Origin of the sequence: Photobacterium sp. SKA34 (assembly GCF_000153325.1) — a bacterium.
Classification (GTDB): Bacteria; Pseudomonadota; Gammaproteobacteria; order Enterobacterales; family Vibrionaceae; genus Photobacterium.
Genome location: NZ_CH724141.1, coordinates 1,024,864 through 1,140,206 on the forward strand (window position 1 = coordinate 1,024,864; position 115,343 = coordinate 1,140,206).

79 protein-coding genes, 1 tRNA gene and 7 pseudogenes (2 of these 87 only partly in view) are annotated in these 115,343 nt (G+C 37.7%); 43 read left to right on the plus strand and 44 right to left on the minus strand.

The window, feature by feature from the left end; genetic code table 11:
• Window positions 1-1,778, plus strand: partial view of a hypothetical protein gene (locus SKA34_RS06075; protein ID WP_006644620.1) — the 3' portion only. Its footprint begins 511 nt before the window's first position; the window shows 1,778 of its 2,289 coding nt (coding positions 512-2,289); its start codon lies off the left edge, out of view; the stop codon is at window positions 1,776-1,778.
• 4 nt (window positions 1,779-1,782) lie between these two features.
• Window positions 1,783-3,399, plus strand: coding sequence for a M91 family zinc metallopeptidase (locus tag SKA34_RS06080; RefSeq protein WP_006644621.1), 1,617 nt, complete (start codon window positions 1,783-1,785; stop codon window positions 3,397-3,399).
• A 398-nt stretch (window positions 3,400-3,797) separates the two neighbouring features.
• Here the strand turns inward: SKA34_RS06080 and SKA34_RS06085 are convergent, their stop codons facing one another.
• The 4 genes from SKA34_RS06085 to tnpA (SKA34_RS06100) form a co-directional block, all read right to left on the minus strand.
• Entirely contained in the window at window positions 3,798-4,607 is an 810-nt protein-coding gene (locus SKA34_RS06085; protein ID WP_006644622.1) for an endonuclease I family protein, read from the minus strand.
• A gap of 254 nt (window positions 4,608-4,861) precedes the next feature.
• Window positions 4,862-6,112 (minus strand): SGNH/GDSL hydrolase family protein, encoded by a 1,251-nt coding sequence (locus tag SKA34_RS06090; RefSeq protein ID WP_039859753.1) that lies wholly within the window; start codon window positions 6,110-6,112, stop codon window positions 4,862-4,864.
• 131 nt (window positions 6,113-6,243) lie between these two features.
• Window positions 6,244-8,067: a M4 family metallopeptidase gene (locus SKA34_RS06095; RefSeq protein WP_006644624.1), complete on the minus strand. Its 1,824-nt coding sequence runs from the start codon at window positions 8,065-8,067 to the stop codon at window positions 6,244-6,246.
• A 629-nt stretch (window positions 8,068-8,696) separates the two neighbouring features.
• Window positions 8,697-9,047: an IS200/IS605 family transposase gene (gene tnpA / locus SKA34_RS06100; protein WP_006644625.1), complete on the minus strand. Its 351-nt coding sequence runs from the start codon at window positions 9,045-9,047 to the stop codon at window positions 8,697-8,699.
• Window positions 9,048-9,071: 24 nt separating this feature from the next.
• On the opposite strand from tnpA (SKA34_RS06100), the gene SKA34_RS06105 reads away from it, so the two are divergent.
• A complete protein-coding gene (locus SKA34_RS06105) occupies window positions 9,072-9,551 on the plus strand; it encodes a helix-turn-helix domain-containing protein (RefSeq protein WP_232284229.1) in 480 nt (159 codons plus the stop codon).
• A 265-nt stretch (window positions 9,552-9,816) separates the two neighbouring features.
• Window positions 9,817-10,209: a cystatin domain-containing protein gene (locus SKA34_RS06110; RefSeq protein ID WP_006644627.1), complete on the plus strand. Its 393-nt coding sequence runs from the start codon at window positions 9,817-9,819 to the stop codon at window positions 10,207-10,209.
• Window positions 10,210-10,377: 168 nt separating this feature from the next.
• On the opposite strand, the gene SKA34_RS06115 is transcribed toward SKA34_RS06110, so the two are convergent.
• From SKA34_RS06115 to SKA34_RS23290, 4 genes are all read right to left on the minus strand, one after another.
• On the minus strand, window positions 10,378-11,688 hold the full coding sequence (locus SKA34_RS06115) for an RHS repeat-associated core domain-containing protein (protein WP_006644628.1): 1,311 nt from the start codon (window positions 11,686-11,688) through the stop codon (window positions 10,378-10,380).
• A 490-nt stretch (window positions 11,689-12,178) separates the two neighbouring features.
• Window positions 12,179-13,231, minus strand: a complete 1,053-nt coding sequence (locus SKA34_RS06120) for a YhcG family protein (protein ID WP_006644630.1) — start codon at window positions 13,229-13,231, stop codon at window positions 12,179-12,181.
• A 712-nt stretch (window positions 13,232-13,943) separates the two neighbouring features.
• Complete coding sequence (locus SKA34_RS06125; protein WP_006644631.1) at window positions 13,944-14,483, minus strand: disulfide bond formation protein B; 540 nt, start codon at window positions 14,481-14,483, stop codon at window positions 13,944-13,946.
• 9 nt (window positions 14,484-14,492) lie between these two features.
• Window positions 14,493-14,648 carry a DUF5993 family protein gene (locus tag SKA34_RS23290; protein WP_005366901.1) on the minus strand — a complete coding sequence of 52 codons (156 nt, stop codon included), beginning with the start codon at window positions 14,646-14,648 and terminating at the stop codon, window positions 14,493-14,495.
• 1,048 nt (window positions 14,649-15,696) lie between these two features.
• Between SKA34_RS23290 and zigA the strand changes: the two genes are divergently transcribed.
• Together zigA and SKA34_RS06140 are read left to right on the plus strand one after the other, a co-directional pair.
• Window positions 15,697-16,896 carry a zinc metallochaperone GTPase ZigA gene (gene zigA / locus SKA34_RS06135; RefSeq protein ID WP_006644633.1) on the plus strand — a complete coding sequence of 400 codons (1,200 nt, stop codon included), beginning with the start codon at window positions 15,697-15,699 and terminating at the stop codon, window positions 16,894-16,896.
• Window positions 16,897-17,358: 462 nt separating this feature from the next.
• Complete coding sequence (locus SKA34_RS06140; RefSeq protein ID WP_006644634.1) at window positions 17,359-18,426, plus strand: PAS domain-containing methyl-accepting chemotaxis protein; 1,068 nt, start codon at window positions 17,359-17,361, stop codon at window positions 18,424-18,426.
• On the opposite strand, the gene SKA34_RS06145 is transcribed toward SKA34_RS06140, so the two are convergent.
• A protein-coding gene (locus SKA34_RS06145) for an IS3 family transposase (protein WP_086004108.1) occupies window positions 18,419-19,596 on the minus strand; the annotation gives its coding sequence in 2 pieces (ribosomal slippage) (window positions 18,419-19,338 and window positions 19,338-19,596; 1,179 coding nt in all). The two genes, SKA34_RS06140 and SKA34_RS06145, sit on opposite strands and share 8 nt — an antisense overlap.
• Window positions 19,597-19,666: 70 nt before the next feature.
• On the opposite strand from SKA34_RS06145, the pseudogene SKA34_RS06155 reads away from it, so the two are divergent.
• From SKA34_RS06155 to SKA34_RS06175, 5 genes and pseudogenes are all read left to right on the plus strand, one after another.
• Window positions 19,667-20,140: pseudogene (locus SKA34_RS06155) on the plus strand (methyl-accepting chemotaxis protein); the annotation flags it as partial.
• Between the two features lie 678 nt (window positions 20,141-20,818).
• Window positions 20,819-21,751 carry a triacylglycerol lipase gene (locus tag SKA34_RS06160; protein ID WP_039859755.1) on the plus strand — a complete coding sequence of 311 codons (933 nt, stop codon included), beginning with the start codon at window positions 20,819-20,821 and terminating at the stop codon, window positions 21,749-21,751.
• 29 nt (window positions 21,752-21,780) lie between these two features.
• Entirely contained in the window at window positions 21,781-22,605 is an 825-nt protein-coding gene (locus SKA34_RS06165; RefSeq protein WP_232284230.1) for a lipase secretion chaperone, read from the plus strand.
• A 468-nt stretch (window positions 22,606-23,073) separates the two neighbouring features.
• Window positions 23,074-23,277 carry a hypothetical protein gene (locus tag SKA34_RS06170; protein ID WP_006644639.1) on the plus strand — a complete coding sequence of 68 codons (204 nt, stop codon included), beginning with the start codon at window positions 23,074-23,076 and terminating at the stop codon, window positions 23,275-23,277.
• Window positions 23,278-23,804: 527 nt separating this feature from the next.
• Window positions 23,805-24,065 carry a hypothetical protein gene (locus tag SKA34_RS06175; RefSeq protein WP_006644640.1) on the plus strand — a complete coding sequence of 87 codons (261 nt, stop codon included), beginning with the start codon at window positions 23,805-23,807 and terminating at the stop codon, window positions 24,063-24,065.
• 79 nt (window positions 24,066-24,144) lie between these two features.
• Here the strand turns inward: SKA34_RS06175 and SKA34_RS06180 are convergent, their stop codons facing one another.
• Complete coding sequence (locus SKA34_RS06180; protein WP_006644641.1) at window positions 24,145-25,602, minus strand: EAL domain-containing protein; 1,458 nt, start codon at window positions 25,600-25,602, stop codon at window positions 24,145-24,147.
• Between the two features lie 356 nt (window positions 25,603-25,958).
• Entirely contained in the window at window positions 25,959-26,834 is an 876-nt protein-coding gene (locus tag SKA34_RS06185; RefSeq protein WP_006644642.1) for a mechanosensitive ion channel domain-containing protein, read from the minus strand.
• A gap of 716 nt (window positions 26,835-27,550) precedes the next feature.
• Between SKA34_RS06185 and SKA34_RS06190 the strand changes: the two genes are divergently transcribed.
• From SKA34_RS06190 to SKA34_RS06200, 3 genes are all read left to right on the plus strand, one after another.
• The gene (locus tag SKA34_RS06190) at window positions 27,551-27,916 is read left to right on the plus strand and encodes a hypothetical protein (RefSeq protein ID WP_006644643.1); all 366 of its coding nucleotides are present in this window, start codon (window positions 27,551-27,553) and stop codon (window positions 27,914-27,916) included.
• 360 nt (window positions 27,917-28,276) lie between these two features.
• A complete protein-coding gene (locus SKA34_RS22590; RefSeq protein ID WP_157044452.1) occupies window positions 28,277-28,924 on the plus strand; it encodes a hypothetical protein in 648 nt (215 codons plus the stop codon).
• Complete coding sequence (locus SKA34_RS06200; RefSeq protein ID WP_006644645.1) at window positions 28,884-29,345, plus strand: hypothetical protein; 462 nt, start codon at window positions 28,884-28,886, stop codon at window positions 29,343-29,345. The genes SKA34_RS22590 and SKA34_RS06200 overlap by 41 nt, the downstream gene beginning before the upstream one ends.
• Window positions 29,346-29,550: 205 nt before the next feature.
• On the opposite strand, the gene SKA34_RS06205 is transcribed toward SKA34_RS06200, so the two are convergent.
• From SKA34_RS06205 to SKA34_RS06230, 6 genes are all read right to left on the minus strand, one after another.
• On the minus strand, window positions 29,551-29,943 hold the full coding sequence (locus SKA34_RS06205) for a hypothetical protein (protein WP_006644646.1): 393 nt from the start codon (window positions 29,941-29,943) through the stop codon (window positions 29,551-29,553).
• Window positions 29,944-30,356: 413 nt separating this feature from the next.
• Complete coding sequence (locus SKA34_RS06210) at window positions 30,357-31,934, minus strand: S8 family peptidase (RefSeq protein ID WP_039859761.1); 1,578 nt, start codon at window positions 31,932-31,934, stop codon at window positions 30,357-30,359.
• A gap of 699 nt (window positions 31,935-32,633) precedes the next feature.
• A complete protein-coding gene (locus tag SKA34_RS06215; protein WP_005366922.1) occupies window positions 32,634-33,797 on the minus strand; it encodes a Card1-like endonuclease domain-containing protein in 1,164 nt (387 codons plus the stop codon).
• Window positions 33,798-34,267: 470 nt separating this feature from the next.
• Complete coding sequence (locus SKA34_RS06220) at window positions 34,268-35,605, minus strand: 2-hydroxycarboxylate transporter family protein (protein WP_006644648.1); 1,338 nt, start codon at window positions 35,603-35,605, stop codon at window positions 34,268-34,270.
• Between the two features lie 408 nt (window positions 35,606-36,013).
• Window positions 36,014-36,610, minus strand: a complete 597-nt coding sequence (locus SKA34_RS06225) for a cysteine dioxygenase family protein (protein WP_006644649.1) — start codon at window positions 36,608-36,610, stop codon at window positions 36,014-36,016.
• 218 nt (window positions 36,611-36,828) lie between these two features.
• A complete protein-coding gene (locus SKA34_RS06230; protein WP_005366925.1) occupies window positions 36,829-37,110 on the minus strand; it encodes a hypothetical protein in 282 nt (93 codons plus the stop codon).
• A 557-nt stretch (window positions 37,111-37,667) separates the two neighbouring features.
• Here SKA34_RS06230 and SKA34_RS06235 point away from each other — a divergent pair.
• Window positions 37,668-38,924: a hypothetical protein gene (locus SKA34_RS06235; protein ID WP_039860025.1), complete on the plus strand. Its 1,257-nt coding sequence runs from the start codon at window positions 37,668-37,670 to the stop codon at window positions 38,922-38,924.
• An 888-nt stretch (window positions 38,925-39,812) separates the two neighbouring features.
• Here SKA34_RS06235 and SKA34_RS06240 read toward each other — a convergent pair.
• A complete protein-coding gene (locus SKA34_RS06240) occupies window positions 39,813-40,343 on the minus strand; it encodes a hypothetical protein (protein ID WP_232284231.1) in 531 nt (176 codons plus the stop codon).
• 497 nt (window positions 40,344-40,840) lie between these two features.
• Here SKA34_RS06240 and SKA34_RS06245 point away from each other — a divergent pair, with 497 nt between their 5' ends.
• Window positions 40,841-42,049: a mechanosensitive ion channel family protein gene (locus SKA34_RS06245; protein ID WP_006644652.1), complete on the plus strand. Its 1,209-nt coding sequence runs from the start codon at window positions 40,841-40,843 to the stop codon at window positions 42,047-42,049.
• A 510-nt stretch (window positions 42,050-42,559) separates the two neighbouring features.
• Here SKA34_RS06245 and SKA34_RS06250 read toward each other — a convergent pair.
• Window positions 42,560-43,405: a hypothetical protein gene (locus SKA34_RS06250; RefSeq protein WP_232284232.1), complete on the minus strand. Its 846-nt coding sequence runs from the start codon at window positions 43,403-43,405 to the stop codon at window positions 42,560-42,562.
• Between the two features lie 2,046 nt (window positions 43,406-45,451).
• Between SKA34_RS06250 and casA the strand changes: the two genes are divergently transcribed.
• The 6 genes from casA to SKA34_RS23525 all read left to right on the plus strand — a co-directional run bounded on the left by casA (window position 45,452) and on the right by SKA34_RS23525 (window position 50,760).
• A complete protein-coding gene (gene casA / locus SKA34_RS06260; RefSeq protein WP_006644655.1) occupies window positions 45,452-47,056 on the plus strand; it encodes a type I-E CRISPR-associated protein Cse1/CasA in 1,605 nt (534 codons plus the stop codon).
• A complete protein-coding gene (gene casB / locus SKA34_RS06265) occupies window positions 47,046-47,597 on the plus strand; it encodes a type I-E CRISPR-associated protein Cse2/CasB (protein ID WP_006644656.1) in 552 nt (183 codons plus the stop codon). Before casA ends, casB begins: the two co-directional genes overlap by 11 nt.
• A 33-nt stretch (window positions 47,598-47,630) precedes the next feature.
• Window positions 47,631-48,665 carry a type I-E CRISPR-associated protein Cas7/Cse4/CasC gene (cas7e, locus tag SKA34_RS06270; RefSeq protein ID WP_006644657.1) on the plus strand — a complete coding sequence of 345 codons (1,035 nt, stop codon included), beginning with the start codon at window positions 47,631-47,633 and terminating at the stop codon, window positions 48,663-48,665.
• A 10-nt stretch (window positions 48,666-48,675) separates the two neighbouring features.
• Window positions 48,676-49,434: a type I-E CRISPR-associated protein Cas5/CasD gene (cas5e, locus tag SKA34_RS06275; RefSeq protein ID WP_006644658.1), complete on the plus strand. Its 759-nt coding sequence runs from the start codon at window positions 48,676-48,678 to the stop codon at window positions 49,432-49,434.
• Window positions 49,435-49,438: 4 nt separating this feature from the next.
• On the plus strand, window positions 49,439-50,101 hold the full coding sequence (gene cas6e / locus SKA34_RS06280; protein ID WP_006644659.1) for a type I-E CRISPR-associated protein Cas6/Cse3/CasE: 663 nt from the start codon (window positions 49,439-49,441) through the stop codon (window positions 50,099-50,101).
• A 566-nt stretch (window positions 50,102-50,667) separates the two neighbouring features.
• A complete protein-coding gene (locus SKA34_RS23525; protein ID WP_232284233.1) occupies window positions 50,668-50,760 on the plus strand; it encodes a hypothetical protein in 93 nt (30 codons plus the stop codon).
• 481 nt (window positions 50,761-51,241) lie between these two features.
• Here SKA34_RS23525 and tnpA (SKA34_RS22810) read toward each other — a convergent pair.
• Window positions 51,242-51,598: pseudogene (gene tnpA, locus SKA34_RS22810) on the minus strand (IS200/IS605 family transposase).
• Between the two features lie 651 nt (window positions 51,599-52,249).
• Here tnpA (SKA34_RS22810) and SKA34_RS06285 point away from each other — a divergent pair.
• The 3 genes and pseudogenes from SKA34_RS06285 to SKA34_RS23530 form a co-directional block, all read left to right on the plus strand.
• Entirely contained in the window at window positions 52,250-53,416 is a 1,167-nt protein-coding gene (locus SKA34_RS06285) for an RHS repeat-associated core domain-containing protein (protein ID WP_006644660.1), read from the plus strand.
• A 614-nt stretch (window positions 53,417-54,030) separates the two neighbouring features.
• Window positions 54,031-55,208, plus strand: a protein-coding gene (locus tag SKA34_RS06295; protein ID WP_086004105.1) for an IS3 family transposase whose coding sequence is annotated in 2 segments (ribosomal slippage) — window positions 54,031-54,289 and window positions 54,289-55,208 — 1,179 coding nt in all. Because the reading frame shifts where the segments join, the coding sequence is not laid out codon by codon here.
• Window positions 55,209-55,335: 127 nt separating this feature from the next.
• Window positions 55,336-55,585 (plus strand): annotated as a pseudogene (locus SKA34_RS23530) (DDE-type integrase/transposase/recombinase); the annotation flags it as partial.
• Window positions 55,586-55,793: 208 nt separating this feature from the next.
• On the opposite strand, the gene SKA34_RS06300 reads toward SKA34_RS23530, so the two are convergent.
• The 3 genes from SKA34_RS06300 to SKA34_RS06305 all read right to left on the minus strand — a co-directional run bounded on the left by SKA34_RS06300 (window position 55,794) and on the right by SKA34_RS06305 (window position 59,580).
• Window positions 55,794-56,069 carry an HU family DNA-binding protein gene (locus SKA34_RS06300; protein WP_005363649.1) on the minus strand — a complete coding sequence of 92 codons (276 nt, stop codon included), beginning with the start codon at window positions 56,067-56,069 and terminating at the stop codon, window positions 55,794-55,796.
• A 1,182-nt stretch (window positions 56,070-57,251) separates the two neighbouring features.
• Window positions 57,252-57,437, minus strand: coding sequence for a DUF5993 family protein (locus tag SKA34_RS23535; protein WP_369750660.1), 186 nt, complete (start codon window positions 57,435-57,437; stop codon window positions 57,252-57,254).
• Window positions 57,438-57,855: 418 nt separating this feature from the next.
• Entirely contained in the window at window positions 57,856-59,580 is a 1,725-nt protein-coding gene (locus SKA34_RS06305; protein ID WP_006644661.1) for a hypothetical protein, read from the minus strand.
• A 750-nt stretch (window positions 59,581-60,330) separates the two neighbouring features.
• Here SKA34_RS06305 and SKA34_RS06315 point away from each other — a divergent pair.
• From SKA34_RS06315 to SKA34_RS22815, 4 genes and pseudogenes are all read left to right on the plus strand, one after another.
• Window positions 60,331-62,082, plus strand: a complete 1,752-nt coding sequence (locus SKA34_RS06315) for an autotransporter assembly complex family protein (protein ID WP_006644663.1) — start codon at window positions 60,331-60,333, stop codon at window positions 62,080-62,082.
• A complete protein-coding gene (locus SKA34_RS06320; RefSeq protein WP_006644664.1) occupies window positions 62,079-65,837 on the plus strand; it encodes a translocation/assembly module TamB domain-containing protein in 3,759 nt (1,252 codons plus the stop codon). The genes SKA34_RS06315 and SKA34_RS06320 overlap by 4 nt, the downstream gene beginning before the upstream one ends.
• A 311-nt stretch (window positions 65,838-66,148) precedes the next feature.
• The gene (locus tag SKA34_RS06325; RefSeq protein WP_006644665.1) at window positions 66,149-66,724 is read left to right on the plus strand and encodes a DUF2913 family protein; all 576 of its coding nucleotides are present in this window, start codon (window positions 66,149-66,151) and stop codon (window positions 66,722-66,724) included.
• A 550-nt stretch (window positions 66,725-67,274) separates the two neighbouring features.
• Window positions 67,275-67,788 (plus strand): annotated as a pseudogene (locus SKA34_RS22815) (DDE-type integrase/transposase/recombinase).
• Window positions 67,789-67,963: 175 nt separating this feature from the next.
• Here the strand turns inward: SKA34_RS22815 and SKA34_RS06330 are convergent.
• Window positions 67,964-69,364, minus strand: coding sequence for a glycosyltransferase family 39 protein (locus SKA34_RS06330; RefSeq protein WP_006644666.1), 1,401 nt, complete (start codon window positions 69,362-69,364; stop codon window positions 67,964-67,966).
• On the minus strand, window positions 69,361-70,371 hold the full coding sequence (locus SKA34_RS06335; protein ID WP_006644667.1) for a glycosyltransferase family 2 protein: 1,011 nt from the start codon (window positions 70,369-70,371) through the stop codon (window positions 69,361-69,363). The genes SKA34_RS06330 and SKA34_RS06335 overlap by 4 nt, the downstream gene beginning before the upstream one ends.
• A 162-nt stretch (window positions 70,372-70,533) precedes the next feature.
• On the opposite strand from SKA34_RS06335, the gene SKA34_RS06340 reads away from it, so the two are divergent.
• The 3 genes from SKA34_RS06340 to SKA34_RS06350 all read left to right on the plus strand — a co-directional run bounded on the left by SKA34_RS06340 (window position 70,534) and on the right by SKA34_RS06350 (window position 73,051).
• Window positions 70,534-71,208: a response regulator transcription factor gene (locus SKA34_RS06340; RefSeq protein WP_005363705.1), complete on the plus strand. Its 675-nt coding sequence runs from the start codon at window positions 70,534-70,536 to the stop codon at window positions 71,206-71,208.
• A gap of 2 nt (window positions 71,209-71,210) precedes the next feature.
• Window positions 71,211-72,482, plus strand: a complete 1,272-nt coding sequence (locus SKA34_RS06345; RefSeq protein ID WP_006644669.1) for a HAMP domain-containing sensor histidine kinase — start codon at window positions 71,211-71,213, stop codon at window positions 72,480-72,482.
• Window positions 72,483-72,975: 493 nt separating this feature from the next.
• Window positions 72,976-73,051, plus strand: a tRNA-Asn gene (locus SKA34_RS06350).
• A gap of 173 nt (window positions 73,052-73,224) precedes the next feature.
• Here the strand turns inward: SKA34_RS06350 and SKA34_RS06355 are convergent.
• Complete coding sequence (locus SKA34_RS06355) at window positions 73,225-73,593, minus strand: hypothetical protein (RefSeq protein ID WP_157044453.1); 369 nt, start codon at window positions 73,591-73,593, stop codon at window positions 73,225-73,227.
• 61 nt (window positions 73,594-73,654) lie between these two features.
• On the opposite strand from SKA34_RS06355, the gene SKA34_RS06365 reads away from it, so the two are divergent.
• Window positions 73,655-74,832 (plus strand): IS3 family transposase gene (locus tag SKA34_RS06365; protein ID WP_086004105.1). Its coding sequence is split into 2 segments (ribosomal slippage): window positions 73,655-73,913 and window positions 73,913-74,832, totalling 1,179 coding nucleotides; the frame shifts between segments, so codons are not numbered across the junction.
• Here SKA34_RS06365 and SKA34_RS06370 read toward each other — a convergent pair.
• The 7 genes from SKA34_RS06370 to cyoA form a co-directional block, all read right to left on the minus strand.
• Complete coding sequence (locus tag SKA34_RS06370) at window positions 74,825-75,934, minus strand: S-type pyocin domain-containing protein (RefSeq protein ID WP_006644671.1); 1,110 nt, start codon at window positions 75,932-75,934, stop codon at window positions 74,825-74,827. The two genes, SKA34_RS06365 and SKA34_RS06370, sit on opposite strands and share 8 nt — an antisense overlap.
• A gap of 181 nt (window positions 75,935-76,115) precedes the next feature.
• Window positions 76,116-77,435, minus strand: coding sequence for an ISNCY family transposase (locus SKA34_RS06375; RefSeq protein WP_083784328.1), 1,320 nt, complete (start codon window positions 77,433-77,435; stop codon window positions 76,116-76,118).
• 199 nt (window positions 77,436-77,634) lie between these two features.
• Complete coding sequence (locus SKA34_RS06380; RefSeq protein ID WP_083784328.1) at window positions 77,635-78,954, minus strand: ISNCY family transposase; 1,320 nt, start codon at window positions 78,952-78,954, stop codon at window positions 77,635-77,637.
• A gap of 306 nt (window positions 78,955-79,260) precedes the next feature.
• Window positions 79,261-79,572, minus strand: a complete 312-nt coding sequence (gene cyoD / locus SKA34_RS06385) for a cytochrome o ubiquinol oxidase subunit IV (protein ID WP_006644672.1) — start codon at window positions 79,570-79,572, stop codon at window positions 79,261-79,263.
• On the minus strand, window positions 79,573-80,169 hold the full coding sequence (gene cyoC / locus SKA34_RS06390) for a cytochrome o ubiquinol oxidase subunit III (RefSeq protein WP_006644673.1): 597 nt from the start codon (window positions 80,167-80,169) through the stop codon (window positions 79,573-79,575). It abuts the gene before it with no gap.
• Entirely contained in the window at window positions 80,159-82,195 is a 2,037-nt protein-coding gene (gene cyoB, locus SKA34_RS06395) for a cytochrome o ubiquinol oxidase subunit I (RefSeq protein WP_006644674.1), read from the minus strand. The genes cyoC and cyoB overlap by 11 nt, the downstream gene beginning before the upstream one ends.
• Window positions 82,196-82,200: 5 nt before the next feature.
• The gene (cyoA, locus tag SKA34_RS06400) at window positions 82,201-83,082 is read right to left on the minus strand and encodes a ubiquinol oxidase subunit II (RefSeq protein WP_083784345.1); all 882 of its coding nucleotides are present in this window, start codon (window positions 83,080-83,082) and stop codon (window positions 82,201-82,203) included.
• A 585-nt stretch (window positions 83,083-83,667) separates the two neighbouring features.
• Between cyoA and SKA34_RS06405 the strand changes: the two genes are divergently transcribed.
• The 3 genes and pseudogenes from SKA34_RS06405 (at window position 83,668) to SKA34_RS06410 (ending at window position 85,323) form a co-directional block, all read left to right on the plus strand.
• Window positions 83,668-84,261 carry an SCO family protein gene (locus SKA34_RS06405; RefSeq protein WP_006644676.1) on the plus strand — a complete coding sequence of 198 codons (594 nt, stop codon included), beginning with the start codon at window positions 83,668-83,670 and terminating at the stop codon, window positions 84,259-84,261.
• A gap of 85 nt (window positions 84,262-84,346) precedes the next feature.
• Window positions 84,347-84,478: pseudogene (locus SKA34_RS23140) on the plus strand (IS6 family transposase); the annotation flags it as partial.
• Between the two features lie 515 nt (window positions 84,479-84,993).
• On the plus strand, window positions 84,994-85,323 hold the full coding sequence (locus tag SKA34_RS06410) for a hypothetical protein (protein WP_006644677.1): 330 nt from the start codon (window positions 84,994-84,996) through the stop codon (window positions 85,321-85,323).
• 1,491 nt (window positions 85,324-86,814) lie between these two features.
• Here the strand turns inward: SKA34_RS06410 and SKA34_RS06420 are convergent.
• The 3 genes from SKA34_RS06420 to SKA34_RS06430 form a co-directional block, all read right to left on the minus strand.
• Window positions 86,815-87,483 (minus strand): 2'-5' RNA ligase family protein, encoded by a 669-nt coding sequence (locus SKA34_RS06420; protein WP_006644679.1) that lies wholly within the window; start codon window positions 87,481-87,483, stop codon window positions 86,815-86,817.
• Between the two features lie 361 nt (window positions 87,484-87,844).
• Window positions 87,845-88,675, minus strand: a complete 831-nt coding sequence (fdhD, locus tag SKA34_RS06425; RefSeq protein WP_006644680.1) for a formate dehydrogenase accessory sulfurtransferase FdhD — start codon at window positions 88,673-88,675, stop codon at window positions 87,845-87,847.
• A 54-nt stretch (window positions 88,676-88,729) separates the two neighbouring features.
• Complete coding sequence (locus SKA34_RS06430) at window positions 88,730-89,614, minus strand: LysR family transcriptional regulator (RefSeq protein ID WP_006644681.1); 885 nt, start codon at window positions 89,612-89,614, stop codon at window positions 88,730-88,732.
• Window positions 89,615-90,192: 578 nt separating this feature from the next.
• Here SKA34_RS06430 and SKA34_RS06435 point away from each other — a divergent pair.
• From SKA34_RS06435 to SKA34_RS06445, 3 genes are all read left to right on the plus strand, one after another.
• Entirely contained in the window at window positions 90,193-92,517 is a 2,325-nt protein-coding gene (locus SKA34_RS06435; protein ID WP_006644682.1) for an FdhF/YdeP family oxidoreductase, read from the plus strand.
• A gap of 509 nt (window positions 92,518-93,026) precedes the next feature.
• Entirely contained in the window at window positions 93,027-94,322 is a 1,296-nt protein-coding gene (locus tag SKA34_RS06440) for an MFS transporter (protein ID WP_006644683.1), read from the plus strand.
• A 678-nt stretch (window positions 94,323-95,000) separates the two neighbouring features.
• Entirely contained in the window at window positions 95,001-96,908 is a 1,908-nt protein-coding gene (locus tag SKA34_RS06445) for a PTS fructose transporter subunit EIIC (RefSeq protein ID WP_006644684.1), read from the plus strand.
• A 930-nt stretch (window positions 96,909-97,838) separates the two neighbouring features.
• On the opposite strand, the gene hutH is transcribed toward SKA34_RS06445, so the two are convergent.
• The 5 genes from hutH to hutC form a co-directional block, all read right to left on the minus strand.
• A complete protein-coding gene (gene hutH, locus SKA34_RS06450; protein ID WP_006644685.1) occupies window positions 97,839-99,389 on the minus strand; it encodes a histidine ammonia-lyase in 1,551 nt (516 codons plus the stop codon).
• A gap of 11 nt (window positions 99,390-99,400) precedes the next feature.
• On the minus strand, window positions 99,401-101,095 hold the full coding sequence (gene hutU, locus SKA34_RS06455) for a urocanate hydratase (protein WP_006644686.1): 1,695 nt from the start codon (window positions 101,093-101,095) through the stop codon (window positions 99,401-99,403).
• Window positions 101,073-102,098, minus strand: a complete 1,026-nt coding sequence (gene hutG / locus SKA34_RS06460; protein ID WP_006644687.1) for a formimidoylglutamase — start codon at window positions 102,096-102,098, stop codon at window positions 101,073-101,075. Before hutG ends, hutU begins: the two co-directional genes overlap by 23 nt.
• Window positions 102,088-103,299: an imidazolonepropionase gene (gene hutI / locus SKA34_RS06465; protein WP_006644688.1), complete on the minus strand. Its 1,212-nt coding sequence runs from the start codon at window positions 103,297-103,299 to the stop codon at window positions 102,088-102,090. Before hutI ends, hutG begins: the two co-directional genes overlap by 11 nt.
• Before the next feature lie 162 nt (window positions 103,300-103,461).
• The gene (gene hutC / locus SKA34_RS06470) at window positions 103,462-104,166 is read right to left on the minus strand and encodes a histidine utilization repressor (RefSeq protein ID WP_006644689.1); all 705 of its coding nucleotides are present in this window, start codon (window positions 104,164-104,166) and stop codon (window positions 103,462-103,464) included.
• Window positions 104,167-104,495: 329 nt separating this feature from the next.
• Here hutC and SKA34_RS22820 point away from each other — a divergent pair.
• Window positions 104,496-104,710, plus strand: a pseudogene (locus SKA34_RS22820) (sodium:proton antiporter); the annotation flags it as partial.
• A gap of 748 nt (window positions 104,711-105,458) precedes the next feature.
• On the opposite strand, the gene SKA34_RS06475 reads toward SKA34_RS22820, so the two are convergent.
• A complete protein-coding gene (locus SKA34_RS06475) occupies window positions 105,459-106,472 on the minus strand; it encodes a substrate-binding domain-containing protein (protein ID WP_006644691.1) in 1,014 nt (337 codons plus the stop codon).
• Window positions 106,473-106,646: 174 nt separating this feature from the next.
• Window positions 106,647-109,739: a beta-galactosidase gene (locus SKA34_RS06480; protein WP_006644692.1), complete on the minus strand. Its 3,093-nt coding sequence runs from the start codon at window positions 109,737-109,739 to the stop codon at window positions 106,647-106,649.
• A gap of 351 nt (window positions 109,740-110,090) precedes the next feature.
• Here SKA34_RS06480 and SKA34_RS06485 point away from each other — a divergent pair.
• Together SKA34_RS06485 and melB are read left to right on the plus strand one after the other, a co-directional pair.
• A pseudogene (locus tag SKA34_RS06485) lies at window positions 110,091-112,204 on the plus strand (alpha-galactosidase).
• A gap of 312 nt (window positions 112,205-112,516) precedes the next feature.
• Complete coding sequence (gene melB, locus SKA34_RS06490; RefSeq protein WP_006644696.1) at window positions 112,517-113,887, plus strand: melibiose:sodium transporter MelB; 1,371 nt, start codon at window positions 112,517-112,519, stop codon at window positions 113,885-113,887.
• A gap of 56 nt (window positions 113,888-113,943) precedes the next feature.
• Here melB and SKA34_RS06495 read toward each other — a convergent pair whose 3' ends face one another.
• On the minus strand, window positions 113,944-114,258 hold the full coding sequence (locus SKA34_RS06495) for a helix-turn-helix transcriptional regulator (RefSeq protein ID WP_006644697.1): 315 nt from the start codon (window positions 114,256-114,258) through the stop codon (window positions 113,944-113,946).
• 869 nt (window positions 114,259-115,127) lie between these two features.
• On the opposite strand from SKA34_RS06495, the gene SKA34_RS06505 reads away from it, so the two are divergent.
• Window positions 115,128-115,343: the beginning of a hypothetical protein gene (locus SKA34_RS06505; protein ID WP_006644698.1), read on the plus strand. 372 nt of this gene lie beyond the right edge of the window; only the first 216 of its 588 coding nucleotides appear in the window; it begins with the start codon at window positions 115,128-115,130; its stop codon lies beyond the right edge, outside the window.

The window sequence follows — 115,343 nt, forward strand, 5'->3', positions numbered from 1 at the left end:
CGAAAGAGAAGATTGAGGAGTTTGAATCTCAAACTCACTATGTTTTTAATGACCATCATCCTGATTTTCATCGATTCCATCATAAAAAAGAGGATGTAATTCAACTGATTAATCAGTACGACGACCATGTCAACGCATCGATTAAAATGTATATCGACCAACTGTTGCTCGCTGCGGATACGGAGTACCGTCGTATTGCCGCGGGCTATGATCGTCAGCTTGTGAGACAAATGACGAGGATGGATCTCGAACATATCAAGGTTTACGGTCATATATCTGGGCAATCAAATCTTAATCACCCTTTGTGTTCTGAAGTGGAGGATAATCCAGCTATTTTGATGAATTGTGTCAAATCAAAAGGGTTGGCACGAATTCAATTGATTATTAATCAGCTTTCATCGTCAGAATTCAATCAACTTCATTTAAAGCTGCATAAAGTGAAGCGTTCACTTGTACAGACGGCCTTGGAAAATTTACAGGAACACAAAGAGAAACTGCGCACGAGTGTCATTGTTCGTGCAAAACAGCATATTCCTTTGATCTATCAATACACTGGGCTTAATCGACGTATATTGGAAGAAAGGGCGATAATGAGTGGGTTGCGTGAATATGCGAAAGCAAATTGGAATCTGGATTATTTATCCGATGAACAAATACGTACAGCGACATTTGAAGTGAGTCCAGCAAGAGAGTGCTGGGGGATACCGTCAGTCTATCCTGGTGGTATTCAAGCGTCGCTCGATGCATGTAAAGACTCAGGGCCACTCTATGACACTTATCATTTCTCTAAAGATCAAGAACTCGTGGCTGTGATTGGAAAGTCGCTGGACTTCGATGTGGAATCATATGTTGAAACGAAGGTAAACAATGGCTGGGAGTCAGGGTTACTTCGCACCAAATTGGGTGACCTAGCTTACGCGTATGTAGTCGGTCAACTATCGAATCGAAGGTTTGAAACCTTAGTCACACAGCTCTCTTCTATTGAAGTGCTGTCTTATCAAACAACCCTCACCGAATATCTAAATAGTCAGGGACTGGATGGCAACGATCCTGAACAGAGGAAAGACTGGTATCAGCTTAGTCGTTGGTACGAGTTACTTTTGACAGAAAGGCCATCAGGAGGAGCTTTAAGTATTATCACGCAATATGAAAGGTTCCATGCTTTCATAAAGCCCGTGTTCGAAAATACAATCACGGCGGCTTATATTCGCGATATTTATTACTCGATCCCTTATCCAAGTATGTATTCAGGAAAAAATCTTCAATTTTATTCTCCAATTATGGCGAAGACTTTTGACAACGTAATCGTGAGTTCCGACAAGAACACATTGCAGAGAAGCTTAAATAGAGCAGTGTCAGAAATCATGGAAAAAGTCACGGAAGTGAAAACAGCGAATGAGTTGCATTATTTACTTGGGGACTTGGCTTTGTACGCGCAAATTGCGCAACACCAACAATCGGAAGTGCATGTACTGACGACGGATAGTTACGCTCCTCAATTGTTTAACAGTTCATTATCAGTCGTGAATAGGCAATACCTTAATGAAGCTCATTTGAATACTATTTCTCAGCAGGTGATGATGTCAGATCAGCATGCGTTGTGGCAAATGCTCTCTCATGTTGGCAGCCAATTGTCTCAAGGTAAGTTGGATTTGGCGATTACACAACTGGGGGATGTGATTAGGAACAACGATATGACGATGCTTCCCTATATTCATGAAATTCTTGTTCAAGAGTTGGAAGAGCTCATCGAACTTCAGATTAAGATTGAGAGCTAGTAATATGAAAATACAAGCAAAAATGATTTCTATTATTTTTATATTATCAATATGGGTTGGAAATGCTGTCGCTGATGGCCGTGAATATATGGAGGAGTTTTATGCCGCTCCTGATGGTGTGAAAGTCATTTACGGCTACAACTCTTCGCAGTACGGTAATCTTTATCGAGTATCAACTAACTTGTATGTTCAAACAAAAGATGACGCTTACCTTGCGGATATTAAAGTGCTTATTCATAGACTGAAAATGACACCGACCGGCCGAGAAGTATTACGCCAAATCGCAGTTTATACGCCGGTCAATGCTCCCGAGGATGCTGTAGGGCCTCTTATTGAGCACCTTCAAGGTGTTGATACAACCAAGGTGAACGTGGTGACCGTCATTCGCGAACCGGATAGTGCTGGTCGCTTATTCGAAACAGTCCCTTCGTCCTTTGTTGATAAACAAAAATCAGCGCTGGTTTACCCGCGACAGTTTGATGGAAAAGGCGTGTCAAACACGGTGTTTTTTTCGACGAAAGAAGTGGTCAATATCCCGGGTACGAATACGCCTTTTGACCAAGCTGTGGCGCTAGGTCATGAGTTAATTCATGCTCGCGATTACGCTTCAGGCGCGATGCCTCGGGGAAGCGTGTTACTCAAACATCGTCATCCTGATACTAAACAATTCACCGAGTATTCGATTGACAATGCCGAATATCAAACGACGGGAATTTCTCATTTTAATAATGCCGAAAGTGGCAGAGATGCAGAGACAGAGATAAGTACAATTCGTAATGATCTTATTACATTACGCGAAGCGCTGTACTATCAATGGAATGCTAAAGGGCAGAATAAACCGAAAGCGTACCTGAAAAATGAAAAGGTAGTGAGTGAGTTTCATTTGGCTGAGGATCTTGGTGTGTACAAGAGAAATACTTACTGGCCTTCAAGACACTACCACTATCATCCTTATGCGGTTGAAGTAAGGCCTGCTGACGCGGTATATCAATCACTCAAGTGGGACACGTTGGAAGGAAAGCAAGCTCATACTGAAGTGCGGCGCGTTTTGAAGCAGTCTTTGAGTGAAGGCAAAGAGACGGCGATTGTACTTGTTGATGCGGCGGAGCAGGGTTTGTCGCAAAGCCTGAAAAACTCGCCAGTCTTAACGAGACGCGGTTTAGGAAACCAAAGTGCCATTTTAAGTTATGCGGCTAAAAACAACATTAAAGTGGTGCATGTTTATAGCGCTGAAGACGAAAAGTCCCTGATGAGTTTGAAAAATAAGAAACGCAGCCGAATGTATCATTCGATATCTGGGCTGCCCGACAGTTCAGGAGGATATACAGATGTCCAGTTTAGTATGGATAATCAATCGTTGCTTTTACAGGAAATTGAAGGCAAAGAAACCGTACTTGTGATTGCGTATTCTGATAGCCAACTAACAGCAAACATTGTGGATAGTTTATCAGACGATCTAAATCGAAAAGTGCTGGTATCACGACATTCAAATCTAGATTATCTTCCTTCAGATCTGAATGCGGCAGAGAATGCTGCTTGGTTGAAGATTCGCGAAAAGCAGAATGTGAATATGCTCGGATCCGGTAGTCGTAGTCGTTTCAACATTTGTCATATTCAGTAATCTGTCCGTGATATTAGTTTTTTGCCCATTTCAGCAAAAGTCCAAAGTCTGTTTTTAGTCCATGTAAATTAATAGGGGGGGTTATGACGCCGTTTAAAACTAATATCCATTGATGCCAAATGATCTCTTTCATGTTAATACGCAGCGGCAACGTTGACTACCAACATCAATTATATTTTCACCATCAGGTGGGCCAAAATAGAGTGATGCCAGAGCGCAAGTAGCTAAGCAAAGTAAAACTATTGCTGATAATATTTTCATAGTTATTTTTATAATAGAAGTAAGCGACTTCTTAGATGAGAGATAACGAAAAGGGCAAAAGCACTCACTAGTGAACTATTACTCATTACAGCTCACTCTACAAATGAGTGCGATTTATACTCGTTGAAAAATGATGATTAAAATGAACATCGACTGGCGTAAATGGCGTTAACCCATTGAGGGTTATCGATAAAAGGATTTCGATTACCCTGCCAGATTACTGCTTTTTCATGACGAAGCCTTTCCCATTCGTCAACAGGATCTGCATTATGCCATTGCAGTAATGAACATAATTTACCAATATTTGGCACACCAGAGTGAGTGGAGGTATCGTCCGCAATAAAAAGATCAGGCATATTCGCATCCAGTCCTTCATAACGCACTGCCATGTAGAAAATAGCCCGAGCAACGTCACCTTTCACCGTATCACGAGGTTCAAAGCTGTCATTATCTGTTTTATTAAATGGCGATTTTGTTAATGGTTTACCACCAAAATCAAAAGCTTTATTGGAGCGGATAGAATTAATCTGCACATCGGTAGGTTGTAAGTGATGGATGTCGGTATATCCCCACTGATTCTTTCGCTTAAAGCCTAATGATTTAGGCCACAAATGCTCGCGATTCCATGCGTCTTTGTTATTGTTTCCTGACGCAGTAAAGTCTTTTGATTGTGAACGACCACTATAAAAAAGAATCACATTATTCGGATTATTTGGATCTTCATTCATGTCTTTAAGCGCAGACCAAACTTCATTGTAAGTTAACTGTTTTTGACCTCGTGAAGCGATAATAGAAAGCATATTTTTGAGTGCTTTTCCTTCCATCCCTTTCGCTTCAATATAATAGTCATCAATATAAGTATTATCAGCAAAGCTGCTAAAACTGATTGTCGCCGTAAAAAAAACAATCCAGATCTTAAAATATTTCTTTTTTTTATTTATTTTCATCATAACCTTTATATTGAAGCTAATTTTTACTTGCAACTATACTTAACGTAAATTAACTAACACGCAACAATAAAGCCCAATAAATGTGACAAGGGAATGCTTTTATGGAATAAAAAAGCATAAAAAAATAGACAAAAGAAATATTTTCTAATTATGAGCCTTTTGGATTAAGCTGCAATAATTATCATTATGCAGCTTAAGTTGCCAGTGTCTGACTTAGCAATACTTCACGCGTAAATAATCAGATTTTGATTTTAGTCTTTTGAAAAATTAAAGCTCTCTAGCTTCGTTTCAAGAATCTGATTGGCAATATATTTATGAATTGCAGTTGTTGGATGAGTGACTCCCCAAAAGACATATTTATCAGAGCCATGATAAGCACATTCATTGGTTAAATTATGTCGATAGAGGTAATCTTTCGCTGAACTACGACTAATATTTAAACAAGCATCTTTGGCATTTTCAAAACCATATAATTTAGGTTGGGCGATGAGCTCCTCAAAAGTATCATATGCATCAAAAAGAATAATGTTTAACCCTTTTTCTTTGTAAAGGCGAGATTGCTCTGTAATAAATGCATTAAAAGCTAAGATTTTAGCTCTTACAGTATTAATTTCATTTGGGGTTGAGTATTTAAATTGTGGCGCCTTTGTCGTATCGGGCAAAGTGAATAATAAAAGGTTTTTCACGCCCGATTCGGTCAAACGAATCAATGCACTACTCAAGTCTGCTTTTACATCTGCCACCTCACGACCGTAATTCATAAAGTCATTAAGACCAAATTCAAGTGTGATCAAACTATTTTCAGGGTGATAGTTTTTTGCTATTTTCATATAGGTTAAGTAAGACGTAACTTGAGCATAAATACCAGTTAATACCAAGTACTGGTTAGTTCCAGCTGCGCCACCCACCGCCCAATTATAAAGGGAAATAGCTTTTCCATGAGCTAGATACTCTGTCCACACATAGCCATTAGAAAAATGTCCTAAGAACCAAGAATTTCGATTTGGAAATACCCATTGAGAAGCATTATAAATATTTCCCGTATCAGATAGGCTGTCACCAAAAGCAATAATACGATTAATTACATGTTTATTAACGTCATCATTTGTCCAAATATCATGGTTATACGAATACCGATTATCAGAAGCATAGAAAAGGAAATCAGCAGTATCATGATTTACGCCTAATGTTTCTTTACATCTATGTTTAATTTCTGACTGAGAAACATTGGTGTAAAACATATTTTTCAACCTTCCCGAGGACCACCAATAACCATCAATAGTAAAGTAATCACCTTTCTCATCACGCGCCCATTCCCATTCTGTTGCGGGATCATCATGTTTTTGTGCTGGCCGATACCAACATTTTACATAAGTATAAGTTTGCCTATTTTGAACATTAGCAATATAGCTGACGCTCATCATTTCTGGTGTAACTGGAATATTATCTGCAAACGCTGGTGTCACTGCCATCAAACTAGCTATGATTATCATTCTTGTCATAATTCGAAACTCACTTATGCCGTTTAATATCAAAATCCATACTTGATTAACGGATACTAGATAGGAAAATAAGCCAGCAGATAAGCTGACTTATTATGACGTTCTTACGTGTTAAAATGAGGTTGATCTTATTAGTCTAAGCGAAGCGTCAGTTTGGTATAGCGTGTGTAACCATGAATCAAGACGTAATATGTGATACCCGGTTGGGCATATAAGTAACACATCTCATCATTCCCTGATCGGTTAGAGCTACAATCAAAGGCTGAGGTTGTCGGCTTTCTGTTAGCTCTTATATATAGATCGGCATCTCCCTTTCCACCGGCCATCGAAACCATAACAGTCGAAGCTTTATCAACATTAAAGATGTAGTAGGTTTTCGAGTTTTCGCTTCCACTTAAATCTGTAATTGGCTCCCACTTAATAAGAACATTATCATTAGGAATAGGTGAACCGCAGCTAGCATCGACTCCCACCGAATTAAATGCGCTCTCAACATCTTTAACGGTATAACCGAAATCTTCGGCAGCTTTAACAACACCACATGCACCTTCGTCAAACGTACTGTTTGCCGTCCAATACAGCTGGTTTGCTAATGTAAATATTTCAAACCCTTTACGAACCCCCCAATTAGGTTTGTTGGCAAGTAAATAAAAGGCACGATTAAAAACACCACTTGAGAAATGCACGTTCATACCATCATAATATTGAGAAGCATGATCGATAGACTGGCCATCTTTCGATGGTTGATCAAAGTACCGTAACCCTCCTTCCGACTTAAAGATATCGCTACCTACAATCCAATCTACTTTACCGCGAAGATAATATTCAGCGGCTTCACCAGCAATATCAGAGAAAGCCTCGTTAATACCACCAGACATATCTTTGTAAACAAGCCCTGAGTTTTGCTCTGTAAAACCATGACTAACTTCATGGGCACTTACGTTAATATCAACAAGTGGATAGAAGCGATCTTTACCATCTCCAAATGTCATTGAAGATCCGTTCCAAAATGCATTCTCATACTCGGAGCCATAATGAACACGCATTGTTAACTGGAAATTTAACGGTGATGTATTCATCCAATCTTGATACATATCAAAAACAACATTACCAAAATAATGTGCATCGTTAAGCGGCGAAAAAGCACCGTTTACATATCTAAAATAATTGTAGTTATCATCATCAATACAATTGTATTGATAAGCGGTATTACCCTCGGTCGCATTATTTAAATTCACGGTTTTAACTGCAGCATTTTCTAACGTACACGTTGTCCCCACCTTGCTAATAGGGAGACCGTCAAAATCAAAACCATAAATGTATTCAGAAGTTTTTATATTACCGCCAGGGCCCATGCCTGAGGCTTTAGCATGATTTAATCCATCCCAGTGCTCTAAAATAACGCCATTTATTGCATCAACAATATAAAATGGACGTTCAGGATGTTCGGAGGCGATATAGAAATTAACGAGATAAACAATCTTTGCCGTTTGGTTATCATCAAGTTTTACCATTAACTTAGCGTTTTTGTTTTCAATATTATGATTGTTATTAGCAACGAGCTGGTGCGAAGTAATAGCAGCTAAAATTGCTTCTTTTTCACTTAATTTAGGCGTAATACTTGGCAAATCGCGGTTGACCCCTTTCGCCATCAAACCATAAACATCCGATGGTTTATTGTTAGAAAGAGTTGCCACAACAGAAGTATTAAAGACAGGCACACCTAAGTAGGTCTGTTGATACCGGACTTTGGTTTTCCCGTTTGGTAAGACAACTTTTTTTATTTCAGAAAAGCCCGTTTCTAATGGAGTAATACTTGTAGATTGTGCCCTAAGGCTCTGAAAGAGGAATTTATTATCATTAACCTTTACCATTTCTGCGGCATGTACCGAAAAGCCAACAGATGTACCAAGAAGCACTGCTATCTTGCAGCTTGTTTGACGTTGTAAGTTCATGTTTGGTTCCTGATGTTAATTAAATTATTACTTCCCAACGACTTTATAGGAAGCCTAAATATGGATCTTAAAGCAATAATTTGCATATCAAGAGTGTCTATAATTTAAATGCCTTACAAGCGTTAATACAAAATTAAATCCTCAATAACTGTAATAAAAATTTTACATAACTGTAACATGTTATCAATTTTTTATGATTTCAAAGTATATTTAGGGGGTTGAATTATCGATCTTGCATATATAGATATGCTTAAATAGAGGTTTGTGTTTATTTCAGCGAAAAGTTCAAAGTCTGTTTTTAGACCTTAATTTTAAAAGTGTCAGCCCAACTTTAAAATGTCACATCGGGTGTACGATTCTTCTCATAGAAGAATCTACCTATGGGATGGGAATATAACTTAAAATGAGCACCAAAGAGATTAAGAAACTCGAAATAATATAGAGCGTTTACGATAAACGGATTAGAAAAATTGATGTAGCTAAGACGTAGACATATTCAACGGTTAGTTAACCGATACCGACAGTTTGGTGCTGTTCGTTTTACTTATAATAAAACTCTACATTTAGCAATTTCGCCGTAAACCCTCGCCCAATCGGGCGGGGATATAAGGCGTAAGACGCGAAGCGGCTTAATCTGGTGTCGCCTGACTTTCTACATAAGACTTCAATGTTTCGATTGTTGCACCGCTAGCTGTACAAGCAAAGTAGGAACGTGACCATAAAGCCGCGCTTTTACTTTGCCTTGTAAGATGTGTGTTTTGCAATCTCAGCATTCTTGATGATATTGATTTTAGATTATTTACCATCACGCTAATGGCTAGCTTTGGTGGGTAGGAAATTAATAGATGCACATGATCCTCTTCACCATCCATCTCAATTAATTCACACTCCAATTTTACTAACGCTGTGCCTTTTTTAAGGTATCCGTCTAACAACTCTTTTTTGCGCACACTCACTTTACAATGCCTCACTAAAGCCATAATATATTTACATTTTACATGTGAGTGCTGAAAATTTTAAGAGCAACAAAAGTACGCATTTATCCTACGCAAGAACAGGCTGAGTTTTTAATGGCTCAATTTGGGGCTGTGCGTTTTGCGTATAACAAAGCTCTGCATTTTAAATCACATATGTACCGCAAGCATGGCGTAAAGCTAAACCCGAAAAAAGAGATTAAACCTCTGCTTTCGGTTGCCAAAAAGTATCGCAAATATCACGGGTTAAAGCAGTATGACTCCATCGCATTGCAACAATCGGTGATTAATCTCCATCAAGCTTTTGACAACTTCTTTAACCCGAAGTTAAAAGCCAGATATCCACAATTTAAGCGTAGGCATGGCAAGCAATCTAGCTACCACGGCGTAAGTGTTAAAGTGCTGGACGGTCGTTTCTGCTTATGGAAGCTGTGTAAGACTCGAGACTATCGAGCATTGGCTAAAGATACAAGAAAGATCGCTTGGTTTAGGGCGTTGAGAAGTCACTAATATTTAAGCAGAATGAGAAGGCACATTTGGACTAGGGCCAAAATTTCACAATTCAGATCGAGTGGGTTGGCACTTCTATAAAAGGCTCGTAAAAAGTGATATAACTTGGGAATTCATGGCTTTAAGGTAGCAATGGAATATCATTCATATTCGGTAGATGTCTGACGTCTTATAGCGACGTGCTGCTTTGTTGCATAAAGTGTATTTGCACTCAATTACGTTTTCTGTTGATATAGATGTAGCAAACGTGAATTAGGATTTGATGATGAATAAGAAAATTTTACTAGTTGCTTTAAGTTCCGTAGTGTTAGTTGCATGTAATTCAGTGAGTAACGTATCTTCGGATAAGATGAATTTACAAGAAAATTGTAATTTGTCTCACGACATTGTTGGTGGTTGGGCACAAATTGATATAACGCCTGATGTTTTACAAGCAGCGAAATATGCCGTTAAAGCAATCCCTGGTGACCATCATCTTGGTAAAATTTACAATGTAAAACAACAGGTTGTTGCTGGTGTTAACTATTCAATTACGTTCAGTATTGAAAATGGTGATTACTACAGTGCAATTATTTTCCGCAGCCTACAGAATACCTATCATGTTAAAGATATAAAACAAGTACCATCAATAACTTCTAACTGTGATAGTTATAAGTAATTATGTAGTGGTACATTAAACAATAAGTAATAATTGAATTTATAAAGCGCTCTTATTGATCACTCAGTAATTGCGCTTTTTTGTTTTATTCAGTTGCAGAATAATAGATGAAGTAATATCTGAATGTTATAAGACATTTTTGAGAAATCACGTATCAAATGTTTTGTATCACATCGTGGGAATCGATCTGATAGAACTTGCTAATCGCCCGAAACCTCTACTGTAAAAATAATCAGCAGTAGTTGCAATTTTACTTGAGGGAACGTAAATCCTAGAAATATGATCTAGTCCTATTCCACCAACACTCAGCGGGTGCCCGACGTTTGCAGCTGATAAAGAAATATTACCATCAATTCCGTACAACACAGGGTACATAGAGCAATCTCCCATAGAAGAGTAGTGGAGAGAACTTTGATAGCTATTAACGTTATTCAAGCTAACCCCTTTACTAATTGGCTGCCCTGTACCGATATTGCTAAACGTATAGCCTCTTTCCCCAGAAGATAGTCCCTTTTTGTGAAACCAAGGAGTCCCATCAATTTCCTCTGCACTTAGTAGAGCTCTGAACCTAGTTAACCCATCAAAGCTTGCACTATTCGAGCCGTGAACAAAAAAAACGCCATCGTTCAACATTTGCTGATGAGAGTTGTCTATTTTCAGTGTCAAGGCTGCTCTTTGTGCGCCTCTGCCACTCAGCCCTACAGTTTTAATTTTTGCGAGCTGCTGGTTAGCCTCCGACAGTGATGATCCGAGTGTCTTGACACCTAACCCAACAGCAAAAGTACTAAGTCCGATGAGGACACCAATACCTGCATTGAGCCCAGATTGTTTGACGGGCGTGCCTGCGGCGACATTCAAACCAAAATCTGCGCCACCGGACACCGTGGCGTCAACAATGGCTAATCCCACTTTTACTGATGTAGTTGCGCCTTTTGCTGCCGTCGCGAAACCACCAGAAATAAACCCAAGGGCGGCTCCTATACCCACTTGTTTCCAGTCAAATTTATGTTCAGGGTTAATGGCACATTGGATGCCTTCACTGATAGCGCTTATCCCACTACCAATGATAGCGCCAACAATGGCACCGATAAGAAGACTTAGGATGGCGAAATGACCACTTGGATCGCCTTGATTGATAGGATCACCAAGGCAGTAGGCATAGCCATTCATGCCTCCTTGACCAAAGGGGCTCAGGTCATCGTAACGGTGAAATTGCTGTAAGTGGGGGTTGTACATGCGGTAGCCATTACCAAGATGATAACCACCGGTCACGGGATCTTTTCGCTCACCATTGAACCCTATTCCGCTGGTGAAAAGTGCTGGTGGAGTGTCATTCACAGTAAGTGGGAAGGTGAAAGCTGGAGTAGGTACTAGGGTACTAGATGCTAATGTCCTTGTGTGAGTAAGAAAGCGTCTTCGACTGGCGTTAAACGTAATAGCCCTTAAATCAGTAGAATTTGCGTTGTTATTAGTATCCATGAATGTCTCGTCTCGTTTTTTAAACACTTATTTAAGTTGATAAATAGAATTTAAAATACCGACGTTGTTCGAAAAAATAGCTATAAAAATAATATTCTCTCTGCTTTATTTCGATTTTCGGGCTGCCGATAACATTGCCGATTCTTCATCATAGTGTTCATTCCGGTATGCCTTAATCCCTTGCTAATGAGTAATTTGGCCTATGAGAGAGAAGAACTCACAAAAAAGAGCAGTAGAACGAAAAGCCATTTATTGCGTTGGCGTAAGCCGACCTAATGTTTATTGAAATAGGTTGCAAAGCTATTAGTCGTGAGCATTGAGCACTTCTAACTTGAAATGATCCGATTAGCAAAGATGTATGATCATGGCACACCAAAACCTGGAGTAAAACAGAATTAACATAAGAAGTCTTACATCAATGATGAGTAACTCAGAATGATTTAATATATTATTTAATGGTTCAAGAATAAACTTGGAGCATTTATATTGACTAGGGAAACGGCCACAACATGTGTACTCTCGCCTTGACGATTATCGCTTCAATGTCTTCAATAGATGGCAAGTCAGCTTGAATTTCGCTAGGAAGCATCTCGGATAATTTATATTTTGCAATGTTTCTTGGTGGAGTCTGTCTTCTAACCATATATTTAGCGGCGAATTTATGACGTTCTATACTTAATAATAAGCCAATTGTTGGTGCATCGTCTGGTCTCTTTAGCTCATCATCAACCGATGATAAGGAGAAGTCAATTTGCCTGAAATCTTTGGGTAATAGTTTGTCCGACTTTAATTTAATAACCACGTAGCATCTGAGATTTAGATGATAGAAAAGTAGATCAACAAAGAGATTATTACTACTAGTATTTAACTTGTATTGCTGACCAACGAAAGCAAATCCGCTCTTGAACTCAAGTAAAAAAGCGGTAACGTGTTTCATCAGAACATTTTTTATATCACTTTCTTTTGATTCGACATTCGGATATAGAAAATTAGAATTATTCGGATATTTTAGTGTTTTAGCTGCTAGCTTAGCGTTAAGCTTGGGTAATATCATATCAAAATTATCTGCGCTCCCCCCAGAACTTCGGATCAAACCGTCATTAATTTGACGAGCAAGCATGGATCTAGACCAGCCATACCTAACTGTTTCTGTTGCATACCATAATCGTTCTTCATATCGTTTAAGTTTTTGAATTAACAATACGTTATGACCCCAAGGAATTTTTCCAACGGCTTGTTGGACAATTGAGTTAAACTCGAAATCAGGCCAAGACAACGCAAATGTCCGCATGTTCCTTAAGTTACTGCGAGATAATCCTTTTATTGATGGGAATGCTTGCTTAAGATCTTGAGATAGTTGATCAATGACTTTTGTTCCCCAGCCTTTAACTTGTTTTTTAATAACTATTTGATGACCAATAGACCAATATAGTGCTATTAACTCCGAATTCACGGAAATAGAGGCTTTTTGCTGTGACTGCTGTACTTTCTGTTTAAGTGTTAATAGACACATTTGGTAATCAAGATGAATTTTTAAGGCCATGGTTACCTCTATTAATGTATTTAAATCTAAATGCTAAAATAAAAAGACTACGTGTGAGCACAGCTCTGTTTCGCTGAGAAGATTATTTAAAGTGGCTTAGTTGCTTTCGAACATGCTTTATTTTTTTAATCTCAAGTGCGTAAATAAACATAAATAACTGTCGACAAGAAATTTAATTACAGAGCCTCTTCATAATAATGTTAATTTTACTAATAAACATCATGATATATTGTGATATATTTCGAGAAAACTATTTTAATTTATAGGATATGTAAGATATCTTTGGATCACACCGTTATATAAATGCTTGGCACTCACTGTGTTACTTATAAGTTTTTTACCTCTGAAGCACATAAATCTCTAATTTTCAGTGTTAAGAGGAAGTGCTGGATGTTTAAATGCAAGACTGGCAATGCATAGATTACTGATTATGATAGTGGTGTTGGGTAGCACGTTGCTATTAATAATATAGTAACTAAAAAGAATGTTTTTTGCTCGTAAACTCGATATTGTTGACATTGTATTTATGCATAACAATATATAATTGGTCTGGATTTGAGAAAGTAACGTTTCTAAATTATGTTTCAATACTCCCTAATAAAAAAGGAAGCAGCGCCCAGTTTAGAATGTTAGGAAGTCATAACGTTTTAGATATAAAAAGAGCGAGTTTATCTTTCGCTCTTTTTAAATGTAGGGATGTTCAACCAATACCTTAATTGAACAACCAATAGCTAACTGGATTATCTGGACACTGATAAGGTCCGCACTCGACAAATGTGGCAATGACATTTAAAGCCACGACGACAATCGCGAAGACACATACAATACGCCCGAAGTGAGTGATATTGTAAGACTCATGAGATTCGTCTTTATTGGTTAGCAGTAAGATCACTGCGACACCAAATACGGTTATAGCGAACAACACAAAGGCCCAAGTATAATAATGCATACCAAAAATAGGGCTACCGTAACCAGGTGTGCCTGGTATTACGTGTAGAGAAACTTGTCTTAGCGATGTCGCAATACCATATAAAGCGCCGATTAACACAACACCATAGTGACGAGATTGAGGCCCATAGACTACATTTAACATAAATCCAAAAGCGACCATGACAAAGCCAACCCGTTGTAATAGACACAGTGGGCAAGGAAGCTCATTTAGGACAAACTGAAGAATGAAGCCGATAAATAAAATAGCTGTCATACTGAATAAACCAAGAGTATTCAGTAACGTTAACTGATTTCTATTCATGTCAGTTCCTTACAATAAGATCGATAGTGGATCAGTTGCATGGTGGTTAAACCAATACAAACCAATGATTACTGACACTGCAAAAAAGCCATACGCGATAGTTTTTTTGCCGAAAAAACCACACACCATAGCCGCAAGTAACAATAAAAATAATAACGACATCATAAGAGGTATCCTCTCCTAATAAATCAAGTTCACTCATGGTGAACGTTATGGAAATATCACATCTACACCATTCTTGAGTATATCTATGGTTTATAGTGCGTATTTCGGTGGTTGCGACGGTCGTGATGCCGAACATGTTGTACCACTCCTTTATTGGGCAATGACTAGTGGTGATTGAAGCTGCATTATGATAGCTACCAATTAACGCACTGAAGTCAGTTCATCAAAAAACGAGTTAATTGTTTTTTGGTGGCCACAGGCAATAGCAGTCATTACGCAGCCAAGATGTGTTTTGTCTGCGCCTTTGGGCAAGTGGTCAAGATGTTCTGGTATTTTGATTGGCAACAGCCCGTCAGAATTTCGTTAACTGTTTCTGATTGATGTTGAGTCCTTATTTATTAATGAGTTGTTCTGATTGTTCAACCAATTATAGTAGTTCAATAGAGCTTTTAATTTCCAATAAGGACTGAACACTTATAATAGAAAGAACAGGTAAGAGCCACCGATATGAGATAGTGAGCGTTTAAGTTATTACAAAACTTTATGGCAATATCCACTTATTGGTGAAATGTCTGAAGACACGCAGTATTAATACTCTTTTTTTACAAAAAAACAATACTTACTTTTGTTGATCTACATTTTTATTACAAACTATCACATAGACTAAAAGTATAAGTGTATTTATGGAAATTTCTTTTATATTTTGCAGGTACCATTCAAATAAACATTCATAATAGTCAACGCGTTAAACAGAGTGTTGTCGCAACAATAAGTGCTACTTTGAGTTTATTTGTTATTGCAGTAAAGGTATCCAAAAAGCGTTAGTTAAAAGCCTTCCTTTCTCGGTGCTATAGATAACAATCGTGCGGTGAGAAGGCACTCAAGGGTAACTAAAAAGCAGCGTTAAAAAAAAGATTTTTTATGTATGAGTACCAATGATTTAAGCGTATAGCCAAAAAAGTGCACTAGACGTAAACAAATTATTTGATGCAAGAATTAAAATCGACGATTATGCTGATTGATAGGTTATAACGGTTTAGGCTTTAGCATGAATGTTCCAAAACTCCCTGTGACGGTTTTATCCGGCTTTCTCGGTGCAGGAAAAACGACAGTTTTAAATTATATTCTTAACAACAGACAAGGCAGAAAAGTCGCAGTCATTGTTAATGATATGAGCGAAGTTAATATCGATGCAGCAACAGTCAAGAATGAAGTTTCTCTCAACCACAGTGAAGAAAAGTTAGTAAAAATGAGTAACGGCTGCATCTGTTGTACTCTGCGCGAGGATCTTCTAGAAGAAGTGACCAATCTAGCCCAAGAAGGAAAATTCGATTATTTAGTTATTGAATCTAGTGGGATCTCTGAACCACTACCTGTTGCAGAAACGTTTACTTTTGCAGACGAAAATGGGGTTTCGCTTTCAGATATTGCGCGTTTAGATACTATGGTGACGGTGGTTGATGCTATTAACTTTCTTCGTGATTACGATGAGGCCAAATTCTTAACAGAGACGGCTGAGTCATTAGGTGAAGATGATGAACGTAGCGTGGCTGATTTACTTGTTGATCAAGTAGAGTTTGCTGACGTCATCTTGATAAGTAAAACTGACTTAGCTGAAAAATCTGAAATCGATAGACTTTTTGCGATCCTCAAGACTCTCAATACGTCAGCGACGTTACTTCCTATTTCTAACGGAGAAGTAGATCTTGAGTTGGTGCTCAATACGCAGCGCTTCAGTTTTGAGAAGGCACAACTGGCCCCTGGCTGGTTGAAGGAAATACGAGGCGAACATATACCAGAAACTGAAGAATACGGTATTTCAAGCTTTGTTTACTATGCTCGACGTCCTTTTCATCCAGAGAAGTTTTATGATCTCCTTCACAACATGGAAGCTTATGGCAAGCTAATTCGTTCTAAAGGTTACTTTTGGTTAGCAACAAGGCCTGATTTTATTGGTCAATGGAACCAAGCAGGAGGCATTGCACGTTATGGTGTTGCAGGTATGTTTTGGAAGGCTATTCCGAAGGAAGAATGGCCGACGGAACAAGATGACCTCGATGCCATAAAAAATATTTGGCAAGAGCCTTATGGTGATATGCGACAAGAATTGGTGTTTATTGGTCAGGGGTTAGAAAAAGAGAAATTGACGGCAAGACTCAATGACTGCTTATTAACGGAAGGTGAGATGGAAAAAGGGCTCGAATATTGGTTGTCTTTGGAAGATCCATTTCCTGAATGGGAAGAGTAAAAATATCAGAATTTGATAGGAGACGGCTTTACTGCTTATATTTTCGAACACGAGTGAAGCCGTGCTCATTCACGTTTATCGAAGACAGTATTTGAGTAATCTTTTTCCATGTAAATAATGGAAAAAAGTGAAAACCGGAGACCTGAGAACATTGCGAAATGTACCACTGAATATTAAGTTACCCTAACTATAGCTTTTCGTCTTAGATCTTCTTTAATAAAGACGAATTGTATAATTTAGATGTTTGAAACAAGCATAATTGGTGTTATCCCCCGAATTGCTAATTGGAATTAGCACTCAGCAGATTTTTCTTTTTTGATCCATTAATGAATATATAAAATCAATAGAAATTAGAGTGATATCTCATTTTTTAAAAAAAATACTCAAAACAAAAATATGCATCTATTGGCATATTTTTTTACCTTCATAATTATATCTGCTCAAATTTATAAGGTTTATATTATGTCAAGCATCAATACAGGAAATGAAGTAGAAATCCATCCCGATGCACAGATAGTTTCAACTACTGATCTTAGTGGAAAAATAACTTATGTTAACGACACGTTCTGTGAAATTTCAGGCTACAGCCGCAATGAGCTGATTGGAAAAACACACAATATATTGAAACATCCTGATATGCCTGAAGAAGTATTTGGAGATCTATGGAAAACTATAAAACAAAATAAATGTTGGCGCGGAGCAGTAAAAAATCGTTGCAAGAATGGTGACTTTTACTGGGTTGATGCTTTTATCACACCACTTTACGATAATGATAAGGTTAACGGTTATCAATCGGTACGTTTATCTCTTTCTAATCAACATAAAATACAAGCCCAAAACGTTTACAGTAAAATCAAATATGGGAAAAAGCTACAAACAAGTACTTCTCCGATAACAAAACAAGTTTTATTTTTTCTTATCAATGCTATTTCTATATTACTGACTCTTTTAATTTCACCCTATTTTTCCTTTTTACTACCTGCTTTAATTTTAATGCTTTTTAAGAAAGAATTAATTAATGCTCCCGCATGGCAGAGAAAACTAAAAGAAAAATATAACAGTATTTCTATCCATATCTTTAACCATGATATTAAAAATCATGCCGAATTTGTTATCGGACTCAAAGATGCACAAATGAAAGCAATTTTAGCGCGTACCTATGAAGCATCAACTAATGTCAATATTGAAATTAACACCGTTGCTACTTTATCGGAGACTTGTAAAAAGAAAATTGACCAAGAAAATTCGCATCTCGATAGTATTTCAACGGCTATTGAAGAAATGTCATCAAGCATTACGCATGTTGCTGAAAACTGTCAAAATACACTATCAACGGTTACTAATGCTGAATATGCTTGCCATCATTCATCAGAATTAATCAATTTAACCTCTCAGAATATTTCTCACTTAACCAATGAGATCAATGAAACAAGTAATATAACAGAGGCACTTGCCTCTGAAGCCAAACTAATAACAGGTATTTTACAAGAGATAGAAAGTATTTCAGAACAAACTGTAGTGGTCAACTAAAATTGGCCACGGTTTTAGAGTTTTCCCAATATAATCGTTCTGATTCGTTGGGAGTTAGGCCGCCATTATATTGATGCGGCCTGAGTTGACAGTAATACCCGATAATGTAGCGGATGATCTCTTGTTGAGCTTCAGCAAAACTACGATAACCCACTGTTGGCACCCATTCGGTCTTTAAGCTTCTAAAGAAACGCTCCATTGGTGCATTATCCCAGCAATTTCCTCGGCGAGATAAACTCTGTTTTATCTTAAAACGCCACAGTAATTGACGGTACTTTCGACTTGTATAGTGGCTACCTTGATCGCTGTGGAACATGACGCCTTTCGGCTTACCACGCGACTCATAAGCCATTGAAAGAGCTTTGCCTGTCAGACTGGAATCAGGTGATAAAGACATCGACCAACCAATCACTTTGCGGGCAAAAAGATCAATAACAACCGCTAAATACATCCAGCGATTTCCTGTCCAAATATACGTAACATCACCAACCCAAACTTCATTTGGGGCGGTAACAGCAAACTGTCGGCCCAAGTGATTTGGAACCTCAACATGTTCTTGAGAAGCCTTTCTGTATCGATGCTTTGGCTGTTGGCAACTGACTAAACCAAGCTCTCTCATGAGTTTTGTTGCTCGGTATCGGCTCAGTTTTAAACCCTGATTTGTGACTATATCTGCAATAGTCCTCGCTCCCGCAGAGGCGTTGCTTGCTGCGTGGGCCTCACTAACTAAGCTGCGAAGTTTGACTGTTTCCGCCCTAATCGCTGTTGGACGCTTTAGCCAATAGTTATAACTACTTCGATGAACATTGAAGACTTCGCATAATGTTTTTACGCTATAGCTCTGCTTGAGTTTCTTGATCATCAAGAATTGTTCAGTGAGTCCGACATCAACAGAGCCGTGGCTTTTTTTAATATTTCATTATGCTCTTCAAGACGAACTAACTTCTTTTTTAATTCCCGAATTTCTATTTGCTCAGGGGTCATAGGCGAAGCTTTTGGCGTTTTGCCTTGTCGTTCTTGTTTAAGCTGACGAACCCATTTATCCATCGTGGATTTACCCACATTCATGGCTTGGGCGGCTTCTGCCACTGAGTAATTTTGATCAATCACTAACTGTGAAGCCTCGAGCTTGAATTCTGCGCTGAATAGTCGTCTTGTACGATTTGTCATAGTGTCACCTGTTAACGTATGAAGTGATGATATCACCTCTAACTAAGTGACCAAATTCACTATGCCACTACAAACGAACTTACTTGCCCTTAATGCTGCCATTGAAGCTGCACGTACGGGGGAGCATGGCCGAGGGTTTTCCGTTGTTGCTGATGAAGTAAGAGCACTAAGCCTAAGAACTAATAATGCAACATCACAAATACAGAAATCAGTAAACTATATTCTTTCATCTTTGACTAACGTCGCAGAAAGAATGAAAGTAGGTAGTGATGAGTCACAGAAGTGCGTATCTGACGTAAAAGGTGTGTCTAAGAAAATCGATAAAATTCTTTCTTTGATAAATCAGATTTCTCATTTATCTCATCAAATATCAACTGCAGCAGAGCAACAAGCAATGGTCGCGAAAGAGATTAATATTAATAGCTATCAAATCTTCGATGCTTCAAAAGTTAATCTTCGTGAAATAAATACCATTACTGAAACAATATCTGAAATGACACAAAACTCAGCCCAACTAGTCGATCTTTCAAAAGCATTTAAGTAAATAAACCACTAAGCGTTAGGAACGATTCTCCACTGAGGTTCTTATCGATAAAAAGACATTGCAATGACAGACCTGACCGCCATATCAAGAGATATTTTACGCTTTTGAACCGTTGCCAACTCTCAACTTTCACTTCATTAATTAATGAGGTTTGGACAAGGATGTCACTATTTTGTCCGAGTTGTTTTGTATTTTTGAGCATAATCATTGGCGAGTGAGAGGTCTGTGGTTAATTGAAAAAGAAAAGGACTTAAATGGAAAGACTTAGCTCAAAAGTAAATAAATTGGTGTAATTTCTAAAAAAGAAGTGTTATAGACTGAGTTCTGTATTCTTATCCAATTCACTATTTGAGAAGGGCTGTCTGGTGATTGATGTGTTGAGAGTTTAAAAATCGCAAATAAGTTTAACGAACCCTTACTTAATAAATCAGTGTGTCATAATGTATGTCGTATATCCGTTTAATCAAGATGCACAATTAAGAGTCTCTGTTCTCTATCTTTTTTATGAAACAATCCTCCACTTGTTCTTGCTTAACATCGCCCATATTTAACTCTGACATTGCTTGAAAGCATATTTTTCAGCGTCACTTCACAATTTTTTAACATTAACTTAGCGAGCTAGTTAGATGCGATCTAGGCTCAATTACTCATCGGAGGTCTGATAAGGAAAATATTTAAATGAAAGTGTTATGCACACTCATTTTATGCAGTGTAATGGCATGGGATGTAAAAGCGGAAAGTTTTGGAGAACGCAAAGGTTATACCGAAACCAAATATCCAATAGTGCTAGTGCATGGTTTGCTGGGGTTTGATTCGCTAGCAGGGTTTGATTACTTTTATGGTATCCCTCAAACATTAAGTAAAAGCGGAGCAAAGGTATACGTTGCTCAAATATCAGCGACCAACAGTACGGAAGTGCGGGGTGAACAACTGTTAGCACAAGTAGAAAATGTGTTGGCAGTAACTGGTGCTAACAAAGTCAATTTAATAGGTCACAGCCATGGTGCGCCGACGGCGAGATATGTTGCGTCAGTTGCCCCTCAAATAGTTGCATCAGTGACCAGTGTTGGTGGCGTGAATAAAGGGTCGAAGGTGGCAGATTTAGTCCGCAATACCATACCGGAAGACTCAGTATCTGAGACAATTGCGGTGGAACTGTCTAAAGCACTTACGACGCTCATAGGCATATTATCAGGAGGTCTTGACTTACCACAAGATGGATTGGGAGCATTAAAGGCGCTCACCACTAAAGGAGCATTAACCTTTAATGAGCTTTATCCAGAAGGCGTGCCACTGTCGTCCTGTGGTGATGGTGAGTGGCAGGCAGACAATGGTGTGTACTACTACTCATGGACTGGGACTGCGACTTATACTAATGTGCTAGATCCCACTGACGCCGCCATGTTTTTATTAGGATTAACGTTTGATGAACCTAATGATGGGTTGGTAGCAAAGTGTAGTTCGCATTTAGGTCGAATCATCCGTGACGACTACAAAATGAACCACTTGGATGAAATTAATGGCCTTCTCGGTATTCATCATTTGTTTGAAACGGACCCAAAAACATTGTATCGCCAGCATGCTAATCGGCTGCAACAACAAGGGCTTTAGCGATGAATAGGTGCTCAAAAATAGGAAAAGTGTCAGGATTATTGGCGGTAATGATAACGGGGTTGGTGATATTTTCTACGCCCGATAAAAATAATTATAATTCGTTCAAAGCAGATGCCCAACTTAATACCCAAATCGATAAAACCTCAGATCGTGACACTTTCGAATATTTCCTTTCGGATCTTGTTGACAACGATACAGATACGATAATGCATCGGTTCGAGCGCTATAATCAGCAATTAGAGAGCTCTGAACGGCTTGAGACAGCATTGCTTGGTAAGTATATGCGTTATAAGGCTGCATTAGCGACGCTCAAAAGAGATAATAATCTCAATGTAGATTTTCAAGATTTGCACCAACAAATGTTATTATTGCAAAGGGCATTCTTTACTGTCGATGAGCAATATCATTTGTTTAGTGAAGAAAATCTATTACGTGAACTCGCACTATTGAAAAAAGGCATTAAGGAATCAGCGCAATCTTCTGAGGAGTTTCAACAACGTTGGGAGTTTGAACTTAACAAACTTCCGCCAGTATTACGAAATAGTTTTCGAAATGCGTCCTTGTTAGCGGCTCTGAACGAAACCAATATTTTGGATACGCAAAGTCAATTTATAGCACGAGAGGCATTGGTTGGTAGCGAAGCCGCGGAGAGGTTAAGGATACTTGACCAACAGCGTACTGATTTTGACCGGCATGTTCACTCTTACCTTATTACGAGAGACGTTATACTGAATAACGCTTCATTTGATGATATAGAAAAGGAGCAAGCTATTACTGATCTAAGAAAGTCGTTGTTTGATAATAGCTTATGGCGAAGGATAGAGGCGTTAGAGCGGATTCATGATAGATAGAGTGTATAATTTCATGAGACAATTCGTAGCGAAGCATCAGCTTCTATCTAACAGTTTAGTCATTAACTTTCTTTTTATTTAAATATTTATATCCCCCTTATAAAAACGCTATACCAATATTAAATTCTGCTAATTTGTCCACATTATCATTATAATAATTGCCGTTATAATTAAACAATGTATTTAAAGAGTAGAATAAATTTAATGGTTTCATACTCACCAATATTAAAGAATAAAAAAGTAGAACAACGTCAACGATTATTAGCGTTAAGAATATCAAAAAAAACAAGAGATAAATTTCTCCAAGTCGTACGTGAGAAAAATACGACTTAATGAAAAGTTATTAAAACGTTATTTCTATCAGTTAGATAGTATTTTTCTATTTTTTATAATAACTCTTAATTTTAGTTGGTTATGGGAGTTTCTCTAGGTGAAACTGTATGTTTTTATTTATTGTTGATAAGGTTTATGTATTTTAAAAATAAAAATAAATTAGACGTTAAGTATGATGATTTGATTTCTGAGCTTCAAGATGTTGTTGTTAAGAAATATAGTCAACATGGTGTGAGATTGATAAAGAAAAACATCAGTGATGTTTCTATTGAACTTAGTTTTAATATTGGTGATAACGAACTAATAGCGATGAACGTTAATAAAGAATCTCAATATTGAGATAAATTTTACCTTTATCTACTACGGGAGGAGTTTTGCTTTTGATTAATTGCAACAATTCGTTCAGTAATGAGCGTATTTAATTTTTTTTTTGCTAATGCTATTAGAAATATAATTAAATGACCGCCCGTTGTGGCGGTTTTTTGCTTCTTTTCTATATCTAAAAGTAAAAAGTTAACAAAAAATTAGAACAATAAATGAATAGTCAACGCGGGGCTGTTACCTGTCCATTTAGAATGTAAACAAATGTCAGTAGCAGATCATTAAAATACAGTTAATATCATTAATCAATAAGGCTGAAATCGACTGAGGAAGCATTAAATTTTTTGTTTCGATTTTCTTTTTGTCGTGCAGCAAACCTTTTGAGGATCCTTTAGCAATAAAAAGTGCGATAGCTACAATGAAGGCAATATAGCAAAAGTGAATAAATAAGCAAAACAGAAGTAATAAACAATTATTAAATGAAAATCATTCTCATGTGTTATTGTCGAAATGCAGTTTGTTGTCTAATAATAGTGAGGAAAATTATGAATCAGTTAATAATGTGTTTGTTTACCGTATTATTGTTCTTTTGCAGTGCTTTTGCACTATCGGCTGCTGAAACCACTTTCCAATGGCGAGGAACGGTACCACGTTTGGCATCAGAAATGGAGCAGCCTGTTAATGGTGATCAAGTAAATATAGACAAACTTTTATCTAACAACCCAGTGTTAATGGTCGATAAAAGCCAAGCGGGCTTGTATGATAATGATTATGGTATTGTTAACATTCTTACTGTGATAATGTAGTGCTCAGCTTAATTGCATCCTATGTAATGCCGTTGTGAAATAACGGCATTTGAAAGTGCAGACTCGCTATGTATAGCAATTATACTTGATGATTTTTCTTATTTTGTACTGAAGTGATTGCATAATTAAGTTGGTCGAATGGTATGGGCTTAGAAAAGTAGTATCCTTGTAATAGTTCTACTTCTTTGCTTACCAAGAAATCAACCTGTGATTGATGCTCAATACCTTCTGCAACAATGGTTAAATTCAGCGATTTTGCCATATCAATAATGGCATCAAGGACATTTATTTTTACATCTTCTTGCCCAATGATATCGATAAACATTTTATCAATCTTAATACCGTTGATGTTAAAATTTAAGAAATAGTTAAACCCCCCATATCCTGTGCCAGTATCGTCGATCTTTATCTTATACCCCTTTTCTTGAAGCCGATTGAGGTTGTACTTTGCTGTTTTTTCATCGTTAAATTGCTCTCTTTCTGTGATTTCAAACTCGATATTGAAACCATGATGATCCTGAAAGATTTCAAGTAGCCGGTCGATGAATTCGTTATTTTCAATCTGTGATGCTGTAAGGTTAAAAGCACAAAAAAAGTCAGTGGTAATAAGACTGTACGCGCTCTGTTGACTAAAATCATGTTTCACAATGTCAATCATGTTTAGTGTCATCTCATCGATTAATTTCAACTTTTCAGCTGCATGTATAAACATGGCTGGTGTGAAAATTTCGCCTTTTTTATCCTGCCAGCGCATTAAAACTTCAGCTCCTTTTACTTCACCCTGTGGGGTGAAGATGGGCTGATAAAAGGGGATGAATTGGTTTCTTTTGCTGGCTCTTTTCAACAATGATTCAACCGTATTATGACGATTTTTTATGCTTTTATAGATGGCAAATATCAAATTAATAACAATGAAATAAAGATAAAAATAGATATAGAAATATTGTTCTTCTAGCTGTTCTTTTAGCTCGCGTGAAACGATGATATAACCATTGGCTTGCCCAAAATTATGTTTAGTGATAAACCAAGTTGATGCATCTGGGAGTGGCGGCTTTTCTGTTGTGAGTCTAATGTGATAAGAAATGCAAGATGGGCAATAAAAATGGAAATGATCCTCTAATCGTAGCTGATTAAAAAAGAGAAGAAATGTGTTTTCACTTCCTTCTATAAGTGTGGCAATTTCATTGTCGTCTGTCGCTTCTAGTTCATAACGTATTAGCGGTATAGTGGGTGAGTTAAGCGCAATTGGGTAAGATAAAATGCCATTGCTGGTACACAAAGTATTATCATCGAGTACTAAACCAATGAATAAGATCTCAGGCTCTTGGTAGTCTATTTTTCTTAAAGCATGACGCACCTGTTTAGAACACTTATTTGGTAATATGATATTTGACAGAAAAGTTTCTTCACGCTTGAAGTTGTGTTCTATTCTTGCAACATACTGTTGAGCATCGTGATTTATAAAAAATTTCGCGACATGGAGGGTTATCCAAGAAGCGCTAAAAAATGCTAATAGGTAGCTTGTTCCTGCAATCATAAAAAGAACAAGTACAAAACGTAAGTAGCTGATTTCTATTTCCTCCAATTTATAAAAATAAAAGAAAATTAAACTTATTGAAAATAACGTAGATTTTATACAAGTACATATTTAATGATACGAGACAAACAAGATATGTAAAGATTATTTCATCAAATAATTGTGAACTGTTCAGCTTAATTTGAATTGTATTAAAATAAAATTTATTTCATCACGTTATGTAATAGTAAAATTCAATACAAAGATTATCTTATTGTAACGACAAAAAAATTAATGAACTGTAGATTAATATTAATCTCTGTTTTTTTAAAATTAGTGGGGTAATAGACCCCACTAAATATAATGAATATTAACTTTTACTTAGTTAAATGGACATCCATTTGCGGGTATGGGATATCGATACCTTCTTTGTTAAGTTCTTCCTTAATTGTCTGATTAAGCGAATAAGTCACTGCCCAATAATCAGCAGTTTTTACCCAAGGTCTAACAACAAAATTTACAGAGGAATCTGCTAGCGCAGCCACTCCAATCGTGGGAGTTGGATCTGTTAAAATACGATCATCTTCTTCTACAATTCGTTCTAGTACAGCTTTTGTTTTTTGCAGGTCTGCACGATAAGAAACCCCAATCACGAGATCAATACGACGTGTTGAATTGCGTGAGTAATTAGTAATTGGATTACCGATGATTGAAGAGTTAGGCACGATAACTGTTTTGTTATCAGAGGTGCGAAGCTCAGTCGAAAAAACTTGAATGGATTTAACGGAACCCGAAACATTTGAAACTTCGACGAAGTCCCCAGATTTAAACGGGCGAAATGCTACGATTAATATCCCCGCAGCAAAGTTTGATAACGAACCTTGAAGCGCTAAGCCAACAGCAAGACCTGCTGCACCAATTACTGCAACAACGGAAGCTGTTTGTACGCCGACACGGCTAAGCGCTGCGATAATAACAATAGTAAAAAGTAGGTATCGTACTAATGCATGGATAAATTCTACTACAGCGGAATCCATCTTTTCTTTATGCAGTACTTTAGCAACTGCAGAGGCTATGACTTTTACAATGATGTTGCCAATAACAAGAATGATTATAGCCGATATCAGATTTAACGCATAATGAATCAATAGGTTTTGATTATCAGTAATCCAAGAACTAGCATGTAATACGCTATCTCTTAATGGATGTCCTACCGCGTTTTCGGCTACATTGTGGGTCGTACTTTCCGTCATTGTGTTATTTTCTCCAAAACGATAATTGTTATTACTACTTGTGCCCCAGATACATACTTAAAAAGCGAAATCTTTGATCAATATCATTGACGATTTATGTTACGGCTTCTTCGGTTAGCTTAATTATTCACCTACTTCCGAAGGTTAAGCTAGAAGTAAAAACAGTTTTCATGAAAAACTGACAAAAAAATAACACAATATTTACAGTTGTATATAATTAAGGCATTTGAAAATAGATTTATAAAATTCATGTTACGGGTACACATATCAGGAATTGATAAATGTTGGTTGGCATACAAATTTTTTCCAGGCTAAGGTCATCTTTTATAAAACCGAAGAGAGAAAAAAAAACTATTGTCTGCAATAAAAGTTTATTTTAGTCATTGTTTAAGAGATATTGAAATTAACTGCGTTTATGTAATGTTGAAACGATATTTTAGAATCAAAAAGTCATCTTAATTGAAAGATGTTTGTTAAGCTCATGTTTAGCTTTATTACTCTACATTAATTTTTGTGAATGTCGTTTACTATAATTTTTTCACATTTTTCGTATTTGCCATTTTGTTTATCGAGATGATGTTATTATTACTTCTTTTATTTAAAAAGAAGTAACGGTACTTTTTATTGAAATTTTTACTCATGATGATGAATTTTATTTATCGATTATTGGAATATTCATGATTGTACTTCTATATGCTTTTTAGGAGATGTTTATTATGTTCAAACAAGTATTTTTATTAACTGCGTTTTTATTACCATTAGCCTGCCATGCACAAGCGAGTACCAAAAATGATGTTACGATGATAAAGGAGCACCATAATATAAATAAGAATGCTCACCATGTAGTTCAGCATCAATCGCAAGATATTTCGACCAAGGATTTACAACATAAGGTAAAGCAAAACACTTATGGTTCTACTCTTAAGGGGCATAATTATGCTACACATTCTCAATATAGCAATACTTTACACGAGTTTTCAAAGCACAAGAAAAAAAATCATAAAACGTTGAAAAAACAAAAATACTATTCTGCTGCTAATTCTGAAGACAAGTTCGAGGATGCTACACTCGATTTATTTTAACTACACAAAATAACTGATGTCTTATTGAGGTAGCCAATTTTAGATGAAAACTAGACTTTTTTATTTGTAACCAGAGTCAAAAAAGTGATTTGATATAGAGAGTTAAAAAATAAACCGTGATTTAGTTCGGAGAGAAGTATTAAATAGCATGCATTAATTGTTCACGTTGAGTTAAATATCGAGGCGAAAAGACGGGGAGGAATATTTACCTTTCAGGGCAACTATTTTGTGGAGTGTCTCGTGATAATTTTTAAAAATTCAACAAAGTTATTAATGTTTTGTATTGGCTTTCTGAGTAATACTTTCGCACACTATTGTATGGGGAGCCATGATCATGAGGGCATCTTGGATGTTCATCTAATGACATATAATGGCCTTCATGATACGGATATATATGCTAATGGCAATATGCAAGCTGCTCTTGATGTGGTTTATCAGTTATCTCCTGGGTTTACAATAAAAACGATTACGCTTAAATCACTTCAATCTGGTGAACCATTAGAAGGTTGGACACAATCTGAAAATGAAAATGAATATTTGCATAGCATAGACGACTGGCCTTATTCTCAACCCAAATTTGAGGGTAAGTCAAAAAGAGTCTATTTAGCGACTAAAAAAAACCAAAACATTGCTGTTTGCGTGGAGTTAACAGCAGAAAAAGCCGGACTCGATGTATTTAAATCAACTTGCTCTAGCCTAAATCCAAATGGGATTGTGACCATTAGGGCCTTAGCGCCGTTTTACTTATCAAAAGCAGATTTTGACCTGACTGATTGGTCTCACTCATCAGTAATTGATAAGTATATCTCTCCACGTACTGGTACGTGGAGTAATGAAATTAGGGAGCAAGTATTAAGGTCAAAAGCTTATATTCCGAAAATTAAGAGAATAGAAAGTCAATTTATGCTGGAAGGGAAGGTATCACCTCTTTTCTTAAAAAATGCGTTGATTAGTCAATATACGCCAAATGTTAACTTTAAGGGAGTTTCACATATCATGTCTTGTTAACCCGAAAACAGTAACAAATATTGAGTTTATAGAAAACGTAGGACTTGATGAATCCTGGGGCTCGACGGTAAGAAGAGCTATTCCTTATGAATATCAGGATGATCCTAATTATATTGGGTCTTTAGTCACTTATATATTAAGAGATGATAAATCCTTATATGATGGATATCAGCATTATGCGCTTTGTGAAGAATCTTTTATGTTGACGGCACCACCTAGTGATGTGAGAAAGTGCCAAGTACCAGGGCCGTTAAATATTGAGGCTCCATGGTATATCTATTTTAATGAACAGATAGAAAATTGGAAAATTGAACGTTTAAAAGGAAAAATAAATGTTATAGATGAGTATGGAACTTCATCACCTTTAAATATTGGGGTTAAGTATATTAATGATGTGTATTCTGAAATTATATTGGAGTAAAAAATCTTATCATTGTCTCTTTATCTAACCAAAAAAACACCCTTTATTGAATATTAAAAGCCACTTCTTTTAAAGAAGTGGCTTTAATTTTTTATTTTTTGGCTTTTTTAATGTTCATAGAGTTATACTATACTTTTGAGTAATGATGTACTTTCTATAATAGTTACTAAAAAGGTTAATAATAATGATATTATTCGGCTACTTTTTATAATGGAAGTGTAAAAAGGTGTCCAGCAGCCAGAGTCTTAGAGTTATTTTGATTAATCTGCAATTTTAGCTCTATTTCATCCTCTAAGTACCAAATGTAATCTTCACCTTTTTTTTGCGTTGTCCAACTGATAGTGTTATTACTTATGTTGCAAATACTCATTATATATGGTGGGTAATGATAAGAATTGAAAATTATTTCAGCTGAAAAATCTTTATTTTCTTTGATATTGCCGATTTCTATAGTATCAACAGGTTTACCAAAAAGATTACTAATATAGAGCTTACATGCCTCTTTTTTTTGTTCTTTCGATAGGGAATTAACAGCATTGAAACTATCACTACATGCTGAAATGAAAAAAGGTATCAGTACTAAAAAATTTTTTTTCATGTTTTTTTCCAAAATTTATTTTCAATAAAATAATATTATGCAAGTTTATTTTTTCTAAAAAAAACCCACTAATTGCTTAGTGGGCAAAATTAACAGCGTTGGATGTCAACAAGAATATAATTTATCTTTTTTTATGAATTAATAATGCGATATTGTTCTACTTTTTAATCTTAATCCTCAATTTATTTTTATTGTGATAATTAATTTATTTTTATGATGCGGAATAGGGTAGGTAAATAAAGACTTCATACATTGAAATCTCCATTCTTTAATTTATAAAACTTAAAAAAGATAACCAGCAAGTAGCTGGTTATCTTTTTATATTTGATTGAATAGATATAGGAGGTATATTTAATGCTAATATTGTCATTAAATGAAAATTGGAATATATAACTAAACTGATACCAAACTTGTTAGTAATTAGCCTGTAGAGATAGATCTCGATAATCACTAAAAGCGTTTAGCATGATATAGTAGCGTCCTTTTTTTGTACTATTTATGGTACAAGTTTCGTTATTTTGTGTGCGATAAGGTCGACAATCCCACTCATGGCGTTCTGGTTTTTTTCCAAATCGTACATATAAATCTGCATCACCTTCTCCACCAATGGTTTGAACGGTCAATGGTCGTCCAGCTTCAACATCAACATAAAAGTAGCGTTTGTTATGTTGACTATCACTGAGCCCTTTTAATGGTAAGCCAGAAATTAACTCTCGTAATGGCACCGGTTGTGGTTTTGGTTCACAGTTATCAAGACATTCAATGTCTGATAAAGCATACAAAAAGTGATTGGCTGTGTCACGAGTATCGAAAACTTTATTGATACTGGCTCTTTTGGTTAGTAATAACGAGATGTTATTTGGTGTTAAGTTTCTATTTTCTTGGAGATACATTGCTGCGACACCAGCAACATGAGGAGTGGCCATGGAGGTGCCGCTGATCGTTCTATAGCCTCCGTCATACCAGGCTGAAGTGATTTTTGAACCGGGTGCAAATATATCAACACAATTTCCCCAATTAGAGAATGTTGAGCGAGAATCCGAGCGATTTGTTGATCCTACTGTTACACCACTAGTGACACGAGCGGGCGAAGCATTACACGCATCTTGATTATCGTTACCTGCAGCCAAAAAGAAACTAATTCCTGATTGTATGGCATTTTCTACAGCTTTATCTAGGGCTAATGACTGTCCACCCCCAAGGCTCATATTGGCAATTGAAGGACCTGAAGCGTTAGCCGTAATCCAATCAACTCCAGCAATAACACTTGAAATAGTTCCAGAGCCTGAGCAATTAAGTACTCTTACTCCGACAATATTGACGTTTTTAGCAACACCGTATCGTTGACCGCCTATCGTACCTGCTACATGAGTACCGTGACCATTACAGTCAGTTGTATCAGTATCATTATCGATAAAGTCAAACCCGGATGTTGCGCGGCCGCCAAACTCTATATGTTCGATATTTACTCCAGTATCGATAACGTATGCAGTGACGCCGGTTCCATCGAATAATGGAGAGTAGTTATTATCTAAAGGTAAATACCGTTGATCGATACGATCTAATCCCCATGTAGTGTCGCTTGTTATTGATTCCGTCGAAATTATAGGATCGATGGTTATTTTCTTATCTTGTTCAATAAAATCAATACGTGGATCGTGCCTAAGTTGTTCTATTTGTTGAACATTAAGATCTGCAGTAAAACCACTAATCGAATGGTTAAAAATACTATCGCTTGTAATAGAGAGTGACTCAGATAGAGCGGTCACTGTATTGTTAGTAAACGATTGTATTGATTGTGTATCACTTCGTAGCGATTTGGGGTGCTTAAACACTACGATAAATCGTTCTTTGATAGCGTTTTCATTGGTATGTAAAATCAAAGGTGCCCTAGATTGTGAAGAGCTATCTTCGCTAGGGGATGCATAGGTGGAATTCGCCTGAATACATAACAAAGAGGAAATGCATAAACTAATTATTTTCTTCAACATAAAAATTCCTAAAAAAAAATGTATTACTTACTTTAGGTAGCCAGTTTTAAGTGTCATTTAAATAAGTCAAACTGGTATGATGCTGTACGCAACTTAATTTAATGTAGTTTTAAAAAAATGCTTACAATGTATTGATGTAAATAAATACATCTATGACTTAGTACAAATTAAGATGTCATAAAAATGTAAACATTAATTTTGTAGCTATGATCTAATTCGAGGATTAAAGAGAATATTTTATGTCATTACATTTTATTATTTTATGAAAAATACTAATAGTTTTATAAAATGCACGCATAAGAAGCAGACGTTATAGGAAAGTAGAATTTTTGGTCTAAAAAATTCTACTTTTTGTAGTTATAAATCGTAACTTTAGAACTTCATGTAGCGTTTATATATTAGAACTAAGGGAGGAAATGATAAAAATAATATTATTTTTTGTATTGCCATATTAAAGTTAATAAATATTATGTATAGGTAGTTGATATTGTAATTTTATGGGAATAAAAAAAGATTTTTAAATTTATTATATATTCTTAATATAGAAAAAGTTTTTTATATTAAGTATTCTGTGAAATACTTACTACTAAAAATAAGCTGCACTAAAAGGATTTATTCCAAAAAATAAGGCAAAAAAAGCAGCACTATCTCACAGTTTACTCTTTTATTTCTAACGAACTTTCAATCCACGATAACGATTTACTCCGTTATATCTATTTTACCACCTGCGCCTTTTAGCCAATCGTATAGGTGCTTTTGTAAATCACCTAATTGATTAGGACCAATGATAGCTAGACCTAAATCTTGGGCGCGAACTAAGTCTTGATGGCGTAGTGGGCGGAAACTTACTAGCATTGCACGGGCTCGTAAACCACCTAGAAGGTCACGCAGTGATTCCAGTTTGTATAACGCATCATTACCATCGTCCCGCATGCCTTTAGTTTTACATTCGATGATATGTAGTTTGTTATTAACGATAGTTGCTACATCCAATTCATTACGAACCTCATGCTCACCGATCTTACGGTAAACTTGTACACCTAATGAGTGATCTTGGATTGTTGGTAGTTCGTTTTGAATCATACGTACAGTACTATGAACAAGATTTTCTAACCATTCGCCATTAGCAAATCGACGCGCTTGTTCGTGTTTGAACGTTAGAACACCATTGTTGTATGTGGCTAAGCCTGTTTTTTCTAAATCTGTTAATAGTGAACCGAGCTCTTTGTAGCCTTGCTGTTTTTTACTGAGCTTTATATGAAGAACTTGCTCTTTACGACAGGTGGTGGCTAGATAGTTTAAGGTCGCTAAACCAGGGCCTAATTCAAAGGCTGAACTTGCCCAGCGTTGTCCTAATACCCAAAGCTCTGGATTCAAGGATTCTGTAATGGGGTATTTTGATAGCTCACAATGAGCACCGAAAATAGAGAGGTAATCGGTAAGTTGAATGTGAGCTTTAACTTGTTGTTCGCGATCTGTTGGGTATAGCCAGCACATTTCGTCACTATAAGGTTCGATAACGTAAATTGGCCATTGGTAAGAGCGGAATACTTCGTAAGCAGAAAGTAGATGGTGGCGTATGCCGCAACTTGCGTTAAACCAAACATCACAACCAGTTTCTTTTAACTGTTTGGCTAGTTGGTGAATTTTGTCCCGAATGTGGGCAATGTTGATTACGTCTGGAATAATAAAGAATTCAACATCAATGTGTTTTGGTGTCAATATAGCAGCTAAGCGGTCGTATTGCTCTCGTTGAACTTCAGTCCCGATAAATATCACTTTTTGAGTGAGGACTGTTTCACTTATCAAGGGGGTGATCAAACGGACGGGGTCCTGATCAATAATACCAACATGAATAATCATAATAATCCTTAATGCGCTAAATTCTTATAAGGCTATATTTTATGAGTGCATTAATTAATGAGAAGTGAATAAATAGAGCCTTATCACATTTAAACGTGTTACATGAGGACACGGATAACCAATCTAACCATCCTCTCGGTACATCAAGCTTTAGATACTTTTGAGTTCACTTGTCCAGCGGTAATAGGAACATTGTATTTTCAATAAGGTCAGTAGTTATATGATGAATTGGTTGCGTTGAACTTTATCCCTCATCTTTAATCACAGACATAAAAAACAATAAGCTTGAAACAATCTGATGATATTAAGACTAAGCTTCTGTTTTGGAGTGAATATATAAATGGTCAATCGTTATATTAGCCTAATCGTCTGTTAGAAAAAGAATACATAAAATTATGAGGCCATACAGCATTTTGTTTGTGGCCTCATTGTGTGGAATAAATCTCTTGGGTGTAGGCTCTAGGTTATGACTAGAATAGGCCGAATAAAATACTTGATATGATGAGAGTAATCCCTCCACCTAGTCTTGATGATATTTGAGCATAAGAAATCAGACTAACACGATTTGAAGCTGTGAGAACTTCAAGATCACCAGATCCTCCTCGATTAGCCATACATAATCCAGCCGTTATAGCAGCATCAATAGGATAAAATCCCATTATCCAACCACCTAATGCTGCACCAATTACTGCACCGCATACTATGAAAGCAGCTATGATAACGTTTGTAAACGTAAGAGCTAAAAAAAGAGAATCCAGATCAGTATGTGCTATACCAACACCTACCATCAAGATCCAGAGTAAATGTTCGGTAAAAAATATACCTAGACGTTTTGTACCTTCACAAATATTGTCGGGACAAATACCAATTATGTTTAACACAGCAGTAATAAGAACCATATATGCAAAAGTATGAATTTTAATACCCCAAAAGTTTGGCAGTATGTTCTCTGATAGTGCGTATGAAAATGCATAAATACAAGCTGTAATGGCTAATCCTATTGCGATATCACGAGATGTAATACTGGTTACAACTGCAGTTTGGATATTTAATTTAGATTTTCGTAATAGAGTATCATCACCGGTTAATGAAGGAAATATATTACCGAGAGTATTAAGGCAAGCCGCAAAAATAATTGCAACAGCGTTAGCAATGGTGAGTATGGCAATGGCAACAGAATAATAATGCTCTTTAGCATTACCTGTGACTGATTCGTATATTTCTGATAATGGAATAGCTCCAGCGCCATTGCCTCCGCTCATGATCGGTAGGACATAAAGCATCATGATCTCATCGATAGGGATATTAAATAGTATAGCACCCATAATTCCAAAAAATGATGCACCAATAATTGCAGCTATAATAGTTGGTATATAACCAATAAGTGATTTAAGAAGTAGAAATCTGTTAACGGATAAAATTGAGCTTGTAATTAGCACTGCGATGAAAAGGTCAAGAAGGTTTGTTTCTTTCATTATAGCAGTGACAATATTAACTTCATTTTGAGTTAACAATCCTTGTTGAACAAATAAAGCTGAAACTAAAAATATCAAAACTGGAGCACCACCGATGTATTTATTAAAGAGCGGTAGTCGATTGCCAATTTCACCAAATATAGCACCAAGAACAAACATTAGGCTAATTCCTCCAATGATATTTTTGGGCAAAGAGTCTGTGATATGAACTATAAACATTAAAAATATCAGGCTAATGAATAAGATAAAAGGAATGCCAAAAATTTCAAAATTATAAAACGTTTTTAGAGATAATAAACTTTCTGTATTAAGTGATGATTTTTTTTGATTCATAATTATAATCCATAATAAAAAATGATTGATTTTAGCAAGGTGTTCAATTTAATTAAGATTTTTATTTTAAATTATATTTTAACTATCCATGATAATAGATATCGATGGTTTAAATTTTTGTATTCTATTTTTAGCACTATAAATAAGATCACCTAAGATGTTTAATGATTTTTTAATGAATAAAATGATCTACTTATTATTGAATAAATGGTTTTTATACATATTAACTCTATATTATTAAGGTAAATTAAAGAGAAAATAGAACAATAATATTTTATTTTAAAGAAAAATTATTATATCTTTTAGCTATTACATTGGCTTAAACCTTTTACTTTATTTATAAAATTAATGATTGTCTTAGGTACATAATATTTAATAAAAATTGATTAAGAAAAAATTGTAGATTGCCTAAATTTCGTAAAACCAAGAATATGAGTTTTCAGATGAAAACCAGCTTGTTTTAGCAGTTTCAAGTTGATATTGACGAAAGTTCTGTAAAGGAGGAGAATAGATATGTAACGTGATCAATTCTTTATAATTATCCTGTAGATTAGATATTTGATGAATGTCGTTATCGATACTCACTATAACATCCCACTGTTCATAGCACTCTGACTTAATTGCAAATATGTGTTGGTTATGTATCCGTACAAAAGTAGTTTCTATTGCTTGGCCAGAAAGTATTTTAACACCACAAATCGAACCTAAATGATCGTGGATTTTACTACGCTGTCCGTTCAACCAGCTTAAAATTAATACCTCACAATGTGCATTTTTAAATAAACGTTTACGACAATACGTATCTATTTCAAACTCTGCTAAGCTTCGTATCTCTTTTTCATCAATGTATAAATTTTCAAGAATATAACGAATGGTAGCCTTAGAAAGTGTTTTTTTTGTATGAGCAAGTTGGTTAATGATATCTTGGTAGCTTAACTCATTTTGATTACTAATTAATGATTTTAGGAATGTTTGGGATTCTTTATTATGCAAAGCTTTTTTCATATGACCTCTAAACAAAAGTGTTTAACTCAAATGTGATGCACATTAAAAATTATACAAAAACATGCTATATTATATGTGGTGAATGATAGTACTATTATTTTTCAATGCCTTTTATTATATAAACGTGTTAATAGTTTTAAAGAAATATCTGACGATTTCTTTATCATTAAATTTAATTTTGTGATTAGTAAAAGTTAGAGGTTTATAAAAAATTGTAATTAATTTTTATTAAAAGTAAACCAATTATTAGTGCCTGATAATGCTCCACGGTATTGGTAATGATTAACTCTCACGGCAGAAACCCATAATCTATCGTTTGTCGAAAGATAATTCGAAAAGTGATCAATTATATCTTTAGCTGTGTTATTTAAATTAACGGCCCACAATGAGCTCTGCACTTCATGTGCATTTAAATTTAGTAACTCTGCTTTTAATCTCTCATACTTTTCTGTTGAAACTTGTTTGTCTTTAATATCGAAAGCTAAAACAAAAATTGTCATTTCATTAACCTTATCATCCGAGAGAAGTCATTTTATAACTTAATAAAATGACAAAGGTAAAATTTATTTTTTTAATTTACTATATATGGATAGTCCTTCAATAGTATATTTCGCACTCAATAAAAACTGTTAACAATGCCACCTTTTTACATTCATTTTACATTTTTTTAATCACTTTCAAATTGATGAGTATTGTATTTGAGTTACATTTAACCCCGAAATAACCTCTGTTCTTATAAGTATAATTTTTTAATGAGGAGGGTTGAATTTATCTTATCAATAAAAAAAATTTATTGATAAGATAAATTTAACTTTATTAAAAATAAAAAAAATCTTTTTTTATTGTTTAATTTTTCATATGATTATAGAATCAAATTTTGTTATTAATGAGATGGTTTTGTGTAGAGTAATAAATTAAATTTTTGCGCGGCTGAATGTTATAATTCTAATTGAAATAAAATATTCTTTAATGTAGAGGAAAAGAAAAATATTATTCCTTAATAAGGAAAATATATTTAATTATATTTCTAATGATTAGAACTTCAAAAATAATAAATATGAAAATAAAAATGTGCTTAGTAACAGTAACTTTTGTTATACCAGCCTTTATTATTGTATTAGATTTTTTTCAAATTGATAAAAAATTTGATGTATTATTATGGAATGAGGATCATGAAAATTTAAGTAATAATACACAATATGAAAATTATTTTTTATGCTCACTTGAACTATTAACGCTTCAATTTCCCTGTATTCCCGAGGCGATAGAAGTTTTACCTAAAAACGTTGAATTAATTGAAACTGGGAAAAATGCAGAAATTACGTTTACTTCAGAAGAATTAACTTATTCTTCGAAGAGAGCACAATTACACAGTACTTTGGGTGTTACTAAAAGTATTTTGGGATTTTTAGGAGAGGGTAGGAGCACAGTTTCTGTAGGTAACTGGACAAATTATATTGTTACAACTTTTAAAGGTGAACCGATAACTTTACATGATCGATTTTGTCGCCTTATAGACCTAGCTGGTGTATGTAGAACCATTAAACGTGATGTAGGTAGTTTAATTATAGCCTCGCGTCGGTATCTAACTGCGCTAGGATCTAAGTATAGTTTTAAAGTTCAAGAAGATATAATTATTAAAAAAGAGGAAAAAGAAAAGCAATACTGGGAAAACTTATTTAAAGGTCAATATTTATTGTTGGATGAGTTAGCAAAAGGTTACGTCTCTGAGATCGAACAAAAATCACAGTATCATCAAAAACATACTGTGAGAACACAAAGCTATATTATTAAAACATTGATCAATTCAATCGAAGCTGAGGTACATAAAAGTTTATTTAAACTTCTTAGTACTTCTGGTCAAGAAGGAAAAGTATTTGGACCGTTAATTACCTATTCCTGCCGTGATGAAGCAGATGACTTGATGTCACTTTATGATGTCCAAGAGTCAGATAATGACCGACCAGTATCTACACCAAGTCAAGAGACAGCTAATCGATTTTTTTCAAGATTACATCGCTGTCATCAACATCAATTTGATTCTGTATTAGAAATTATGGATTCTTTTTTAAAAGATGAAGCATATAGTCATGAAGTAGAAAGCTTACATGATCTCTTTAATAAAGTTATAGTTTCTAAACGCTCTATCTTAGAGACAGCAAATCACAACTTAAATGAATTAAATTTAGCATTACAAGATGAGATTCTAGTGAATAGATTTTCACTTATTGATTATTTATTTGACTCGGGTGTTATTGAAAAAACACATTATCTATTTATTGAACAATCAGAAAAGTCTTCGTCTAACAATTGAGTTAAGTATTTCATGCATCCAGTAAATTAATATGTATTGATTCTTTAGTATGAGGTTAATTATCATGAATAAAAATATTTTGTTTTTTATGGTTTTAATTTTATCAAAACCAGATTTTATAATGGAGAGTAATTATAAAGAAACTTATTATTATAAGTGTTTTTTTAATCCAATAACCTGTTATTAAAAATTTAAATTCTTTATATTTAATTATGCCGTGATTTATTAATCACGGCATATTATTTTATCATTGATATTTTTAAGCGAGATTTACAAATTATCTATCATATATATTTCAGGTGGCAATAATATACCCTAGTAACTTTATTGCGGACATAGATTTAAAATATTTAGTAGGCTTGGAAAAATATAATAGATTGATAAATTCAAGTTCGCATAGTATAAAATAAATAAATTTATTATCTAGATATGGCTAAACGATATATAGTCATAAACTATTCTTGGTAACTAAAGTTAGTAAAAATATTTAATAAATAAGATTATACACCATAAAATTATTTTTATTTTAAACTTTATATTCAATATAAATCAGTTTGTTAAGGATAAGATTATACTTTTTTATGAATAAATTTTTTAATTGATTAATTTAGTTTTAAATTTCTCATTTTATATTAATATGATTTTGGAATAGAACTGATTTCATTAATTAATAGAATAAAATGATATGTATTTATAACAGACTTAATGTATAATTATTTATACGTATGAGAGTTATCTTTAAAAAAACCCTACCTGAAAGATAGGGTAAGATAAAATATTGATACTTTACTGGTTTCTATATACTCTATAATTAACGAATAAAAAATTGTGATAAGAATGGTAAGTGTAAGAAGTTTGTTATATTAATAATTTTACTTATATAACAAACTATATTAAACATATGGTTAATCCTGTATTTGTCTCATTAGGTAATCCTAATACTGTATTCACGGATACTTCTTCTCTCAGTTCGTTTAATATTTCTTGTGCTGATAGAACATGTCCAATCATGTTTTTAGATTTTATAGAAGTTTCGAGAATCTTTTTACCTCTGTAGATCTTTACTTTTTTATCTTCTTTTATTGCTCTACTACAAATAGCACGACAATAAAAGCGGTTAAATTCAGCCTCCGCTAACTGTAAAGCTTTTTCTTGAGGTGTTTTAGTCTTTATAAAACCGCCATTTTTCTTTAGCTTGTGGTATTTTTCTAAGAGGAATTTTTGACTAATGATATGATTTTCTAACCATATATCATCATGATTTTTTATTGCACAAAATAATGTTTTTTCCCATGCGTCTTCATAGCCGTATTTTAAAAATTCACTATAATAAACATTATCACTTTCTATATCCATGATAAGTTCACTTCTCATGTAACAGCGAGTAATTGTATCTAAATTTTTATAAAAAATTGCCATTTTCAGTCCATAAATATAGTCGTTTATCTAATATTAAGACAAGGAGTCACGAAGTTTAATTAAGATTATTTCAAAATATCTCGATGGTGTAGAAGATAAAATTTTAATTTTACCTTCATGTTTCTATTTCGATATTAAAAAAAGACTAGCTATCCAAAAATAAGGAAAGCTAGCCATGACTAATTTCGTCTAAGAGACATTTAACACAACGATATTTAATATAAGATATATATAAAAAATTAATAGTATTCTTTTATATTTATTTAAATCAAATCTTGTTAAGAAGACTTTACAACAATGATATCAATATTGAGATAGTTACAGTTCAAATATTTAGATCTCATTATTTTTATAGAAGGTTTAAATAAAACTTTTAATATTGTTTTAATTTTTCTGATTGTTACTTTTTAAACAAGATAACTGTTTTTTAAAATATAATTTATAAGTATGATTTTTGAAAATAAAATCAGTAAAGTATTTAAAAATAGAGATGAATCATGAGTAAAGATATTATAAATTTATTACAACAAAGATTTTATATTGATAGTGTTACTGCAAGTTATTTATCAGCAATGATAATATTTTTAACTATATGTTTTGTTAGTTTAATTTTAAACTATGTCCTTAAAAGATATATAGTTTCGTCACTTGAAAGAATAATTTCAAAAACTAAAAATAAATTCTTATCTACAATTATAAATCTTAAAATATTTAGAGTTCTTTCTCATATCGGTCCAGGTATCTTATTTTTTAAAGCTGCACCATTAATTTCTAGTGAAAAGCTACCACTTGAAAAGTTGGTAAAACTCATTCAAGTCATTTCAGAGTTATATTTATTATTCGTTGTAGTAATATTTTTATTCCGATGTGTTGATGTTTTAAAGAATTTACCGGCTAAAGTTAAATCACTTGAAAAGCAACCAATGCATGTTTACGTTCAAGTATTAAAGATTATAGTATCTATTTTTGCTATTATTTTATCTTTTTCTATTATTATAAATAAAAGTTTGTTATCCCTTATTGCTGGTATTGGCGCTCTTGGTGGGATCGGATTAATTATTTTTAAAGATTCGATTATGGGTTTAGTGTCGAGTATTCAAGTATCGCAAATGGATATGGTAAGAGTAGGTGATTGGATCACTATTCCTTCTCAACACGTTGATGGGGATATTATTGAATTGAATTTAAACACAGTGAAAATTAGAAATTTTGATAAAACGATAGCAACGATCCCGACGACATCCTTAACAACTTCTACTGTTCATAATTGGCGAGGGATGTCTGAATCAGGTGGACGTCGTATAAAACGTTCAATTTTTATAAACTTGGATACGATTCATTTCTGTACTCCTAATTTATTAAAAAAATTACAGAAAATTGATTTGTTGAGTAATTATTTTAGCCATAGCTGTTTAGATATAAAGACAAGTTATACTAATGTTGGATTATTTAGAAAATATATTGAAGAATATTTAAGATCTAGAAATGATATTAAGTTCGATTTTACCTTTTTAGTAAGAACATTAGAGCCAACCTCTACAGGCCTACCTATTCAAATTTATGTTTTTACTAATGATACCAACTGGATAAACTATGAGTCTATACAATCGGAAATTTTAGAGCATATTATATCTTCATTATCACTTTTTGAGTTAAAATCATATCAACATATATCTGGATATATTAATAGTGATATTAATTCTTAGTTAAATATTAATAATATAAATAAAGATGAATGTTAAATTAAGCCATCGTATAAATACGATGGCTTAAAAACATCCATGTTTGTGATTAAACTGATGATTACGAAGAGAAGTTATCTCTTCATAAATATAATATATATATTGGATAATAAATACTGTGAAAATTTTCACAAATTTTGTTCTTCGTTGAGATTATTTTGATAGTATCTTTTTAAATAACTTAGGAAAGAGGAATTAAACACGATGAATATATTAGGGTTAACGTTACGATTTTTATCGTTATAAAAACCATCGGTAGTCATTTATTTTTTGATTTAAACTATAGCAGGTTCAGAGTAAAAATGTTTAAATATAAAACTATGTGATTTCACCCTCCAATTGAATAATATCATCCAAAGTTATTTAGCTCGAGTATAACCATCTTCTATGACAACTTTATTAGTAGGGAGTGAATATTTTGAAAATATGTGTTTTTTTAATTAATTTATTTGATTTTTTATTGGCCTATAATATTTAATTCGATTTAATATGGATAAATGAACATAAGAAACACAATGTTGATAGTAAGTAAATCATAATTTTAATTATGACATTGTTTTTATTTTCAAATGAGATGTCTTTATTATCTTTTCTATTATTAAGTTTGTTTTCGATAAACATGACAGTTAGACCTTTAGAGTTCGCACTAATGAAATTATCAATTTCTCCTCTAATAAAAAAACAAATAACTGATTCACTGGGTATACCTAATCTTTTGACTTTATCATTATCATAAGAATTAATCATTGTATGTTCTGGTATGTTAGTTAATACCTTTAGTTGATTATTATTTTTAGAACGTAAATTTTTATATATTCCTGGTATGTTTTTTAGGCAAAGAGATGCTGATATCAAAGAACTATTTTCAATATGGCTTAATATTTGGGAGAAGACTTTTTTACTTAAATATATTGATATTTCGATACTATCGTAGTTTTCTTTTCTATGATAGCTTGGATTATAGTTAACAAAACCGTCTATATTACAATATTCTTTTGAATAAGTGTTTATTGGTGTTATAAATAATCTGATATTTTCAATATTTGAACTTTTTCCTACCATAACGTATTGATTTGATAAATTCAACTTATTGTCTTTACTTAACAAACCAGACTCTAATTGGGCAACAATTACCTTATTAAAAAAGTTGTTTTTATTGTTTAGTTCTTTTATCGATATGTCACCAAGAGTAAAAAAGTGAGTAGTGAAAAATGGAACAAGACTAGTTACTAGTTCATTAGTATTTTTAGCTAATTCTTTAAGGGCATACCTTTTATCGCTTTTTAAGTAAGCTATATTGAATTCAAAATCTGATTTCACTTTAAATTCCATTTTTAAATTAGATTTGATAATCGTTATCTTTTACACTTATTTTAAGAGCTAGTTAAATTAAATTTTTTCATCGTTACGATAAATTAAATTATTTGTTTTTTTATGTAAAAAGCTTTTTTTTTAATTAAATTTTTATTAAGGTACTATTATGTTTTTTTATTTTTATTTACAGAGAAATTAAATATTATACTTCTCAAATTTTGTTTTATTTTTTTTCAAATAAACCCCCTTTAATTTATAAATTTAAACCCTATCAATATTGTGGTATTTGATAGGGGAGTATCTTGGTTGCCATTATGGATAATTTACAGTGTCAGTTTGAAAGATGTCTAAAACATGCTTTAAGTTACTATGGTTATATTTCTTTGACCTCAATTGTTAATAGTCAATTGAGACATAGGAAAGAAGAAACTGACTTCCATTATAAACGTAACTTTGATTTTTTTCAGGTTGAAAAAAAAGATCCTATTATAACTCAGCAGTTTAAAGATTTACAAAATAAGAAGCTAATGATTAAAAAAACTAAACTAACTCAATCACTACCATGATTTTATAAATGATTGTTCTATAACACTGAACCCTACCATGTCGAAACAGTACAATTAAGCTTAATTATTATCGATAAAGTCTTTGTTGATTTTGGTTAAAACAATGTTTTAAATAATTTTTCGTGATTGATTTTTGACTGAATTTATTGAAATCAATATATGTTCGGCCTCTTTTTTATCACATATTAAAGCTTCTTAATATTTATCTAAATTGGTATTTAGGATGTTTTTTTTGAAGTCATTGAACGCTAGTATTATCAAAATTTGGATGAACATGAACTCACTACTGTAAGCCTAGAAGAGTTTTTTATGATGATATTATCAAAGGGCTTTTTTTAAGAATTGACCTTTACATTTTGGCTTAGAAAGTTTAATGCTACAAGTATTGATACATCTAATTATTCAATTTAGTCCTACTTTAAAGCACTATCATGTATTACAGATATCGTTGTCATTTTCCATAACTCGATTCTCGATAACAGTATAATTACTCTTACTACAATTATGACCACAAAGTAAGACAAAGTGCAGTTTGGCGAATTACAATATAGGATATCCTTAGGAAACTTAGGAGATGTATCAAAGGGGAATGGTTGTTATGATGAATACCTTTTTAACTAATAAGTAGTAAACATAAACATCAGCTAAATAATATCAGTGTTAGCGATAACTCTGTACGTAATCTATTACATTATTTAACGAAAATACCGCTCTAAATTTAGGGCGGTATTTCGCAGCTAAACTACATTTTTGGCATAGAAACTGAACTCACCGCCCATCCTTTGACGGCGAGTTGAGAGGTAAAGGATAAAAACCTCTCGTATTTTATTAAACAGCACGATTCATTAATATAAAGTGAACGGGATATTTTCGGAGATACTTTACGTTTCTCATAATGATAAAAAGTATATCTAAATATGTGTATCGTTCTCTCGGTCGACTATGGGCTCCTCAATGAATGCTCATTGAACTTAGTACTATGCGTATGCCAAGCGAAGCGTGTATTTTTATTCAAGCTGTTTATAACGAAAAATGTACCACAAACCTCAATTGAATTAATTACGAAAAAAGATGAACTTTTAGCAGAATAAAGCTTAGAAATAGCCTCTCCAAAGTCTCAAACTATTGATTTACAATATGGAGGTTGTAATAGCAGTCAACAACGTTGGTAGAATATTAGTATCATATCAGCACACGTTTTTGTGAGAGAGAGACGGCACAAATTTTAGTGCTTAAATCTAATAAGAGTAGAGAGTTAGTGCCTTGGCAAGTTGATTCTTGCCATGTAATAGTCCTCAGTACCTTATCCCTTGCAAAGCTTAAATATGCATTTCATTTGCAGCCATTTACAGAGCAAAAAACATTATTGTTAGTAAAACGTTAATCCATTATCAAACACATACAACCTTTGTATTCCGAATAAGATCTTATGTTTGGTAATAGTGAGACGAGTGGATTTATCACTGTCATCAATAAGAGGAAGACAATGAATTTACTTCGTGAGTCATGGTTACCTTTCCGACTTCGTAATGATGATCAAGAATGGCGATCATTAGTGGCAATTACAGATCCTGATGTTGTTGATTTTGCATTACCTCGTGCTGACTTTCAGGGAGCGGCTTATCAATTAGTAATAGGGATATTACAAACGGCTTTTGCACCTAAAGATAAGAAGCAATGGCACCAGTACTATGTACAATCGCCAACGGCAGATGAACTAACTCCGGCTTTTAATACGATTGAACATGCCTTTGAGTTAACCGGTGATGGTCCTTTGTTTATGCAAGATCATGATCCATTATCTCAGCAAGAAGTAAGTCCAATTAGTGGATTACTTATTGATGCGCCAGGCGCGAATGGTATCAAAAACAATACAGACTTTTTTGTTAAACGTGGTATTGGTGAAGTGATGTCACCTGCAATGGCTGCATTAGCATTGTTTACATTACAAATTAATGCACCATCCGGTGGTTCTGGTCATCGTGTCGGCTTACGTGGTGGCGGCCCATTAACTATGTTGGTGATGCCAAGTGATGAACAAAGTTCGTTATGGATCAAGCTGTGGCTTAATGTCATTAATCGCAACACATGGCGTTATGACGATCCTAATTTTTATGATGGTAGTGTTTTTCCGTGGTTGGCACATACAATTGAAAGTCGCAAAAAAGGCAGTGAAATTTATCCATCAACAGAAGGGATTCACCCGTTACATCTGTATTGGGCGATGCCGCGTCGCATTCGGTTAGTGATTGATAATGAGCCTGTGCAATGTTTGATAAGTGGCGAAAATAGTGAGCAATGTGTGCGTCATTACCGCACTAAAAATTACGGTAATAATTATGTCGGTAACTGGGATCCGCATCCGTTTACACCTTATAAATGGAATCCCAAAAAACCGAACGAAGATCATCTCTCCCAAAAAGGGCAACCTAGAGGTATTACTTATAAAAACTGGGATGTAATGACTTTATCTAGTGACGGTAATGGTCATATTTGTGCGCGTGTTGTTGATCATTATAACGATGTCGCTAAACGAAAATGGCATGAACAACCTCAATTATGGGTATTTGGCTATGACATGGACAATATGAAACCACGTGGTTGGTATAGCGCCATGATGCCATTGTTTAATGTGGAAGCAGAAAGTCATGATGACATTATTAATGCGACGAGAGAATTACAAGCACTTGCAGATAACGCACTTTATCAAACCCGTAGCCAAATTAAAGCGGCATGGTTTGAAAATCCGGGTGACACCAAAGGTGATACTAGTTTTATTGATCTTGATTTTTTGCAACAGACAGAAGCTGCGTTTTATTTAACGGTTTCTTATATCGTTCATAATATTAACCAACAGCAAACGGCTTTAAGTTCAGAACAAGCAAAATACTGGCGCGATACTATTCAATCCGTAAGTGAGCAATTATTTGATAATTATGCCTTAGGTGACTTGGGCGATATACGTTCAATAGCAAAACGTATAGATGCGAGAGGAAAATTAATGGGTTGGTTATATGGTAGTAAAAATATTAAAGCATTTAACAATGAGCATTACCTTATAGCAGCTAAGGATACTAAACATGCTAAGTAACACAGAAGAAAAACTACTTATGGGGTGGTGGCAAAGTTTAGTGCTTTCTGACGCTGAGTTAAAAGAACAGTATCTAATGTCAGCACCGAGTGGTCATAAAGCAAAATTAATGCGGGCCGAGTCTGTCGATGCGGTATTAATGCAAGATGCTTTTCACACATTATGGCTAAGCCTTCCTGAGCAAGATTCACATTCCGTCAATGACATGGAATGTTGGGCCGTTATTGCTGCGTCGTTAATTCATGTATCTTCTGGGTATCGAGATGGATTAGCCATAGCTGCTGGTAAAAAAAAAGAAAATAGCCATATATCATTAGTGAGTGAAATGCGATTTTCTCAGTTACAAGCGGCTAACACGCCTGATGAATTATTGCGTACTTTACGCCGTTTACTGAAGTTAATGAAAGGGAAAGTAGATCCACTCACTTTAGCGAGAGATATCGAACAATGGTTTAGCGAATACCATCATTCAGGACTTGTTCGAGCTAAAGATCGAATTTGCGTGAAATGGGCCATGGATTATTACCGCGCAGCAAAATAAGAATTTCATTCTATTTTTATGAGAACATCAATAATGAGCCAATTTATTCAGCTTCATACACTGACCTCTTACGCACCATCTAACTTAAATCGTGATGATTTAGGTCGTCCAAAAACTGCAAAAATGGGCGGTTTTGATCGTTTACGTGTAAGCTCACAAAGCCAAAAACGTCACTGGCGAACTTCAGAACTATTTGAACAAGCGATGGCTGGTAAGTTAGGTATTCGCACTAAGCGTTTTGGTAATACTGTATTTGATGCATTGGTTGCTCTGAATGTTAAAGAGAAAAACGCGATAAAGTGGGCGGGATTAATTGCAGGTCAGTTTGGTAAATTAAAAAAAGATGGTTTAGAGATTGAACAACTGTCACATATTAGCCCAGTTGAGCAAGATTTGGCGTTATCTTTAGTTAGTGTTCTTGCACAAGAAGATCGTGAGCCAACAGCAGATGAATTAAAAGCATTAAAATCACAACAAACCGCAGTTGATATCGCGCTGTTTGGTCGAATGCTGGCTTCTGCACCGGAGTTTAATGTTGATGCTGCTTGTCAGGTGGCACATGCAATTAGCGTTCATCAAGTAACTATTGAAGATGATTACTTTACAGCTGTCGATGATCTTAACGACGGCAAAAAAGATTCAGGTTCGGCGCATATTGGTGAAGTAGGGTTTTCATCGGCTCTGTTTTATAACTATATCTGCATCAATAAAACCCAATTAATTGAAAATCTTAGTGGAGATGAAGCGCTTGCTAACGCTGCAATTGCCGCCCTAACTGAAGCTGCAGTGAAAGTGTCACCTACGGGTAAACAAAATAGTTTTGCATCACGTGCTTATGCTAGCTATATCATGGTTGAAAAAGGTGAGCAACAACCCCGTTCATTATCGGTAGCATTTTTAAAACCAATTAATGATCAAGATATGGCAACAGCAGCAATTCATGCCATTTCAAAGCAAGTGATTAATTTTGATAAAGTTTATGGGGCTTGTGCAGACAGTCGTTATGAAGTTAATGCAATGATTGGTGAAGGCTCATTTGCAGAGCTTTGTCAGTTTGTGACTGAATAAGGGAGCAAATATGCAGCCTTATTTAGTTTTTCGACTTTATGGTGCGATGGCAAGTTGGGGACAGCCTGCTGTTGGCTGTGATCGTCATACCGGAGTTATTCCATCGCGTTCAGCATTATTAGGGTTATTAGGTGCGGCACTTGGTATTAAACGCGACGAGCAATCGACACTGACGATGCTGCAAAAAAGCGTGCAGTTTGCAATTAAACAATCGGCACCAAGTTTATTATTACGTGATTACCACACCACGCAAGTCGCAGCTAATCATAACAACGTGCACTATCACACTCGTAAGCAAGAGCTTGATAAGGGTAAGTTGGCGACAGTGTTATCAAGTCGTGATTATCGTTGTGATGGGGTTTGGGTCGTGGCGGTATCGCTGACGAATGACGCGATGTTTTCACTTGAACAACTACAGCAAGCGTTATTAACACCTGCTTATCCGTTGTGCCTTGGCCGCAAATCGTGTCCGCCAGCGCTACCGTTAATGCCAACTATTTTAGAATCATGTTCATTAAAGCAAGCATTAGATACGTCATTTCCCGCAATTACGGGAAGTGAAAAAAGCGATCGCTATTGGTTTGGTTGTGTTGGTCAGCATCGTGTTGCGACTTACTATTGGTCGGGTGATAAAGCTGCAATGGATGATATTGGTGATAACGTGGTGTACACGACTCAACTATGGGATGAGCCTCTCAATCGTCAGCGGTGGCAGTTTACACAACGTATTATGCACCAAGTAACTTTGCCGATTTTAGAGGATGAATAACCGCATGCATTTATCAAAAATAACACTTGCACAGTCGGCAACGTTAGCAGAAACATTGCTGATGCTACAACGTAATGATGCCTATGCGGCACACCAGTTATTATGGCAATTATTTCATCAACAGTCAGAACGTCAATTTATTTATCGACAAGAGCTAATGCCCAATGGATTACCCGTTTTTTGGGTATTATCGCGAGTTGCTCCTGATGAAATGAATGCACAATGGCAAATACAAACTAAACCGTTTACTCCGCAATTAACAGTAGGGCAACGTTTAGCGTTTAAATTACGAGCAAATCCAACCGTTTGGAATAATACGACTAAAAAGCGTCATGATGTGATGATGCATGCTAAATATCAAGCTAGACAACAAGATATTGGTGCAGAAATGTTATCGCATTATATGCAGCAAGCGGCTCAACAATGGCTGTGTGACCCGAATCGCTTAGAGCAATGGGGGATCAGACTAGATGTTTTACCTGATATTGAAGCGTATACCCAGCATCAAAGTGACAAAAAAATGAAGCAGCGTATTCAATTTTCTAGTGTTGATTATCAAGGGGTTTTGACGATACAAAGTCCTGAAAAATTCCTTACTCAATATCAACAAGGTTTTGGACGAGCAAAAGCACTAGGCTGCGGTTTGATGTTAATTCGAGGTACTTAGTGGCATTTATCCCACTGAAACCGATTCCAATTAAATATCGTCATTCAATGATATATGTCGGAATAGAGCGTATTGGTATTAGAGATGGCACTTTTGTTGTCATAGATAATATTAATGTCGAGCGTATGCATATCAGTGGGAATCATCGCTTGTTTATTGTTAGAGAAAGGAATACGTATTAGTCATGCTGCGATAAATTAGATGCAATCAATAGCGCATTATTAATTTGGGTGGGTGAGTCTGGCATATAGAGAAGAATTCCGTAAACACTAGACGTTGAAAAAATTGATACTGCTCATTGATGAAGTGCTCAGTGCTGGAAACATTACACCTCCTGGTATGTCTGTGCCTATTGCGATTGGTGATAGTTATCATAGGAGTAAATCGTTTATGAGTATGCTTGTGGTGGTTACTAAAGTCGTACCGCCTTGATTACGAGGTCGTCTTGCTGTTTGGTTATTATAAGTTAGGGCTGGTGTATATAGATGACATTTTCTCGAAAAATCCGGTAAATGATTTGGGATAAAATTTAATGCTTTGCTGGAAATGGTAATGTTCTAATTGCGTTGGGAACCCCTACCGAATCAGTTTTTGATGTCCAAACTTATGGCAAAAATCGTCGAGAGCCTGTTGATTTAGAGGGGTTACGTTTATTGTAATTTTCACTCACAGACATGATAACTAAAAAAATGTTCTTTAAAAAGTTGGTGGATTTTTAGTTATGGTTATTTACTTTATAAATCAATAAAATATTTTTAGAGTGTTCCCTGTAATCACGGGGATAAACCGCTGTGGTTATTAAATCTGTACCTGCAATACCCGTGTTCCCCGTATCCGCGGGGATAAACCGCGCTAACGGGTACTGACGAATATTTCGAAACAGTGTTCCCTGTATCCACGGGGATGAACCGGTTCTATGTTTTACGGAAGAATTGCAAGGGTAGTGTTCCTCGTACCCGCGGGGATGAACCTGATTCAGGTTTATATTATAGTGCACACCTTTGGTGTTCCCCGTACCCACGGGGAAAAACCGCAGTTTTCATATGGGGATATAAGCTCAAACTGTTAAAGCTTTTAGCAATTGCGACGCAAACCGTCGCTTAATTGGGCTTGGATATAAGGCGTAAGACGCGAAGCGGCTTAATCTGGTGTAGCTTGAGTGTCTCTATAAGACTTCAATGTTTCGATTGTTGTACCGCCAGCAGTACAAGCAAATTAGGAACGTGACCACAAAGCCGTGTCTTTACTTTGCCTTGTAAAATGTGTGTTTTGTAATAGAGATGATATTGATTTAATGTTATTTACCACCACGCTAATAGTTAGCTTCGGTGGATATGAAATTAATAGGTGTACATGATCTTCTTCACCGTCCATCTCACTTCATTCACACTCCAATTTTATACAAGCTGATTCAAAAGCCTCTCTCAGTTGTTCAATCATGATTCCAGTAAACAATTTACGACTATACTGAGTCGTAAATACCAAATGCTCTACCAATTTACTAACACGGTGCTTTTTGAGGCATCGTTATTATCTAAGTTATGCATGATTTCTTTACACCTACACTTTGCTTCAGACCCCCAACTAATTTAAATGGATAAACTGGGTGGTTATTGAATTTAAATAGTTGTGATTTTTTGAGTGAATTAATCGGACATATTTGTTGGTCTTTTTCGATTGAGATTAGCCTCACAGCCGTACAATCTATTTTCTCTAACCCATTAAAGAGAGCGTGGTCGAAGCCGAGAACACCTGTTTTATGTGTTTAAATAGAATTCCTCTTAAATGATCGCCCATCGTCGCGGTCTTTTAGTATCTACATATCAGAGAAAGCTAGGCATAAACTTGATAAAAATCACACGAGTTAAGGTGATCAACGCGGTTGCTCTTGGTTTTTTTGTCAGGAGTATTAGCAAATGATGACTGAAAGATGAAAGCCCCGTTAATTTTAAATCAACGAGGCTGACAAATGACTCTAGACAATTCATATGTTAGCGCAAAGCGAGGATGTCCCCTTTAAACAAAGCCATACGACTCTTAATAATTAACCTAAGATCGTCAATCGAACTACAAAACAAGTTTCCACTATTGGAAGAAGTCTAGATAAGAAACCTCGTCGTTATATACCTTATGGAAAGAGAAATTATGATGAAGCCTAAACAACACCCATTTCAACACAGTCGTAGACGGTTTTTAATGCATACTGGTGGACTATCAGCCCTTGCAGCTACCGGCACCACACTACCTGTATCATCGGCCTTAGCCTCGTTGCCTTCTGCCAATTCAAATGTGATCCGTGATAATCCATTAGGTTTTAACGGTATTCGTAAGGACCCTGCAACCAAACTTTATCCTCTAGGTAATGGTTATCGAATGTATAGCCCCACTCTGATGCGCTTCAATGCTCAAGATAGCTTGAGTCCTTTTGGTCGAGGTGGGGTGAATGGCTACACTTATTGTTTGGATGACCCTATCAATCGAAACGATCCTAGTGGCCATTTTGCACTGCTTAGCTTGCTCATTGGAGCTATCGTAGGTGCCGTAGTAGGAGCTGCTGTATCTGCTGCGGCAGAAGGCATCCAGATGGCGATTAATCCGGAGCATAAGTTTGACTGGAAGCAAGTTGGAATTGGTGCTGCATTGGGCTTTATAAGTGGTGGCTTTGGTGCCGCGGCACAGGGAGCGAAAACCAGTGTAAAATTTGGTCTCGCAGTTGGAGATTCGGTGGTGTCCGGTAGTGCTGGTTTTGGGTTAAATGTGGCTACTGGTATCCCGATTAAGCAAGCAGGTATCAATGCTGGTATCGGGGTCATTATTGGATTAGCTACTTTTATGGTTGGGGTTGGTCGGGGGACTCTTCATGAATTTGAGCAGTCTCTTGGGGGGGCTCAAAAAAATGGCAAGAGATTATTTGATAAAGATATTTTTTATTTCACGGATAAGGAATCAATGCAAAAACGAGTAAATATTGTAGGGCATGGTTCATATATCAAATCACATTTTACACCTGAGTCATTATTCAATCACCTCAGTGAAAATTACAGTATTAACAACGTAAGAAAGGTTCGATTAATAGGATGTGGCTTAGCTGACGAAATTAACGGAACCCCCTCTTTTGCCGAGCAGTTTTCTAAATTCTTTGGTCAAGGGACTAGTGTAAAATCTTATAGTGGAACCGTTACCATTCGATACAATTCCCCTGCTAACTTTAATGTTGATGAAAACCAGTTCCTAAATACATTTAATAGGGAAGGATTCAGAGTTAATATTATTAAAAAAGGTCGTAATTACAAACCGGTCTATTTTGAGACGTAATTCTCAAAGCCCTATTACGTGATCCATATTTGAAGCAGATCTAATTTTAAGGTAAGGGATATCAATGGGCCCTTACTTTAAGATGAAGTCGATCACATTTGAAATGTTACCGAATTAAGTAATACGGCTTCAGGTGTCGCGTTATTTAAAATGCTAGCTGGGCTTTGTTTCCGTGCTTACTCCAATGTCATTAAGCGACTCGGTAGCTGACTGGAGGAGGGGGGCGATCATTAAATCATCAATTTTGATCCGATCGTATCTTCCTTTATTCTTACAACTCATCTTTGTACCTTGCTCAATAACTATACTTTACAAATACAACGTATCCAGATGTGATCATTTCAAAAAATACGTTTCGGCAAAGCAATTATGCCGAATACAATCAAAGTCTGTGTGGTTGGGGGATATTGATACCTGATAATCCGTTGACATAATAGAAAACTGAGCAACGCTCTTATCATGACTCTGGGTCATTACATAAATACTGAGATAGAATAGATTACGTGTATTGAAATAACCTCTCAGGTAGAACCAAGTCTTCTTGTAGTGGCATAGTGAATTTGGTCACTTAGTTAGAGGTGATATCATCACTTCATACGTTAACAGGTGACACTATGACAAATCGTACAAGACGACTATTCAGCGCAGAATTCAAGCTCGAGGCTTCACAGTTAGTGATTGATCAAAATTACTCAGTGGCAGAAGCCGCCCAAGCCATGAATGTGGGTAAATCCACGATGGATAAATGGGTTCGTCAGCTTAAACAAGAACGACAAGGCAAAACGCCAAAAGCTTCGCCTATGACCCCTGAGCAAATAGAAATTCGGGAATTAAAAAAGAAGTTAGCTCGTCTTGAAGAGCATAATGAAATATTAAAAAAAGCCACGGCTCTGTTGATGTCGGACTCACTGAACAATTCTTGATGATCAAGAAACTCAAGCAGAGCTATAGCGTAAAAACATTATGCGAAGTCTTCAATGTTCATCGAAGTAGTTATAACTATTGGCTAAAGCGTCCAACAGCGATTAGGGCGGAAACAGTCAAACTTCGCAGCTTAGTTAGTGAGGCCCACGCAGCAAGCAACGCCTCTGCGGGAGCGAGGACTATTGCAGATATAGTCACAAATCAGGGTTTAAAACTGAGCCGATACCGAGCAACAAAACTCATGAGAGAGCTTGGTTTAGTCAGTTGCCAACAGCCAAAGCATCGATACAGAAAGGCTTCTCAAGAACATGTTGAGGTTCCAAATCACTTGGGCCGACAGTTTGCTGTTACCGCCCCAAATGAAGTTTGGGTTGGTGATGTTACGTATATTTGGACAGGAAATCGCTGGATGTATTTAGCGGTTGTTATTGATCTTTTTGCCCGCAAAGTGATTGGTTGGTCGATGTCTTTATCACCTGATTCCAGTCTGACAGGCAAAGCTCTTTCAATGGCTTATGAGTCGCGTGGTAAGCCGAAAGGCGTCATGTTCCACAGCGATCAAGGTAGCCACTATACAAGTCGAAAGTACCGTCAATTACTGTGGCGTTTTAAGATAAAACAGAGTTTATCTCGCCGAGGAAATTGCTGGGATAATGCACCAATGGAGCGTTTCTTTAGAAGCTTAAAGACCGAATGGGTGCCAACAGTGGGTTATCGTAGTTTTGCTGAAGCTCAACAAGAGATCATCCGCTACATTATCGGGTATTACTGTCAACTCAGGCCGCATCAATATAATGGCGGCCTAACTCCCAACGAATCAGAACGATTATATTGGGAAAACTCTAAAACCGTGGCCAATTTTAGTTGACCACTACATCTAAATGAAATGAACCATATCTGTCTGAACTGACTTTTCATGTTTATCAGAGTGTCTTTTTAAGCTTCGATTTAAGACGCCAACATTCCTTTCTATGCTTATGCGATCGTTCCATTGAAAAAAACGAGGGTTGATGCGAATGGATGTTAAGTATCGTCAAGTGAAGTTTCTCAATAATGACATAGAATCAGATCATACAGCTATTTAGAAACTCATTGTCGCCACCGATGAATTTAAAATACGAATACGTGCATGATGGTCATCGATTCAGGGGTGAATCATTACTGATGTTGAACAAAGGCCAATTTGATTTTTGGTTAAAGCAAGATGAACGTCAAACTCTTGTGCGGGACAGTTCGCCTTCATGAAGAGTATTTTAAATATTTATGATTTTGAATAAGTTCTGTATATTTGGCGTGACTATATGAAGATAAAAGTATAAAAAGATTAAAGAGAAGTACCTTAATATGCTTTTTTAGCTAGTCCGACAATGCACATAATTGTCTACAGTTTATATACTAAATGGCTTATGCCCCACATTTATGAAGATTGCGACCGTGGAGCATAACAAAAAAGTTAAAAGTTAACCTGAGCTTTCAGTTCTTTTCCCGCTTTAAATGTAGGACTTTTTGATGCTGCAATTTGAATAGCCTCGCCTGTCTTTGGGTTGCGCCCTATACGCGCTGCACGGTGCGTAACTTTGAATGTTCCAAACCCGACCAGAGAAACGTCGTTACCATCTATAAGCGCGCTTGTTATACTCTCAACAATAGCATTGAGCGCAGCGGTTGCGTGCTCTTTATTAATATCTGCTTGTTCAGCAATATGACTTACAAGATCTTTTTTGTTCATTCCAGTTCCTTTTTGTTTAATGAAGCAACTCTATATTTTAATAATTAGGTGCTTAACGAAACATTTACGGGTTATCAATAATGGAGCCAATGAAGATTTTGTCCTAAAAATAGCTTTTTTCTGAATCGTCTTTTGTTCTTCACCAAGCTATTCAGCCACAACCAACCTCACTAATATGAAACTATTTTGACAAACATTACAATTCTTTTCACGTAATGACTGTTATATCTACCGCAATAGAAAGCTATTTTCTGAGTCATAGAAAAGAAGTTAGATTAAACACAAAGCGTTATATCATCTAGATAGTGGTAACTTTCCATCCTTAGTATTTATAAAAAATCACTTTTCTTTACCTTTAAACTTGCGTCTAACGATAGAATGCATGGATCCAACCTATAAATGCATAGAAGAACTAAAATAATGAATACGTCTAACGCATTTCACTTTTAGCCAGAGCAAGTCTCTAAAGAGCATGCTATTACGCAAGTCGATGCCGCTAAGCACTTAAAGAACTTTTTCTTTTAGTTTTCTCTGCCACACCGGAGCATGAATTAAATTTTCTTTAAGCAGAGTTAAAATTAAAGTCACTATTAAAATGAAAAAATAATTTGAAATTCAGTGAGTAAGTAATATAGAACTGATAAGAAAGAGTAAAACTTATTTTTTATCGAAGAAGTACTGGTTTAAAGTTTTTTCCATGTTTAATGTTATTGTATACGTTTTGATCTTGTGTCTTATGCTGGTAAGAAAGAGATAAACTTACCGATTGATAACCTTTAGCCTTAGTATCATCGTAAAGTGGTGTGATAAAAGCATCAACCCAGTAAAAGTTACCATTCTTACTTCAACTTTTTACTACTTCGTGTCAACATTTATTTTGTTTTCTATAACTTTCCAAATACTTCTTTAGAAAAAAAAACCTCTCAGCTGAGAGGTTAAAAAGAAGTGGTAGCTTATCAATTACACTTAAGGATTTTTCGCTCTAGATTATACTAATAAACATCATACTTTATTGTGATATGTTTCGAGAAAAGTATCTTAACTCTTAGGCTGTATAAGATCGCCTCAGATAACACTTTCTGGTAACTGTTTGGTACTTACTGCTTAAGTATGTCAACATCAAATCTCCACTTTTAAGAGGCAGTGATAGGATTTCCAAAGGTAACACTTGAAATGCAGAGATTACAGATCAAGATAGTGGATCGGTGCATGGTGCTGAAACCAATAAAAACTAATTATTAGTGATATCGCAAAAAAGCTATGCGCGATAGTTTTTCTGCTTAAAAAACCACACATCATATCCGCAAGTGACAACAAAAACAGTAACGATATTGTAAGAGGAATCCTGTTCCGATAAATTAAGTCCACTCACGGTGAACATCATGAAAATATCACATCTTCACCATACTTTAGTTAACCCATGGGTCATGATGCGTATCTCGGTGATTTAGACAGAGCATTAGTGAGCTTGTTGTACTCCTCCTTTACAAGAGACTGACTGATCGATTGGAGCTGCTTTTTGATAGCGACTATCTAAATGATCGAAAGTTAGTTCATTAAGAAAGCGAATGAATCGGTAGTATCGAAACGAATATTATGACAAGTCATGCTTTATCGAGTAATACTGATGTCGGTGTTTCTAAGTTTGACTAAAAGTTATTAATAACGACCGGTTGACGACACAATCACAGAACATTTGATGTCAAGGCAATCATCTGTAACAAGATTTATAAAAATGCAGCAAGAAGATTACGTGTAGATAGTTAGTCTAGGCGCGACCACCGGTTTAGACCTTTGGTGGCCATGCTTTTACTGGTGCATTTAAATTAGGTTTCCCCAGTATTGGACTTGATAGTACATAGAAACCATGGTTAGTAAATAGCCAAAAAAGATTTCTGTCATATTCAACATACACTGAGTGAGAAAGGTTACCCATAGCGTAATCCGCCACTTTTTCTGGTGCAAAAGGTGGGACAAAATAAGCGTTTATTGTTGTTTTTTTTGGATCTGAAATATCAAAGACCTGTAAACCTGCATTATAAAAGTTATACGGTAGGATCCCTTTACGAGAGTGGCCTGGTTGATGGTAAGCACCTGTTCTTTTAGGACCAAAGCTGCCTCTGCGCTGGCAAAAATCACTAAATAGGGCTTCCTTAGGAGGTTTTGGTCTTGGCATAATCCCCTGAATTATTGGCGTTTTAGGGTTAGAGACATCAATAATATAAATATTTTTATATGGCTCGTAACAATCCTCATTCAATGGATAGCCACTATAATAAACAAGCCCTGTTTCATCCACTTGTGACACATCTATAAAGTCTCCTTCAGTACCTGCAACACTGGGAGGAAAATCAAGGTGGCTAACGATCTTCATGTGTTTTGGATCGCTGATATCCACTACGTAAAAGCCTAAACCTCCCATCGCAGCATAACCAATCTGACTATCCTTTTTAGCAAGAAAAAGAGGCATTCTCGCTCCCATCCAAGAAGTTCTATTACCCGAACGAGGATTATTAATGTAGGTTTTTTCATGCTGGAGATTCCCAACGATCTGACCATCAACCGATAACGTATCGAGAAGGATTGGATTAGTTGGATCACTCATATCCCAAGCTTGATAACCTGCACTGTAAAGGTCGTTTGGATATTCAGTTAAAGCGTGTCTTCTATCCGGTGCCGCCGCTACATACATGGTTCCATCGCCATAATAAGCTGGAATATCACGTATCCCCGACCCTTGCTGCTTCCCTATTGGAGCATCAGGATGCTCAACATCCGAAGTACGCTCAGCGATAAGTTGCCAGTCCTTCGGTAGCGGACCTTTCATTTCATACACCTTGAAACCTTTGAGGTGTAAACTGTTTCTTATCGCATTTACTTTGTCAGGTTGACTATATTTATTATCTAAAAGCCCAAAACGGCGCACTTCGTAAGCTTGAACCATAATATAAGCTTGACGCTTTTCACTCCATGCAACAGAAGCTGCTCCCATCATGTCTCCTTCTGGAAATGGGTTCACTTCACTCCCTGCACCCTCAGGTCCCCATGTGTGTCCTTTAGTTAATAGCAGTTTAACCTCTTTTGGTTCGGTGATATCGAAAACCTTTAAGTCACGGCGAACATATTGATATAAGTAGCGACGCCCATCAAAATCAACAATATTTTGCCATGTATGAAATGGCTCAACTTGGATAGGATAATATGCCTCTACCTTTATATTTTTTGAGTAGCTCTTTTGATCCCAATAGTCTAACTGCCCCTTAAATGGGTGACTGCTATGTGAGGATGGTGCTTGCTTCGGGTGTGTAAAAAGCCCATCTTTTAACATGCCATAACTTCCAGAACTTGGTGCGCTAGGAGTTTTATCAATTGCAATCGTAAATTGAGCTCTAACCATTTCATCTTGTATGTTTGGTGGTGTATTTTTACTCTCATGCCAAGAGCTTTCTGCTAGACAAACTTGACAGAATAACAGGGTCAAAGACGCCGAAAAAAAGTCATATTTATTCATTTAGTGCCTCAAACGTTATCGTTATTTTAATCAATAATAAGCAAGTGTATTTAGCTTCAATTTTCTTCTTATAAAAAAATTGGCAAAAACAATTTAATTTAGTAAAAAATATGAATGAATACCTATTCTAGGTGAGATTTTTCTGCATACATCACAGTTTTTTAATACTCTGCAAAGTTATTTTTGCTGAGCCAACAGAACAAAAATAGATACGAAGTATCGAGCTGGGTGCGGCGAATATGTGCTTGTAATCAGTGGCTTATTGATCTTTCTCTAAATAGGTTGCGTATTTATAAGTTAAAAATACTATTTTTTGACCGATAAGAAATTGAAAATTAGAAATGAAAATTATTTTCATTATTAATCAATGGTTTATTTTTACAATGTTTGTTAGCACCAGAGAACTAATCGATTTAGTAACCGAGAAAACCAGGATGTTTATTCGCAATAAAAGGGCTATTGATACTTTCTTCCATTATTCGAAATTTTTCATTATGGAAACCTACCTAGGTACAAACCAAATATCATTGGAAAGCATACAGGCTTTGTATATAAATGAAACGTACTGGTCAGCATTAGCTGAGCTCGTTAATCTTCAGAAAAATGTTCGCTTGAGGTTTTTTGGGGAGATGACTCAACATCGTCTTCTGATGGGCAAAATTTCAGTTGCCTATTTATCAATATTTATAAATAGGTAGCAGAAAAATAAGTCTGTCATTCATTCTAACTTTCGCAAAGAAGCACAATAAAATGAATAAAGTTTTTAAATGGTTGGGTGTGACGTCATTTGCTTTGGTGCTATCAAGCCCGGTTATGGCCGCTTCATTGAAGATTAAAGGCTTAGATGGAAAAGTAGAAGATAATGTCGATGCTTATCTTTCTGCATTATCAAAAGATGATTACAGCGCGACATTACGCTTTAAAGATCAGGTCTTAAATGAAATTAGCGACGCGCTGCAAGCGTTGGGCTATTACCAGCCAAAGTTTGATTATCAAGTTTCGGGTAGTGGTGCTAAAACGAAAATAGTGGTTACCGTTGATCAAGGTCCACGCGCGCATATTAGTCAAAGTAACCTGATTATTACAGGTGATGCTAAAAATGATCCTGCTTTTATGTCATTAGTAAAAAGCAGTGGTTTAGGGCTAGGTGAACCGCTTAATCAAGGTAAATATGAGGCTTTTAAATCATCATTAATGAGTTTAGCTCTTCGTCGTGGTTATTTTTATGCTGAATTAACGAAAAGTACATTAGATGTGGTACCTAGCCGTAACGAGGTCTTTATCAATATTAATTTTGATTCAGGTCGACGTTATACCTTTGGTGAAACGACTTTTCAGGGAAGCCAAATTGATGATAACCGCTTACGTTCAATGCTCCCTTATACAGAAGATGAGCCTTACCTCGCATCAAAATTAGGAGAGTATAATGAGCGTTTGTCCAACGTAGGTTGGTTTTCCTCTATCTTTGTTGGTGGAGATGTAAAAGAGCGTAAAGATGATGCGATACCAATTCACGTCGTAGTTACACCACAAGTTAAAAATCAATTTGAAACCGGTATTGGTTTTTCGACGGATACTGGCCCTCGTTTGAAGTTTAATTGGAAAAAACCGTGGATCACGAGTAAAGGTCATAGCTTTAATTTGAAATCAGAAATATCGAAAGACGAGCCAAAAGTTGAAGCGGTTTATAAGATCCCACTCGATGATGGGTTGAATAATTATTATCAAATTGTAGGTGGCATTCGTTATGTCGATACGCACGATACGGTAAGTACACAATTTGGTATCGGGGCCGAGCGTCACTGGCGTTTAGATTCGGGATGGAATCGGACTATTGCGCTCCGTTGGTTAACGGAGAAGTATGAGCAAGGTAAAAAGGAAAAAGGGGTTTTCAATGTTTTGATGCCAGGATTGTCATACAGTAAAAGTAGCATCGTTGGGGGAATATTCCCGACCAGCGGAAGTAAGTATAATTTTTCTGTTGATCTTGCTAATGAAAATGTTGGATCAAATACTACTTTTGCTCGAGTGCAAACAAAAAATGCTTGGATTCGCAGTTTTTCTGAAAATCAGCGCGGCCTTTTACGTTTAGATGGCGGCGCTATTATTAGTGATAGCATTAAAGATATCCCAACTTCGTTACGTTATTTTATTGGTGGCGATAATAGCCTTCGAGGTTATGGCTATCAGTCTATTTCTCCTCGAAATAGTTTAGGTAACATGGAAGGTGGTCGTTATATGGCAACCTCGAGTGTTGAATACCAATACCGCGTTTATGGCGATTGGTGGGGAGCTGCTTTTTATGATTATGGCTCTGCTTGGAACACTACACCTGACTGGAAACGTGGTGTCGGAGTCGGTGTTCGATGGGTTTCACCTGTAGGTCCTATTCGCCTTGATTTTGCTTGGGGTATAGATAAGAACAAGAGCAACAATGATGGTTTCCTTAAACTGAGCAAAGATGAATTTCAACTCCACTTTACTTTAGGTCCTGAATTATGATTTGGGTTAAGCGTATAGCACTTGGCGTATTAGCCTTATTATTATTATTAGTTATTGCTGTAGCGGCACTACTTTATTCTCCTGCTGGTATTAAAGTTGCTGCATGGGGAGCACAAAAAGCCCTTCCTGCCTTGTCGATTGGTGAATCGCAAGGTGCTTTGCTTGATGGTTTTGAATTTAAGAATATCCGCTATAACGACGGTAATATAGATCTTGCTGTTAATAAGTTGAATTTAACATTAAATGATAGCTGTCTATTAACCCCTGAAATTTGTATCTCTGATTTAGGGGTGCAAGGTGTCAAGTTTTCAATGCCAGAACTTCCTCCAGCGTCGGATAAACCAGCACAACCTTCTGAGCCTGTAAATGACATCTCCATGCCATTACCTATTCATATTGAAAAGGTGACGCTTGATAATGTCGATTTAGATATTTTGGCGAATAAAGTGCGCTGGAAGCATTTCTCTACAGCAGTAGATCTAGAAGGCAATCATGTCACCTTAAAACCAACGGATTGGGAAGGGGTTTATTTAGCTTTAGCGCCGCCTAAAACGGCTGATAAGAAGCTTGCAACAGCGTCTAAATCAACTCAAAAAACTGAAACAATAAAACTGCCTGATATTGTGCTGCCGATGTCGTTTGATATTGAACGCTTTACGGTAAAAGACTTTGAGTTAGCAGGTAAAACACCACAAAAGGTCTCGTTATTAGAGCTGATTGCGAATGCTAAAGATAGTGATATCAAGATTGATAAGTTGCAGATGAATGCGCCTCAAGCGTCTTTAACCGCAAAAGCTGATGTGACGTTAACGGGAGATTACCCACTTACATTAGATGCGAATGCAAAGGTATCGATGAAGCCTGTTGAAGGACATCAGTTGCACCTAAAAGCATCAGGCTCATTAGCGAAATTGGTACTTGATGCGACGTTAAAAGGTAAATTAGATGCGTTGGTTAAAGGTAAATTATCGCCGCTAGATCCAAATTTTCCTTTTGATGTAGTGGTATCAAGTAAGCACTTACAGTGGCCTATTGATAAAAAAGCAGAATTCACTGTTGCCAATACTGATATAAACGCCAAAGGTAGCTTAAAGGGCTTTACGTTTAATGCTAAAAGTAACGTAAATGGCACACCAATGCCAAACGTGAAATTTAATTTGAAAGGTAAAGGTAACCTTGATTCTGTGAACTTATCGGCACTGAATGTAGAGACCTTAGGTGGCTCTATTACAGGCAATGCAAAAGCAAGTTGGAAAGATCTTGTTAAGTGGCAAGGTCAGCTCGCTTTTGCCAATATCCAGCCAGGTAAGCAATGGCCAGAAGCGGAAGGCAACGTAAGCGGTAAGTTAACTACATCAGGTGGTTTAACTGCAAAAGGTGGTTGGTTTATTAAATTGCCAGAGCTTGCTGTTAATGGCTCCATCATGAAGCAGCCTCTTGATCTTCAAGGTCAGCTTGATGCTTCTGATCTGACGGGTAAAGGTAAAGATCTTACGTTTAAAACACAGTGCTTAACATTAAAGCATGGTCCTAATGGTTTAGTCGCGAAAGGTGAATTAGACAAGACGTGGAATGTTGTTGCTGATATTAAAGCGCCAGATTTATCTCAATCATTAGCAGACTTGCATGGTCGTGTTAATGGTGAGGTGAAGTTATCAGGCAAGATGGCTGAACCGGATATAAAACTTGATCTTGAAGGTGATGATCTTGGTTGGCAAAAAGTCGCAAGCCTTGCGTCTTTTCAATTGAAAGGTAGCGTAACGCCATTACCAGCATTAAAAGCTGATATTAGTTTACATGCTAAAAAAGGGAAATTTGATACTGTTACGTTGGATGATATGGATGTGTTGTTTAAAGGCACAGAGCAAGATCATCGTTTAACGGTAAAAGTAAAAGGAGAGCCGGTTGGCACTGAGTTACTTCTAACGGGTAAATTAGATCGTAAGAAAGGCTGGCAAGGGATCTTGCAAAAAGGTGACTTTACGACTCCTGTTGGTGAGTGGGTACTAAACCATCCAACACCTATCCGTTATGATCTGAAAACCGCAATGGCAACAGTCGGTGCACACTGTTGGCAACAAGGGAAAGCTGGCATTTGTTTAACTCAAGATCTGACTGCTGGTGCATCGGGCAATGCGCAGTTAGCAATAAAGCGATTCAATTTTGATTTGTTGAAATCATTTATGCCTGAGCATATGAACGTCAACGGTGAGTTGGGTGCGAATGTTGTCGCTAAATGGGCACCGAAGAGTGCACCTTATGTAAAAGCTCAGATTTTGATGCCAAACGGAAGTTTTACTCAACAAGTGGATGCTGATGATGCCCGATTAACGTTAGGTTGGGATAAAGTTACCGTCAATGCTGAGATGGAAAATGATGTTCTAAATGCTAATTGGTTAGTGGCGGTTAAAAATAATGGTGATTTATCCGGTAATGCTAAGATCACTGATCTACAAGGTGATAAGCGCATTACTGCCAATGTGAAATTAGATCGTTTTACGCTTGCATTCTTAGAGCCTGTAATTAAGGACTACCATCAGTTTGGTGGTCAGGTTGATACTAACTTGCAAATAACGGGGCCAATCATGCATCCCGCAGTGAATGGTTTATTACACGTCACGAAGCTAGAAGCAAAAGGGCGTAAAGTACCATTAGATGTGAAGAACGCTGATATTAAATTAGCCTTTACGGGGTATAACGCAACGTTAATGGGGAATATTTATACTCCTGATGGGCAATTGCTGTTACGTGGTACCGGTGACTGGCAAGATATGGCTGCGTGGAAAACGGAATTAAATATTAATGGTAAAGAGTTGCAAGTGAGTATGCCTCCGATGGTTTCTCTTAAGGTCTCTCCAGATCTCATCATTACAGCAACACCGAAATCTGCGGATATTAGCGGTAAAGTGGGGATTCCATGGGGGCGCATTACGGTTAATCAATTACCAAAATCTGCGATCGCGGTTTCTAAAGATCAGGTCATTTTAAAAGATAACCTCGAACCGGTTGAACCGAAAAAATCAGTACCATTTGATATTACAACTAATATCATGGTTGATGTTGGTGATGACGTGAAGCTATCAGCGTTTGGTTTAAAGGCTGGCTTATCAGGTGATCTGAATGTTCGCCAAGACGGCAAAGGGCCAATGATTTATGGTGAAGTGAATATTGCCAAAGATTCGTTGTATCGAGCTTTTGGACAAGAATTACTCATTCGTAAAGGTAAAATACTATTTAATGGTCCTGCAGAGCAACCATTCTTGTCGATTGAAGCGATTCGTGATCCTGATAGTATAAAAGATAAGGATGTTATTGCTGGTGTGAAGGTGACAGGCTCTGCTGATAAACCAGAAGTAACGATTTTCTCTGATCCTGCAATGCCGCAACAAAATGCCTTATCGTATATTTTAACCGGCCATAACCTTGATAATGAGGAGCATGGACGTTCAGGTAGTGCGATGACGACGGCATTGATAGGTATGGGGCTGGCGCAAAGTGGTCAACTTGTTGGTGATGTCGGTGAAGCGGTTGGTATTAAAGATCTTAGCTTATCGACTGCTGGGTCTGGCGAAGATTCACAAGTGACGGTTAGTGGTTATATTGCGCCAGGACTACAGGTGAAATACGGCGTTGGCTTATTTAATAATGTTGATGAGTTTACCGTACGTTATCGCTTGATAAAGAATTTATATATCCAAGCAGTGAATGGCCTCGATCAGGCAGTGGATTTACTTTACCAATTTGAATTTAATTAATCATTAGTGATGTCATCTAATAAAAAGCCCAATGCTAACATTGGGCTTTTTATGTTTATAACACGGTTTAGATTATCAATATTCATTGTCTAATGACCTATTTAATAATGATATAAAACCAGCCTTTTGCATGGAGTTTTTCGTAGTATGTCAATTTGCCTGTAGCCGCTAAAGGTCTTCCTGCTGAAGAATATGCGTGATGTTAAAGACGTTAAATAAGTTTTATTTTTAATCTAATCTTTATTTTTTAACGCTTTAACATTAGATTATTTGATTCAATAAATTTTCTAAAACTGTTGTGGTTCATGTCGATGGAAACAAGTTCTCAGTTAACCGATATTGTTCAAAATACACTGTTACATCTATACATTTCAGTCTCACAGACTCACTCATTTGTACCAGCGTATACTCGCAATCAAATTATCACTAAATACCTCAAGCCAAAGCTGAAATCCCCACAGTTCAAAGCAGTGAAATCTGAAATAAAAACATTGGTATTGATTGGTAAAAAGAAGAACGCTGATTTGGAAGCGAAGCTGCTTGAGCTGCGTGATGTTTTGGAAAAGAAAAATACCAGCCGGGCTGGCCCGAAAGCTGATGTGGATAGATTATTCGCATACTTGGAAGTTCTAAATGAACAGCACAATATTGATTCTAAGATGTTTGATGAAAACACGCTTTTAGTCAGCGATTGTATTTATTTTTACCGGCAAGAGCTTGAACAAAACATCAACGAGAACGGCACGATTACCGCACCACTAAATATGTTTATTCAAGCTGATAATATGGAAATGGTTAAGTCTGTCGTGATGGATTATGGTTTTCAGATAACGTCACAGTGTAATGATAATGCACAGAGTCTACATCGCTTTCAGCTTCATAAATAAGTGTTATCGTTACTTTGTATTTTTAGGTTTTGTCATTATTGATATTGCAGTTGCTAATACAAAAACTAATCCAATATTAGTGATCAGAAGTTGTTAAGAGTGAGAGTACAGGTTGATTCCAATTTGAGTTAGAATTTTTAACTCCTGCGTATTTTATTAACCCAGTAAAAAAGCAAATATGTAGATTAATAGTATAAACACGAGCCACTTCCGCATTTCAACTTTGTAATATTCTACATTTTTGTCATTTCGATACTCGCCCCCATTGTTTACTTAACGCTTGCTCTTAGTGTGTTTTAGTTGCTCTTTAGTGTTGCCTGTTATCAACATCAGGAGTAATAACTTGCCGAGCGAAAAGACTGTCTTCACACGATTTCACTAAAGTGTAGAGTTCATGGTCAGTCATGTTGTAGATACCGCAGGGCAAGTGCAAGGCTTTTTTCGGGCTTGTTGCAAAAAAATCGTAGTGACCCAATATATTCATATTCTCCTAAAGGATGGGTAGACAATGGCCAACCACGAATTTAAATGGAAACACTTTGCCCCTTAAATCATCCTTTGATGTCTTCGTTGGTATGGTTCGACACCAATGAGCTATGCGAATATCAGCGAACCGTTCGACCATTTATCGTTGGTTCATTGATTATTCACCTGCATTACGTAAGAAGTAGCGTCGTTATCAATTCCTTAAACGCTGTTTAAAACACTATCCGCTAGATAAACAACCGAAAACGCTTAATACAGACAAACATTCTTCCTATGCGAGTGCAATTGCTCGTTTGAAAAAGGAGGGATGTCTTCGGAAAGATGTTAAGCAACGGCAAGTGAAGTACCTCAACAACGGTATTGAATCTGATCATTCGCCTATTAAAAAGTTAATTATGACGACGAGTGGCTTTAAAGTGTAAAAACGCGCGTGGGATACGATCCAAGGGTTTGAATCAGTGCGAATGTTAAATAAGGGGCAATTTGGTTTTTGGTTACGCCATGATGAACGTCAAACTCTTGTGCGGGAGAGATCCGCCTTCATACATCGTCTCTTCAATATTGATATTATTTTTTAGTAATACTAGGAGAGTAATAGGCTCATTTATCTACTTAAATTTTTTGCAACAAGCCCTTTGTGGTCACCCAGAGACATCGCAAACTGAGTATTACTCAGTTTGCAAGTTTTCAATGATGTTATCGGATAACTAGATATTAGTGCATCCCCGATCTCGCAGACTTTGATTCAGTATTCTAATTCTCACACAAGAACAAAGAACGCTTACTTGGCGCAGTAAATTCGACTTGGCAATTGAGTTTATCGAGTTTAATCACAGGGTCGACCTGCTTATCAATACCCACTAATTGGAACTTCCTAAGCTTTTCCAAGCTATTATCATTTTTCAATAACTGAGCATTACCATTGCTATAGTATTCCCCAGAGAATGTTCGGTTACCTATATAGTAAGTTGGTAAGGCCTTATTGGCATGCTCAAAAATGATTTTATCACTGCGTATATCACCAACGTAGAAATGGATGTAAATCACTGCACCAATAAGTATCACTGGGCTAACAGCAGTTGAAAATTTAAACCAGTTCGCTTCAAACTGCTTTTCTGAAATAATCGACGCTAAAAGGATACCAAGTGCTGGAATACCCGGCAGAACATAAGCAGGTAATATATTTCCAGCAAACGTGAACAAAATTAAAGGCGATAATAACCAGCAAATAGAGAAGCTGATAATCGGCTTAATTTTTTCGTTAATAGGCTTGATTACTTTACGTTTAGCCCACAAGACAAAAGGCAGTACGATAGACCAAGGCAAAGCAGATAGAATCCAGTATAGCCAGATAGAGCCTCTTGCTCGCTCATGCGCCGTTCCATATAAATCGCCTTTCCAACCAGGATCTAAGAAACGATCGACATATTCACCAACCAAGAAATAGTGTAGGAATCCTGGTGTTGCTCTCTCTGCCATCACATACCAAGGAACAGCGATCACCAACATGAGGATGGTTCCACCAACTATCGGGAATCGGCCCCAAAGTTGTTTAAATGACGCTTTAAACCCATACTGGATTATCAGCCAAGGCATAACCGCGAGTCCAACTAATACAATAATTAGCGGACCTTTTGCTAGCAATCCTATAGCTAACCCAACAAAGCCTAGATAGCCCCAAAGCTTACTTTTATCTTGCCAACACAGATAGAAACCGACCATAGATAAAGTCATCGCGAAGGTGAGTGACATATCTGTTTCGACAACACCGGCAGAAACGGCAAAGATACCTGTTGTAGCTAAAATTGTGGCACTCATTAGTGCGTTCACACCGACACGACGAGCAAAACAAGCTACTAACCCTAATACAGCAACGCCTACCAGCCAGTGAGGAAACCGAACTGCAAACTCACTAACGCCGAATACCTTAATCCCTAACGCACTCAACCATGCAAACAAGGGAGGTTTGCCCCAAAATGGCACGTTATAGTCAAACATTGGCGTAAGCCAGTTATGCGTCTGAACCATAATGCGGGCCATTTCACCATAGCGGGCTTCAGTTGTATCCATAAGTGGGTATGCACCCAGCGATAACAAGCGGATAAGCATTGTTGCACACAGAGCAAGCCACAAATAAATTGTACTCTGCTTCATGCGCGCTTCTCCACTACAGTAGGCTGCATACTCTTAACGTTAGATTGTTCTTGAATTGATTGGACAATATACAAAGGTCTACGTTTAGTCTCGATAAAGATTCGACCAAGGTACTCACCCAATAGACCTATACTAAGAAGCTGTATGCCGCCAAGAGCCATTTCCACCGTCATCATCGATGCATAACCGTGGGTTTTAACGCCAAAAAATAGGTCTTTAAAAATTATGTCCATACCGTAAAAAAAAGCGCTTGCAGTGATTAAGCTGCCCAGTACAGATGCAATTCGAAGTGGGCTTACCGAAAAAGACGTAATGCCGTCCATCGCTAAACCGATTAATTTAAAATAGTTCCACTTGGTTTGCCCGGAATGACGGGCATTTCGATTGAAAATGATGGTCGTTTGCTTAAAACCAGGCCAAACGAACATACCCTTCATATATCGATTGCGTTCAGGCATTGCGTTTATATGATCAACAACCTGTCTGCTTAAAAGACGGAAATCGCCAACATTTTGTGGAATGTCCGATTTTGATAGAAAGTTCAAGAGGCGGTAAAACATCGCGGCAGATTTTCGCTTAAACCAGCTTTCCCCTTCTCTTTTGATACGCTGCATATTGACTACGTCGCAGCCTTTTCTCCACTCTTTTAGCATGCTTGGGATAAGTTCTGGAGGATCTTGTAGATCGGCATCAATAAGAATGACAGCTAGTCCGGCACAATGCTCTAAACCAGCACTCATTGCATTCTCTTTACCAAAGTTGCGGCTTAAATTTATACGAACAACTTTGCTACTGCTAATAGGCAGAGATTCAACCAATTCCTTGCTGCCATCAGTGCTACCATCGTTGACATAAACAATCTCACTTTCATCATCAATTGAATCGAGAACATTCGTTAGGCGAGCGTGAAACTCAGGCAGTACATCCGTTTCGTTGTAATAAGGAACAACCACAGATAACACAACATTTTTTTCTTCTGCGTTAGAAATTAAGGATATCGGCTTCATGCAAACTACTCATAAATTAAAAAGGGCGCCTCCAAAAAGTGGAATTAGCGCAAACCAAGTATTTTGTATGAATTATTATCAAGCTCAATGTGAAAAAAATGTGATTGACATTTTTTTCACGTAAAATCTGGAAGCTAGGTACTGTATTGAGGTGAGCACTAGATGAAGAAAATTTTACTCGTAGAGGACAACCGTGAGATAGCAGGAATAATTTTCGACTTTTTTGAAAGTTTAGGAATGGAGCTTGATTTCGCCGATAATGGCGAACTTGGTCTACAGCTGGCGATGAAAAATAACTTCGATATTATTTTGCTAGATTTAATGCTGCCAAGAATGGATGGTTTAACGGTCTGTAATCGATTAAGAGATGCTGGAAACAATACGCCAGTCCTAATGCTTACTGCACTTGATAACAAATCGGATATGCTAGATGGCTATAAACATGGAGCCGACGATTACATGACCAAACCATTTGACTTGGATATTTTGGAGGCGAGAATGAATGCCTTGGTGAAACGTTATCATGGCACTGTTTCCCATACAGTACTCAAGTTTGGTGCTCTAAAAATCAATCAGAAAACTCGCCAAGCATATCGAGAAGAGAAACTATTGGCTCTTAACCCAACCACTTATACTATTCTAGAACTGCTGTGCTCTAAAGCGCCTGAAATCGTCACTCGTCAAGAAATTGCAGAGAAATTATGGCAAGAGAATGAGCCAAGCAATGACGTACTGCGAAGCCACATTTATCAGTTGAGAAATCAGCTCGATAAGCCTTTTTCTTCCCCCATGCTCACTACTATCCCTAAAGTAGGATTTAGATTAGAGGAAAAATAAGGATGATCTTTCGCTTATTTGGTAATTCCAGAACCTTAACTGGGCGGTTGGCTACTTTTTTTACTCTTGTCGCATTAGCCATAGGACTGATGACATTCATTATCTTCATCTTTGCTCTGCAATGGTCCGAAGACAGGGCTGGTGAGCGCATGTTGCTCGTTGACAGAGATGAGGCAGTTTATCGCTTTACTCAAGGGGAAACAGGCATAATACAAATTGACTGGCTTACCAAAGCATATAATAGCTATGCAGAAGTTCCACAACCTTTTCGCGACTTTGTTAAAACCAAGGAATATTTTCTCGATGAAGTCGCCTTCGACTCTCTTCCATCAGAGTATATGGTTTATGTGGGGCACTATTATGTGAAAGGTAAAAAAACACCTCTGGTTTTGATCGCACAAATCGATAAGATAGAATTTGGCTTTAAGGAGCTCATCTATGCGGCATCGGTGGTGCTACTTATTATTTTAAGCTTAATTGCTCTATTTGGTATTGTACTCAGGAGGCTTTCTCAAAAGCTTATCTCACCTCTAAACGATATTCACCTTCAATTGGAGCAACACGGAACAGATATAGGAATACCATTCACTATGTCTCCTGAAGCTGCTGAAGAGTTCCAAACGCTCACAAACAAGATGAATAGCTATCGTGAAGAAGTCCGCTCACTACTGAAACGAGAGCAAGCATTTTCGCGCTACGCAAGCCACGAGTTGAGAACCCCACTAACGATTGTAAAAGGGTCAACCAAACTACTGTCTCGCAGAGACGTAGATGAATTTCAACAGCGACAAATAGCTCGACTGAATGAAGCTTCAATGCAGATGGAAACCATGATTGACACGCTTTTAAGCTTGGTGCGTTACGAGAAAAGTGAAGATCTTGCACCTGAACGCGAGTTCAATAAGCAAGAGCTCGAAAAGATCATCGAACAAAACTCAGCTCAAGCGTTGGAAAAGAATTTACAGATTGATTTGCAGGTGGAATCCAACCCAACTGTTCGCGCAGCGCCACCTGTCATGAATATGTTGATTGGCAATATTTTGCGAAACGCTATCGCGGCAACAGAAAAAAAAGGCAAAATTAAGATCATACAGGACTCTCTTCAGTTGGCGATTTTTGACCAAGGGCATGGGTTAACCTCAACGTCTAGTAGCGACGGACATGGTTTAGGCTTATTAATTGTTGATGATCTTTGTCGGCGCTATCAATGGCAATTTTCCTTAAGTAATAACCCTGACGGAGGTTGTGTGGCCAAGATACAATTCATCAAATAGCAACTGATTTTAAATCAAGCAATGCAAATTACGTTTTTCCGTACTCACTCCAATTTGTCTTTTGATGTCACTAAGCCACTCGGTAGCTGTCAGGCATACCAAGCTTCGTAAATCGATTTAATTTTGATGCCGTTATTAATTCATGAAAGCCCTCAATAATTTGGAGGCACTTTGATTGGGTGGCAAGGTAGGGAAGATGTATTTAGTTGTGGGGATTTGGATTAGATATTTTAGGTTAAAACTCTATTGGAGGTTTTGTTTTTAGTGTTATTTATGTGTAAAAAGTACACATGAATTGGTGACCAAAATGCGACCATAAGTGGTCTAACAACTTAAAATCAGAATAAACATCATACAATTGTGTATTTCATAAAGCACTGAAATTAAACATATATATTATTAATCTTCTATTCTATGTAATTAAATTACGGGTGGGTTTAAGTCTTCCAAGCTGATGATGCGGGTTCGATTCCCGCTGCCTGCTCCAAACAATTCCTCCTTAGTTCAGTTGGTAGAACGGCGGACTGTTAATCCGTATGTCGCTGGTTCAAGTCCAGCAGGAGGAGCCAAATAGAAAAGCCCGCAAGAAATTGCGGGCTTTTTTACGTCTGTAAAAAATCACTTAAAAATACTCGGTGACCAAAATAGTGACCAACATTTTTCGCAAGCGTTTAGGCTATTCACGCCGTAAACGATAAGTTAATGACTTTGTAAAGGAGATAAGCGAGATCTTTTATGACTACTAAGGGTAGGTTGGGATAGGTTTGAATATTAGAAACGGTTTATCACTGTATATATTTGTACAAATATCCTTCTCGTTATTTGTCTCAATATGGATATATCCTTCTGTAGCGACGACAGGCCTGCGTATTGAGTCTGAAAATTTTTGAGCAACCGAACGATGCCCATGTTGAGCGGCTTTACAAGCAGCCAATATAAAAGGTTCTTCATGCCTTTCATTGAAACCATCTAAACCAGTTATTTTATTCGCTACAAGAGTAGGCTCGAAAGGCTTCCCTTTAATAAATAGTTTTTCCCCATCAGAATGCATAAATAAAGCAACAGCTCCTTCATTTGGTGAATGATAACCTTTGACCGGGTGTAGTGGCATAGTGAATTTGGTCACTTAGTTAGAGGTGATATCATCACTTCATACGTTAACAGGTGACACTATGACAAATCGTACAAGACGACTATTCAGCGCAGAATTCAAGCTCGAGGCTTCACAGTTAGTGATTGATCAAAATTACTCAGTGGCAGAAGCCGCCCAAGCCATGAATGTGGGTAAATCCACGATGGATAAATGGGTTCGTCAGCTTAAACAAGAACGACAAGGCAAAACGCCAAAAGCTTCGCCTATGACCCCTGAGCAAATAGAAATTCGGGAATTAAAAAAGAAGTTAGCTCGTCTTGAAGAGCATAATGAAATATTAAAAAAAGCCACGGCTCTGTTGATGTCGGACTCACTGAACAATTCTTGATGATCAAGAAACTCAAGCAGAGCTATAGCGTAAAAACATTATGCGAAGTCTTCAATGTTCATCGAAGTAGTTATAACTATTGGCTAAAGCGTCCAACAGCGATTAGGGCGGAAACAGTCAAACTTCGCAGCTTAGTTAGTGAGGCCCACGCAGCAAGCAACGCCTCTGCGGGAGCGAGGACTATTGCAGATATAGTCACAAATCAGGGTTTAAAACTGAGCCGATACCGAGCAACAAAACTCATGAGAGAGCTTGGTTTAGTCAGTTGCCAACAGCCAAAGCATCGATACAGAAAGGCTTCTCAAGAACATGTTGAGGTTCCAAATCACTTGGGCCGACAGTTTGCTGTTACCGCCCCAAATGAAGTTTGGGTTGGTGATGTTACGTATATTTGGACAGGAAATCGCTGGATGTATTTAGCGGTTGTTATTGATCTTTTTGCCCGCAAAGTGATTGGTTGGTCGATGTCTTTATCACCTGATTCCAGTCTGACAGGCAAAGCTCTTTCAATGGCTTATGAGTCGCGTGGTAAGCCGAAAGGCGTCATGTTCCACAGCGATCAAGGTAGCCACTATACAAGTCGAAAGTACCGTCAATTACTGTGGCGTTTTAAGATAAAACAGAGTTTATCTCGCCGAGGAAATTGCTGGGATAATGCACCAATGGAGCGTTTCTTTAGAAGCTTAAAGACCGAATGGGTGCCAACAGTGGGTTATCGTAGTTTTGCTGAAGCTCAACAAGAGATCATCCGCTACATTATCGGGTATTACTGTCAACTCAGGCCGCATCAATATAATGGCGGCCTAACTCCCAACGAATCAGAACGATTATATTGGGAAAACTCTAAAACCGTGGCCAATTTTAGTTGACCACTACAGGGTTTAAGTCGGAGGTGCCTACATTTCTAACCCATATAAAGTCAGCCTCATGATCACTGGATAGAGCCTCACTAATGTGGATATCTACTCTATTTTTTAATGCGCCCGCCCTCATGTTTTCTCCTTGACCAGTAACAACGCCTGATTCATTAAGAGCGGTTATCTTAAAGACCAGATACAGAGGCTCAACCCCTGAATCTTCTGGGAACACAAGAATTCTATCTTGCCAATCACTCTCAGCAGGCATCGGTAATACAGTCGATGAGTTACTAACCGCATCACTGAGTGGATTTACCCAAATATCACCGAATGACACACCATCATTTTGAGAGGGCGTTGTATAGGGCACTTGGTTTCCAGTCTCGTCTGGTGACCAATATATCGTAGGGCCACCTTCTTCTAATATGACTGAATATTGACCTTTTGCATTCTTATCCACATACCGTACTTGTATTCTGTCGTGACCATCGCCAACATGAAAAGCTCTGACTGTAGGGTAAACATCATCATCGTCAGGGTCTATTATCTGAACACGAATACGGCTTTTCACTTCTCGCATTTGCCTTAATTCTTCTTCTGTATGCTGCGTATCATCAGGAAACTGCAAGGCTTTAAACAGCATTAAAGAGAAATTAATAACAGGTGAGGTTTCAACAAAAAAGCGTAAGTTATCGAGTGATTTATCCTTAAACTTACCCGCAACCTGATTCAGTGCGCGTGCCGCTTTATCATTATTTGATTGGTTTTGTGTTCCTGCGGTCATCGTCGCACTACTAGAAATGACTGGAAGTGGTATAGCAAGAGGCATTGCCTCTGCTGAACTTATAAATAGTCCCCAAAGATTAAAACTATTTTTAATCGATTCCTTTTTTTGGCAAGCATCGGTATTGCCAGAAGGTTGTGAGCACGATTTAGCGAAAACTTTATCAAACTTTGCCTTATTTAAGTTATCCGAAATAAGCGATGGTGATGGTTCTTCTGTACTACAAAGCTTTGGTATTCTTTCTTCTGCTTGAACTTCTACTGGAGGGGGATTTTTAATTTTTGCATATTTAACATTAGGTTTTGCGCTAACTTCGGTTGCTTTCCACATAGTCTTATCCTTGAATTATTCCAAGAGGATAATACGAAAATAAAATGTGCAATAATTGGCTCTATTTAACTTAATCGATCTAAAACGATCCGATACTGTAAACCAATTGTTGCAACCATTTAGAAATGTCACACGGTTCTCCAAGTTAGAAATGTCACTTTTTCTAAGTGACAGAAATTTGTTATTTCGCTTGGTCATACATCACGGGATTTATTCGCGACTGTCTACGTTGTTCTTGTCGTCTTGGTGTATCTGAACGACTACGCTCTCTTAAACCTTCTGATTCCAATCGTTCTTGCTCTACCATCGCTAATCTCAAAACAGCGTCTAAACGCTTATTTTCAACTATCTCTCCCTGATTTATTCGCTCCAATTTATCAAAAATACTGTAACCTAATGATTGACCTAAATGCTTAATATCTATTTGACCGTCAGGGTAATCATGTATCATGATATTTCTACCCACAAGGTTTTCATTTTCTGAATTTTTTTCAAGTAAATACATGACTTTGTCATACTGTAGCGTTAGTGATTTAGTTACTTTTCGCGAAGTTTGCCAGGAGAAAATATCGTATAACTCTTTCGGGGTTTCGTAGATAGGTCTGTGCACATTCAATTGACGTTTAGCTGGTTTAGCAAAGCGCCTGTTATAGTTATCTATAAAACCTGATAACCACTCGTTTGCTTCTTCTATCCCATTAATCCCTGCTAGCCTCATCTCTTTAACTAGACGGTCTTGAAGCGTTAAATTAGCGCGTTCTACGCGCCCTTTAGCTTGTGGAGTATTGGCACAAATTAGCTCAATGTTTAATTCTTTTAGTGCGCGACCATATTGAGTCAGTTTATTGCGGTCTTCGTTGCTAGCATGGTTAACACGGAAAACACCGTGTTTATCCGTGTAGAGCGCGACAGGCTTACCATGCTGTTGTATATACTGCTTAGTCGCAGCCATATATGAAAACGTCGACTCAGAATCACAAAAATATAAATGCATGATGGCGCTTGTTGCGTCATCAATAAAAACAAGCAATGTACATTTATCGGCTCGGCCTTCGAACCAGTCGTGGGGGGAACCATCAAGCTGAATAAGTTCGCCTATACAATCTCTTCTCGCTCTCGGTTGATAAATCTTACGTCTTTTCTTAACCTTTGGTTTCCAAAGTTTTACCGAAACCATCCATTTTCTGATGGTTTCAGTAGAGAGTCTAATATCATGAATTTCAGCTAATTTTTCTGCGGCTAGCGTAGGACCAAAATCGAAGTAATGAGTCTGAATTAAATCAATAACTTGTTTTTTCAATGATGCATTGAATTGACGATTACTTGGCTTAGTTCGCTTTTTTGAAATTAAACCATTAGCCCCGAACTGTCGGTATTGATTAACCAATCTTTGAATATGCCTACGGCTTAAGTTCAGGATTTTAGAAGCATCAATTTGTCTAATACGCTTATCACAAACGTTTTGTATTGTTTCGAGTTTCTGAAGCTCTTTTGTGCTCATCGTGAGTAACATTCCAGCACCGTAGGCTGATTCTTCCATAGGAAGAATCATACACCTAATGTGACATTTCTAAGTTGGAGGAATGTGACATTTTAAAGTAGGGCTGACAGATACTGTAAACCAATTGTTGCAACCATTTAGAAATGTCACACGGTTCTCCAAGTTAGAAATGTCACTTTTTCTAAGTGACAGAAATTTGTTATTTCGCTTGGTCATACATCACGGGATTTATTCGCGACTGTCTACGTTGTTCTTGTCGTCTTGGTGTATCTGAACGACTACGCTCTCTTAAACCTTCTGATTCCAATCGTTCTTGCTCTACCATCGCTAATCTCAAAACAGCGTCTAAACGCTTATTTTCAACTATCTCTCCCTGATTTATTCGCTCCAATTTATCAAAAATACTGTAACCTAATGATTGACCTAAATGCTTAATATCTATTTGACCGTCAGGGTAATCATGTATCATGATATTTCTACCCACAAGGTTTTCATTTTCTGAATTTTTTTCAAGTAAATACATGACTTTGTCATACTGTAGCGTTAGTGATTTAGTTACTTTTCGCGAAGTTTGCCAGGAGAAAATATCGTATAACTCTTTCGGGGTTTCGTAGATAGGTCTGTGCACATTCAATTGACGTTTAGCTGGTTTAGCAAAGCGCCTGTTATAGTTATCTATAAAACCTGATAACCACTCGTTTGCTTCTTCTATCCCATTAATCCCTGCTAGCCTCATCTCTTTAACTAGACGGTCTTGAAGCGTTAAATTAGCGCGTTCTACGCGCCCTTTAGCTTGTGGAGTATTGGCACAAATTAGCTCAATGTTTAATTCTTTTAGTGCGCGACCATATTGAGTCAGTTTATTGCGGTCTTCGTTGCTAGCATGGTTAACACGGAAAACACCGTGTTTATCCGTGTAGAGCGCGACAGGCTTACCATGCTGTTGTATATACTGCTTAGTCGCAGCCATATATGAAAACGTCGACTCAGAATCACAAAAATATAAATGCATGATGGCGCTTGTTGCGTCATCAATAAAAACAAGCAATGTACATTTATCGGCTCGGCCTTCGAACCAGTCGTGGGGGGAACCATCAAGCTGAATAAGTTCGCCTATACAATCTCTTCTCGCTCTCGGTTGATAAATCTTACGTCTTTTCTTAACCTTTGGTTTCCAAAGTTTTACCGAAACCATCCATTTTCTGATGGTTTCAGTAGAGAGTCTAATATCATGAATTTCAGCTAATTTTTCTGCGGCTAGCGTAGGACCAAAATCGAAGTAATGAGTCTGAATTAAATCAATAACTTGTTTTTTCAATGATGCATTGAATTGACGATTACTTGGCTTAGTTCGCTTTTTTGAAATTAAACCATTAGCCCCGAACTGTCGGTATTGATTAACCAATCTTTGAATATGCCTACGGCTTAAGTTCAGGATTTTAGAAGCATCAATTTGTCTAATACGCTTATCACAAACGTTTTGTATTGTTTCGAGTTTCTGAAGCTCTTTTGTGCTCATCGTGAGTAACATTCCAGCACCGTAGGCTGATTCTTCCATAGGAAGAATCATACACCTAATGTGACATTTCTAAGTTGGAGGAATGTGACATTTTAAAGTAGGGCTGACAGATACTGTAAACCAATATAGTAATGTCAATTTTTACCAACTTAGAGATGTCATATATTGCTATAGTTGGCGGTGTTTTCCGCCAACTATAGATCGCTGTGACATGTTACTTTCAATGAGTCCAAAAGAATTAAAACAGGTTGCCGAAAATAACGCCCAGTTTAGTGATAGACAGATAATTTTTCGGCATCCCCAAACCTAGAGTTTCATATTAACGTTCATGTTGTAGATGATCCAAACCGAGCCTGCAATAAGGATCAACACAACAATCGAAGTAAACATAAGGGACACAATATTCCATTTACCCTCAGATGATTTTGCTTCCATATGTAAGAAATACTTAAAATGCACAAATATCTGCACAATTGCACAACCTAATAAAACAGCATAAGTTGTTGCTTCAGTGAATATTTTCGCCCACACACAATAAAATGGGATCACGGTTATAATCAGTGACGCGATAAACCCTTTCACATAGTCAGAGGTATTTACTTCTAATTGCTGATCCATTTACATAACCCCCATTAGGTAAACAATGGTAAATACGCAAATCCATACAATGTCGAGGAAATGCCAAAATAAGCTTAAACATTGAAAACGCATCGACATGTTTTCTGTTAAACCTTTCGATGAAAGTTGCTGATAACAGACCACCATCCAAATTAAACCAAACGTTACGTGTAACCCATGAGTCCCAACCAAAGTAAAGAACGCTGATAAAAAAGCACTTCCCTGTGGACCATTTCCATTTTCAATTAAATGATGAAACTCATAAAGTTCCATGCAGATAAAGCTCAGACCAAGCAAGAAAGTGACTTGTAGCCAACGTTTAAACACTGTTATTTTATTTCGTTTCATTGAAATCATGCCAAAACCAAACGTAATACTGCTAAATAACAGCAACATGGTTTCGACGAATACGAAAGGTAATTCAAAGATATCTTGACCTGTTGGTCCTGCAATTGAACTACTTTCAAGCACAGCGTAAGTGGCAAATAGTGTTGCAAACAACACACAGTCACTCATTAGGTAAATCCAAAAGCCGAACAGCTTAATACCTGTCGTATCATGATGAGTATGCTCGTGAATAATTCCATTAGCCTGCATACGTCACCTCTAGATCGTCATTTTCGTTATTACCATTTACTGTCTTATTCTTCGCTTGTTCGTATTGCTCGCGACGCTTCGATTCAATGGCTTTTATTTCCTCCACTTCAACGTAATAGTCCAAATCTTCGTTGTAACTATGTTGAATACATATCACGACAATACCAACAAAGCTTGCCACCGCTAGCCACCAGATATACCAAATCATTGAAAAACCAAATACGAGAGCCAAAGTAGATATGTAAATACCTGTTGGTGTATTTTTCGGCATGTGAATGCGCTCATATTCCCGCTCTTTTGTTGGATCAAACTCACCACGTTGCTTTTGGTACCAAAATGCATCAATTTCGTCGCCTTTTGGTAAGTGAGCGAAGTTATAAAACGGTGGTGGTGAAGACGTTGACCATTCAAAAGTTCGCGCTCCCCAAGGGTCCCCCGTTAGATCTAAGTTGTGCTTACGGTCGCGAATACTGGCCCAAATCTGAATAAACTGACAAGCAATCCCCATTGCAATGACAACTGTACCTGCAGCGGCAACGGTTAACAGAGGGAAATATTCAGGGTTAATATTTTGGCTAAGTCGGCGAGTCATTCCCATAAAGCCCAATGCATACAGAGGTAAAAATGCCATTAAAAATCCAACGATCCAGCATACAAATGCACGTTTTCCCCAAGTTTCATTCATGGTGAAACCCGTTGCTTTCGGGAACCAATAAGTGATCCCAGCAAAACAGCCGAACACAACACCACCAATGATCACGTTATGGAAATGCGCTATCAGAAATACTGAATTATGAAGGACAAAGTCCGCACCAGGCATAGCCATTAACACTCCAGTCATTCCTCCCACTGAAAATGTGATAAGAAAACCCACAGTCCACATCATTGGCGTCGCAAAACGAATCCGTCCTTTATACATAGTGAATAACCAGTTGAAAATCTTCACACCTGTTGGAATGGATATAATCATGGTCGCAATGCCAAAGAAAGCATTAACATTGGCACCTGAACCCATGGTAAAGAAGTGATGTAACCAAACAACAAACGCTAGAATTGTAATGGCAATGGTTGCCCACACCAGAGAGGTATAACCAAATAATTTTTTACGTGAAAACGTTGCTGTCACTTCAGAGAACACACCAAAAAGTGGCAAAATAAGAATATATACTTCAGGATGCCCCCATGCCCAAATCAGGTTAACGTACATCATTACATTACCACCAAGATCGTTGGTGAAAAAATGCATGCCGACATATCGATCTAGAGTAAGAAGTGCAATTGTGACGGTTAAAATTGGAAATGAAATAATAATTAAAATATTGGCACAAAGAGATGCCCATGTGAAAACTGGCATTTTCATCATAGGCATAGATGGTGTGCGCATACGAAGAATCGTGGCGAAAAAGTTCACTCCTGTCAGTGTTGTGCCCACTCCAGAGATCTGTAATGCCCATATCCAGTAATCAACCCCCACACCGGGACTCGCTTTAATACCTGATAATGGTGGGTAAGCAAGCCAACCTGTTCGACCAAACTCACCTAAACCCAACGACATATTCGTTAAAATGATACCGACAACGAATAACCAAAAACTTAGATTATTTAAGTAAGGGAATGCCACATCTCGTGCACCAATTTGTAGCGGCACCACGATATTCATCAAACCTATAACCATTGGCATAGCAACGAAAAAAATCATTATTACACCATGGGCTGTAAAAATTTGATCATAATGGTGTGGGGGCAAATATCCCGCTTCACCAGCAGATGAAAGTAGTTGCTGACTACGCATCATAACCGCATCAGTAAATCCACGAACAAGCATCACCATTGCAACAGCAATATACATAAAACCAATTTTTTTATGGTCTACTGAGGTAAACCATTCATTCCATAAATATTGCCATTTACCAGCCTTGGTCACAGCGGTGATAAGAGAGATACCACCAATCGCGATCAGCGTTAAAGTAACAACAATAATTGGTTCGTGATAAGGGATTGAATCAAGCGTTAATCTTCCAAACATAACGATTATCCTAAAGTTTCAGGCAAACAGTTCATTGAGCCGGGATGCTGGGTCACAACATCATTAAACAAAAAGGGTGGGACACTAGAAAATGACTCGGCCGGATCTCCCACACTTGGCGATGCAATAGCGCGAAATTGTTCCCAGTCTTCAATACGATTAGGACTCATTTTGACCTGTTGTACCCAGCTAGAAAATGCATGACGATTTTCCAAAGACGTCGCAGTAAACTTCATTTCTGAAAAGCCTTTACCGCTATAACTAGAACCAAAACCTTTAAAATCTCCACGATGGTTGGCGATTAAATTTAACTTCGTCACCATCCCAGGCATAGCGTAGATCTGAGAGCCCAACTGGGGAATGAAAAAGGCATTCATGATGTTGTCTGATGTCAGTTTGAACTGCACTGGCACATTTTTTGGAAACACCACGTAATTAACCGTCGCTATGTCTTGCTCTGGATAAATAAATAACCATTTCCAATCAAGTGATACCACTTCAATAGTGATTGGTTTAGCATCACTTGCAATAGGCTTAGAAGGTTCTAATTCATGGGTTGAGCGCCAAGTGATAGTGGCAAGAATCGCAATGATAATGATGGGTATCGTCCATACCACCACCTCGATCTTGGTTGAATGAGACCAATCAGGTGCATACTCTTCATCCGTATTGCTTTCTCGATAACGATAAGCAAAATAGATTGTCATTAAGATCACAGGGATCACTACAATCAGCATCAGTAAAAGTGCTTTAATAATCAGCTCTTTCTCCTGAACACCAATACTACCTTTAGGGTCAAGTAGCGCAAATTGACAACCATTGAGTATGAGTGTGGTTAACACCACACAAATTCTGGATGCGATGCGCCTATATTTTAAAACTTCCATTCACTTTCTCGATAATTACTAACAACAAAAAAATGTTGAAGGACAGTAGACATTAGAATATTTTTTAATTGAGCATATGTGGCAATAACTAATAACAACGTAGAATATGAAAATAAAAGTTAGAACCAAATACAAAGATAACAACCTTGTTTCAATTGATTATATGTTGTTACATTTGAAGTAGTATGAGCATTAAATAACCAAACCTCACCGCCTAGCAATGGAATCTAATTTTTTATTTTTTGTTTTTACACTCTAAATTATTGAAAATGTTTTGATTGAAAAAACACAAGTTAAATATAAATAGTTATTATTTAACAATGCATTAGGTTGAGGTTTGTTCTTGTATTAAATTTGATTTAAAGACTTTTTATGCCGCTTAGCTCAAAGCATTAAATTGCATAAAGCGTGAGCGATATCATAGTTATTATTTCACATACTTTTTACAAGGTATATTTCGCAACAAAATGTCTTCATATTAGGCAGGTCTGTTTTTGATTAAGAACTAGTCGACACTCAATAAACATAAAAGATAAGACTTTCTTATATATTATGTTTAATCAAAATGTATTTAAAAGGAATTATATGCGTCGATATTGGTCAATATTTCTAATATTCTCTATCGTTTTTAGTTTTGGAATTTACACTTACACCTTTGAACACACTGAAGCTAAAAATCCACAAATTATTATTCAAAAAAAGCCCATCTTATTTGGTAGTAAAAATAAACCCGTAAATATATTTGATATTAGTGATAAACGTATTCGCATTTTATATTTTGGTTTCACACGATGTCCTGATATATGCCCAACATCATTGGCTATGTTGGCCGGGGCGTTAAATAAAATTAATAACAAACAACAAGCGAAAATTCGTCCAATATTTATTTCTCTTGATCCAGAGCGTGATAGTGCAGATCATACGGCACAATATGCCCAATACTTTAATCCAATGATTGAAGGACTTGCTGCGCCACTTGATGTTATTACTCCTCTTGCAAATAAATATGGCGTGATATTTCGTAAAGTGAAGTTGGAAAATTCAGCACTAAAATATACTGTTGACCATAACTCATATTTTTATTTTGTTAAGCCCGACGGTACTTTAATCACCAAAGTACCGCATACATTGACGCCAAGACCGATTATTGAAGCGATCGAAAAGTTAACAGCAACCTAAATTACGGACTCTTATCTTGGGCTAGTTGCAAAAAATTTAGCCAAGATTTAACCACGAATTTAATTAGAAACACTTTGCTCCTGAGATCATCCTTTGGTGCCTTCGTTGATATGGTTCGACACCAATGAGCTACTCAAATCTCAGTGATATGCTGGTTGAGCGCGGGATTTTAGTGAATCGCTTGACCATTTATCGCTGGTTCATTGAATATTCCCCCTCTAACTAGATTTGCCACAAAACCAATAAATCCTCCAAGAAACAACCCTTGCCCGTGTGGAAGTGAATGAAAATTTAAAAATGTTGTGGTATTTGAGGTGAATCATTAGTCTTATAGATTAATCAAAATTATATTTATATGAAATAAATACAAAAATAACGGCTTTATTATACATTCTCAGTTATTTCCGACTGAGAATATAATAAGAATTTATTGTTATTTCTTCGTCATTCTATTTACTTCAATACAATTCAATATTTGAAAATTTTAATTTAGATTATTGAGCAATAAATTGCCTAAATCGAGCAATAAATTGCCTGGCTGGGCAATAAGTTGCTCGATTTTTTTAACCTTGAAAAATAAAGTCAATAAATTTCATGTTGTTATAAGGTGGCATGCTTTGTGCTTAATGGCAGGTCATAAAGTATAAACAGTGCTATTTAAAACTTTAATAGATCGTTTTTAATTAAACAGATCTGAAACTCTTAACTTTAAATTAAAATCTAGGAAGATAAATGAAAATACTAAGTAAATTTCTTATAATAACACTAAGCATTATTTCACTTTTAATGGGGTTGGCCGGCTTCTTCTTATCAGGTGCTTTTTCCATGTCATTTCCGGAAGCAGGGCTCCTTGGTTCAATAATGTCTATCCTACCAGTAATTGCTACTTGTGTATCCATTCTTGGTTTTTGGTCGGTAATAAAAAATAGCAAACCAGGTCAATATACCTTTGCTATTTTAATGTTAACTGTATGGTGGGTGGGGACCGTTATTGGAGCTATTACGATAGTAACCTTGTTAATGAGTAAAGAACAGGAAGAGCTTTCTTCTGTTCCTGAATAATAATAGGCACTATTTATAAACTAGTGTGTATTTGTCATAGAAGCGAATGAGTTAGGAAGTCGCTAACTCATTCGTAATAAACCTTACTAAGATTATTTTTTTTATTAATGTGTTTAGATATAAAAATAAAACCGCTAATGCTCGCATTTATTTCATTACATTAGCCAGAAATTATATTTACTTTTATTAAACCCATATAGTGTAAGCAATGTTGACTGTCTTGCGTGCAAACTAATATTTATGAGTAAATGACAATGTTTGATTTGAGTTTACTTTGGGCTGTGAGCCTGTAAATCCGATCTGATAAGAAAGTTTATCGGATTAAGGTTTCAAGAAAGCTAAGTGCTTATCCTAAATTTGTAAAAGCAGCAATGTAGAAGCGATTAACAAAACAATGCTCGATATATTTACTCTTGACCTAAGCGCATTTTTGTTAGTTGGATAATGTTTATCTTTTTCTTAGAGAAAAACATCATAATTACCTTTGTTAATACAACGAGTATTTCTAGAGCCACAATTGCATAGATTGCTAATACAGGTAATAGAACAGCGTAGCCCCCATTTGATCCGTCTGAACATAGGTACATTACCCATAATACCGATGATAAAAGTAGTATATGGCTGACGAGAAAGTATGAGTTACCCTTTGATGGAGCTGAAACGTTAGTATTCATAAGCTACCTCTATTGATATGAGAGAATGTGTTCCCCATACAATAAAACACTGTTCAATTAATGGCAACATTTTTTTGCATTTTTATATCGTTCTAGGAAATATCATAAGCTATTGAATACATTTTTTTATGATAATGCCGTGCTTAATAATGTATCTTTATTCTTAAAAATATTCGTTGCTGTTGTATTTTCTGGCTTATTTTTCGAGAACTTAAAAGGCGGGTGAGTTGAGCGATAAAACACAGATTTTGAGCTCAATGAGTTTAGAAGGTGTCTGTCCTAGATAGCAAAAGGGCGTTGAAGTTACCTTCAACGCCCTTTTTAGATTCTTTTAACACTTACTTGATTTGCGCTTTGTACATAGAAGCGAAAACTGGAGTGTATAAGTTAACAAATTTATTAATGATACGTGACATTGTGAATCCCTTAATAGAGCAAGTATTTTATAATGTACAACCTTGCCTAAACACAGTATTTATAAGGCATAGGTCGCGTTTCGATGTGGGGCATCATAGGAATTTAATCCGTAATTAAAAGTGAGAAAAAATGTTTTTTTTGATTAGTTTTTCTAATGGTTGTCTCCTGGTGCAAAGCTCTGTCATAACCAATCACTAAAAGTGAATAAATACACATTTACCTCCCCTTTTTATGAATACATTAATGCACATATTGACTATGGAGAGCCTCAGAAAATAAGCTTCCACCCAAAACATGGCGAAATAAAAAGATTAGAGTCAGAGAGTGGCCACAGCGATACTCAGGCCGTCGCGGTGAAGAAGAGTATTTAATGAAAAAGTGGATGCAAGCTTCTTGAAGTCTATATGAAATAATACGAAGCTAGATCCTGTTTGGCCTGACCATTGGCGTTCACTTTGGCAATACCAATACCCTCAACTTTAAGAGTCGTCGGTTTAAAACTATTGCCATATTGAAGCATAAAGCTGTCGAGTTTAGTCGAGTCGGCCTGTGGAAGTAATGTTATATGTGGCTGGAAATTAGTGAATACGTTAGGGCTACCATAACGCTTGAAAGCCGCCAGTTTAGCCGGATATTTTGTTACCCAATTCGGTAGTTGAGGGTTCAGGGCTCGTAATGGTTCCATCGCGACTGTAACTGAATCCGCTATATGTTGTAATTCTCGACTATTTTCGACATTCAACATTAACCAATCCCCCTTGGTTCTCTCTATCTTGTCCAACGTAATATAAAATGGCTTTATTTGAGCTGTTAACTGCTTTACTTTAGCTTTAACTGTCGCCAGACTGCCCTGCGGATACTCTGTTAAATACAAGGTAATGTGGGGAAGATAATTTTGACTATAAAGAGAATTCAACTTTTCGTGCTTAAGTTGACTGCTGATAGTTTTAACCGTTTGATCCGCGGCTTTAGCTGGTATCAGAAATACATTGTAAGTCACATTTTCAGCTATCACTTGAGTTGTGCCAACGCCAAACAACATTAACATCAATACGATTCGCTTAAACATGTATATTCCCCATAAAAAACGATAGAAGGCGTGCAATATTATCGCTCTCTAGTATAAAAACTGTTATACCTTCCACGATTTTTACATTTTTATAACGCCTGGCTATTTATTTGATGGAGCAGGGAGCTAAGGTACACAGAACGAAAAACGATGATAAGTAATTGAGGACGGTTCTGTCGTAAACGTTGAGTTTTTAAATTAAAATTTGCTTAACTTGTATTCATAATACTGATTTTTAATGTTTAAACGCTGCTATTTTCCTTCTGAATTTATTCTCGAAATCGCATGTTATTATGTCGCTTATTAACTCAGTTATCGTGAAATTTAAGAGATACAATTAGAGCGCGGTGTCGTTATAGCATTAAGGCGCAGGGCTATATAAACGAGGTGAGCTGTTGTTTGGTAAGTGAATCAGATTTAAGCGATTACGTCTTGCCCATTCGACCGTCAATGAGGTCGGAGCCGATAAACAAACCAAGGTTGCGATTTCAGCACGCACGGCTTTATGGATAAGCTCTAAACTGCAACGACTCGTCATAATGGCGAACCCCGACTTAGGGTTGCTCTCATTCATGGCCATCGCCCCTATTAGTTTATCCAGTGCGTTGTGGCGACCGATGTCTTCACGACAAAGTGAAATTTCACCTTTCGAGTTCGCAAACAAAGCTGCATGTAAAGAACCGGATATTTTGGCTGCTTTCTGATGTTCGGCAATTCGCTCTCTCAACCCCTGAAAAACCAGTGGACTGGGGGGGAATGACGATGGTAAAGAAACCAAATCCGGAAGTGCTTGTTCAAGCGCCTCAACACCGCATAAACCACAGCCTGTGGTTCCAGCCAAGTTACGCCGCTGAGTTTTCATTTCCCAAAAAGCACGGTTGCTTATTTCTACTTTCGCGAAATAAGATTCACCATTGCCAGTAATCTCAATATCACGAATTTCACTGAATCTTTTTACGATACCGGTACTTAAACTAAAACCGCGCACAAAGTCTTCCATGTGACCAGGTGTCACCATCATAACCGCTTGATTGATGCCGTTATAACTGATCGCTAATGCCGATTCGTTTGCCAGAGGTGCATCCACGACCATACTATCGCCCGTAAGCTCACGATAGCTCATGGTATTAGGCTGTGGAGGCGCTTGATTAAAATCAGGCAGTTCAATATAGGATTGAGTTATACATCTCATAAAATCACCCGGTAAAGATGGTCAGCTTGACGATATCGACTCAGACTGAAAACGTTACTGATTAAATAATTTTTTTGCTTCAGCAAAACACTGATCAGTGAGTGCTGAATAAGGTTCTTGTTTACGCTTAAGCAGAGCTAGAGGTGAGTGCACCACTGCTTTTTCTATCGGTAAGATACGCAGTTGTTCGTTGAGCTCTTCCAATCCAGAGCTCAGCGGCATAACAGCACAGCAAAGGCCACTGGTGACGGCTTGGATCAGGTGAAACGTAGAGTTACTTTCAATCAACGTCTGCGGAACGAGGCCTTTACTACCGAAGCTCAAATCAATCGAATGACGATAATGCATACCTTTAGACAAAAGCCCCAAAGGAATGTTACTGAGTGATTCCCATAAGACTTCCGACTCAGCAAAATCAAAAAATCGGCTGTCATACAGAATGCCTAAATCCGTCGAGTTCATTTCTATAACGTCAAAATAAGCCGTATTGATCTCGTCGGTGTAACACATACCTAAATCAAGTTGGTTACGATTGAGTTGGTCTATGATCTGCTCAGATGTCATCGACAAAATTTGAAAACGAAGTTCTGGGAATGTTTCTGCTAACGGCTTAATCAACTGCATCGGATTTTGGCTGGCTAAAGGCACCATGCCGACTCTTAGCGAGCCGACCAGTTGACCTCGGCAGTTAGCCGCTTCGGCTTGTAAACCGTCATGAGCGGCTAAGACTGTCTTTGCCCAAGCCAATATACGTTCGCCCGCTTCGGTAAACCCTTCAAAGCGTTGACTTCTTGAAATCAATTCGAGGTCTAACTCTTCTTCTAAACGCCTTATCCTCATCGACAACGTAGGCTGAGTAATATGGCAAAGTGTCGCAGCCTGACCAAAGTGTTTCGTTTGATCTAAAGCGATTAAATATTTAAGTTGTTTTATATCCATGAATGATTAGTAACACCTTGAAATGAAGCGTCTTCTTCGCGTTCGTCGTACATTCACTGTTCTCTACGATTGAAAAGAGCTATCACGGGAAATGGCTCAATTTGTAAAGCAGCGGCTAAAATAAAAATGGTTTTTTTGATTTAAATCAAAGTATGCCTAATTCAAATATAGGTAAAATCTAAATTATCTATAGCGTGATAGGCGGTAACTATCATAGGGGAGCTTAGCTATATCAAGGCTGTTCGACGAATCTCTCATAAAATAGAACTCATATTGCATTGGCTAATAAATTCTATTTATCACAGTGACAAGAGCGATACTTTCCTTCTTTACTCACCATAATAGATACTACTTATCACTTAGTCGGCAATATCAATTGGACGCACCGCCCCTTAACGACATAACCTTTGATTTATATCATGGCAAAAATCAGCCAGACTATTTCTAAATATTCAACGCAGTAAACAGGTATCGACATAAAATAATCAAAACCGTTTTACTCCCGCCTTATTTTTATAACGCGCCTGTTTTACCGGTTCCCTTGTTTACTGCCGTTCCCATGTGTGAGGAGTGGAGTTGTGAGCCAAAAAGAACAGATAAAAAAATATAATGGTCCTGCTGGTGGATGGGGGGCGTTAAAAGCCGTCACTAAGAGTTGGTGGGGCAGCGATAACGCCATCAAAAACATTCGAACAATGCTTAAAACGAATCAAAACGGTGGTTTTGATTGTCCGGGATGCGCATGGGGTGAATCCCCACACAGCAATAAAGTGAACTTCTGTGAGAACGGTGCAAAAGCCGTTAACTGGGAAGCCACAAATCGATTGGTGGATCCTGAGTTTTTCGCTGAACACAGCGTAACATCTTTGTCATCACAAACAGATTACTGGCTGGAATACCAAGGCCGAATAACCCATCCGATGAAGTACGACGCTGCATCCGACCACTATATTCCTATCGCGTGGGACGAAGCATTTTCGCTCGTAGCCAAGCATTTGAAGCAACTCGACTCACCACATCAAGCCGAATTTTACACCTCGGGTCGAGCCAGTAATGAAGCTGCTTTTTTGTATCAACTCTTCGTCCGTGCGTTTGGAACAAATAACTTCCCAGACTGTTCAAACATGTGCCACGAGGCCAGTGCAATTGGCATGAAAGATACGGTCGGTGTGGGCAAAGGAACCGTGATTTTTGACGACTTTGAAAAAGCAGACGCGATCTTTGTGCTCGGGCAAAACCCAGGCACTAACCATCCCCGCATGCTTGAACCATTACGTGAAGCGGTAAAACGCGGTGCGCAAGTGATCTGTTTCAACCCATTGAAAGAACGTGGACTTGAACGTTTCCAAAATCCTCAAGTGCCGGTTGAAATGTTAAGCAATGGTTCAAAACCAACCAATACCGCGTATTTAAGACCAGCATTAGGTGGCGATATGGCGGTCTTTCGTGGGATGGCTAAATATTTGCTGCAATGGGAGCGTGATGCGCTCGCAACTGACGGAGAAGCCATATTTGATCGTCAATTCATCAGCGAACACACCATAGGTATTGATGAATACTTAGCAGAAGTTGATGCGACGACATGGGTTCAGATCGCTGAACAATCGGGGTTAGCTTTAAGCGAAATCGAAATGGTCGCAAACATGTACCGCCGTTCAGAAAAAGTGATCATGTGTTGGGCTATGGGGCTAACACAACATCGTCATTCAGTACAAACCATCAAAGAAGTAGCCAATGTGCAATTGTTGCGCGGCAACGTCGGTAAGCCTGGTGCTGGGCTATCACCTGTTAGGGGACATAGTAATGTCCAAGGCGATCGTACAATGGGTATCGATGAAAAACCTTCAAACCAATTTCTTGATAGTATTGAACGCCGCTTTAACTTTAATGCCCCGCGAGATGTAGGCCACAACACCATACAAGCGATTAAAGCGATGGAGGAAAAACGCTCGAAAGTCTTTATTGGTTTAGGTGGAAATTTTGCGCAAGCCACCCCCGATACTCCTCGCACGCATCTGGCGATGAAAAATTGTAACCTAACCGTTCATATTTCAACCAAACTCAATCGATCTGACCTTGTTACCGGTAAAGATGCCTTGATTTTGCCTTGTTTGGGACGTACGGAAATCGATACCCAAACTAATGGGCCACAAGGCATAACCGTAGAAGATACCTTCAGCATGGTGCATATCTCTTACGGACAGCTCGAACCTCGATCAGCGCATTTACGTTCTGAACCAGCGATTATCGCGGGTATTGCAAATGCCACACTGGGCAGCCATCCAATAGATTGGTACTGGGTCATTCAAGATTATGGGCATATTAGAGATCTCATTGCAGATACGATTCCGGGCTTTACTGACTTCAATCAGAAGCTGGAAAATCCGGGTGGATTTCATTTAGTCAACCCTGCCGCAAATCGTCAATGGAACACCCTCAGCGGTAAAGCGCAATTTGGCTCCAATGAACTGCCAAAACAGCTAATTAATGAAGCGGTGTTACAAGGTGCTAATAAACCTGATTTGATCTTGCAAACCATGCGTTCCCATGACCAATACAACACCACGTTATATGGCTTGAATGATCGTTACCGCGGTGTCTTTGGTATGCGCGAAGTTTTGTTTATCAATGAAGCCGATATATTGAAGCTCGGTTTTAAACCGGGTGACAAGGTCGATATGGTGTCGCTTTGGGAAGATGGTATAACGAGAAAAGTGAAAGGGTTTACCTTGGTCGCTTATGACGTTCCAAAGGGTCAGGCGGCTGCTTACTATCCTGAAACCAACCCTTTGGTTCCTCTAGACAGCTACGGTGAACGAACCTTTACTCCTACCTCGAAATTTATCGCCATCAGGTTAGAGAAATCGATCTCTGACGCGATCCCTCTTTCAAACGTCAACTAACTGTCAATCGACAACTGAAAATAAAAGTAAAAATCCACTTGTTTTTGCAGGTGGATTTTAAATCTCGCAGAAAGATTATGTGTTCTAAATAGTATTATCTACCATAAAATCTGAGCATTAAACACTCAAAAAATATAACTAGCTTAATGGTCGTTTAGTTGTTGGTAAGTAATCGATAAAGCCTTTATTACTTTTTTGTAATAAGGGGTTTTACTATGGTGCAATTTTTCGAGTTGTAGTTTCTGTTGAGGAGTTAACGTAATTTTCATAGCAACAGTGTGCAAGGTTAATATTTAGAAGCCCCCCAAATACCCCCATTCTCATTGTTTTGGTGCGAGCTAAAATTTACCCTGTTAAATTAGATAGTTACAATCTTCTTTGATCTTAAGCAGGGAATTGTAACTATTCATGCCTTTTGCAAATTTCAACAGTGAAAACTTAGTTTAACGAGGAGTTTTTGGGGAGTTCTTGGTTGTGAATACTAATTAAATACTTAGAATACTAAACAAATGGAAGTGTTAGAGGTTGTTGTGTTACAAAAAAAAGTATCTAAAATACTGAAAAATTCGTTTGGTAATGTTATTGAGTGGTATGATTTTTGTCTTTTCGGCTATTTTGCCTCAGTTATAGGAACCTCTTTCTTTAGTACTCAAAGTAAATTTGTCAGTATTCTTTTGGCATTTGCAACATTCGCTATTGGTTTCCTTGCTCGTCCTATTGGTGGTTTTATCTTTGGATGGCTTGGCGATAAAATTGGTCGCTATTACAGCATGAATCTTTCTATTATCATGATGGGCGGAGCAACCTTCTTAGTATCTTTCTTGCCTAGTTACCATAGCATCGGTATTTGGGCTCCTATTTTATTAGTAATCATTAGAATTATTCAGGGATTGTCTGCGGGTGGGCAGTTCTCGAGCCTTATTGTAGTAACAAGTGAAGATAAGAATTTAAAAAATACGGGGTTCTATACGGGTATAGCGTTAAGCGTGTCAGTATTAGGTTTCTTATTAGCATCTGCTGTGAGTTATATCGTAATGAATATTCTTCCCCAAGAATGGATTCATTATACTTGGCGAGTGTGCTTCGCTATTGGTGGGTTGCTTCTAGTATTTTATTTCTGCTCTATTTACGATGAAATAAAAGCATCTTCATTAATTGAGAAAAAAGAAAGTAGAGAAACAAAAGAAAATAAAAATACGTTTAAAGAATTATGGCTAAAACATAAATTTAAATTTACTGTTTCAGTGTTTTTATCTGGTGTTGTTTGTATAATATTCTATTTAGACTTTGTCTATTTTATTACGTTTTTTACTCGGCATAGCCATATATCTCAAGATAGAATATTAATTTTAAATACTGTAGTTCTTGCTATTGCTTGTACACTTTATCCTATATTTGGTTATGTATCAGATAAAATAGGTCGAGCAAAATTAGCTATGTACGGTATTGTGATTCATATTCTTCTATTGCCATTTATATTCAAATTGATTCTATCCAATAATATTTCTAGTATCTATATTGGTATGTTAGTTATGACAGTTTTAATTTGTATTATTCAAAGTGCAGCTACACCAATATTTTCTGAGATTTTTCCCAAGAAAGTAAGAAGTTCCGGATGTTGTGCAAGCTATGGTTTAGGTGCTGCAATAAGCGGGTTTGCACCTATGGTAGCGACAGAGGTGACGCATCATAATGTTCATAATATTGTATATTTATTTGCTATAACATTAGTTGTTGGGCTTCTTTGTGTAATACCTATCGTATATGATAATCGAAAACAGATAACAACATTAGATAAATTATAACGTTAATAATTTCATATTATTAAGGAAAGGTTGCTTTTATTCTTTTTATTGAACTATATAAAGTTAATATGTGGTCTAAAATATTGGTTTTTTTGCTTCGTTTATAAATTAAACGTTCTTAATTTATATAATTTTTACGATATAATAATAACTATAGTAATGGCATTTTTACTTATTTCAGTTAATAATATGGAGTTTTAAATTGCTGATTTTTAATATTTTTGATTTTTCTGTGAACTTTTTTATCAGAAAATCGATTGTTTATTGATATTCAATACAACGGATCTTTCTGTAGCAAATGTTGTAGCCATATTACCATCACCTAGTTTACGTTTGAGACACTGAGTATTTTTCATATATATATCCGAGTGATAATAGCAAAGTCCTAACTTTCAGCATCTATATTAAGTACAGCGGTGTCTTTATAGTTGACAACTTATAGCAACAGGGATTATTTGAGCACAATATTTTAAATAAGCCAATATATCAGAGAGTCCCTGAAAATTTGATTTAATTCCTTAAAAATCCGTTTTTTTGGTTAATGATTAAATAATTTAGGGCTTCAATCACACTTTAACTTGTGGGTGACAAAAATCCAGCATGTGCATCAATTATCATATATATAAGTTATTGTTCTTACACCAGTATATAGATAGCACTAATTACTGGAGTTTATAAATGAAGATTGAATCCCTAATAACGAATCAATTAATTTGCTTGGATCTCAGGGCGACAAATAAGAAAGATGTACTTGTAGAAATGGCTACCCTTCTTGAAAGCGCTCAATGCATTTCTGATAAAAACACCTATTTATCAGATGTCTGGGCACGAGAAGATCTTAGTAATACAGGCTTTGAAGATGGTATCGCAATTCCTCATGCAAAGAGTTCGGCCGTTATTAAACCCGCTGTCGCTGTCGGTATTAGCCGGACTGGGATAGAGTATGGCGCAGATAATGGTGAACTGTGTAATATATTCTTTATGATTGCATCACCCAATGATGGCGATAATCACCATATTGAAGTATTGGCACAAATTTCAAGTAAATTAATTGAAGATGGATTCACTGATAAACTTCGTGCAGCAAAAAACGCAGAAGAAATTGTCATGTTATTAACAGAAACAACACCACAGAAAAAAGCACAACCAACTATACAATCGGCACAGCATGAAGTACCAGCCTCTTCTTTTAAAGCATCACTTGGCAGAATGAAACAACACTTGTTGTTTGGTACATCACACATGATTCCATTCATTGTTGCCGGTGGTGTTTTGCTTTCTTTATCAGTAATGATTTCAGGTAAAGGCGCAGTACCTGATACAGGTGTATTAAAAGATATAGCTGAAATGGGTATTGCAGGATTAACCCTATTTACCGTTATTTTAGGGGGCTACATTGCTTACTCAATTGCTGATAAACCAGGTTTAGCACCAGGAATGATCGGTTCATGGATTGCTGTTCAACAATTCAATACCGGTTTTTTAGGAGCAATAGTCGTTGGCTTTATTGCAGGCTTTGTTGTGCAGCAACTTAAACGTATTAAGCTGCCAGATAGTATGACATCACTTGGGTCGATATTTATCTACCCACTGATTGGTACATTCATTGTATGTAGTATCGTAATGTGGGGCATTGGTGAACCCATTGCACATATGATGACATCATTGAATGAATGGTTAGCAGGTATGGCTGGCAGCGGTAAGGTACTACTTGGTGCAATACTTGGTGGTATGACAGCATTTGATATGGGCGGTCCTATCAATAAAGTTGCAACACTGTTTGCACAAACTCAAGTTAATACTCAGCCATGGTTAATGGGTGGTGTAGGCATCGCAATTTGTGTTCCACCGCTAGGCATGGCACTTGCAACTGTTTTATCACCAAAACGCTATAAAAAAGATGAACGTGAAGCGGGTAAAGCCGCTGCTATCATGGGGATGATTGGTATTACCGAAGGTGCGATTCCATTTGCAGCAGCAGACCCAATACGTGTTATTCCAGCCGTTGTTGTCGGCGGTATTGTGGGTAACGTTACTGGCTTTATGTTTAACGTATTGAATTACGCACCTTGGGGAGGCTGGATTGTACTTCCTGTTGTAGAAGGTAAGTTTGGTTATATTGTAGGTACGATTGCAGGTGCTGTTGTTACTGCGGTTATTGTTAACGTATTGAAAAAACCTATTAGTGAAGAAGATGACACCGAAGTAATGAATGGGACGCTTGTTGAATCAATTTCTGAAGAAGGTGTAGCGCAGGTACTTGCTATCACATCCTGCCCATCAGGTGTTGCACACACCTTCCTTGCTGCAAAAAGTTTAGAAAAAGCAGCAAGTAAGCTAGGCATTAAAATTAAAGTCGAAACCCAAGGTGCTAATGGCATTGTAAACAGATTAACCGAAAAAGATGTTGTGAATGCAGAGATGGTTATTTTTGCTCATGATGTCGCGATTAAAGAGATTCAACGCTTTGATGGTATGCATATTGTCGATATAAAAACCAAAGAAGCGATGAATAATGCAGAGCAAATAATTCAATCTAATCTAGCTCAATCTAAAAGTGATTCAGTAGTAGTGGCAAATGCATAAATTCTGAGATTAAGGCTGTATTTCAAGTGACCGCCCATCGAGGCTAACTCTTATCAGTTAAGATATTTCAACTCTGATGTTACTTACAGATCGTAAAAAAGCCCGCAAGCAATTGCGGGCTTTTTTACGTCTTAAATTTGGCTTCATCATTTCGAATTACATCTTTATACAATTATCACATTCATACTTTTAGAATATTGCCTACTCTTTACTTAAATCTTGGTGGGATTAACCATGTGCTGATTTTTATATCTTTACTATCAATAACTTAAAGTGTGATGAAAACCTGTTTTTTTCGTGATTGGGCCAGTGTTGTGATGAAACTTAGATTTAAAATCTATAAGTGAGTTATATTTTTAAGAGGCTATTTTTAGGTATGACTATTTAGCCCTATCTATTTGCCAATAACTGGTTGTCGATTTGTCTCTAATAAACAAGGTATTTGGTTCGGTAAGTTATCAAGATAAAAAGTTAAAGTTATATCTTGATGGAAGCAAAGTGGTTTCACTGATTATTTTTAACTTCGATGGTGATTCTTGTAATTCTTTTTTTTCTGGCGGCAAAGGAACGATTTACCAAAGACACTCTTTAAAAAGCAATAATTTCAGTTCTTTTATTCTTGGGAGAGGGCTGGTGCATTAAAGGGGGCCTAAAGCAAAATTACTTATTGGTAGAAAAAAAACAGCCACCTTTAAGGCGGCCGCTGGTCATCGTGCTCACTCACGATACGATGAGGTTTTAGTTTTGGCTAACTACTTTATTCACTTGGATATTAATTATTTCTTAATAGTGGCATGACTGCACTTTTCAAAAAATATTCGATAGAACCTGTAAATCACGTTACTGAAAAATAGATGATGTTGTATTTGAAGTTCCAGAGCGATCGCTCCTTCATTTATAGGAGCGATCAGACGGATAGTTATGTTGGTCTTAATGGAGACTTGGCAATAGACCTGAAGGCATTAACTTGTTGTAACTTGCTTCTAGAAGCAATGTATTTGCTTTTTCTATATCTGGTGCAAAGTAACGATCCTTGTCATAGAAGGTTACTCGGTCTCGAAGTTCAGCTTTGGCCTGCTCAAGCTTCGGTGAGCTGGTTAATGGAGCGCGGAAGTCAATTCCCTGGCATGCTGCCAACAGCTCTACGGCTAATATTCCCCGCGTGTTTTCCGCCATATCCGTTAGCCTTCTACCGGCAAAAGTTGCCATGGAAACATGGTCCTCTTGGTTAGCAGAGGTTGGCAAGCTGTCGACTGAAGCTGGATGGGCTAGTGTCTTGTTCTCACTGGCTAGGGCTGCTGAGGTCACCTGGGCGATCATAAATCCACTATTGACGCCACCGTTATCGACTAGAAATGGAGGCAGCTTGCTAAGGCCGCTGTCAATCAATAGTGCCATTCTTCGCTCAGATAGACTGCCGATTTCTGCAATCGCAAGAGCGAGGTTATCCGCGGCCATAGCTACAGGTTCCGCATGGAAGTTACCACCGGAAATGATGTCACCATCATCGCAAAATACGAGTGGATTGTCCGATACCGCATTAGACTCTATTTCTAGCACTTCGGAGGCTGCGCGGATCTGCTGGAGGCAAGCACCCATGACCTGAGGCTGACAACGTAGCGAGTAAGGATCCTGTACCTTTTCACATTGCTGATGGCTGTCACCAATTTCACTTGATTGCGCCAGTAGGTATCGATAGGCAGCAGCAGCATCGATCTGGGGACGATGTCCGCGTACAGCATGCACCCGCGGGTCAAATGGTTTCCGACTCCCAAGAGCCGCCTCGACAGAGAGTGCTCCGCACACTGTCGCAGAAGCATAAAGATCCTCTGCGGCAAACAGCCCTTCCAATGCAAAAGCGGTTGAAGCCTGAGTACCGTTCAACAGGGCAAGACCTTCTTTAGGCCCCAGAGTAATAGGCTCAAGACCCGCTATTTTCAGCGCGGTAGCACCGGAAACAATTTCACCTTTGTGCCTAGCTTGTCCCTCACCTAGTAGGACAGTACTCATGTGAGCTAGTGGTGCGAGATCGCCTGATGCGCCGACCGAGCCCTTACGAGGAATACAGGGGTAAACTTTTGCATTTATCAGTGTGATCAATGCATCCAGCACTGAATAACGTATACCAGAGTACCCTCTGGCTAGGCTGTTAACCTTTAACACCATTATCAGGCGAACAGTGTCATCGTTCATGTAATTACCGATCCCAGCGGCATGGGAGAGAACAATACTGCGTTGGAGGATTTCAAGGTCTTCTTTTTCAATTCGAGTATTGGCAAGCTGGCCAAAGCCGGTGTTAATACCGTAGGCTACCCGATTCTCAGACAAGACATTGGTGATGGCTTTTAGGCTCGCCTGCATTTCATTTTCTACTTCTGGTGCAAGACGAACCTCTACTGCCGTCCGGCTGACTTTGCGCAACTCGGTCAGTGTCAGTTGGCCTGGAGTAATTGTTAGCGAGTGCTTTGTTACAGTTGACATGTTTTTTCCTCTTACTTGATAGCCGGAGTGTTTGGGATATTCAGCAGAGGCAAATCAAGCTCTTGCTCCTTGGCACAGTTCACAGCAATGTCGTAGCCAGCATCGGCATGACGCATAACCCCCGTTGCTGGGTCGTTGTGCAGCACACGGCCAACACGTGTATCGGCATCTTCACTACCGTCACAGACGATAACCACGCCTGAGTGCTGCGAGAAGCCCATGCCTACACCGCCGCCATGATGAAGAGATACCCAGGTTGCACCCGATGCAGTATTTAATAAAGCATTGAGTAATGGCCAGTCGGAAACCGCATCTGAACCATCCAACATACCTTCTGTTTCACGGTTGGGGCTAGCAACGGAACCTGAGTCCAGATGATCGCGGCCAATGACCACAGGTGCTTTCAGTTCGCCGTTTTTAACCATTTCGTTGAAGGCTTTGCCCAAACGTGCTCGGTCTTTCAGGCCGACCCAGCAGATACGCGCAGGCATGCCTTGAAAATGTATTCGTTCCCGTGCCATATCAAGCCAGTTGTGAAGGTGCGGATCATTAGGGATAAGCTCTTTAACTTTTTGATCAGTCTTATAGATATCTTCTGGATCGCCAGACAGTGCAGCCCAACGGAAGGGACCGATACCTTCACAGAAAAGCGGACGGATATAGGCTGGGACAAAGCCTGGGAAATCGAATGCATTCTCTACGCCACACTCCAGCGCCATCTGGCGGATGTTGTTACCATAATCCAACGTTGCCGAGCCGCGTTTCTGAAGTTCAAGCATGGCTTTAACCTGAACTGCCATGGAGGCTTTGGCAGCGCTGACCACGCCAGCTTCATCTACTTTGCGTTGTTCAGCAGCGTGTCCCATTGTCCACCCCTGCGGTAGGTAACCGTTAAGCGGGTCATGTGCTGAAGTCTGATCGGTGACCACATCAGGGGTAATACCTCGCTTCACCATTTCGGTAAAAATATCTGCCGCGTTGCCGAGTAAGCCGATGGATGTAGGCTTTTTGTTATCCAAGGATTCCTGAAGTAGCGTCATTGCTTCATCAAGTGTTCGTGCTTTCTTATCGACATAACCAGTTCTCAAGCGGTAATCAATGCGGCTTTCATCACATTCCACCGCAATCATGGAGAAACCAGCCATGGTCGCTGCCAGTGGCTGCGCACCGCCCATTCCACCCAGTCCACCTGTCAGCACCCAACGGCCTTTTGCTTCAGCGCCAAAATGCTTTTTAGCTATCGCGACAAAGGTCTCGTAAGTCCCCTGAACAATGCCCTGAGAGCCGATATAAATCCAGCTTCCAGCCGTCATTTGGCCGTACATCATCAGTCCTTGCTTATCCAACTCGTTAAAATGCTCCCAGTTAGCCCAATGTGGTACTAGGTTGGAATTAGCGATAAGCACACGAGGAGCATCCTTGTGGGTAGGAAAAACGCCAACCGGTTTACCGGACTGTACCAACAGGGTCTCATCGTCTTCCAGTCTTTTCAGTACATCGACAATCTTGTCATAACACTGCCAGTTTCTCGCAGCACGTCCAATGCCTCCGTAAACAACTAGGGAGTGGGGGTGCTCCGCTACATCAGGATGCAGATTGTTCATTAACATGCGTAGTGGTGCCTCGGTCAACCATGACTTGGTATTAAGTTTGGTTCCAGTTGGGGTCTTAATTACGCGTGATTCATCCAGTCGCGGATCTGTCATCTCTATACTCCTTGTTGGTAAAGGTCGTGTTAAGTTTGCGCAGTATGGTCCAAATTAGGCGTGCAGCTAGGCGGGAGGTATGCCCATCGATATCATATCGAGGGTTGTATTCTGCGATGTCTGCCAACCTTAGTTTGCTGTTACCGTGTTCAGATTTAGCATTTAGTATGGGCTTAAGCAGAGCTTCCACCATTGGGTAGTCAACACCATGTGCAGCCGGAGCGCTCACGCCTGGTGCCGTTGCTGCGGGGAAGACGTCCATATCTATGGTCAAATAAAGATGGTCACACTGTTCAATAAATGTTGCTAACGATCCCTGAATAGACTGTAAGCTGGTTGGATGGAGCTGATGATCTTCCACCGTTAGTACATTGAGCTCGTCTGCTTTGTTGAACAGAGCCTGTGTATTACTAGTCCGGCTCACACCTAGGCAAGCGTAATTGAACGGCCAGTTCTGGCTGGCACAGAATTCGGCTATTTGTGCAAAAGGGGTACCGGAACTTCCTGTTAGGCTGTCACCACTGGGTGTTCTAAGGTCGAAGTGGGCATCAAAATTAATAATGCCGATCCGAGGCGGTATGCTGATGCCGATTTGTATCAAGTGGTTTGCCAAGCCCTGAAACGAGGCCCACGCAACTTCATGGCCGCCTCCCATCGTTAGCGGAAAATGTTGCTGGTGGAGTGCTTGAGTAATATTATCGGCGAGGCTCTTCTGAGCTTTTGTAAGGTCGTGGTTATCGCAGTGTGTATCACCACCATCGTAGATCGGAAGCCGATGGTGCCAAGCCATGTTTGCCAGTGCTTTGCGGATTTCAGAAGGTCCGCCACGGGCCCCCATACGTCCTTTGTTGCGGAACACGCCTTCATCACAGGCAAACCCTAATAGCGTAACACCTGGCTCATTTTCTGTGTCGGCTGGCTGGACTTTTTGATGGAACCGCATTCCGTTATCGCCATCTTCGGGATCTATTCTTCCTTGCCAGGAGGACATATCAATATTCATTAGCTAGTTCTCCCTTTATGTAGCGTGCGGCCAGTGGCGATAACCCTATCTGATAACTGAGTTCTGCTGGGCAGCTCAAATCCCATACAGCCAGATCGGCATCAAAACCAGGAGCAATTCGTCCTTTTGTCGTTAACCCCAGCGCCTGAGCTGCATGTCGGGTAACACCGTAGAGATTCTCTTTTGGAGTCAAACCGAATAGGGTGGAGGCCATGTTCATCATGAGACTGAGGCTGGCAAAGGGAGACGTACCGGGATTGAAGTCTGTGGATAGAGCCATAGGGACATTATGTTTTCTTAACAGCTCCACTGGCGGCTTCTGTGTCTCCTGAAGAAAATAAAAGGCGCCCGGAAGTAGAGTTGCGACTGTGCCGTGTTCTGCCAGCGCCTCTACACCGGCTGAATCGAGATATTCAATGTGATCGACAGACAGTGCCCCCATTCTTGCGGCAAGCGCACTGCCTCCTAGGTTGGAGAGTTGCTCGGCGTGTGCTTTAATTTTTAGTCCACATGAAAGGGCGGCTTCAAATACTCGTCCGCACTGGGCAGGAGAAAAAGCAATACCTTCACAGAAAACATCTACCGCATTGGCCAACCTTTTTGAGGCTACTTCGGGAATAAGGGTGTCACATACCATCTCGATGTAATCATCGCTACGGTTTTTGTATTCTGAAGGAAGGGCATGAGCTGCCAGCAATGTGGTCGAGACAGTCAGGGGCAGTGCGTCAGCTAGTTTTTTGGCGGCCTGGAGCATCTTTATTTCATCTTCGATCGTCAACCCGTAACCAGACTTGATTTCAATAGTGGTGATACCGTCTGCCATTAGTGCTTTTGCTCTTGGAAGCGCAAGGGAGACCAGTTCGTCCACACTGGCATTTCGGGTTGCTGTTACAGTCGAAAGGATCCCACCGCCTTGCTTTGCTATCTGGGAATATGGAACCCCATTCAGTCTTTGCTCAAATTCTCCTGCCCGGTTTCCAGCAAAAACAATGTGCGTATGGCAATCAATAAAACCAGGCGTAACAAGTTTTCCTTCCAGAGAGATGACGTCATAACCTTCTTGGGAAAGGTTTGAACCGATATGTTTTATCACACCATTTTCAACAGCAATGGATACGTCTTCTTGGACTTTATAACCGCCTTTCTCGTTAACAAGGGTGTCGACCGAAACGAGACGACAGTGGGTGAAAAGCCTTTTCATGAATATGCCTGAGGATTTTTTTAAATGTCTATACAAATGTATAGACATTTAAGCAGGCAAATGCAAGTTGATGTGTTATCGAGTTGTGATCAATGATGAAAATTTTGTGTACCGAAGGCAAAAATGAGGGATGTAATCACAGTGATAATATTCGGAACAGTACTAAATATTTACCTTTGCACTAAGTTTATATCGGCTTCCAGGGTGGTAGAGCAATGCGGCGCTAACGAGTTTATTCTGGCTCCAAGTGCGACGATGCAAAAGGAGGCAAGGTTCTTGTGTATCCATTTCAAGTAACCTCGCTATATTTAAAGGGGGCAAGATAGCCTCGACAGTGTGTTCGATAATCCCTAAAGGGCAGATTTCTACCAAGTACTCATTAGGCGTCACTTGACTGAAGTCCTGCTCAAGGTAATCAGGCGCAAAATCAGGGTTTACCCAACGATGCTCAAGTTGTATAGGTAAATTATCTGCGTAATGAACGATTTCACTCATATAAACCTGAGACCCTAGCATCAAGCCCAATCTCATTGAGACATCCTCAGATGATAATATAGCCTTTAGGTTTATGATTTCATTATGATAAACCTGACCTCGCTCCTCTACTTCATCTGCAATGTTACGAATATCCATGAGCGGTGATTCGGCCTTTTTTTGGCACACAAAAGTGCCAAGCCGAGGAGTACGCTCGAGAAGGCCGACTGATACTAGGTCTCTGAGTGCCTTGCTTACCGTCATTCGGCTTACTGAAAAGCTTTTACAAAGCTCTGCTTCTGTTGGAATTTGTGTACCTACCGGCCATGTTCCTGACTCAATTTTTTCAACAATATGATTTTTTATCTGTTGGAATCTGGGGGACCTTGACATCTATGTATTACCCTTATTATGTATATACAAATTATATTGGTTTAATACTTAGCGATTATCAAGTATAAAACAGCTTCTGACTCTTGTAATACAAGCTGTTTTATCAAAAAAACGTGTAAAATTATGCAATAACTACCTATTACTTCTGCCTAAAAAGTAAGGTAGAAAGTTATCCCTCTCTAAAAACATGAATTCGATCTTGTTTGTTAAGTTTACAAATTGACACATTTGTACAACTTTGTCGGCAATTTACTGGTCATAAAATTTTCCATATAACAATAACGATCCCTGTGATCCTCTTTAGAAGTAGCAGGCTTGTACTTTCACTTATGCGACTCAACGTTGTGGTCGTCCTTACCTTCAGTGCAATTGTTGGCGGTCTATCAATTCACGATACTGTATCTGCTCTCGAAGGCGGGGCGACCATTGCACTCCGCTATGCCATGCTTGGTTCTTTTGCTGTAGCAATAAGCCGTTCCGGTATTACTAAGTACTAGCCCAAACTGTAGTCAAAAAACTACAGGGTAAGGAAAATGCCAGTGCCGCAAAAGCATTTTAATACACTCTTTTTTTGTTTTATACGTGTACCAGCAAAGCATTCCCAGATATTCTATATACTGATCAATCTATTACAGATTTTGCCTTTAAAGTGGGCTACCAATATAGTAATTATTTTCCGACTAAATTTAAGCAAGTTTTTAAACAGACGCCCCGAGAAACACGCATGAGACAATATGAGAGTTAGCTTGTTATGAGGATATAACTGAGTAAGTAATACGTGTGTTGAATATTCGCACGTTTCGTGATGAATATTATGACGAATGAGATAGCGTTTGATATGGCGCAATGGAGGATATTTAAATAATGTTTTTTTATTTACAATGTCAAACGATAAAGGGTTCTTTTGCAAAAACAGATACCCTAGGGTAAAGCTGATACGAGAAAACCCATCGCCTGTCCATAGGCAAATGGGTTGGGAAAAGCCTTGAATGACATGAAAGGCGAGTTGGGAGTCAATTAAATATTAGGCTAAATCCTTACTTTTTTTTAGACCAAAAATAAAAACTATTTTTCTATTTATTAAGTGCAAAATTAGTGGCAGTTATTGTAAAAACAACTATATGAAAGGTCCTAAATAGGCTGCCATAAAAGGGGGGTCGTCTGGCTAATATTATTTTTTTGTCAGAACACAAAATGGTAGGGTTATATTGCGTATTTATATTATGGGTATTTTTTGATTCCTATAATGCCCCATATCAAACGTGGCTAAGGCAAGCAACATACCCAAGTCACTATTCAAGCGTTTTTTTTATACCGACAGAGGCACGTTTTACCAAAACAGGCATGAATAATTTTTTCCCTGAGTACTCTGTATTTTCGTTATTTACCAATTGCAGAGACAGTTTTAATGCCTCGTTTGCCATGACGTTAATTGGGTAGCGAATCGTGGTTAGGCGAGGGTATATATGGCGCGCGATGTGTCCATCGTCAAAGCCGATAACGGACATATCCTCAGGGATTTTTACACCATTTTCTTGTAATAAAGTCATACAGCCGGCAGCCATGTAATCGTTATAGGTTGCAATTGCGGTTATCGGAGTATTTTTAGCAATTAGATTAATAATGGCTTGTTCACCACCGGCTTCATCTGGCTCAACGTATTCGATGTATTCATCACGGATTTCAATACCATTATCTCTAAGCGCATCTAAATAGCCATCTCGACGATCATAAGCATCATCAATATCATGGTTTGAGGCAAGGTAACCTATATGCGTGTGTCCATTTTTAATTAAGTGCTCTGTCGCAATATATGCGCCTTTACGATTATCAAGAGCGATACAACGTGATGCAATTTCTTCAACATTTCTGTTAATGAAAACCATGCCAGGTATTTCGCTGGCTAGTTTTATTAACTCTGCATCAGACATCCCTTTGCTATGAATAACAAGAGATTCACAACGGCTGTTAATCAGTAAATTAATGGCATTTTTTTCTTTTACGGGATCATGGTAACCACAGCCGATTAATAGCTGTTTTGACTGTTGACTTGCAATGTCGTCTATTGCCTTGACCATGGTTCCGAAAAAAGGCGCAGAGACATCACCAACAAGAACGCCTACGGTGTTAGAGGATTTATTTACTAACGCACGCGCATTGGCATTGGGACGGTAATCCAGTTTTTCCATTGCTGCTTTAACAGCAATAATTGCTGTTTCACTGGTGTGAGGTGAGTTATTGATAACACGTGATGTTGTGGCAATGGATACACCAGCCTCTTTTGCGACGTCTTTGATAGTAGCCATAGGGAATTTAGCACTTTAATTTTTTTACTATTTAACAATGCTTTGCTGTTGAATACAAATAACTAATTGAGAATTGCGATAGGAAAGCTTGGTTTATCGAAAAATATGAGAATATAAAAAATCCCTAAGGGTTAGCTTAGGGATTTTTGCTGCTATGCCGGGGGGATAAAGTGCTTATGCTTTTTGATTGAACGTGATGGTATATGTGTAATGTTTTTCCCGTAATTGAAACTCTTTATGGACACTTTGACTCCATGAGTCATCGCCACCGATCCCCATATGCTGGTGGTCTACACGTACATATACTTTTTCTTCCGCGATTAAATCGTTGGTGTGTTTTGCTTTTGCCAATTGCTGCAAAGCGAACTGACTAACGCTAAATTGGAAATCACCGGATATATCCAATTCGTTCACTTTCAACCATTGTGTGCCACAACGTAGGCCGCTATCGGTTGGGAAAATATATGGCGTGTGCATTTGCTCAAGTGTTTGTGTATAGAGACCAAAACGTGCAGCAGCAAAACGATCAGGATAATTTTCGAATGGGCCTAAACCCTGCCAGGTAATTGGTGTGTTTTGTCCGTTTAAGGGCAGAGCAAACTCTAAACCGATACGTGGCATTGATGGTAAGCTATCAGCCAGCTTTACATCTACAACTAGCTCCATTTCTCCATTGTTACTCAATGTGTATGTCCAAGTCGTTATCGCTTGTACTGTTGAGTTAAAGTGGTATGTAAAGGTGGAAGTCACTTTAACTGCGTGTGCCAGCGTTTCACTATTACAAGCAATACATTGTCGTTCCCATTGACCAATGCCTGCTGCATCCCAACGACTGCTCCATGCGTTGAAATCCACATTATCGACTTCACTAATACCAATGTCGTTATCCAGCGGCGCTCGGAAAAAATTGTCTTGTGGTGCTGAAAGTAATTGCGGATTATTGTTTATTAGCCACGCTGTCATCAAGCCGCTTTGCTTATCCCAACACCAATGATGTTTTTCATCGAGACTAGAAACCAGAATCGAGTTGTCTTGCTGCGTTAACATTGGTGCTGGTTGGCTTTTCAATGTAGGGATAATAAGACCTGTGGTATTACTTAGTGCCATTTGTTCAGATGAAACAACGTAATCGGCATGGGCCCATGGTGTTGCTGTAATAAGACTAATATCGGTATTTAAGTGATATTGTGCCTCTGCTTTTGGGGTATAGTTTAGGGTTATATCAAGGCTTGCTTGGCTATTAGCCTCTATATTAAGTGTTTGCGAACCAGTTTGGATAACCTTACCATTTTCTAATAGTGACCAGTTCAATTGTTCGTTATCTGTTGCACGGAACAAGTTCTCGTTGGTTATTAGAAGTGTGCAGTTGCCCTCTGTTTGATCCTGAAGCGATACGGTGATCATACGTTGACAGAACTTCGCTTCTTCCAACGTTGGGTGCACGGTACGATCTGGGAAAATCAAACCATTGATACAGAACTGACGGTCATTGATCTCATCACCAAAGTCACCACCGTAAGCCCAAAAGTGTTGACCATTTTCATCTTGTTGGCTTAATCCTTGGTCAACCCAGTCCCAAATAAAGCCACCTTGTAAGCGTGGGAAAGTGCGAAATGCTTCCCAGTAATCTGCAAAGCTACCCAGGCTGTTGCCCATTGCATGAGCATATTCACATAAAATTAATGGACGTGACTCGTTCGGTAGTGATATCCACTTTTTGATTGCCCACTTGGGTACAACTTCATCTTCGATATCGCTATCAACACGTGCATACATAGGTGCAATGATATCGGTCGCAGGAGTATTTGAACCGCCTCCTTCATATTGAACGGGACGAGATGGGTCATATTTTTTTGACCACGCATACATAGCGTTATGGTTACAGCCGTAACCTGACTCATTTCCTAAAGACCAGATAATAATCGATGGGTGATTCTTATCACGCATGACCATTTGGCTATATCTGCTCATGTAAGCATTTGACCACTGGGGATCATCTGAAATACGACTCATAGGATGTAAACCATGAGTCTCGATATTTGCTTCATCGCAGACATATAAGCCATATTGATCACAAAGCTCGTACCATCTTGGGTGATTAGGATAGTGAGCAGTGCGCACGGCATTAAAGTTGTATTGTTTCATTAAGCAGATATCACGGATCATATCTTCTTCAGTCATGACATGACCCAGCTCAGGATGATGCTCATGACGGTTTACGCCGCGTATTAATAATGGTTTTCCATTTAGTTTCAATTGACCGTTAGAGATTTCTACTTTTCTAAAACCGACTTGGTATGCTTCACTCTCTAAATGTGCTCCATTTTCATCAAATAAAGAAACGACTAATCGATAGAGATTTGGCGTTTCAGCGGTCCATTTTTTTGGATCGCGTACATGAATGGTTTGAAATACGACATCGTCCCAACAGCCACGCTCGTCGATACGGCGATTATTAGGACCATCTACTTGCGGCTCTGTTACAGCTTCTCCATTATCGAAAAGTTGTACTTGAACTTTATAAGTTTCAGGTGCGGAAATACGGGTAGTAATTGAGAGTGAGCCATCGCGGTAACAGGCATCTAAATCCGGAGTGATAAACACATCTTCAATACAGTTTTTCGGCTTAGAAAGCAGTGTGACATCGCGGAAAATACCACTTAACCACCACATATCCTGATCTTCTAGATAGCTACCATCAGACCAACGCATCACCATTACGGCAAGTGTATTTTCTCCTTCTACAAGATAGGGAGTGAGGTCAAACTCAGCAGGAAGGCGACTATCTTGGCTGTAGCCAACCCATTTACCATTACACCAGAAGTGGAAGGCAGAATTCACGCCATCAAAAATAATACGCTGGGTATTCTCTAATTCTGTATCAGAAAGCCATAAGGCTGTGCGGTAGCAACCAGTTGGGTTCTCTTTCGGAACGAACGGCGGTTTAGCTTCAAAAGGGTACTTAACATTGGTGTAGATAGGCTTGTCATAACCTTGAAGTTGCCAGTTTGACGGTACATTGATCTCATTCCAATCCGTATCGTTAAATGTAGTTTGGATAAATTCGTCATCAACTTGCTCTGGAGCATCAAAAAGTTTGAATTTCCATTGTCCATTAAGAGAAAGACGTTGTTGGAAAACATCGTCACGAGCATGTTCAACACTGCGGAAGCTTGCAAGTGGGCTATGAGCTTTTAGGCAGTGAATGTTCACTGATTGAGGGTTTTCCCAGTCTCGTTTTTGTAGAGTATCAAAAAATGTAGTCATGATGTCCCTTTATTATTATACCGTTCGTTGATAGCTGAGATAAGTAAGGTATTCCAGCGACCTTCTCATTCATTTTGTTGGATTGTAATGAATATTTGGAAACGTTTTCATGATGTGTGTTGTATTTTTTATATTCAATATTTTGATGGGGAGCTAATTTTTTTGATTTTTATCGCTCTGGTAAGGCTTTTTACTTTCTATTAATGCTGAGATAAGAAGATTATCATTTTCGTTTTCTTTAAATAGTAAATGTTGGTTTGGTAACGTTTCCAGTGTTTGGCGTTGCTCACAGATTAAATTTCATTTTTCCTTATTATGCTTATTACTTCCGTTTTAAGGTGTAGCAAAGTGATGGATAAAACATTAATTGAGCTCGTTGGTCACCAGACCCAGTTAATCGTAGAGTTAGGGGAATACGCAGAAATAGTGCATTGGGGTAAAAAGGTGAGCGGAGCCCATGCCGGTTTCCGCCAAGCTTTATTACGCCCTGTGCCATATGGTCGATTGGATAATGATGTTGCAATGACATTACATCCCGAGCTTGGGCGTGGTGTCTTTAGTAGCCCTGCATTGGAAGGACATCGTAATGGTCAAGATTGGGCGCCAGTGTTTACCATTATTGATGTTGAGCATTACTCAAATGGGATAGTGATTAAGAGTTAAGATAATAATGGAGGTCTTTGTCTCAAAACGGAGCTATTCATTGATCGTCATGATGTTGTAAAAACACGTCATACCCTCACAAATACCAAAGTTGGCATTTATCAAATAAATCGCTTTGCAAATACATTACCACTTCCTGAAAGAGCCAATGAGATAATGACTTATTACGGCTGTTGGGTTAATGAATTTCAAACGGTTAGAGCCCCTTTAGCTCATGGTGGCTATCAACAAGAAAACCGACGCGGCCGTACATCTCATGAACACTACCCTGCGTTGGTTACTGGCTCGAAAAGCTTTGGTGAAATGAGTGGTGATGTTTGGGGATTCCATTTCGCTTGGAGTGGTAATCATCGCTTAAGAGTCGATGTTAAGGCTGATGGTCGAAGGTATATGCAAGCTGAAGTGATCTATCTTCCTGGCGAAGAATCACTTGAAAAGGGAAAAAGTATTACTACTCCTTGGTTGTATGCAACTCATAGTTTTGAGGGCTTGAATGGGATGAGCCATCACTTTCATTCACATATTCGAGAGTACATTTTACCTCGCAGCTTTAAAGAGAAGCCTCGTCCTATTCATTTAAACACATGGGAGGGTATCTACTTTGATCATGATCCTGAGTACATCATGTCAATGGCCACCCAATCTGCAAAAATGGGAGTAGAACGATTCATCATCGATGACGGTTGGTTTAATGGACGAAACGGGGATAAAGCAGGTCTTGGTGATTGGTTTTTGTGTGAGTCAAAGTACCCAGCAGGGCTGAAACTTGTTGTTGATCACGTTAATCAATTAGGGATGGAGTTTGGTTTGTGGTTCGAGCCTGAAATGATAAATAAAGATTCAGATTTGTTTCGTGCGCACCCTGATTGGCTACTCGCTGTAGAAGGATATGAACAACCGACTGGACGCAATCAATATGTTATTGATCTTCAGAATAATGATGCGTTTAACTATTTGTTTGAAAGGCTCGATTACTTTTTGTCGAGTTATAATATTGCCTACATCAAGTGGGATATGAACCGTGAAGTGGTTCAGCCTGCTCACTTAGGACACGCTGCTGGTCATAATCAAACGTTAAGATATTATGATCTAGTGGATAAAATACGATTGCGTCACCCAAGCGTTGAGATTGAATCATGCGCCGCAGGTGGCGGACGGATTGATTTTGAGGTGTTGAAACGTACACACCGATTTTGGACATCTGATAATAACGATGCGCTTGAGCGTCAAACGATACAGCGCGGTATGAGCTATTTTTTCCCGCCAGAAGTGATGGGATGCCATATTGGTGCGAGCCTTTGTCACAGTACTCGTCGACGCCACAATATAGAATTTCGTGGGTTAACAGCACTATATGGCCATATGGGAATCGAGCTTGATCCTGTGAAAGAAGATCAAAAAGAAAGGCAAGGCTTTGAACGTTATATCAATTTACATAAAAAATTACGCCCATTATTACACAGTGGTAGAACATGGCGTGTGCCTACTGATGATGACTCTCATCAGATCCATGCCGTAGTCGCAACAGATCAATCTGAAGCGATTGTTATCATCTCCCAGTTAACCATCCAACGCATTCCTTGAGCGGTTGTTTACGAATTCCAGGGTTGGATGAGCAAGCGAAATATCGAGTGTCAGTGTTAGATCATCCTTCAAATTACGATGATATTGTTAACTACCAGCCCCCATGGACTAAATTAGGGTGTGAATTATCGGGGGAGTGGTGCAAAGAAGTGGGGTTAGCAATGCCGATTCTTGATGCTGAAAGTGCAATGTTAATAAGATTTGAACGCCTTAACTAGCTCTCTTTTATATGATTAAGCCGCAGAATTTTCCTGCGGATTTTTTGTTTTATTGGAATCGTTTCCAGTGAGGTTATAAACAAATTTTATCTTTATTATTGATTTATAAAGTATTTTTTAATACATATTGCTTATTTATCGCTCGTCATCACATTTTTAATCATTCCATGCAAACGTTTCCAGTAAGGGGTTTCTGATCACAGTTTGCATCTCTGCGTGTCAGTAGCATAGGCGTCGAAAACAATAAGAGACGTCGACGCTACTCATTTTAATTTAGAGAACGCATAGCTGTACGATATACAGGGAACATTTATGTCTGATAAAATTACGCTACAAACCAAGCTATCTTATGGCTTGGGTGCACTAGGTAAAGACTTTGCTTGTGCGCCAATATATACTTTTCTTATGTTCTATTTTACTGACGTAGCAGGAATATCTGCCGCTTTTGTTGGTACTATTTTTCTTGCTGCACGTATAGTAGATGCTGTTACAGATCTATTAATGGGCGTAATTGTTGATAACACGCGCTCTAGATTTGGTAAGTTCCGACCATGGATAGTAATAGGTACAATTTTAAACTCTGTAGTATTAATTGCTCTTTTCTGTACTCATATGTTCGAGGGTACTTCCCTTTATATTTACGCTGCAGCTGCATATATTCTATGGGGATTAACTTACACCATTATGGATATTCCATATTGGTCATTGATCCCGGCTTTGTCTAGTTCTCGCCCTGAACGAGAAAAATTGGTTGTTTGGCCTCGTATCTTTGCAAGTTTTGCATGGTTTATTACAGGTACTTATGGACTCCATATTGTAGGCAAATTAGGCAATGGTGACCAAGGGGCTGGCTTCTTAGATGCGGCAATGTTAATTGTTGTTTTGTTTATTCTTAGTGCTTTCCTTGTTTTTCGTAATGTAAAAGAAACAGCGAAAGTCGATACTACAACTAAAGCAGAACGATTTAGTTTTAAAGATGTTCTTTTAGTAATTGGTAAAAACGATCAGTTAAAAGCCCTTATTGGCTCTATTCTCTTCTTCCAAATGGCAATTCTATTAATTGGCGGGGCAGCAATATACTACTTCACTTATGTACTTGGAAATAAAGATCTGTTTCCTGCATATATGATGGTGGCAGGTATTGCTGAAATTGTGGGTATATTCTTATTCCCTCGTATTGCGAATATGTTACCGCGTCAATATTTATGGCCAATTGCTGTAGGCTTCCCTGTGGTTTCATGCCTAATATTATATTTCATGGGCTTATTTGTTCCTGGGAATATCGTGATGATTGGCGTAGCGGGGGCAACAATTAAATTTGGTAATGGTATTGCTAATGGATTATCAACAGTCATGTTAGCGGATGTTGTTGATTATGGAGAATATAAGACAGGTCGTCGCAGTGAAAGTATTATATTTTCGGTGCAAACAATGTTGGTGAAATTTGCAGGTGCAGGCGGCGGTTTTATTGTTGGTATTGGACTATCACTTGTGGGTTACGTACCGAATGTTGAACAGTCTGCGCATACTATGATGGGAATCGAGTTTATGATGATTGGTCTTCCTGCAATGATGATGTTGATCAGTGGCATTATATACCGTCGATACTACCGTTTACATGACGGCTTTAATAAAGAAGATTTCGAAAAAGAAGAGCAAGAAGGAAAAACTGTTTCAGCATAATACTTCTGCCGAAATCGAGTCATTAAAAAAGGTCTGCCAATATTGGCAGACCTTTTTTATTCTGGTTTAGCAGTCGTTGCGTCAGTTTTGTTCGCGGAAAGAGCCACATAGCGTTGTTGCAGCTCTGCCAATAACTCTAGGGTGTCAAACTGATCTAAAGAAGGACGGTCACCTGCAAAATACATAATGCTTTTATTAAACATCTTTGATAATTCGAGCAGTGTATCTAAGCGTGGTTGAGTTCGACCATTCTCTAAGTCTAAGTAGGTTTGTCTTGCTATCTTAAGGTGTTTAGCGGCATCGACTTGTGTCATGCCATGCTCTTCACGGGTTTGCTTAAGCAGGTTGTGAAAGGAGGAAGGATTATTCATTGTTATATTATTTCATTCTCTACGATGTCGGACGGCAAGATTGTATAGATAAACAACAAGTTGAAAAATAGGTGAAAGTAATTTTTATGTCATTAAAAGTGAGTCTGGAAGGGGGCACTAATCATACTATATAAGCTTCGTGTTTAATCGACTGATTACGCTTTTATCGTTATAATTATTTATTACTATTAGGTTTTTTTACTCGTTTTTGAGGCGTAGTGTAGCTCGTTCATCGCTTGTAGTAGGCTGTCGTCTACTCAAGACTTTCGTAAGAATGATCTAAGAAAAACGTAACGACTTTGTATTAACGTTACTGTTTTTCTGTAATTCAACGCTTTAATCTTTTAATTTTTATCTTTATTCCTTTCTTCAAAAAATGTTCTAAAGTCGAATTTAGTACAATTATCATTACTCATTAATGCTGGGTTACTAACGAGTGTACAATGCTTTTTATCGCTTACTGAGTCTTTTTTATTATGGCTACTGCAACCAATTAACACGAATATTAATGCAGTTAGAGTTATTACTTTTTTCAATTAAGACTCCTTACTTAATATTGCTTCTTATAATATAAAAAATATTAACCTTATGATTATATAACTTAAATTCCACACTGACGCCCTAGAAGTATATATTGCTTGTCGGTTAAGTGCTACGGCATCTAAAGGTTGTTTTAAAGTTATAAATCACTTCAAAAATCGATTTCTATTTAATTTTCTTTATACAGCTTACTTTACATAATTGAAGTGTTGATATGGTGGTTTTTAAAGAGGATAAATTGGCGCTAGCTCAACAGTGGATGTCGTAAGATATAAAACTAACAGGAGAAAAAGTATACATAATATGGTTTCCAACCACGGAGGTATATTATGAAATTAAAATATTTATCAATACTGGCTATTACCAGCGTCGCTACTTCATTGCTTTTAACAACAGGTGTTCAGGCACAAGGAGAAAATCAGCTTGAAAAAATACATTCATCAATTCAGTTTAAAAAGAGTGAGCCAATTGTAAGTAGTAAAGTCTATGAGCCAAGTCTTACTGTTGAATTCAAGGATAATGCATACCCTGAAACCAACCAATAC

Bases quoted from the DNA above. Each gene is read 5' to 3' on its own strand.
- SKA34_RS06080 (WP_006644621.1), top strand. From the start codon at position 1,783: ATGAAAATACAAGCAAAAATGATTTCTATTATTTTTATATTATCAATA.
- SKA34_RS06085 (WP_006644622.1), bottom strand. From the start codon at position 4,607: ATGAAAATAAATAAAAAAAAGAAATATTTTAAGATCTGGATTGTTTTT.
- SKA34_RS06090 (WP_039859753.1), bottom strand. From the start codon at position 6,112: ATGACAAGAATGATAATCATAGCTAGTTTGATGGCAGTGACACCAGCG.
- SKA34_RS06095 (WP_006644624.1), bottom strand. From the start codon at position 8,067: ATGAACTTACAACGTCAAACAAGCTGCAAGATAGCAGTGCTTCTTGGT.
- tnpA (WP_006644625.1), bottom strand. From the start codon at position 9,047: ATGGCTTTAGTGAGGCATTGTAAAGTGAGTGTGCGCAAAAAAGAGTTG.
- SKA34_RS06110 (WP_006644627.1), top strand. From the start codon at position 9,817: ATGAATAAGAAAATTTTACTAGTTGCTTTAAGTTCCGTAGTGTTAGTT.
- SKA34_RS06115 (WP_006644628.1), bottom strand. From the start codon at position 11,688: ATGGATACTAATAACAACGCAAATTCTACTGATTTAAGGGCTATTACG.
- SKA34_RS06120 (WP_006644630.1), bottom strand. From the start codon at position 13,231: ATGGCCTTAAAAATTCATCTTGATTACCAAATGTGTCTATTAACACTT.
- SKA34_RS06125 (WP_006644631.1), bottom strand. From the start codon at position 14,483: ATGAATAGAAATCAGTTAACGTTACTGAATACTCTTGGTTTATTCAGT.
- SKA34_RS23290 (WP_005366901.1), bottom strand. From the start codon at position 14,648: ATGATGTCGTTATTATTTTTATTGTTACTTGCGGCTATGGTGTGTGGT.
- zigA (WP_006644633.1), top strand. From the start codon at position 15,697: ATGAATGTTCCAAAACTCCCTGTGACGGTTTTATCCGGCTTTCTCGGT.
- SKA34_RS06140 (WP_006644634.1), top strand. From the start codon at position 17,359: ATGTCAAGCATCAATACAGGAAATGAAGTAGAAATCCATCCCGATGCA.
- SKA34_RS06160 (WP_039859755.1), top strand. From the start codon at position 20,819: ATGAAAGTGTTATGCACACTCATTTTATGCAGTGTAATGGCATGGGAT.
- SKA34_RS06170 (WP_006644639.1), top strand. From the start codon at position 23,074: ATGTATTTTAAAAATAAAAATAAATTAGACGTTAAGTATGATGATTTG.
- SKA34_RS06175 (WP_006644640.1), top strand. From the start codon at position 23,805: ATGAATCAGTTAATAATGTGTTTGTTTACCGTATTATTGTTCTTTTGC.
- SKA34_RS06180 (WP_006644641.1), bottom strand. From the start codon at position 25,602: ATGATTGCAGGAACAAGCTACCTATTAGCATTTTTTAGCGCTTCTTGG.
- SKA34_RS06185 (WP_006644642.1), bottom strand. From the start codon at position 26,834: ATGACGGAAAGTACGACCCACAATGTAGCCGAAAACGCGGTAGGACAT.
- SKA34_RS06190 (WP_006644643.1), top strand. From the start codon at position 27,551: ATGTTCAAACAAGTATTTTTATTAACTGCGTTTTTATTACCATTAGCC.
- SKA34_RS22590 (WP_157044452.1), top strand. From the start codon at position 28,277: ATGACATATAATGGCCTTCATGATACGGATATATATGCTAATGGCAAT.
- SKA34_RS06200 (WP_006644645.1), top strand. From the start codon at position 28,884: ATGTTAACTTTAAGGGAGTTTCACATATCATGTCTTGTTAACCCGAAA.
- SKA34_RS06205 (WP_006644646.1), bottom strand. From the start codon at position 29,943: ATGAAAAAAAATTTTTTAGTACTGATACCTTTTTTCATTTCAGCATGT.
- SKA34_RS06210 (WP_039859761.1), bottom strand. From the start codon at position 31,934: ATGTTGAAGAAAATAATTAGTTTATGCATTTCCTCTTTGTTATGTATT.
- SKA34_RS06215 (WP_005366922.1), bottom strand. From the start codon at position 33,797: ATGATTATTCATGTTGGTATTATTGATCAGGACCCCGTCCGTTTGATC.
- SKA34_RS06220 (WP_006644648.1), bottom strand. From the start codon at position 35,605: ATGAATCAAAAAAAATCATCACTTAATACAGAAAGTTTATTATCTCTA.
- SKA34_RS06225 (WP_006644649.1), bottom strand. From the start codon at position 36,610: ATGAAAAAAGCTTTGCATAATAAAGAATCCCAAACATTCCTAAAATCA.
- SKA34_RS06230 (WP_005366925.1), bottom strand. From the start codon at position 37,110: ATGACAATTTTTGTTTTAGCTTTCGATATTAAAGACAAACAAGTTTCA.
- SKA34_RS06235 (WP_039860025.1), top strand. From the start codon at position 37,668: ATGAAAATAAAAATGTGCTTAGTAACAGTAACTTTTGTTATACCAGCC.
- SKA34_RS06240 (WP_232284231.1), bottom strand. From the start codon at position 40,343: ATGGCAATTTTTTATAAAAATTTAGATACAATTACTCGCTGTTACATG.
- SKA34_RS06245 (WP_006644652.1), top strand. From the start codon at position 40,841: ATGAGTAAAGATATTATAAATTTATTACAACAAAGATTTTATATTGAT.
- casA (WP_006644655.1), top strand. From the start codon at position 45,452: ATGAATTTACTTCGTGAGTCATGGTTACCTTTCCGACTTCGTAATGAT.
- casB (WP_006644656.1), top strand. From the start codon at position 47,046: ATGCTAAGTAACACAGAAGAAAAACTACTTATGGGGTGGTGGCAAAGT.
- cas7e (WP_006644657.1), top strand. From the start codon at position 47,631: ATGAGCCAATTTATTCAGCTTCATACACTGACCTCTTACGCACCATCT.
- cas5e (WP_006644658.1), top strand. From the start codon at position 48,676: ATGCAGCCTTATTTAGTTTTTCGACTTTATGGTGCGATGGCAAGTTGG.
- cas6e (WP_006644659.1), top strand. From the start codon at position 49,439: ATGCATTTATCAAAAATAACACTTGCACAGTCGGCAACGTTAGCAGAA.
- SKA34_RS06285 (WP_006644660.1), top strand. From the start codon at position 52,250: ATGAAGCCTAAACAACACCCATTTCAACACAGTCGTAGACGGTTTTTA.
- SKA34_RS06300 (WP_005363649.1), bottom strand. From the start codon at position 56,069: ATGAACAAAAAAGATCTTGTAAGTCATATTGCTGAACAAGCAGATATT.
- SKA34_RS06305 (WP_006644661.1), bottom strand. From the start codon at position 59,580: ATGAATAAATATGACTTTTTTTCGGCGTCTTTGACCCTGTTATTCTGT.
- SKA34_RS06315 (WP_006644663.1), top strand. From the start codon at position 60,331: ATGAATAAAGTTTTTAAATGGTTGGGTGTGACGTCATTTGCTTTGGTG.
- SKA34_RS06320 (WP_006644664.1), top strand. From the start codon at position 62,079: ATGATTTGGGTTAAGCGTATAGCACTTGGCGTATTAGCCTTATTATTA.
- SKA34_RS06325 (WP_006644665.1), top strand. From the start codon at position 66,149: ATGGAAACAAGTTCTCAGTTAACCGATATTGTTCAAAATACACTGTTA.
- SKA34_RS06330 (WP_006644666.1), bottom strand. From the start codon at position 69,364: ATGAAGCAGAGTACAATTTATTTGTGGCTTGCTCTGTGTGCAACAATG.
- SKA34_RS06335 (WP_006644667.1), bottom strand. From the start codon at position 70,371: ATGAAGCCGATATCCTTAATTTCTAACGCAGAAGAAAAAAATGTTGTG.
- SKA34_RS06340 (WP_005363705.1), top strand. From the start codon at position 70,534: ATGAAGAAAATTTTACTCGTAGAGGACAACCGTGAGATAGCAGGAATA.
- SKA34_RS06345 (WP_006644669.1), top strand. From the start codon at position 71,211: ATGATCTTTCGCTTATTTGGTAATTCCAGAACCTTAACTGGGCGGTTG.
- SKA34_RS06355 (WP_157044453.1), bottom strand. From the start codon at position 73,593: ATGCCACTACACCCGGTCAAAGGTTATCATTCACCAAATGAAGGAGCT.
- SKA34_RS06370 (WP_006644671.1), bottom strand. From the start codon at position 75,934: ATGTGGAAAGCAACCGAAGTTAGCGCAAAACCTAATGTTAAATATGCA.
- SKA34_RS06375 (WP_083784328.1), bottom strand. From the start codon at position 77,435: ATGAGCACAAAAGAGCTTCAGAAACTCGAAACAATACAAAACGTTTGT.
- SKA34_RS06380 (WP_083784328.1), bottom strand. From the start codon at position 78,954: ATGAGCACAAAAGAGCTTCAGAAACTCGAAACAATACAAAACGTTTGT.
- cyoD (WP_006644672.1), bottom strand. From the start codon at position 79,572: ATGGATCAGCAATTAGAAGTAAATACCTCTGACTATGTGAAAGGGTTT.
- cyoC (WP_006644673.1), bottom strand. From the start codon at position 80,169: ATGCAGGCTAATGGAATTATTCACGAGCATACTCATCATGATACGACA.
- cyoB (WP_006644674.1), bottom strand. From the start codon at position 82,195: ATGTTTGGAAGATTAACGCTTGATTCAATCCCTTATCACGAACCAATT.
- cyoA (WP_083784345.1), bottom strand. From the start codon at position 83,082: ATGGAAGTTTTAAAATATAGGCGCATCGCATCCAGAATTTGTGTGGTG.
- SKA34_RS06405 (WP_006644676.1), top strand. From the start codon at position 83,668: ATGCGTCGATATTGGTCAATATTTCTAATATTCTCTATCGTTTTTAGT.
- SKA34_RS06410 (WP_006644677.1), top strand. From the start codon at position 84,994: ATGAAAATACTAAGTAAATTTCTTATAATAACACTAAGCATTATTTCA.
- SKA34_RS06420 (WP_006644679.1), bottom strand. From the start codon at position 87,483: ATGTTTAAGCGAATCGTATTGATGTTAATGTTGTTTGGCGTTGGCACA.
- fdhD (WP_006644680.1), bottom strand. From the start codon at position 88,675: ATGAGATGTATAACTCAATCCTATATTGAACTGCCTGATTTTAATCAA.
- SKA34_RS06430 (WP_006644681.1), bottom strand. From the start codon at position 89,614: ATGGATATAAAACAACTTAAATATTTAATCGCTTTAGATCAAACGAAA.
- SKA34_RS06440 (WP_006644683.1), top strand. From the start codon at position 93,027: ATGGAAGTGTTAGAGGTTGTTGTGTTACAAAAAAAAGTATCTAAAATA.
- SKA34_RS06445 (WP_006644684.1), top strand. From the start codon at position 95,001: ATGAAGATTGAATCCCTAATAACGAATCAATTAATTTGCTTGGATCTC.
- hutH (WP_006644685.1), bottom strand. From the start codon at position 99,389: ATGTCAACTGTAACAAAGCACTCGCTAACAATTACTCCAGGCCAACTG.
- hutU (WP_006644686.1), bottom strand. From the start codon at position 101,095: ATGACAGATCCGCGACTGGATGAATCACGCGTAATTAAGACCCCAACT.
- hutG (WP_006644687.1), bottom strand. From the start codon at position 102,098: ATGAATATTGATATGTCCTCCTGGCAAGGAAGAATAGATCCCGAAGAT.
- hutI (WP_006644688.1), bottom strand. From the start codon at position 103,299: ATGAAAAGGCTTTTCACCCACTGTCGTCTCGTTTCGGTCGACACCCTT.
- hutC (WP_006644689.1), bottom strand. From the start codon at position 104,166: ATGTCAAGGTCCCCCAGATTCCAACAGATAAAAAATCATATTGTTGAA.
- SKA34_RS06475 (WP_006644691.1), bottom strand. From the start codon at position 106,472: ATGGCTACTATCAAAGACGTCGCAAAAGAGGCTGGTGTATCCATTGCC.
- SKA34_RS06480 (WP_006644692.1), bottom strand. From the start codon at position 109,739: ATGACTACATTTTTTGATACTCTACAAAAACGAGACTGGGAAAACCCT.
- melB (WP_006644696.1), top strand. From the start codon at position 112,517: ATGTCTGATAAAATTACGCTACAAACCAAGCTATCTTATGGCTTGGGT.
- SKA34_RS06495 (WP_006644697.1), bottom strand. From the start codon at position 114,258: ATGAATAATCCTTCCTCCTTTCACAACCTGCTTAAGCAAACCCGTGAA.